Source organism: Roseococcus pinisoli (genome assembly GCF_018413645.1).
GTDB lineage: Bacteria > Pseudomonadota > Alphaproteobacteria > Acetobacterales > Acetobacteraceae > Roseococcus > Roseococcus pinisoli.
The window spans coordinates 174,969-287,566 of sequence record NZ_JAHCDA010000003.1 but is presented as its reverse complement, the minus strand read 5'-3'; the positions used below and the strand labels follow the sequence as shown (position 1 = coordinate 287,566).

At 70.5% G+C, this 112,598-nt stretch carries 106 protein-coding genes and 1 riboswitch (1 of these 107 only partly in view); of the genes, 53 read left to right on the top strand and 53 right to left on the bottom strand.

What is annotated here, in order from left to right:
• On the top strand, positions 1-63 hold the final stretch of the coding sequence (locus tag KHU32_RS16375; RefSeq protein WP_213671230.1) for an OpgC family protein. It extends 1,098 nt beyond the left edge of the window; the window shows 63 of its 1,161 coding nt (coding positions 1,099-1,161); the start codon falls outside the window, past its left edge; its stop codon occupies positions 61-63.
• Positions 64-73: 10 nt separating this feature from the next.
• Positions 74-808, top strand: coding sequence for an SGNH/GDSL hydrolase family protein (locus KHU32_RS16370; RefSeq protein ID WP_213671229.1), 735 nt, complete (start codon positions 74-76; stop codon positions 806-808).
• Here the strand turns inward: KHU32_RS16370 and KHU32_RS16365 are convergent.
• Positions 792-1,868, bottom strand: a complete 1,077-nt coding sequence (locus KHU32_RS16365) for an isocitrate/isopropylmalate dehydrogenase family protein (RefSeq protein WP_213671228.1) — start codon at positions 1,866-1,868, stop codon at positions 792-794. The genes KHU32_RS16370 and KHU32_RS16365 overlap by 17 nt on opposite strands.
• 79 nt (positions 1,869-1,947) lie before the next feature.
• Between KHU32_RS16365 and KHU32_RS16360 the strand changes: the two genes are divergently transcribed.
• Positions 1,948-2,919: a Bug family tripartite tricarboxylate transporter substrate binding protein gene (locus KHU32_RS16360; protein WP_213671227.1), complete on the top strand. Its 972-nt coding sequence runs from the start codon at positions 1,948-1,950 to the stop codon at positions 2,917-2,919.
• Between the two features lie 10 nt (positions 2,920-2,929).
• On the opposite strand, the gene gloA is transcribed toward KHU32_RS16360, so the two are convergent.
• The 16 genes from gloA to phnN form a co-directional block, all read right to left on the bottom strand.
• The gene (gloA, locus tag KHU32_RS16355) at positions 2,930-3,325 is read right to left on the bottom strand and encodes a lactoylglutathione lyase (protein WP_213671226.1); all 396 of its coding nucleotides are present in this window, start codon (positions 3,323-3,325) and stop codon (positions 2,930-2,932) included.
• Positions 3,326-3,354: 29 nt separating this feature from the next.
• Positions 3,355-4,185, bottom strand: a complete 831-nt coding sequence (locus tag KHU32_RS16350) for an LpxI family protein (protein WP_213671225.1) — start codon at positions 4,183-4,185, stop codon at positions 3,355-3,357.
• The gene (gene lpxA, locus KHU32_RS16345; protein ID WP_347265564.1) at positions 4,182-5,027 is read right to left on the bottom strand and encodes an acyl-ACP--UDP-N-acetylglucosamine O-acyltransferase; all 846 of its coding nucleotides are present in this window, start codon (positions 5,025-5,027) and stop codon (positions 4,182-4,184) included. The genes KHU32_RS16350 and lpxA overlap by 4 nt, the downstream gene beginning before the upstream one ends.
• Before the next feature lie 5 nt (positions 5,028-5,032).
• Positions 5,033-5,503, bottom strand: coding sequence for a 3-hydroxyacyl-ACP dehydratase FabZ (gene fabZ, locus KHU32_RS16340; RefSeq protein WP_213671224.1), 471 nt, complete (start codon positions 5,501-5,503; stop codon positions 5,033-5,035).
• Between the two features lie 5 nt (positions 5,504-5,508).
• Positions 5,509-6,552 (bottom strand): UDP-3-O-(3-hydroxymyristoyl)glucosamine N-acyltransferase, encoded by a 1,044-nt coding sequence (lpxD, locus tag KHU32_RS16335; protein ID WP_213671223.1) that lies wholly within the window; start codon positions 6,550-6,552, stop codon positions 5,509-5,511.
• 23 nt (positions 6,553-6,575) lie between these two features.
• Positions 6,576-7,385, bottom strand: coding sequence for an OmpH family outer membrane protein (locus KHU32_RS16330; RefSeq protein WP_213671222.1), 810 nt, complete (start codon positions 7,383-7,385; stop codon positions 6,576-6,578).
• A 22-nt stretch (positions 7,386-7,407) separates the two neighbouring features.
• Positions 7,408-9,732 (bottom strand): outer membrane protein assembly factor BamA, encoded by a 2,325-nt coding sequence (gene bamA, locus KHU32_RS16325; RefSeq protein WP_249681256.1) that lies wholly within the window; start codon positions 9,730-9,732, stop codon positions 7,408-7,410.
• A gap of 89 nt (positions 9,733-9,821) precedes the next feature.
• Complete coding sequence (gene rseP, locus KHU32_RS16320) at positions 9,822-10,937, bottom strand: RIP metalloprotease RseP (protein WP_213671220.1); 1,116 nt, start codon at positions 10,935-10,937, stop codon at positions 9,822-9,824.
• A 12-nt stretch (positions 10,938-10,949) separates the two neighbouring features.
• Positions 10,950-12,128, bottom strand: a complete 1,179-nt coding sequence (dxr, locus tag KHU32_RS16315; RefSeq protein WP_249681254.1) for a 1-deoxy-D-xylulose-5-phosphate reductoisomerase — start codon at positions 12,126-12,128, stop codon at positions 10,950-10,952.
• Between the two features lie 2 nt (positions 12,129-12,130).
• Positions 12,131-12,946, bottom strand: a complete 816-nt coding sequence (locus KHU32_RS16310; RefSeq protein WP_213671218.1) for a phosphatidate cytidylyltransferase — start codon at positions 12,944-12,946, stop codon at positions 12,131-12,133.
• Complete coding sequence (gene uppS / locus KHU32_RS16305) at positions 12,947-13,687, bottom strand: polyprenyl diphosphate synthase (protein WP_213671217.1); 741 nt, start codon at positions 13,685-13,687, stop codon at positions 12,947-12,949.
• Positions 13,687-14,259, bottom strand: a complete 573-nt coding sequence (gene frr / locus KHU32_RS16300; protein ID WP_213671216.1) for a ribosome recycling factor — start codon at positions 14,257-14,259, stop codon at positions 13,687-13,689. Before frr ends, uppS begins: the two co-directional genes overlap by 1 nt.
• Before the next feature lie 16 nt (positions 14,260-14,275).
• On the bottom strand, positions 14,276-15,001 hold the full coding sequence (gene pyrH, locus KHU32_RS16295) for a UMP kinase (RefSeq protein WP_213671215.1): 726 nt from the start codon (positions 14,999-15,001) through the stop codon (positions 14,276-14,278).
• 81 nt (positions 15,002-15,082) lie between these two features.
• On the bottom strand, positions 15,083-15,994 hold the full coding sequence (gene tsf / locus KHU32_RS16290; protein WP_213671214.1) for a translation elongation factor Ts: 912 nt from the start codon (positions 15,992-15,994) through the stop codon (positions 15,083-15,085).
• Between the two features lie 39 nt (positions 15,995-16,033).
• The gene (gene rpsB, locus KHU32_RS16285; RefSeq protein WP_213671213.1) at positions 16,034-16,810 is read right to left on the bottom strand and encodes a 30S ribosomal protein S2; all 777 of its coding nucleotides are present in this window, start codon (positions 16,808-16,810) and stop codon (positions 16,034-16,036) included.
• Positions 16,811-16,946: 136 nt separating this feature from the next.
• Entirely contained in the window at positions 16,947-17,504 is a 558-nt protein-coding gene (gene phnN, locus KHU32_RS16280) for a phosphonate metabolism protein/1,5-bisphosphokinase (PRPP-forming) PhnN (RefSeq protein ID WP_213671212.1), read from the bottom strand.
• A gap of 68 nt (positions 17,505-17,572) precedes the next feature.
• On the opposite strand from phnN, the gene KHU32_RS16275 reads away from it, so the two are divergent.
• The 3 genes from KHU32_RS16275 to coaA are packed head-to-tail and all read left to right on the top strand — an operon-like array spanning position 17,573 to position 20,675.
• Complete coding sequence (locus KHU32_RS16275) at positions 17,573-19,360, top strand: gamma-glutamyltransferase family protein (RefSeq protein ID WP_213671211.1); 1,788 nt, start codon at positions 17,573-17,575, stop codon at positions 19,358-19,360.
• Positions 19,361-19,372: 12 nt separating this feature from the next.
• Positions 19,373-19,654 (top strand): hypothetical protein, encoded by a 282-nt coding sequence (locus tag KHU32_RS16270; RefSeq protein ID WP_213671210.1) that lies wholly within the window; start codon positions 19,373-19,375, stop codon positions 19,652-19,654.
• 31 nt (positions 19,655-19,685) lie between these two features.
• Positions 19,686-20,675, top strand: a complete 990-nt coding sequence (gene coaA, locus KHU32_RS16265; protein WP_213671209.1) for a type I pantothenate kinase — start codon at positions 19,686-19,688, stop codon at positions 20,673-20,675.
• Positions 20,676-20,701: 26 nt separating this feature from the next.
• Here coaA and KHU32_RS16260 read toward each other — a convergent pair whose 3' ends face one another.
• Positions 20,702-21,463 carry an SDR family oxidoreductase gene (locus KHU32_RS16260; RefSeq protein ID WP_213671208.1) on the bottom strand — a complete coding sequence of 254 codons (762 nt, stop codon included), beginning with the start codon at positions 21,461-21,463 and terminating at the stop codon, positions 20,702-20,704.
• A gap of 126 nt (positions 21,464-21,589) precedes the next feature.
• On the opposite strand from KHU32_RS16260, the gene KHU32_RS16255 reads away from it, so the two are divergent.
• Entirely contained in the window at positions 21,590-22,633 is a 1,044-nt protein-coding gene (locus tag KHU32_RS16255; RefSeq protein WP_213671207.1) for a C-terminal binding protein, read from the top strand.
• Positions 22,634-22,669: 36 nt separating this feature from the next.
• Here the strand turns inward: KHU32_RS16255 and KHU32_RS16250 are convergent, their stop codons facing one another.
• Together KHU32_RS16250 and KHU32_RS16245 are read right to left on the bottom strand one after the other, a co-directional pair.
• Entirely contained in the window at positions 22,670-23,641 is a 972-nt protein-coding gene (locus KHU32_RS16250; protein ID WP_213671206.1) for a Bug family tripartite tricarboxylate transporter substrate binding protein, read from the bottom strand.
• Positions 23,642-23,707: 66 nt separating this feature from the next.
• Complete coding sequence (locus KHU32_RS16245; protein WP_213671205.1) at positions 23,708-24,415, bottom strand: SDR family NAD(P)-dependent oxidoreductase; 708 nt, start codon at positions 24,413-24,415, stop codon at positions 23,708-23,710.
• A gap of 99 nt (positions 24,416-24,514) precedes the next feature.
• On the opposite strand from KHU32_RS16245, the gene dctP reads away from it, so the two are divergent.
• The 6 genes from dctP (at position 24,515) to KHU32_RS16215 (ending at position 31,926) form a co-directional block, all read left to right on the top strand.
• Positions 24,515-25,555 carry a TRAP transporter substrate-binding protein DctP gene (dctP, locus tag KHU32_RS16240; RefSeq protein WP_213671204.1) on the top strand — a complete coding sequence of 347 codons (1,041 nt, stop codon included), beginning with the start codon at positions 24,515-24,517 and terminating at the stop codon, positions 25,553-25,555.
• Positions 25,556-25,568: 13 nt separating this feature from the next.
• Positions 25,569-26,078, top strand: coding sequence for a TRAP transporter small permease (locus tag KHU32_RS16235; protein ID WP_213671203.1), 510 nt, complete (start codon positions 25,569-25,571; stop codon positions 26,076-26,078).
• A complete protein-coding gene (locus tag KHU32_RS16230) occupies positions 26,075-27,361 on the top strand; it encodes a TRAP transporter large permease (protein ID WP_213671202.1) in 1,287 nt (428 codons plus the stop codon). The genes KHU32_RS16235 and KHU32_RS16230 overlap by 4 nt, the downstream gene beginning before the upstream one ends.
• A gap of 99 nt (positions 27,362-27,460) precedes the next feature.
• Positions 27,461-29,596 (top strand): acetate--CoA ligase family protein, encoded by a 2,136-nt coding sequence (locus tag KHU32_RS16225; protein ID WP_213671201.1) that lies wholly within the window; start codon positions 27,461-27,463, stop codon positions 29,594-29,596.
• An 88-nt stretch (positions 29,597-29,684) separates the two neighbouring features.
• Complete coding sequence (locus KHU32_RS16220; RefSeq protein WP_213671200.1) at positions 29,685-30,506, top strand: EipB family protein; 822 nt, start codon at positions 29,685-29,687, stop codon at positions 30,504-30,506.
• A gap of 67 nt (positions 30,507-30,573) precedes the next feature.
• A complete protein-coding gene (locus KHU32_RS16215) occupies positions 30,574-31,926 on the top strand; it encodes an amidase (protein WP_213671199.1) in 1,353 nt (450 codons plus the stop codon).
• A gap of 48 nt (positions 31,927-31,974) precedes the next feature.
• On the opposite strand, the gene KHU32_RS16210 is transcribed toward KHU32_RS16215, so the two are convergent.
• Positions 31,975-33,648, bottom strand: coding sequence for a formate--tetrahydrofolate ligase (locus tag KHU32_RS16210; protein ID WP_213671198.1), 1,674 nt, complete (start codon positions 33,646-33,648; stop codon positions 31,975-31,977).
• A 106-nt stretch (positions 33,649-33,754) separates the two neighbouring features.
• On the opposite strand from KHU32_RS16210, the gene KHU32_RS16205 reads away from it, so the two are divergent.
• Together KHU32_RS16205 and KHU32_RS16200 are read left to right on the top strand one after the other, a co-directional pair.
• Complete coding sequence (locus KHU32_RS16205) at positions 33,755-34,723, top strand: Bug family tripartite tricarboxylate transporter substrate binding protein (RefSeq protein ID WP_213671197.1); 969 nt, start codon at positions 33,755-33,757, stop codon at positions 34,721-34,723.
• Between the two features lie 99 nt (positions 34,724-34,822).
• Positions 34,823-35,467, top strand: a complete 645-nt coding sequence (locus KHU32_RS16200; protein WP_213671196.1) for an OmpW/AlkL family protein — start codon at positions 34,823-34,825, stop codon at positions 35,465-35,467.
• A gap of 6 nt (positions 35,468-35,473) precedes the next feature.
• Here the strand turns inward: KHU32_RS16200 and KHU32_RS16195 are convergent, their stop codons facing one another.
• On the bottom strand, positions 35,474-37,162 hold the full coding sequence (locus KHU32_RS16195) for an NADPH-dependent assimilatory sulfite reductase hemoprotein subunit (RefSeq protein WP_213671195.1): 1,689 nt from the start codon (positions 37,160-37,162) through the stop codon (positions 35,474-35,476).
• An 84-nt stretch (positions 37,163-37,246) separates the two neighbouring features.
• Between KHU32_RS16195 and cobA the strand changes: the two genes are divergently transcribed.
• From cobA to KHU32_RS16180, 3 genes are read left to right on the top strand one after another with little or no spacing between them, the layout of a single operon-like run.
• Positions 37,247-38,056 carry a uroporphyrinogen-III C-methyltransferase gene (gene cobA / locus KHU32_RS16190; RefSeq protein ID WP_213671194.1) on the top strand — a complete coding sequence of 270 codons (810 nt, stop codon included), beginning with the start codon at positions 37,247-37,249 and terminating at the stop codon, positions 38,054-38,056.
• Complete coding sequence (locus tag KHU32_RS16185; protein WP_213671193.1) at positions 38,043-38,216, top strand: hypothetical protein; 174 nt, start codon at positions 38,043-38,045, stop codon at positions 38,214-38,216. Before cobA ends, KHU32_RS16185 begins: the two co-directional genes overlap by 14 nt.
• 32 nt (positions 38,217-38,248) lie before the next feature.
• Positions 38,249-38,881, top strand: a complete 633-nt coding sequence (locus KHU32_RS16180) for a peroxiredoxin (protein ID WP_213671570.1) — start codon at positions 38,249-38,251, stop codon at positions 38,879-38,881.
• Between the two features lie 71 nt (positions 38,882-38,952).
• Here the strand turns inward: KHU32_RS16180 and KHU32_RS16175 are convergent, their stop codons facing one another.
• Complete coding sequence (locus KHU32_RS16175) at positions 38,953-40,056, bottom strand: 2-aminoethylphosphonate--pyruvate transaminase (protein WP_213671192.1); 1,104 nt, start codon at positions 40,054-40,056, stop codon at positions 38,953-38,955.
• A 99-nt stretch (positions 40,057-40,155) separates the two neighbouring features.
• On the opposite strand from KHU32_RS16175, the gene KHU32_RS16170 reads away from it, so the two are divergent.
• Entirely contained in the window at positions 40,156-41,568 is a 1,413-nt protein-coding gene (locus tag KHU32_RS16170; protein WP_213671191.1) for an MFS transporter, read from the top strand.
• A gap of 86 nt (positions 41,569-41,654) precedes the next feature.
• Here KHU32_RS16170 and KHU32_RS16165 read toward each other — a convergent pair whose 3' ends face one another.
• On the bottom strand, positions 41,655-44,741 hold the full coding sequence (locus KHU32_RS16165; RefSeq protein ID WP_213671190.1) for an efflux RND transporter permease subunit: 3,087 nt from the start codon (positions 44,739-44,741) through the stop codon (positions 41,655-41,657).
• Positions 44,738-45,835, bottom strand: coding sequence for an efflux RND transporter periplasmic adaptor subunit (locus tag KHU32_RS16160; protein ID WP_249681253.1), 1,098 nt, complete (start codon positions 45,833-45,835; stop codon positions 44,738-44,740). Before KHU32_RS16160 ends, KHU32_RS16165 begins: the two co-directional genes overlap by 4 nt.
• 198 nt (positions 45,836-46,033) lie before the next feature.
• Between KHU32_RS16160 and KHU32_RS16155 the strand changes: the two genes are divergently transcribed.
• The 5 genes from KHU32_RS16155 to aidB all read left to right on the top strand — a co-directional run bounded on the left by KHU32_RS16155 (position 46,034) and on the right by aidB (position 54,869).
• Entirely contained in the window at positions 46,034-51,100 is a 5,067-nt protein-coding gene (locus tag KHU32_RS16155; protein WP_213671188.1) for an alpha-2-macroglobulin, read from the top strand.
• Between the two features lie 272 nt (positions 51,101-51,372).
• Complete coding sequence (locus KHU32_RS16150; RefSeq protein WP_249681252.1) at positions 51,373-51,963, top strand: MarR family winged helix-turn-helix transcriptional regulator; 591 nt, start codon at positions 51,373-51,375, stop codon at positions 51,961-51,963.
• 14 nt (positions 51,964-51,977) lie between these two features.
• A complete protein-coding gene (locus KHU32_RS16145; RefSeq protein WP_213671186.1) occupies positions 51,978-52,682 on the top strand; it encodes a response regulator in 705 nt (234 codons plus the stop codon).
• On the top strand, positions 52,679-54,028 hold the full coding sequence (locus KHU32_RS16140; RefSeq protein ID WP_347265563.1) for an ATP-binding protein: 1,350 nt from the start codon (positions 52,679-52,681) through the stop codon (positions 54,026-54,028). The genes KHU32_RS16145 and KHU32_RS16140 overlap by 4 nt, the downstream gene beginning before the upstream one ends.
• Positions 54,029-54,038: 10 nt before the next feature.
• Positions 54,039-54,869, top strand: coding sequence for an AidB family quorum-quenching N-acyl homoserine lactonase (aidB, locus tag KHU32_RS16135; protein WP_213671185.1), 831 nt, complete (start codon positions 54,039-54,041; stop codon positions 54,867-54,869).
• Here aidB and KHU32_RS16130 read toward each other — a convergent pair whose 3' ends face one another.
• From KHU32_RS16130 to KHU32_RS16070, 13 genes are all read right to left on the bottom strand, one after another.
• Positions 54,870-55,277 carry a carboxymuconolactone decarboxylase family protein gene (locus tag KHU32_RS16130; protein ID WP_213671184.1) on the bottom strand — a complete coding sequence of 136 codons (408 nt, stop codon included), beginning with the start codon at positions 55,275-55,277 and terminating at the stop codon, positions 54,870-54,872.
• A 14-nt stretch (positions 55,278-55,291) separates the two neighbouring features.
• The gene (locus KHU32_RS16125) at positions 55,292-56,530 is read right to left on the bottom strand and encodes an MFS transporter (RefSeq protein WP_347265562.1); all 1,239 of its coding nucleotides are present in this window, start codon (positions 56,528-56,530) and stop codon (positions 55,292-55,294) included.
• A gap of 86 nt (positions 56,531-56,616) precedes the next feature.
• Positions 56,617-57,885 (bottom strand): serine--tRNA ligase, encoded by a 1,269-nt coding sequence (gene serS / locus KHU32_RS16120; protein ID WP_213671183.1) that lies wholly within the window; start codon positions 57,883-57,885, stop codon positions 56,617-56,619.
• 140 nt (positions 57,886-58,025) lie between these two features.
• A complete protein-coding gene (gene tatC, locus KHU32_RS16115) occupies positions 58,026-58,775 on the bottom strand; it encodes a twin-arginine translocase subunit TatC (protein WP_213671567.1) in 750 nt (249 codons plus the stop codon).
• Positions 58,776-58,828: 53 nt separating this feature from the next.
• Positions 58,829-59,464 (bottom strand): Sec-independent protein translocase protein TatB, encoded by a 636-nt coding sequence (gene tatB, locus KHU32_RS16110; RefSeq protein ID WP_213671182.1) that lies wholly within the window; start codon positions 59,462-59,464, stop codon positions 58,829-58,831.
• Between the two features lie 81 nt (positions 59,465-59,545).
• Positions 59,546-60,601, bottom strand: a complete 1,056-nt coding sequence (locus KHU32_RS16105; RefSeq protein WP_213671181.1) for an ABC transporter ATP-binding protein — start codon at positions 60,599-60,601, stop codon at positions 59,546-59,548.
• Complete coding sequence (gene scpB / locus KHU32_RS16100; RefSeq protein WP_213671180.1) at positions 60,598-61,257, bottom strand: SMC-Scp complex subunit ScpB; 660 nt, start codon at positions 61,255-61,257, stop codon at positions 60,598-60,600. Before scpB ends, KHU32_RS16105 begins: the two co-directional genes overlap by 4 nt.
• On the bottom strand, positions 61,247-62,026 hold the full coding sequence (locus KHU32_RS16095; protein ID WP_213671179.1) for a segregation and condensation protein A: 780 nt from the start codon (positions 62,024-62,026) through the stop codon (positions 61,247-61,249). Before KHU32_RS16095 ends, scpB begins: the two co-directional genes overlap by 11 nt.
• The gene (locus KHU32_RS16090) at positions 62,023-62,727 is read right to left on the bottom strand and encodes a site-2 protease family protein (protein WP_213671178.1); all 705 of its coding nucleotides are present in this window, start codon (positions 62,725-62,727) and stop codon (positions 62,023-62,025) included. The genes KHU32_RS16095 and KHU32_RS16090 overlap by 4 nt, the downstream gene beginning before the upstream one ends.
• A gap of 7 nt (positions 62,728-62,734) precedes the next feature.
• A complete protein-coding gene (gene nagZ, locus KHU32_RS16085; protein WP_213671177.1) occupies positions 62,735-63,685 on the bottom strand; it encodes a beta-N-acetylhexosaminidase in 951 nt (316 codons plus the stop codon).
• A gap of 2 nt (positions 63,686-63,687) precedes the next feature.
• Positions 63,688-64,458, bottom strand: coding sequence for an SPOR domain-containing protein (locus KHU32_RS16080; protein ID WP_213671176.1), 771 nt, complete (start codon positions 64,456-64,458; stop codon positions 63,688-63,690).
• Positions 64,455-66,239 carry an arginine--tRNA ligase gene (argS, locus tag KHU32_RS16075; RefSeq protein ID WP_213671175.1) on the bottom strand — a complete coding sequence of 595 codons (1,785 nt, stop codon included), beginning with the start codon at positions 66,237-66,239 and terminating at the stop codon, positions 64,455-64,457. The genes KHU32_RS16080 and argS overlap by 4 nt, the downstream gene beginning before the upstream one ends.
• 177 nt (positions 66,240-66,416) lie before the next feature.
• The gene (locus KHU32_RS16070; protein ID WP_249681319.1) at positions 66,417-67,373 is read right to left on the bottom strand and encodes an NAD(P)H-dependent flavin oxidoreductase; all 957 of its coding nucleotides are present in this window, start codon (positions 67,371-67,373) and stop codon (positions 66,417-66,419) included.
• A 179-nt stretch (positions 67,374-67,552) separates the two neighbouring features.
• Here KHU32_RS16070 and KHU32_RS16065 point away from each other — a divergent pair, with 179 nt between their 5' ends.
• The 7 genes from KHU32_RS16065 (at position 67,553) to KHU32_RS16035 (ending at position 74,256) form a co-directional block, all read left to right on the top strand.
• The gene (locus tag KHU32_RS16065) at positions 67,553-67,966 is read left to right on the top strand and encodes an ATP-binding protein (RefSeq protein ID WP_213671173.1); all 414 of its coding nucleotides are present in this window, start codon (positions 67,553-67,555) and stop codon (positions 67,964-67,966) included.
• 121 nt (positions 67,967-68,087) lie between these two features.
• On the top strand, positions 68,088-68,411 hold the full coding sequence (locus KHU32_RS16060; protein ID WP_213671172.1) for an STAS domain-containing protein: 324 nt from the start codon (positions 68,088-68,090) through the stop codon (positions 68,409-68,411).
• A gap of 50 nt (positions 68,412-68,461) precedes the next feature.
• Positions 68,462-69,202 (top strand): CheR family methyltransferase, encoded by a 741-nt coding sequence (locus KHU32_RS16055; RefSeq protein WP_213671171.1) that lies wholly within the window; start codon positions 68,462-68,464, stop codon positions 69,200-69,202.
• Positions 69,195-70,145, top strand: coding sequence for a chemotaxis protein CheW (locus KHU32_RS16050; protein WP_213671170.1), 951 nt, complete (start codon positions 69,195-69,197; stop codon positions 70,143-70,145). Before KHU32_RS16055 ends, KHU32_RS16050 begins: the two co-directional genes overlap by 8 nt.
• Positions 70,142-71,164, top strand: coding sequence for a chemotaxis protein CheB (locus KHU32_RS23480; protein WP_213671169.1), 1,023 nt, complete (start codon positions 70,142-70,144; stop codon positions 71,162-71,164). The genes KHU32_RS16050 and KHU32_RS23480 overlap by 4 nt, the downstream gene beginning before the upstream one ends.
• Positions 71,161-71,838, top strand: a complete 678-nt coding sequence (locus KHU32_RS16040; RefSeq protein ID WP_213671168.1) for a response regulator — start codon at positions 71,161-71,163, stop codon at positions 71,836-71,838. Before KHU32_RS23480 ends, KHU32_RS16040 begins: the two co-directional genes overlap by 4 nt.
• Positions 71,839-71,841: 3 nt before the next feature.
• A complete protein-coding gene (locus KHU32_RS16035) occupies positions 71,842-74,256 on the top strand; it encodes a chemotaxis protein CheA (RefSeq protein WP_213671167.1) in 2,415 nt (804 codons plus the stop codon).
• Between the two features lie 2 nt (positions 74,257-74,258).
• Here the strand turns inward: KHU32_RS16035 and KHU32_RS16030 are convergent, their stop codons facing one another.
• Both KHU32_RS16030 and KHU32_RS16025 read right to left on the bottom strand, forming a co-directional pair.
• On the bottom strand, positions 74,259-75,407 hold the full coding sequence (locus KHU32_RS16030) for a PP2C family protein-serine/threonine phosphatase (protein WP_213671166.1): 1,149 nt from the start codon (positions 75,405-75,407) through the stop codon (positions 74,259-74,261).
• A gap of 163 nt (positions 75,408-75,570) precedes the next feature.
• Complete coding sequence (locus KHU32_RS16025) at positions 75,571-77,079, bottom strand: methyl-accepting chemotaxis protein (RefSeq protein WP_213671165.1); 1,509 nt, start codon at positions 77,077-77,079, stop codon at positions 75,571-75,573.
• A gap of 191 nt (positions 77,080-77,270) precedes the next feature.
• Here KHU32_RS16025 and KHU32_RS16020 point away from each other — a divergent pair, with 191 nt between their 5' ends.
• The gene (locus KHU32_RS16020; RefSeq protein ID WP_213671164.1) at positions 77,271-79,541 is read left to right on the top strand and encodes a glycosyltransferase; all 2,271 of its coding nucleotides are present in this window, start codon (positions 77,271-77,273) and stop codon (positions 79,539-79,541) included.
• Positions 79,542-79,598: 57 nt separating this feature from the next.
• Here KHU32_RS16020 and KHU32_RS16015 read toward each other — a convergent pair whose 3' ends face one another.
• Positions 79,599-80,771, bottom strand: coding sequence for a M20 aminoacylase family protein (locus KHU32_RS16015; protein WP_213671163.1), 1,173 nt, complete (start codon positions 80,769-80,771; stop codon positions 79,599-79,601).
• A gap of 100 nt (positions 80,772-80,871) precedes the next feature.
• Positions 80,872-81,339, bottom strand: coding sequence for a hypothetical protein (locus KHU32_RS16010; protein ID WP_213671162.1), 468 nt, complete (start codon positions 81,337-81,339; stop codon positions 80,872-80,874).
• Positions 81,340-81,441: 102 nt separating this feature from the next.
• On the opposite strand from KHU32_RS16010, the gene glpK reads away from it, so the two are divergent.
• From glpK to KHU32_RS15985, 5 genes are all read left to right on the top strand, one after another.
• Positions 81,442-82,920, top strand: a complete 1,479-nt coding sequence (gene glpK, locus KHU32_RS16005; protein WP_213671161.1) for a glycerol kinase GlpK — start codon at positions 81,442-81,444, stop codon at positions 82,918-82,920.
• Between the two features lie 97 nt (positions 82,921-83,017).
• Positions 83,018-83,605, top strand: a complete 588-nt coding sequence (locus KHU32_RS16000; protein ID WP_213671160.1) for a hypothetical protein — start codon at positions 83,018-83,020, stop codon at positions 83,603-83,605.
• 109 nt (positions 83,606-83,714) lie between these two features.
• On the top strand, positions 83,715-85,103 hold the full coding sequence (locus tag KHU32_RS15995; protein WP_213671159.1) for an acyclic terpene utilization AtuA family protein: 1,389 nt from the start codon (positions 83,715-83,717) through the stop codon (positions 85,101-85,103).
• On the top strand, positions 85,100-85,432 hold the full coding sequence (locus KHU32_RS15990) for an AtuA-related protein (RefSeq protein ID WP_213671158.1): 333 nt from the start codon (positions 85,100-85,102) through the stop codon (positions 85,430-85,432). Before KHU32_RS15995 ends, KHU32_RS15990 begins: the two co-directional genes overlap by 4 nt.
• Before the next feature lie 192 nt (positions 85,433-85,624).
• A complete protein-coding gene (locus tag KHU32_RS15985) occupies positions 85,625-88,189 on the top strand; it encodes a CHASE domain-containing protein (RefSeq protein ID WP_213671157.1) in 2,565 nt (854 codons plus the stop codon).
• Between the two features lie 56 nt (positions 88,190-88,245).
• On the opposite strand, the gene KHU32_RS15980 is transcribed toward KHU32_RS15985, so the two are convergent.
• The 3 genes from KHU32_RS15980 to KHU32_RS15970 all read right to left on the bottom strand — a co-directional run bounded on the left by KHU32_RS15980 (position 88,246) and on the right by KHU32_RS15970 (position 91,030).
• Complete coding sequence (locus KHU32_RS15980; protein WP_213671156.1) at positions 88,246-89,442, bottom strand: LLM class flavin-dependent oxidoreductase; 1,197 nt, start codon at positions 89,440-89,442, stop codon at positions 88,246-88,248.
• A gap of 55 nt (positions 89,443-89,497) precedes the next feature.
• Positions 89,498-90,376 (bottom strand): DMT family transporter, encoded by an 879-nt coding sequence (locus KHU32_RS15975; RefSeq protein ID WP_213671155.1) that lies wholly within the window; start codon positions 90,374-90,376, stop codon positions 89,498-89,500.
• A gap of 180 nt (positions 90,377-90,556) precedes the next feature.
• On the bottom strand, positions 90,557-91,030 hold the full coding sequence (locus tag KHU32_RS15970) for a 6,7-dimethyl-8-ribityllumazine synthase (protein WP_213671154.1): 474 nt from the start codon (positions 91,028-91,030) through the stop codon (positions 90,557-90,559).
• A gap of 84 nt (positions 91,031-91,114) precedes the next feature.
• A riboswitch (FMN riboswitch) is annotated at positions 91,115-91,269 on the bottom strand.
• A gap of 107 nt (positions 91,270-91,376) precedes the next feature.
• On the opposite strand from KHU32_RS15970, the gene pcaH reads away from it, so the two are divergent.
• The 5 genes from pcaH (at position 91,377) to KHU32_RS15945 (ending at position 95,213) form a co-directional block, all read left to right on the top strand.
• Complete coding sequence (gene pcaH / locus KHU32_RS15965; protein ID WP_213671153.1) at positions 91,377-92,078, top strand: protocatechuate 3,4-dioxygenase subunit beta; 702 nt, start codon at positions 91,377-91,379, stop codon at positions 92,076-92,078.
• Entirely contained in the window at positions 92,075-92,614 is a 540-nt protein-coding gene (gene pcaG / locus KHU32_RS15960; RefSeq protein ID WP_213671152.1) for a protocatechuate 3,4-dioxygenase subunit alpha, read from the top strand. The genes pcaH and pcaG overlap by 4 nt, the downstream gene beginning before the upstream one ends.
• Positions 92,615-92,618: 4 nt before the next feature.
• Positions 92,619-93,965: a 3-carboxy-cis,cis-muconate cycloisomerase gene (pcaB, locus tag KHU32_RS15955; RefSeq protein ID WP_213671151.1), complete on the top strand. Its 1,347-nt coding sequence runs from the start codon at positions 92,619-92,621 to the stop codon at positions 93,963-93,965.
• 64 nt (positions 93,966-94,029) lie between these two features.
• Positions 94,030-94,239, top strand: coding sequence for a TOBE domain-containing protein (locus tag KHU32_RS15950; protein ID WP_213671150.1), 210 nt, complete (start codon positions 94,030-94,032; stop codon positions 94,237-94,239).
• The gene (locus KHU32_RS15945; RefSeq protein WP_213671149.1) at positions 94,239-95,213 is read left to right on the top strand and encodes an ABC transporter substrate-binding protein; all 975 of its coding nucleotides are present in this window, start codon (positions 94,239-94,241) and stop codon (positions 95,211-95,213) included. Before KHU32_RS15950 ends, KHU32_RS15945 begins: the two co-directional genes overlap by 1 nt.
• Here the strand turns inward: KHU32_RS15945 and KHU32_RS15940 are convergent.
• Both KHU32_RS15940 and KHU32_RS15935 read right to left on the bottom strand, forming a co-directional pair.
• The gene (locus KHU32_RS15940; RefSeq protein ID WP_213671148.1) at positions 95,210-96,460 is read right to left on the bottom strand and encodes a GGDEF domain-containing protein; all 1,251 of its coding nucleotides are present in this window, start codon (positions 96,458-96,460) and stop codon (positions 95,210-95,212) included. The two genes, KHU32_RS15945 and KHU32_RS15940, sit on opposite strands and share 4 nt — an antisense overlap.
• Positions 96,461-96,580: 120 nt before the next feature.
• Positions 96,581-97,354: a LamB/YcsF family protein gene (locus KHU32_RS15935; protein ID WP_249681251.1), complete on the bottom strand. Its 774-nt coding sequence runs from the start codon at positions 97,352-97,354 to the stop codon at positions 96,581-96,583.
• Between the two features lie 59 nt (positions 97,355-97,413).
• Between KHU32_RS15935 and pxpB the strand changes: the two genes are divergently transcribed.
• From pxpB to KHU32_RS15920, 3 genes are all read left to right on the top strand, one after another.
• Complete coding sequence (gene pxpB / locus KHU32_RS15930; protein WP_213671147.1) at positions 97,414-98,133, top strand: 5-oxoprolinase subunit PxpB; 720 nt, start codon at positions 97,414-97,416, stop codon at positions 98,131-98,133.
• Positions 98,130-99,056 carry a 5-oxoprolinase subunit C family protein gene (locus KHU32_RS15925; protein ID WP_213671146.1) on the top strand — a complete coding sequence of 309 codons (927 nt, stop codon included), beginning with the start codon at positions 98,130-98,132 and terminating at the stop codon, positions 99,054-99,056. Before pxpB ends, KHU32_RS15925 begins: the two co-directional genes overlap by 4 nt.
• Before the next feature lie 81 nt (positions 99,057-99,137).
• A complete protein-coding gene (locus tag KHU32_RS15920) occupies positions 99,138-100,187 on the top strand; it encodes an LLM class flavin-dependent oxidoreductase (protein ID WP_213671145.1) in 1,050 nt (349 codons plus the stop codon).
• Positions 100,188-100,215: 28 nt separating this feature from the next.
• Here KHU32_RS15920 and KHU32_RS15915 read toward each other — a convergent pair whose 3' ends face one another.
• Entirely contained in the window at positions 100,216-101,148 is a 933-nt protein-coding gene (locus tag KHU32_RS15915; protein WP_213671144.1) for a LysR family transcriptional regulator, read from the bottom strand.
• A gap of 1 nt (position 101,149) precedes the next feature.
• Positions 101,150-102,136, bottom strand: a complete 987-nt coding sequence (locus tag KHU32_RS15910) for a Bug family tripartite tricarboxylate transporter substrate binding protein (protein WP_213671143.1) — start codon at positions 102,134-102,136, stop codon at positions 101,150-101,152.
• Positions 102,137-102,286: 150 nt separating this feature from the next.
• Between KHU32_RS15910 and KHU32_RS15905 the strand changes: the two genes are divergently transcribed.
• Positions 102,287-103,723: an amidase gene (locus KHU32_RS15905; protein ID WP_213671142.1), complete on the top strand. Its 1,437-nt coding sequence runs from the start codon at positions 102,287-102,289 to the stop codon at positions 103,721-103,723.
• Between the two features lies 1 nt (position 103,724).
• Positions 103,725-104,210, top strand: a complete 486-nt coding sequence (locus KHU32_RS15900) for an SRPBCC family protein (RefSeq protein WP_213671141.1) — start codon at positions 103,725-103,727, stop codon at positions 104,208-104,210.
• Here KHU32_RS15900 and KHU32_RS15895 read toward each other — a convergent pair.
• Both KHU32_RS15895 and KHU32_RS15890 read right to left on the bottom strand, forming a co-directional pair.
• Positions 104,204-105,370, bottom strand: coding sequence for an acyl-CoA dehydrogenase family protein (locus KHU32_RS15895; RefSeq protein WP_213671140.1), 1,167 nt, complete (start codon positions 105,368-105,370; stop codon positions 104,204-104,206). The genes KHU32_RS15900 and KHU32_RS15895 overlap by 7 nt on opposite strands.
• Positions 105,370-106,083 carry a PIG-L deacetylase family protein gene (locus KHU32_RS15890; protein ID WP_213671139.1) on the bottom strand — a complete coding sequence of 238 codons (714 nt, stop codon included), beginning with the start codon at positions 106,081-106,083 and terminating at the stop codon, positions 105,370-105,372. Before KHU32_RS15890 ends, KHU32_RS15895 begins: the two co-directional genes overlap by 1 nt.
• A 180-nt stretch (positions 106,084-106,263) precedes the next feature.
• Here KHU32_RS15890 and KHU32_RS15885 point away from each other — a divergent pair, with 180 nt between their 5' ends.
• A complete protein-coding gene (locus tag KHU32_RS15885; protein ID WP_213671138.1) occupies positions 106,264-107,313 on the top strand; it encodes a hydroxyacid dehydrogenase in 1,050 nt (349 codons plus the stop codon).
• A 17-nt stretch (positions 107,314-107,330) separates the two neighbouring features.
• Here the strand turns inward: KHU32_RS15885 and KHU32_RS15880 are convergent, their stop codons facing one another.
• Complete coding sequence (locus tag KHU32_RS15880; protein WP_213671137.1) at positions 107,331-107,675, bottom strand: hypothetical protein; 345 nt, start codon at positions 107,673-107,675, stop codon at positions 107,331-107,333.
• A 38-nt stretch (positions 107,676-107,713) separates the two neighbouring features.
• Positions 107,714-108,268 carry a gamma-glutamylcyclotransferase gene (locus KHU32_RS15875; protein WP_314075716.1) on the bottom strand — a complete coding sequence of 185 codons (555 nt, stop codon included), beginning with the start codon at positions 108,266-108,268 and terminating at the stop codon, positions 107,714-107,716.
• 49 nt (positions 108,269-108,317) lie between these two features.
• On the opposite strand from KHU32_RS15875, the gene KHU32_RS15870 reads away from it, so the two are divergent.
• The 5 genes from KHU32_RS15870 to KHU32_RS15850 all read left to right on the top strand — a co-directional run bounded on the left by KHU32_RS15870 (position 108,318) and on the right by KHU32_RS15850 (position 112,554).
• Positions 108,318-109,241: a DUF2125 domain-containing protein gene (locus KHU32_RS15870; RefSeq protein WP_213671136.1), complete on the top strand. Its 924-nt coding sequence runs from the start codon at positions 108,318-108,320 to the stop codon at positions 109,239-109,241.
• Positions 109,232-109,636, top strand: a complete 405-nt coding sequence (locus tag KHU32_RS15865) for a nuclear transport factor 2 family protein (RefSeq protein ID WP_213671135.1) — start codon at positions 109,232-109,234, stop codon at positions 109,634-109,636. The genes KHU32_RS15870 and KHU32_RS15865 overlap by 10 nt, the downstream gene beginning before the upstream one ends.
• A gap of 50 nt (positions 109,637-109,686) precedes the next feature.
• The gene (locus tag KHU32_RS15860) at positions 109,687-110,694 is read left to right on the top strand and encodes an NAD-dependent epimerase/dehydratase family protein (protein ID WP_213671134.1); all 1,008 of its coding nucleotides are present in this window, start codon (positions 109,687-109,689) and stop codon (positions 110,692-110,694) included.
• A 61-nt stretch (positions 110,695-110,755) separates the two neighbouring features.
• Complete coding sequence (locus KHU32_RS15855; protein WP_213671133.1) at positions 110,756-111,706, top strand: tripartite tricarboxylate transporter substrate binding protein; 951 nt, start codon at positions 110,756-110,758, stop codon at positions 111,704-111,706.
• Positions 111,706-112,554, top strand: a complete 849-nt coding sequence (locus tag KHU32_RS15850) for an SDR family NAD(P)-dependent oxidoreductase (RefSeq protein WP_213671132.1) — start codon at positions 111,706-111,708, stop codon at positions 112,552-112,554. The genes KHU32_RS15855 and KHU32_RS15850 overlap by 1 nt, the downstream gene beginning before the upstream one ends.
• Positions 112,555-112,598: the final 44 nt, after the last annotated feature.

The window sequence follows — 112,598 nt, the reverse complement described above, 5'->3', positions numbered from 1 at the left end:
TGGCAGAGGGGGGACGGGCCGGCGCCCCGAACCGCCTTGCCTGACAAGTCGGCCCTTGGTTAACCTGCGAAAGATGTCCTTCCGGGCGATCCCCTGGCTGCTGGCCGCACTTCTCCTGGCCCTTCCGGCCAGAGCGGCGCCGGACTGCGACGTCCCGGCGGACTACCTGTCCGTGCCCCGTCCCTTCTTCGCCACCGCCCGCGCCCTGCAATCGGGCGCGCTGCGCATCCTGGTCCTGGGTTCCGGCTCGGTCACGGGCGTCGGCGCCTCCACGGCGGAGGCGGCGTGGCCCATCAGGCTCCAGCTTTTGCTGGCCGCGCGCTATCCGCAGCGCGACATCGAGGTCACGGTGCGCGGCGGGCGCGGCATCAACGTCAACGACCACCTGGCCTTGCTGCGCAGCGAGCCGCCGGGCGCGGCGCCCGCCCTGGTCCTCTGGCAAGCCGGCACCGTGGAGGCCGTGCGGGGCATGGACCCCGACGAGATGACCGATGCCATGATGGCCGGGCTCGAGCGGATCCGGCTCTGGGGCGCCGATACGGTCATCATCGATCCGCAGTTCTCGCGCTTCCTGCGGACAAATACTAATATCGAGCCCTACCGCGAGAAGCTGCGCCTCATCGCCGCCTCGGCCGGCGCGCCCGTGCTCCGCCGCTACGACCTCATGCAGTACTGGATCGACAGCGGCGCGCTGGACATCGAGCGCACGCCGCGCCGGGAGATCCCGGCCGCCATGGACCGGCTGAACGACTGCCTGGCCCGGGCCCTCGCCTCCCTCATCGTCCAGGGCGTCACCGAAGCGCGCTGAGCACCGCTCGCGTCGCCTCGGCCGTGCCGGAGGTGCCGCCGATATCGGCGGTGCGCAGCCCTTCGCTGAAGGCCGCGTCCACCGCCGCGCGGATCTCCTGCGCGGCCTCGGCCATGGCATCGCCCGCGTCCCGCATCGCCAGCCATTCCAGCATCATGGCTGCGGACAGGATCGTGGCAGTGGGGTTCGCCTTGCCCTTCCCGGCGATGTCCGGCGCCGTTCCGTGGCTCGGCTGGAAGACCGCATGCCCCTCGCCCAGATCGGCCGAAGGCGCGAAACCCATGCCGCCGATCAGCCCGGCCGCGAGGTCGGACAGGATGTCGCCGAACATGTTCTCGGTCGGCAGCAGGTCGAAATCCCAGGGGCGGCGGATGAGGTCGAGCGCCATGGCATCGACATAGGCGGCATCGTGCCGAACCTCCGGGTAGTCCACGGCGACCTCCTGGAATATCTGCCGCAGCCAGGCGAAGGCCCGGAAGACATTGGCCTTGTCCACCAGCGTCACCCGTCCGGACCGGCCGAGCCGCCGGGCGCGCTGGCCCGCCAGATCGAAGGCCATGCGGGCCAGCCGCAGGGAGGTCCCGCGCGTCATCCGCAGCGTCTCCTCGGCCTGATCCCTCGTGACCACGCCCTTGTCCTTGGAGAAGAACAGGCCCTCGGTGCTTTCCCGCAGGATCACGAAATCGATCTTCGCCGCCCGCGGATCCACCAGCGGCAAGGGCACGCCCGGAATGGCCCGGATCGGGCGCACCCCGCCGAAGAGGTCCAGGCGCTGGCGCAGCGTGATCTGGGGTGCGAGCTCCGTCCCGTCCGCGTGGCGTATGCCGGGCCAGCCCATGGCGCCCAGCAGGATCGCATCGGCCTTCCGGGCGCGATCGAACACTTCGTCGGAGAGGTCAGTGCCGGTGTCTCGGTAGGCGAAGGCCCCGGCGCGGAGCTCCGTGAAGCCCAGGCCGAGCGAATGCCGGGCATCGACCTTCCGCAGGACGGCCAGCGTCGCCTCCACGACCTCCGGACCGATTCCATCCCCGGCCAGCACCGCGATGTCGTAGCTATTCATGATCTTGCGCTTCCGCTTCCCATCGCGCGAAGCTAGCCGCCCATGACGAAGCGGCAAGAGCCGCCGGACGGGAGACGCCATGACGATCATGCGCCGCGCCTTGCTGGCCGCGCCCAGCCTGTGGCCCCTCGCCGCGACGGCGCAGGGCGGTTGGCCGGAGCGTCCGGTCCGCATCATCGTGCCCTTCCCGCCCGGCCAGGCGGCCGACATCTTCACGCGCCTGGTGGCCGAGCAGCTCTCCGCGCGCTGGCCGCAGCGCGTCGTCGTCGAGAACCGGGGCGGCGGCGCCGGCGCGCCAGCGCTGGAGGCAGGCGCCCGCGCCGCGCCGGACGGCTACACGTTGACGGCCGGTACCTCGGGCACGCTGGGCGTCAATCCCTCCGTGCTCCAGCGGCTGCCCTACGATGCGGAGCGGGACTTCGCGCCGATCAGCAATATCGCGATGGTGCCCCTGCTGCTCATCGCCCATCCGAGCTTCCCGGCCCGGACCATCCAGGAGCTGGCGGAGATGGCCCGGGCCCGTCCGGGCGAGATCAACGTCGCCTCAGCCGGCCCCGCGACCAGCCAGCACCTGGCGATCGAGCTGCTGCAGCTGCGGACCGGGCTGCGCTTCAACATCGTCCATTACCGGGGGTCGGGGCCCGGCATCACCGACCTGGTCGCGGGCAACGTGCCGGTGATGATGGACAGCGTCGCCAGCGCCATGCCGCATATCCAGGGTGGCCGCGCCCGGGCACTGGCCGTCGCCCAGCCGCGCCGGGTGCCGCAGCTGCCGGAGCTTCCCACCATCGCGGAGACGATATCGCCGGGCTACGAGGCCGCGGGCTGGACGGGGCTCGTCGCGCCCGCGGCAACGCCGGCGGAGATCGTCCGGCGCATTTCCGAGGATGTGCGCGCCATCCTCGGCGATCAGGCCATGCAGGCCCGCATCATCGGCCTGGGGGCGCTGGCGGACCCCGGCACGCCGGAGCAGTTCACGACCTTCGTGCGGAGCGAGATCGCGAAATGGCGCGAGGTCGCCCAGGCGGCCAATGTCCGCCTGGACGGCTAATCGCGCCCTGCTACTTCCGCTGGATCAGCTCGATCTTGTAGCCGTCCGGATCCTCGATGAAGGCGATCAGCGTGGTGCCGAACTTCACCGGGCCCGGCTCGCGCGTGATCTTCACGCCGGCGGCGCGCATCTTCTCGCAGGAGGCATAGAGGTCGGGCAGGCCGATCGCGAGGTGACCGAAGGCGGTGCCCGTGTCGTACTTGTCGACGCCGTAGTTGTAGGTCAGCTCCAGCACCGTCTCGGAGCTCTCGTCACCGTAGCCGAGGAAGACGAGGGTGTACTTGCCGTCCGGCACGTCGTTCCGGCGCAGCTCCTTCATGCCGAGATGGCTGGTGTAGAAGCCGATGCTGCGGTCGAGATCGCCGACGCGCAGCATGGTGTGCAGATAGCGGAAGCCTTCGCTCATGATCGGGTCTCCTCCAGGGATGGTGGCATTCAGGCGGTAAAGCGTTCGGGATCGACGGCCAGGACGAAGATGCCCGCCGCCTCGGCCGCTTGAAGAGTGGCCGTCCGTTCCGCGAGTATGGTGCGACCGGCCTCGATGGCAATGCCGCGCAGCCCGGCCGATTTGGCGCCAGCCACCGTGACGGGGCCTACGACCGGCGCGTCGATGCGCATCTCCTGATCCGTCTTCGCGAGCTTCACCAGCACGCCGCCTGGCCCTTCGCGGCGAAGGTCGCCGGCGCGGGCGATCAGCGCGTCCGTCCCCTCCACGGCCTCGATGCCGAGGACGAGGCCCTGCTGCACCACCACTGCCTGGCCGACATCGAGCGGCGCCAGGCAGCGCAGCGTCTGGATTCCGCGCAGGATATCGGCCCGCGCCGTCGCATCCGGCTCGCTCCCGACCAGCAGGCCCGCCTCGGCGGCCGTGCTGTCCTCGATGAGGGACTGGGGCGAGATGATCTCGAAGCCTTCCTCGCCCAGCACCTGCGCGACCGCGCGGAACAGCGCGTCGTCGCCAGAGAAGATCGCCACCCCTACGCGGGCCATCGCCTTCGCCGTCCAGACGTCGGGCAGCAGCGCCAGCATCGAGGGCCGCTTCACCCGGCCCGCCAGGACGACGTGGGTCACGCCCTCCCGCTTCATGTGCTGGATGATGGAGCCGCCCGCGCCGAGCCGCTCCTCTACATGGGGAAACGGCTCGAAATCGGCGGGCTCGCCGAAGCCCCTCAGGCAGACGACGAAGATCTCATGGCCGGCGCGACGGGCGGCCTCGGCAACGCGTACCGGAAAAGGTCCGGCGCCGGCCAGAAGGCCGAGCTTCACGCGTCCTCTTCCTCGACCCCCAATTCCACGGCCATGCGGCCGGGCCTGATCAGCTCGCGCTTGCGGTCGCCGGAGCGCAGGAAGGCCAGCACCTCGCCCACCAGGACATCACCGGCGAAACGCTCCTCGGCGGCGACCAGCCGGGCGGCGAAGGTGCCGGGCTCGCGGAAGAGGAGCCGGAAGGCGGCACGCAGGGCGTGCAGGTTCTCGCGGGAGAAGCCGCGCCGCCGCAGCCCGACCACGTTGAGGCCGACCAGGCGCGCCGGAAGGCCGAAGACATTGCCGAAGGGCGGCACATCGTTCGTGACGCCGGCAAGGCCGCCGACCATGGCATGGCGGCCGACGCGAACCATCTGGTGGATTGCCGCACCGCCACCCAGGAAGCACTGCTCGCCGAGCTGCACATGGCCGCCCAGCATCACGTTGTTGGCGAGGATCACGCGATCCCCGACGCGGCTGTCATGGCCCACATGGCTGCAGGCCATCAGCAGGCAATCGGCGCCCACGCGGGTCATGCCGTCACCGCCGACGCTGCCGCGATGGACCGTGACGTGCTCGCGCAGATGGCTGCGCGGCCCGATCACGACGCCCGTCGGCTCGCCGTGGTACTTCAGGTCCTGCGGCGGCAGACCCACGGAGGCATAGGCGGAAAGCCGGCTTTCCGCGCCGATCCGCGTCTGCCCCTCGATAACCACATGGGAGACGAGCTCGACGCCCTCCTCCAGCACGACGCCGGGGCCGACGATGCAGAAGGGCCCGACGCGGCAGCCGGAGCCGATCTGCGCCCCCGCCTCGATCACGGCCGATGGGTGAATGGTGGCCGTGCCGGAAATGCTGTCCACGTTATTCACCGGTCCCTGATCATGGCCGCATAGGTGGCCTCGGCGACGACAACGTCATCCACCTTGGCCTGAGCGGAGAACTTCCAGACGTTCATGCGCCGCTGCACCTTCGTGACGTGCACGCGGATCTGGTCGCCCGGCACGACAGGGCGCCGGAACTTCGCATTGTCGACCGACATGAAATAGACGAGCTTGCCCTGCGCGTTCTCGCCGAGCGTCGCCACCACCAGCACCGCCGCGGTCTGCGCCATGCTCTCGACGATGAGCACGCCGGGCATCACCGGCTCCGTCGGGAAATGTCCCTGAAAGAAGAACTCATTGATCGTGACGTTCTTCACGCCGATCGCCGACTCGCCAAGCACGAGATCGACGACCCGGTCGATCAGCAGGAACGGGTAGCGATGCGGAATCGCCGCCATGATCTGGGCGATGCCGTAGGTCTCGATCGTCGTATTGGGGGGTGCCGCCTGATCCATGGCTTTCACTCCGCTTCTCGTCTCTTCACTTGCCGCGATTCCGCTGTCAGGCGTCTCAAAACTTGCAAGGACCTAAAGGCCTCGCGAAGGGGTTGTGCCGGCGTTCCGAACACCTCGGAGCCGGCCGGCAGATCGGCGATGACGCCTGTCTGTGCGCCGATACGGGCCCGATTGCCAATCGAAAGATGCCCGGCGAATCCCGCCTGGCCGCCCGCGCTGACGTAATCGCCCATCACGGTCGATCCGGAAACCCCGACCTGGGCCACAAGAATGCAACCCCGACCCATGCGGACGTTATGCCCGACCTGGACCAGATTATCGATCCGGCTACCCTCGCCCAGGACGGTATTGGCCAGAGCCCCGCGGTCCACGCAGCTATTCGCCCCGATTTCCACGCCCTGGCCGATCTCGACCAGGCCGAGCTGGGGTGCCGTCTCGAACCGGCCGTCCCGGGTCACCGTGAAGCCGAAGCCCTCCTGCCCCACCCTCGCGCCTGGATGCAGGACGACCCCGTCCGCGCAGATGGCATGGGAGATGGAGGCGTGGCTGTGCAGCACGCAGCCCTTCCCGAGCACCACGCCGGCGCCGACCGTCACGAGCGGGCCGATCAGGCAGCCCTCCCCGATGCGGGCGCCCGCACCGATCACGGCCATGGGCCCAATCTCGGTCCCCGCGCCGATCACCGCGTCGTCGGCGACGACGGCCGTCGGATGGATGCCGGGCTGCGGCCCGGGGCGCGGATGGAACAGGGCTGCGACCTTGCCGAAGGCGGTGGCCGGCGCCTCGCAGATGATCGCGACGCAGCCTTCCGGCACATGGCCCGCCAGGGCCTCCGGCACCAGGACGGCACCCGCGCGCGTCGCCGCCAGGGCGGCGACATAGCGCGGCTTTTCGCAGAAGCTGACGTCGCCCCTATCCGCCGCCTCAAGAGAAGCGACGGCGGAAAACCTCCGGTCCGGATCTCCCTGGAAGACGCCGCTGGCCGCTGAAGCAATAGCGGCCAGCGTCTGAGGGCCTGCGTCCCTGAAAAAGCGGGCGTCAGCCGGCATGCGCAACGCCCCCCATTTCCGGGTTAGCGGCGAGCCGGCGGCTGCGCGGCGGGAGCCGGGCGAGCAGGAGCGGCCGGGGCAGCGGCAGGAGCCTGGGCGCCAGCAGGCGGCGTCGGCGGCTGCGAGCCATCGCTCTCCGGCGGAATCGTCACCTGCCGGAGCGTCCGGTTGAACTGCTGGGCCACCTCTTCCGTCAGGTCGAAGGCGGGCTCGTTCATGATGACGAGCGGGCGCGGCACCACGATGTTGACCGTGCGGCTGTTCGCCACCTGCCGGACCACGCCGCCCAGCGCTTCCTCGATCTGCATGAGGGACTGCTGCGCGGCCTGCTCGATGGCCTGGCTGCGGTTGCGGAAGATGCGCTGGCTGTCGGTGATCCGGTCCTGCAGCTCACGCTCACGGGCGCGGATCTGCTCCGGATTCATCTGGGCTCGCTGCGTGGCGAGGGCCTGCTGCGCATCGCGCCAGCCGTTCTGCTCACGCTGCAGATCGTCGTTCAGGCGGGTCCGGCGCCGCTCGATCTCTTCGCGGACCTGGTTGAACGCCGTCGACAGGCGCTGAATCTCGGGAATGTCCACGATGCCGATCACGGCCGGGGGCGGCGGCGTACCGGCCGGCAGCGCCGGCGGACGGGCTGCGGTCGGCCCGGGGCGGGCGGCGGGCTGCTGCGGCTGAGCCGCCGGCCGCTGCGGCTGGGCCTGGGCGGGGCGCTGGCCGGCCGCACCCTGGTTCTGGCCAGGCACGAACCACTCCTGCCCCTGGCGCTGCTGGGCGAAAGCCACAGTCGGCGCCAGCCCGAGCAGCAGGGCCATCGAAAGTCGGAACGTTGTCATTGGCATCTACCTGTCTCAGCGCTCAGAAGCGCGTACCAAAGCCGAAGCGGAAAACCTGCGTCTCGTCATAGCGCTGCTTCGCGACAGCCCGGGCCACGTCGAGGTTGATGAGGCCGAACGGGCTCCGCCAGGAGATACCGACGCCCGCGCCGACGCGCGGCGCGGAGGTGTCGCCGATGCCGGTACCCGACACCGTGTCCCACAGCGCGCCAACGTCCACGAAGGCACGGCCGACCAGCCCGATCTCGGACGGCACGGGCAGCGGGAAGCGCATCTCGGTGGTCTGCGTCCACATCAGGCGGCCGCCGAGGGCGTCGCGCGTCGCAAGGTCGCGCGGACCGGCACCCGCGAGGGCGAAGCCTCGCAGGTTCTCGCCGCCCAGGAAGAAGCGGTCGACGATGCGGTCGGGCTTGCCGCCATAGGAGTGCAGCATGCCCACGCTGCCGAAGAAGGTCAGCACGTAGTCCGGATTTCCGAAGACGCGCTCGAAGGGCAGGAACAGCGCGCCGTCGAGGCGGGCGCGCACATAGGCCACGTCGCCGCCCAGACCCGCGAAGTCGGTACCCAGGCGCAGCAGGTAGCCGCGCCGCGGCTCGATCAGGTTGTCGCGGGTGTCGTAGGCGAGCGTCTGGCTGATCTGGCTGAGGACCGTGCTGCCGCGCTGCTCCAGAACGAAGCGCGAGGCCCCGGGCTGGATGTCGTAGATGTCACGATTGACGAGGCTGTACGACCAGGACTGCCGCAGCCGCTCGTTGAACTCGTAGCCGGCGCGAAGCGCGAAGCCGGCCCGGCGCTCGCTGTACTGCGAAACGGTGAGCAGGTTGCGCTGAATGTAGAAGAGGTCGGCACCAACCGCGAGGTTACGGTCCAGGAAGGCCGGCTCGGTCAGCGAGATGTCGACCTGGCTGCGGCGCTGCGCGATCGTGGTGTTCAGGCGCGCATCGAGGCCCGTGCCCGAGAGGTTGCGCTCGCGAAGGCCGAAATCGGCCAGGAAGCCGGCGTCGGTCGAGTAGCCACCGCCGACGCTGACCTCACCCGTCGCACGCTCGGAGATCTGCGTGTTCAGGATTGTCCGGTCAGGTGCGGAGCCCGGCGAATTGGTGATCTGGACGTCGCTGAAATAGCCCAGGTTGCGGATGCGCTCGCGCGAGCGGCGAACCTGCGCCGCGTTGAAGGCATCGCCTTCCGCGAGACGGAACTCGCGGCGGATCACCCGATCCTGCGTGCGCGTATTGCCGTTGATGTCGATGCGCTCGACGAAGACGCGGGGCGCCTCGTTCACCGCGAAGGTGATGTTGATCTTGCGGGTCTCGGTGTCCCGCGTGATGCGCGGCTGGACGTCGACGAAGGGGAAGCCGCGCAGGTTGGCCGCATCGGCCACCGCCTGGGCGCTCCGCTCCACCGCATCGCCGTCGTACCACTCGCCGGGCGCGATCTCGAGGAAGCGGCGAAGCTGCGACGTGTCCAGATTCGGGAAGGCCGAGGTGATCTCGACCGTGCCGAAGGTGTAGCGCTGACCTTCGTCGATATTATAGGTCAGGAAGAAGCCGCTGCGATCGGGCGCCAGCTCCGCCGTGGCGGTGCCGACCTGCACATCGGGATAGCCCGTGCGGAGATAATAGCGGCGCAGCAACTCGCGGTCGAAGTTGAGGCGATCGGGGTCGAAAGTGTCGGAGTTGGACAGGAAGCGGTAGAAGGCCTGCTCCTTCGTCGACACGACCTCGCGCAGGCGCGTGTCGCTATAGGCCCGGTTGCCGACGAAATTGATCCGCGCGACGAGCGCGGCCTCGCCCTCCTGGATCTCGAAGACGACGTCGACCCGGTTCTGGTCGAGCTCGATCAGCTTCGGCTCCACGCGCGCCGCGAAGCGGCCGCGCCGGGCATAGAGATCCAGGATGCGCTGCCGGTCCGCCTGGACGAGCTGCGAGGTGTAGACCGAGCGCTGGCGAAGCTGCACTTCGTTGCGCAGCACGTCATCGGAAACGCGGCGGTTGCCCTCGAAGGCCACGCGGTTGACCAGCGGATTTTCCGACACGTCGACGACGAGGCGCGAGCCGTCGCGCGAGATTCGGACGTCACGGAACAATCCGGTCGCGAAAAGGCTGCGAATCGAACGATCGGCGCGATCGGTGTCGTAGGTGTCGCCGGGCTGGAGCAGCATGTAGCTGCGCACCGTGTCCGTCTCGATCCGCTGGTTGCCACGGATCTCGACCGCGGTGAGCACACCGCCCTGGGCCTCGGCCGCGCGGCCCTGAACCGGCCGCCCGCCCTGCGAGAGGGCCGGGACAGGCGACAGCATCACGAGACCGGCGGTCGTGAGCAAAAGTGCGCGCAGCGTTGTCGTCAAGGAAGGACCCATATGTTTGCTTCGAGCCGGAGCCGCCCGGAACATAGCCGCGCCGCCGCCTTGCCGCCACCCTGCCATTTCCTGCCTCGTCATCCGATGAGCCCGGCGACCCAGCGCCCGATGCCGCCATGGGCCACATCATTCCAGGTCGCAAACAAAAACAGACAGATAAGCACCGCGAAGCCGGCCCGGAAGCCATATTCCAGAGCCTTGGGCGGCAGCGGCCGCCCCCGGATGGCCTCGGCCGCGTAGAACATCAGGTGCCCACCGTCCAGCAGCGGAATCGGGAAGAGGTTCAGCAGCGCGAGGCTGACGGAGAGCAGCGCCATCAGATTGATGAGCGGGACGATGCCCAGCGTGGCGGCCTGGCCGGAGACTTCGGCGATTCGGATCGGCCCGCCGAGCTCCTGCGCGCTGCGCGAGCCCGTCAGCATCTCCCCGATGCCGGCCAGCGTCGCCCAACTGACCTCGGCCGTCTGGACCGTCCCGGCCCAGAGCGCCGAGGCGGGGTTCAAGCGCTCGAAGGTGGCCTGACCACCCTGGATGCCCAGGATACCGATCGGCTGGGCCTCGCTCCCCGGGCGCACGGCGGGGACGACCTGCAGGGTCATCTCACGCCCTTCGCGTGTGATCTGGACGGCGACCTGCTGGCCCGCCCGGGGCTGGATGTGGTGCTGGACCTGATCGAACCGCGTCACGCGGTTGCCGTCCAGGGCAATGATCGTGTCGCCGGGCAAGATGCCCGCGGTCTCGGCCGCGGAACCGGGAGACACCGCCGCCACCGAGGTCAGACCGGTCGGGATGCCGTTCGTCGCGAAGAGCAGCGCGAAGAGAAGCGCCGCCAGGAGGAAGTTGGCGATGGGACCGGCCGCCACGACGATCGCGCGGTCCAGCACGCTCTTGTTGTGGAAGGTCATGCCCGGGCGTTCCACGACGCGCTCGGCCTCGGGCGTCTCGTCCATGGGCGCCTGGCCGTGGAGCTTCACGTAGCCGCCGAGGGGGATCCAGGCGATTCGCCACTCGGTGCCGCGCCGGTCGTGCCAGGTCGCGATCGGCTTGCCGAAGCCGATGCTGAAGGCGTCCACATGGACCTTGCGCCAACGCGCCGCGAGGTAGTGGCCGAGCTCATGGAAGAAGACGAGGACGCCCAGCACGACCAGGAAGGCCAGCAGGGTGCGAACGGCGGAGGGGAGGAATTCGAGCATGATGGAACTCCGTCAGGCCGCGACGCGATGGGCGGCGATACGCGACGCCTCGCGGCGGGCGGCCTCATCGAGGGCCAGGACGGAAGCGAGATCGGAGACCGGCTGCGTGCCCAGGATCGCCAGCGTCTCCTCGACCACCACGGCAATGTCCAGGAAGCCCAGGCGGCGGGTCAGGAACAGCTCGACGGCGATCTCGTTCGCCGCATTGAGCACGCAGGGCGCGCCGCCCTCGGCCTCCAGCGCCTCGCGGGTGAGGCGAAGCGCGGGGAAGCGCTGCTCGTCCGGCGCCTCGAAATCGAGGCGGCTCAGCGCCGCGAGATCCAAGCGGGCCACATCGACCGACATACGGTTCGGCCAGGCGAGGCAGCTGGCGATGGGCGTGCGCATGTCCGGCGTGCCCAGCTGCGCCAGGAGGGAGCCGTCCGCATACTGCACGAGCCCGTGCACGGCCGACTGGGGGTGGATCAGCACCGACAGCTGGTCGAGCCGGACGGGGAAGAGCCGCGCAGCCTCGATCACCTCGAGGCCCTTATTGAACATGGTCGCGCTGTCGACGCTGATCTTGGCGCCCATGGACCAAACCGGGTGGCGGACCGCCTGCTCCGGCGTCGCCTTGGCCATCTGGGCCTGGGTCCATTCGCGGAAGGGGCCGCCGGAGGCGGTCAGGATGATCTGCTCGATCACCGAGGGATCGCGCGCGTCCAGCGCCTGGAAAATGGCGTTGTGCTCGGAATCGGCCGGCAGCAGCGTGGCCCCGCTGCTTCGGGCGGCCGCCATGACGATGGGGCCCGCGCAGACCAGGCTCTCCTTATTGGCCAGCGCCAGCGTGCCGCCGCGGCCGAGGGCCGCCAGGGTGCTCCGCAGGCCGGCCGCGCCGACGATGGCCGCCATGGTCCAGTCGGCAGGGCGCGCGGCCGCGGCGACCACGGCATCCGCGCCCGCCGCCGCCTCGATGCCGGAACCCGACAGCTCGTCCTTCAGGGCGGCATAGGCGCGCTCATCGGCCACAACCGCGAGCCGGGCGCCATGCGCCTTGGCCTGGGCGGCCAGGGTCTTCGCGTCCTTGCCGGCCACCAGCGCCTCGACGGCGAACTCGCCGGGCCGCGCCGCGGAAATAAGGGAAAGCGTGCTGCGCCCGACCGAGCCGGTGCTGCCCAGGACCGTGACGCTGCGGGGGGACGAGTCGGCCAAGCCTACCTCCAAAGATGAACGCCGTGCCCGACGGCCAGGCCGATCAGCGCGGCAAGGGGTGCCGCTGCGATAACACCGTCAAGCCGGTCCAGAAGACCGCCATGGCCCGGGATCAATCCGGACGAGTCCTTTACGCCGAATCGCCGCTTAATCCAGCTTTCCAGCAAGTCACCCGCCTGCGTGGCGATGCCGAGCAATGCGGAGACGAGGATGACCCGCCCTGCCGATCCGCCGCCGCCCAGCGCCATAGCGGCCAGCAGGCCCACGGCGGAAGCGCCGAACAGACCGCCGAGCGAGCCCGACCACGTCTTGTTCGGAGAAATGGCCGGCGCGAGCTTCGGGCCGCCCAGACTCCGTCCGGCTATATAGGCGGAGATGTCCGAGGCCCAAACGACGAGAAGCAGGAAGATGACATTGTCCCGGCCGACGAGATCGTCGCCCCGCAGGACCACGAGCGCGACGCCCGCGATGCCCAGATAAAGGACACCGAAAGCCCACCAGAACGGGCGCGTACCAACGCTCCGGGATGCGGCATACCAGGCCCCGACCGCGCCGATGCCGAGGAGGCCGAGCCCGGCCGCCGGATGCCCCAGCAGCGCGAGTGCCAGCGCCGCCAGGACCGAGGGAGCCACGAAAATGCCGGGCGAGGCCACGGTCGAGCCGCCGCAGAGCTTCGCCCATTCCCAGGAGAGGCCGGTCATGCAGAGGGCCATCAGGGCCGCCCAGCCATATCCGCCGAACCAGACGCAAAGAAGTGCTGCGGGCCCCAGCACGGCTGCGGTCAGCGCGCGCTTCGGCAGATCACCCCAATCCCGCATTCAGCCGATACGCGCGCCGAAACGCCGCTCCCGCGCGGCATAATCCGTCAGGGCGGCCTGGAAATCGGTCGCGCCGAAATCCGGCCAGAGGCCCGGAAGGAACACCAGCTCGGCGTAGGCCGCCTGCCACAGCAGGAAATTCGAGAGGCGCTGCTCGCCCGAGGTCCTGATGATGAGGTCGGGGTCGGGCATGCCGGCCGTGAAAAGGCGGGAGGCGAAGGCCGCCTCGTCCAGCTTCTCCGGATCGAGCTCGCCACGGGCCGCGGCAACCGCGGCGGCACGAGCGGCGGAGAGAATCTCCGCCCGGGCCCCATAGGAAAGCGCGACGGTCAGGTTCAGCCGGGCACCGCCCGCGGTGCGCTCCTCGGCCGCATCGATGGCCTTCAGGGTATCCTCGCCGAAGCGGGCGCGGTCCCCGATGACGCGGAGCCGCACGCCCTCGCGCGACAGCTGGGCGACCTCGGCCCGAAGGTAGTGCCGCAGAAGAGTGGTGAGTTCCTGCACCTCGTCCGCCGGCCGCCCCCAATTCTCGGAGGAGAAAGCGAAGAGCGTCAGCCAGGACACGCCCGCCTTCATCGCGGCCTCGATCGTGCGCCGGGCGGCATCCGCCCCCGCCCGATGGCCCAGGGCCACGGGAAGCCCCCGCGCCTGCGCCCAGCGACGATTGCCGTCCATGATGACAGCGACGTGGCGGGGCGGCGGCGCGCCCGCCCCCGCCTTCAAGGCAGGGTGCGAGGACATCAGACGGTCTTGATGTCCTTTTCCTTCTCAACAAAGGACACGTCGATCTTCTTCACGTATTCGTCGGTCAGCTTCTGGACTTCGTCGGACCAGCGCTTGGCGTCGTCCTCGCCGATCTCGGACTTCTTCTTCCAGCCCTGGATCTGCTCCATGCCGTCCCGGCGGACGCCGCGGATCGCCACCTTGGCGCCCTCCGCATACTTCGCCGCCGTCTTGGCCAGCTCGTTGCGGCGCTGCTCGGTCAGCGGCGGCAGCATGACGCGAATGGTCTGACCTTCGGATTGCGGGTTCAGGCCCAGGCCGGAATCGCGGATCGCGATCTCCACGGCCTTGACCACGGACCGGTCCCAGACCTGGACCTGAAGCATCGAAGGCCCGCCGACCGAGACGTTGGCGACCTGGCTCAGCGGCTGGTTGCTGCCATAGGCCTCGACGCGGATCGGCTCGAGCAGCGAGGGGCTCGCCCGCCCGGTGCGCAGGCCGGTGAATTCCTTCTTCAGCGTCTCCAGCGCGCCGTCCATGCGGCGCACCAGGTCGGTCTTGAGGGTCTTGTTGTCGGGCGGAGCGGACATGGGAAATGCTTCGCGATCAGGGGGTGTCGGTCACGGTGGTGAAGCGGCCTTCGCCCTTCATCACCGCCGTGAAGGCACCGGGTTCATGAATGTTGAAGACAATAATGGGCAGATGGTTCTCGCGCGCAACCGAGATGGCCGCGGCGTCCATCACCGCGAGGTCGCGGGAAAGCATCTCGAGATAGGTGAGCGTCGTATAGCGCTCGGCATCCGGGGTCGTGCGGGGATCGGCGGCATAGACGCCATCCACCTGCGTGCCCTTCAGGAGCACGTCGCAGCCCATCTCGGCGGCGCGCAGCGCGGCGGCCGTGTCGGTCGTGAAGAAGGGGTTGCCGGTGCCGGCACCGAAGATGACGACCCGGCCCTTCTCCATGTGGCGCATGGCGCGCCGGCGGATATAGGGCTCGCAGATCGCGCTCATCTCGATGGCGGATTGCACGCGGGTCTGAACGCCCATCTTCTCGAGGGCAGACTGCATGGCCAATGCGTTCATCACGGTGGCCAGCATGCCCATGTAGTCGGCCTGGGCGCGATCCATACCGGTCGCCGCACCGGCGATTCCGCGGAAGATGTTGCCGCCGCCGATCACCATGGCGACTTCGACGCCCAGATCGACGACGCCCGAGACGTCCTGTGCGATGGCCTTGAGGGTGGCGACGTCCAGCCCGTAGGAGCGGTTGCCCATCAAGGCCTCGCCGGAGACCTTCAGCAGCACACGCTTATATTTGGGCGTTTCGCTCATCGCTGATCCGGTCCACTGATGGGTTTGTAATGGCAGGCAAATGTGGCGCCGGGGCGGCAAACCGCCCCGGCGCGGGTAAATTCAGCCGACGCCCGAAACGGCCGCAACCTCGGCCGCGAAGTCGCTGGTCTGCTTCTCGATGCCTTCGCCGAGCTGGAAGCGGGCAAAGCCCTTCGCCTCCAGGCCCGCCTTGGCGACCACGGCCTTCACGCGGCTCTCGCCGTCATGCACCCACACCTGCTCCAGGAGGACGACTTCCTCGTAGAACTTGCGGATGCGGCCTTCGACCATCTTCTCGATGACGGCCGGCGGCTTGCCGGAGCCCTGCGCCTGCTCGGTCAGCACCGCCTTCTCCCGCTCGAGAGCGGAGGGGTCGACGGCGGAGACGTCCAGGGCCTCGGGACGGGTCGCGGCCACATGCATGCCGATCTGCCGGCCGAGCGTGGTGACGACGGCTTCCTCGCCCTCACCCTCGAGCGCGACGAGCACGCCGATCTTGCCGAGACCCGGCTTGACCGCATTGTGCATGTAGGTGGCGACCGTGCCCTTCTCGACCGTGAAGACCTTGGCGCGGCGGATCGTCATGTTCTCGCCGATCGTCGCGATCATCTTGGTCAGCTCTTCCTGGGTGCTGTGCGTCGTCCCAGGGAAGGTGGCGGCCTTGAGCTTCTCCAGGTCATCGCCGACCGAGAGGGCGAGACCCGCCACCTCGGCCACGAAGTTCTGGAAGTTCTCGTTGCGCGCGACGAAGTCGGTCTCGGCATTCACCTCGACCATCGCCGCGACGCCGGGGCCGGAGGCAACGCCCACCAGACCCTCGGCAGCCACGCGACCGGACTTCTTGGCGGCGGCCGAAAGGCCCTTCTTCCGCAGCCAGTCGATCGCCGCCTCGATGTCGCCGCTGGCTTCCACCAGCGCCTTCTTGCAGTCCATCATGCCGGCGCCCGTCGCTTCGCGCAGGTCCCGCACCATGGCGGCCGTGATTTCAGCCATTGCTCAAGCTCCTCGTTATGGCGCCCAGTGTGTTGAAGCTCAGGCCTGCGGGGCCGGAACTTCTTCGGCGACAACCTCTTCGGCCACCGGCTCGGCAAGGGCGCCGACGTCGCGACCGGACGCCTGCAGCTCGGCCGAGATGCCGTCGAAGACGGCGGAGGCGACGAGGTCGCAGTAAAGGTTGATCGCGCGGATCGCGTCGTCATTGCCCGGGATCGGGAAGGTGACGCCCGAGGGATCGCAGTTGCTGTCCACGACGGCCACGACCGGAATGCCGAGCGTGTTGGCCTCCTGGATCGCCAGCTTCTCCTTCACCACGTCGATGACGAAGATCATGTCGGGCAGGCCGCCCATTTCGCGGATACCACCGAGCGCGCGGTCGAGCTTGTCGCGCTCGCGCGTCAGCATCAGCACTTCCTTCTTGGTCAGGCCCTGGATGTCGCCCTGCAGGCGCGCGTCCATTTCCTTGAGGCGCTTGATGGAGCCCGTGATGGTCTTCCAGTTGGTCAGCATGCCGCCGAGCCAACGGTGATTCACATAATACTGGCCGCAGCGCGTCGCGGCTTCCGCCACGTACTCGGCCGCCGCCTTCTTGGTGCCCACGAAGAGCACGCGGCCGCCGCCGGCCACCGTGTCACGCACGGCGCGCAGGGCGCGCTCGAGCATCGGGACGGTCTGCTGCAGGTCCAGGATGTGGACCTGGTTGCGCACGCCGAAGATGTACGGCGCCATGCGCGGGTTCCAGCGCCGCGTGTGGTGGCCGAAATGAACGCCAGCCTCGAGGAGCTGACGCAGGGAAACGTCGGGCATCGCCATGAGCGAAATCCTTCCAAAACAGTCCGGTTGAGCCTCCGCGACGCGAACCCCGGCAGAAGCCGGGACCGGACCCTTGCCATCAGGAAGGGAGCGTCGCGTGTGGATTGCCGGCGGACCTCCCGCCGGCTGGGCACGCCTATGACGTAAAAGCCCCCGCCATGCAAGATGAGGCGGCCTCTTCCAGCACCTGCCGAAGGCGCGCGCCCCCCGCTTCCAGGGTGGAATCATTATGGATCGTGACGACATCGAGCCCCTCGGGGAGGCCCATTTCCCGATCGAGGCGGGCGGCGATCTGGGCCACCGTCTCGCGCCCCCGCCGGGCCAGGCGCTCGGCCAGGACCTCCCGCGGCGCCGTCACCTCAACGACGCGCAGGCGCCGCATCCCGGCCGCCTCGCGCAGCACGGTCCGGGACACGCTGATGATGGCGAGCCGGTCCGCCGGCGCCTCGCTACGCCGGATGCCGTAATGGAGCCCATGCGCCTGCCAGGTCAGGAGGAAGGCCCCTTCCCGCTCCAGCGACTGGAAAACCTCGAGGGACACGGCCTCATGCGCCTCGCCGCCGGCATCGACCGGCCGGGTGATGGTGCGTCGCGCGAAATGGAAGCGGTCGTCGCCCGCCAGATCGGCGCGGACCCGGTCCAGAAGGCTGTCCTTCCCGGCCCCCGAAGGTCCCGCCATTGCCACCCAGATCATCGCCCCTCCGGATTGACCCCGTGGCGCCTTTTTGCACAGATCACCGCACATTCCAAAAAGGGCCCAGCATGTTCACCACCCGCCCCGAGATCGCCGGCACCTTCGGGGCCGTGGCGTCCACGCATTGGCTCGCAAGCCAGGTGGGAATGGCCGTGCTGGAGCGGGGCGGCAATGCCTTTGACGCCGCCGCCGCCGCGGGCTTCACCCTGCAGATCGTGGAGCCGCACCTGAACGGCCCCGGCGGCGACTGCCCGATCATCCTGCACGACGCCCGCCTCAAGAAGGAGCTGGTGATCTGCGGCCAGGGGCCGGCCCCCGCCGGCCTGACCGTCGACCTGGTGAAGAACCAGCTCGGCCTCGACATGATGCCCGGGACGGGCTTTCTCGCGGCGCCGATCCCCGGCGCCTTCGACGCCTGGGCCTCCATGCTGCTGAACCACGGCACCTGGCGCCTGCGGGACATCCTTTCCTATGCGATCGGCTATGCCCGGCACGGCGCCCATATGGTGTCCCGGATCTCGCAGACCGTGGCCTCGGTGAAGCCGCTCTTCGAGACGGAGTGGAAGAGCTCGGCCGCCATCTGGCTCCGCGACGGCGGGCCGCAGCCGGGCCAGCTCTTCGCCAACCCTGTCCTGGCCGACACCTATGAGCGGGTGGTCCGGGAGGCCGAGGCCAAGGGCCATGACCGCGATTCCGAGATCGAGGCGGCGCGGAACGCCTGGTATTCGGGCTTCGTCGCGGAGGCGATCGACCGCTTCGGCCGCACGCCGGCCATGGACACCTCCGACCGGCGCCACGCCGCGGTGCTGACCGGGCAGGACCTGGCCGGCTGGCGGGCGGGCGTGGAAGCGCCGGTCGCCCTCGACTTCATGGGGACCACCGTCCTGAAGTGCGGCGCCTGGAGCCAGGGCCCGGCCATGCTGCAGACCCTGTCGCTCCTCTCCGGCTTCGACCTCTCGGCGATGGACCCGGTGGGCGAGGAGTTCGTCCACCACGTCGCCGAGGCGATGAAGCTGGCCTTCGCCGATCGCGAGGCCTTCTACGGCGACCCGAACTTCACGGACGTGCCGCTCGCAACACTGCTCTCCAAGGCCTATGCCGACCAGCGCCGCCAGCTGATCGGCCCGCAGGCCTCGATGGAGTTCCGGCCGGGCAATCCGGACGGCCTGCCCATCCGGGGCGTGGACTATGCCGCCGCCATCGAGCGCGCCGAGGCCATGGCCATGGCCGCCGGCACGGGCGAGCCGACCGTCTCCCGCCTGGGCGCCTCGGGCGGCGACACCTGCCACATCGACGTCATCGACAAGCACGGCAATTTCGTCAGCGCGACGCCTTCCGCGGGCTGGCTGCAATCCTCCCCGGCGGTGCCGGAGCTGGGCTTCTGCCTCGGGACGCGCTGCCAGATGTTCTGGCTGGACGAGACGCTGCCCAACGGGCTGCAGCCCGGCAAGCGCCCGCGCACCACGCTCTCGCCCTCCATGGTGCTGCGCGATGGCAAGCCCTGGCTGAGCTTCGGCACGCCCGGCGGCGAGCAGCAGGACCAGTGGCAGCCCATCATGCTCTCCCGCATGTTGGCGCACGGCTTCAACATCCAGGAGGCGATCGATCTGCCCTCCTTCCATTCGGAGCATTGGGTCAGCAGCTTCTGGCCGCGCGGCGCCAAGCCCGGGAAGCTGGTGCTGGAAGGCCGCTTCGCGCCCGAGGTTCTGGCGGCCCTGCAGGCCCGCGGCCACAAGGCGGAGATGGGCGGCGACTGGAGCGAGGGTCGCCTGACGGGCGCCCGCCTCGAAGCCGACGGGCAGATCTTCGCCGGCGCCAACCCCCGGGGGATGCAGGGCTACGCCGTCGGGCGGTAGCGGCGCTTCCGCTTGGACCTGCGACGGCGATACGAGGAGGAGGTCAGGGATCTGGGGCGGCTCGTCGACGAGCTGACCCAGGCCGGGATGGATCGGGAAACGATCGCCCGCCTCGCCCTCGCCACCAGGTACAAGGACCTCACCGCGGAGCCTTTGCGGTCGCGGATCCTCCAACGCACCGTCGAGACCTATGGAAATCCCGCCGGCCCTTCGATCGACTTCCTCCGGGCGCGCGGCAAGTCATGGGACGACATCATCGACGGCGCGACCCGCCCCGGCCGCGTGAGTTTCTAGGCCACGCCTCTTCCAGATCGATATCCATGCCATGAACGACCTCACCCTCGGCCCACAGCCCGCTCCCCCTCGATCGCACCGGCATTCCGCGCCGGCGGGGCAGGATGGGCTTTATTCGACCTTCAGCCGGGAGGAGTGGTCGCAGCTCGGGAAAGACAGGATTTCCTTGTCTCCCGAGGAGCTGGAAGCCCTTCGCAGCACGGCAGAGCCCGCCTCGCCCACGGATATCGAGGAGATCTTCGGCCCGCTCTGCCGCCTGATCCGCCTGCATGTGGAGGCATCCCATTCGCTTTCCGCCCGCATCGCCGGCAGCCTGCTGCGGAAGGCGGCGGCGCCGAAGCCCTATATCATCGGCATCGCCGGCAGCGTCGCCGTCGGGAAGAGCACCTTCGCGCGGCTGCTGCAGGCGCTGCTGGCCCGGCATTCGAATGCCTGGCGCGTCGACCTCGTCGCGACCGACGGCTTCCTGTTCCCGACCGCTACGCTGGAAGCCCGCGGGCTGATGAAGCGGAAGGGATTTCCCGAGAGCTACGACCTCCGCGGCATGGTCCGCTTCCTGAGCGAGATGAAGGCCGGCGCCAGCGAGCTCGAGATCCCGGTCTATTCCCACGAGGCCTATGACGTGGTGCCGGGCAGCTTCCAGAAGATCCGCCAGCCGGACATCCTGATCTTCGAGGGCCTCAACGTGCTGCAGACGGCGCGGGACGCGCGCTCGACGGCCTCGGACTTCTTCGATTTCAGCGTTTATCTCGATGCCGAGCCGTCAGACATCGCGCGCTGGTACAAGGACCGCTTCCTGCTGCTGCAGCGATCGGTCTTCCAGCGGCCGACTTCCTATTTCCATCACTACAAGGATCTGTCGCCCAAGGAGGCGGCGCGCGTCGCCGCGGAGATCTGGCAATCCATCAACCTGCCGAACCTCACGCGAAACATCCTGCCAACGCGCGACCGTGCGCGGGTGATCCTCCATAAGGATGCCGCGCACAGGATCGTCGAGGTCAGGCTGCGCCAGGGCCCCTGAGGGCCCCGGCGCCTGGAGCCCGGCGATCAGAGCCTGCGCTGCTGGGCCGCCAGGTAGGTGCGGTTGCGCGTCGGCGTGATCAGCACCTCGTTGATGCAGACATGCGGCGGCATCGTCGCGAGGAACAGGACCAGCGCCCCGCAATCCTCGGGCTGCACCATCTCGGCGAGTTCCTTCTCGCTGAGCTTGGTCGGCCGCTTGTCGAGAATCGGCGTGCGCACCTCGCCCGGGCACATGGCGCAGGAGCGGATGCCGTTGCCGCATTCCTCCATGTTGAGGCTGTGGCTCATCGCCACCACCGCATGCTTGGCGGCCGTGTAGCCCGCGCCCGAAAGGGGGCTCACGAAGCGGCCGGCCATGGAGGCCGTGTGGATCATCAGCCCGCCGCCCTGGGCGCGCATGATCGGCAGCGCGGCCATGGCGCTGTAGAAGGCCGAGAACAGGTTGCCGTTCACCAGGTCCTGGACGCCCTCGGGCTTCAGTTCCTTCCAGTTGCGCTGCTGGATGTTCACGCCCGCGTTGTTCACGAGGATGTCGAGCCGGCCGAGCTTGGTCTGGATGAAGTCGGCGACCTTCTGCACGGCGGCCGGCTTGGTGAGATCGGCGGCCTTCACGTGAACCGTGCCGCCGGCGCCCTTGATCTCGGCCGCAACCCTGTCGAGCTTCTCCTTGGTCCGCCCGGTGAGGACGACGACCGCGCCCTCGCCCGCCAGCGCGATGGCGGCGGCTTCGCCGATGCCGCTGCCCGCGCCCGTCACCCACGCGACCTGACCTGTCAGTTTACCCATTGGACTTCGTCCCTCCGCTTCTTCGCGGCGGAGCCTAGTTGGCCTGCTTCCGTATGCAAGAGGGCCGCTTGTCGGCCGCATACGAGCATGCTTCGCTCCGCCCGAATCCTCTGGGAGAAAACGCTTATGGCGAAATACCGCATTGTCACCCCCGCCGGGGCCAGCTTCACCGTGGCCGGCGGCGGCTACGACCTCGAGATGGAAGCGCTCCAGGGCATGGACGCCGAGATCGTCGAGGCGCCGATGGACACCGCCGGCTTCATCGCCGCCGCCAAGGATGCGGATGCCATCTACGCCAAGGGCATCCCCATCACGGCCGAGATCATCGAGAGCCTGAAGAACTGCAAGTCCATCACGCTCGGCTCCGTCGGCGTGGACAGCGTGGACGTGAAGGCCGCAACGCGCGCCGGCATCCCCGTGACCAACGTGCCCGACACCTTCATCGAGGAGGTGGCCGACCATGCGATGACGCTGCTGCTCTCGACCTTCCGGCGCGTCATCGAGCAGGACAAGATGGTGCGCGAGCACCGCTGGAAGGAAGGCCGCCCGGCGCTGCTGAAGATCCCGCGGCTCATGGGCCAGACGCTCGGCTTCGTCAGCTTCGGCCGCGTGGCCCGCGCCGTCGCCAAGCGCGCCGCGCCCTTCGGCCTGCGCCTCATCGCCTATGATCCGTTCCTCGACGAGACGCAGATCAGCGAGCATGGCGTCATCCCCGTCTCGCTGAACGACGTGATGAGCCAGTCGGACTTCGTGTCGATGCATGCCCCGGCCCGCCCGGAATGCACGCATCTCCTGAAGGAGGAGCACTTCCGGAAGATGAAGAAGTCCGCGATCTTCATCAACACGGGCCGTGGCCCGACGGTGGACGAGGCCGCGCTGACCAAGGCGCTGTCCGAGGGCTGGATCGCCTATGCGGGCCTCGACGTGCTGGAAGTCGAGCCGCCCTCGCACAACAACCCGCTGCTCGGCATGGACAACGTCATCCTCTCCGCGCACACGGCCTCGGCCTCCGCGCGCTTCGACGAGGCGCGCAAGCGCCGCGTGGGCAGCGAGCTGGCGCTGATCCTCTCGGGCAAGTGGCCCATGAGCTGCGTGAACCCGGCCGTGCTGCAGAACACCAAGCTGCAGCGCTGGCAGCCCGTCAGCATCGGCCGCGGCCCCAACAGCTAGGGCCGGCAACCCCGAAGGGCCGCCGGCGGCGGCCCTTCACCCCGCGCGTAGCCCGAGGCGCCGGATCAACCCCGTCTCGTGCTGCACCATTTCCCGCAACAGGGCGGCGTAATCCGCGCTGTTGCGGTACTCCGAGATCATGTCGTAGCGCCGCAGCAGCTCCTGGAACTGCGGGTCCCGCGTCGCCGCCGCGAAGGCGCCGTGCAGGGTGCGGGCGACGGCGGGATCGAGCCCGGCCGGGGCCATGATACCGAAGGGCGTCGTCACCACCATGTCGTAGCCCAGCTCCTTCAGCGTGGGGGCATTGGGCCACTTGCTGAGACGCTCGGCCGTCCAGACGTTCAGGAATTCCGCCTGGCCGCCATCGACGAGTGCGCCCAGGCTGGTGGAAGCCGCCATCAGGTCGATATGCCCACCCAGCATCGCCTGCGAGCCGTCGGAATCGCCGCGGAAGGGCAGATGGACCGCCTCCACGCCCTCGCGCTGCAGGAGCTCCGCCATGGTGACGTGCGGCGTGCCGTTGGCGCCGGTGCTGCCATAGGTGAGCTTGCCGGGATTGCGCCTCGCCTCCTCGATGAAGCCGCGCCAGCCGCCCGGGAAGCGCCCCGCCTTCGCGGCCACGACGAAGGGATAGCCGGTGATGCAGGCGATGGGGGTGAAGTCGCGCAGCGTGTCGTAGGGCAGGCGCTGCAGGATCTGTACGCGGATCGCCGAGGCCGGGAACTGCGTGAGCAGGTAGCCGTCGGGGCGGGCCCGCGCCACCTGGGCGGCGCCCAGCGTGTTCGCCGCGCCCGGCTTGTTGTCGATCATGATGGGATACGGCAGGTGACGGGACGCCGCCTCGGCCAGGGCGCGCATCGAGATGTCGGTCGTGCCGCCCGGCGGAAAGGGCACGATGAGGCTGATGGGCTTCGTCGGAAAGGCGGCGGGCTGCGCCTGAGCTAGGCCGGGCGCGGCCAGCATGGCGGCAGCAGCAAGGGTACGGCGGCCCATCGGCAGGGATGGCATCGGAACAGCTTCCTTCTTGGACGTTTGCGCCATCCTAGGGTCTGGAGGAGCTGACGCCAGTCCGCGCTACCCTGCTCCCGCCATCACGCCCGCGCCGGCATAGCCGCCATCCACCGGCAACGCATGCCCCGTGATATAGCCGGAGCGCGCATCGTCCAGCAGGAAGAGCGCCGCCTGCGCGACCTCCTCCACCTGGCCGTAGCGCGCGGCGGGAATGCGCGAGAGCCACTGCGCCCGCGTCTCGGCATCATGCAGCTTCGTCACCAGCGGCGTCTCGATCGGCGCCGGGCAGATGGCATTGGCGCGGATGCCGTATTTCGCGAGGTCGATCGCCAGCACCTGCGCCATGTTGACGACCGCGGCCTTGGACGCGCCATAGGCCACGCGGTCCTGAATGCCGCGCAGGCCCGAGACCGAGGCGACCAGCACGATCGAGCCGCCCTTCCCGCCCGCCACCATCGCCTTCGCCGCCGCCTGCGCGACGAGGAAGCTGCCGGTCACGTTCACGTCCAGGATCCGGCGAAAGACCTCCGGCTCGGTGTCGAGGATCGGCGTGGAGGCGGAGATGCCAGCGCTGCAGACGACGCCGCGCAGATCCGTCTGGCCCGCGATCCACTCCGCGACGGCCCCGGCATCGGTCACGTCCAGCGTCGTGACGCCCTCGGCCGGCGCACGGTCCGCCGCGGCGACCCGCCAGCCCTCGGCCCGCGCGGCCTCGGCGATCCCTAGTCCAATGCCGGAGGCGCCGCCCGTGATGGCCAGAAGCTTCCCCATATTCCCTCCAACGGTCGTCTTGCGTGCCAGGGTCTCCGGGTCGCATTGTGACATCGCAACGAGCGGCCCGCCAAGAACGCCGCCTGGGAGGAAGACATCATGATCCTGAGCCCGAGCCGGCGCACCCTTCTCGCGGGCAGTGCCGGCCTTCTCGCCGCGCCGCGCGTCGCGAAAGCCCAGACGCAGTACCGGCCCGAATACAAGATGTCGGTCGTCGGCAACCGGCCCATCCCCTTCGCCGAAGGCGCCTTCCAATGGGCCGAGCTCATCACCGAGCGCTCGGGCGGGCGGATCAACGTGAAGGTCTATCCCGGCAGCCAGCTCGTGGGCGGCGACCAGACGCGCGAGTTGCTGGCCATGCGCCAGGGCATCATCGACTTCGCGGTGTTCAGCACCATCAACATCGCCCCCCAGGTGCGCGAGGCAGGCATCTTCCAGCTGCCCTTCCTGATGCCCGACCACCGCGCCTTCGACGCGCTGCTGAACGGCGAGGTCGGCCGTGACCTGACCGGCATCATGGATCGGCGCGACGTCACCGCCGTCTCCTTCGGCGAGAACGGCTTCCGCGAGATCAGCAATTCCCGCCGCGCCATCCGCACGCCCGCCGATCTGCGTGGCCTGAAGATCCGCTTCGCCGCCGGCGCCATCTTCAACGACATCTTCAACGGCCTCGGCGCCAACCCCCTGCAGATGTCCTTCGCCGACCTGCAGCCCGCACTTTCGACCGGCGCCGTGGACGGGCAGGAGAACCCGGTCAACCTCTTCCTCGCCTTCCGGATGGACACGCTCTCACAGAAGCACATGACCATCTGGAACTACGTGAACGACGCGCTGATCTTCGGCCTCAACAAGCAGCTGATGGCGAGCTTCACGCCCGCCGACCAGCAGCTGATCCGCGAATGCGGCATCGAGGCGGCGCGGCGGAACGTCGCCCTCGCCCGCCAGGGACTCGGCATCCCCGGCACGGATGACAGCGCGCTGGTCGAGGCGCGCAACCGCGGCGTGGAGGTGACCATCCTCACGCCCGAGGAGAAGCGCGCCTTCGCGACCGCCCTGCGCCCCGTCTACGACAAATGGGCCGGCACCGTCGGGCGCGAGCTGGTGGCCAAGGCCGAAGCCGCCATCCGGACCGCCTCGTGACGCAGCCCGCCTGATGGCCGCGGATTTCGACCCCACCGCGGCGCCCTCCGATCCTCGCACCCGCATCCCGCTGACGCTGGAGCGGGTGCTGCTCGCCGCCGCCATGGCGGTCATGGCGCTCATCACGGCAGGCAACGTCGTGACGCGCTACCTGACCGACATCTCCTTCTCCTTCACGGAGGAATATTCGGTCGCGCTCATGGTCGCCGTGGCGATGATCGGCACGGCGCTGGCCACGGCGGCCGGCCGGCACATCCGCATCGGCTACTTCGTGGACAAGCTGTCGCCGCGCGGCCGAAGGATCGCCGACATCATCGGCACTGCGCTGCTCATCCTCTGCTTTGTGCTGATCGCCTGGTACGGCGCGCGCATGGTGCGGGACGAGTATGACTTCGAGGTGCTCTCGCCCGGGCTCGGCCATCCGCAATGGCTCTACAGCGTCTGGCTGCCGGTGCTGGCCCTGCTGGTGATCGGCCGCGCGGCGGGCCGCATCATCCGACTCTGGCGCGGAGAGAATTCGTGATCGGCGCCATCCTCTTCCTCATGTTCCTGGTGCTGCTGGTGGGCGGCGTGCCGATCGGGGTCGCGCTCGGTCTCGCCGGCGCGCTGGCCATCACCCTGGCCGACCAGACGCTCATGGCCATGCCGACCAACGTCTATGCCGGCATCGCGAAGTACCCGCTGATCGCCATCCCCATGTTCGTGCTGGTCGGCTGCGTCTTCGACCGGACGGGCGTGGCGCTCAGGCTCGTGCGCTTCGCGACCACGCTCGTCGGCGCCGGGCGCGGCGCGCTGGCGACGGTGGCCGTGCTGGTCGCCATGGTGATCGGCGGCATCTCGGGCTCCGGCCCCGCGACCTCGGCGGCCGTCGGCCAGGTCGTGACGCGCAGCATGGTGAAGGACGGCTATCCGCGGCCCTTCATCGCGGGCACCGTGGCCGCGGCCGCCGCGACGGACATTCTGATCCCGCCCTCCATCGCCTTCATCGTCTATGCGGTGATGGTGCCCGGCGTCTCGGTGCCGGCCATCTTCATGGCGGGGATGATGCCCGGCATCCTGGCGGGCTTCGCCATCATCGTCCCCATCGTGATCATCTCCTGGATCAAGGATTTCGGCGGCAAGAACCCCGACCGCGACCAACTCTCGGTCTGGCGCGCCTTCAAGGAGGCGATCTGGGGACTGATGGCGCCGGTGGTCATCCTCGGCGGCATGCGCATCGGCGCCTTCACGCCGACCGAGGCCGCGGTGATGGCGGTCTTCTACGGGCTCTTCGTCGGCTTCTTCATCTACCGCAGCATGACGCTCCGCGACCTCTACGAGATGCTGGTGGAGGCGGGCGAGATCTCCGCCGTCATCCTCATCATCATCGCGCTGGCCAGCGTCTTCGCCTGGTCGACCGCCACGCTCGGCATCGTGCAGCCCATCGCGGGCTGGATCGTGGGGCTGGGGCTCGGCGAATACGGCACCATCGGGCTGCTGATGATCGCGCTGATCTTCATCGGCATGTTCCTGGACGGCGTCTCGACCTTCCTGATCCTGCTGCCGGTGCTCATTCCCATCGCCATGGCCTTCCACTGGGACCTCACCTGGTTCGGCGTCATCCTCACCATGAAGATCGCGATCGGCCAGTTCACACCGCCCATGGCGGTGAACCTGATGGTGAGCTGCCGCATCGCCGGCGTGACCATGGAGAGCACCATCCCCTGGGTGATCTGGATGATCCTGGCGATGTTCGTGGCGCTCGCGCTGGTCGTGGTCTTCCCGGGCATCGCGCTCTGGCTCCCGGCCGCCACCGGCATGATGTGACGCTGCCGTTCCGACCGGTCGACCGGCCGGTCGGGGGGTTGCCGAAACGCGCGGCCTGCGTCGGAATGGCGGGAATCACCGTCTGGGAGAGGAAACTAAATGCCCGCCGTCGAACCGCTACGCGATCCCAACAGCCTCAAGCGCCTGCTGGCGCCGCGCAGCTTCGCCGTGGTGGGCGTCTCCGCCGAGCCCACGGGATTCGGGGCCCGCACCGTCCAGAACATGAAGAACTTCGACGGGCCGGTCTGGTGCGTGAATCCCAAGTATGCGGGACAGGAGCTGCACGGGCGGCCCTGCTACGCCTCCATCGATGACCTGCCCGGCGTGCCCGATTCCGCCGTCATCGCCCTTCCCCGCCCCGGCGTCATGGCCGCGGTCGAGGCGCTGGCCGGCAAGGGCGGCGGCGGCGCAGCCATCTACGCCTCCGGCTACGGCGAGACCGACCTGCCCGAGCGCGCGGTCGAGGAACAGGTGCTGCGCGACCGCGCCCGGGCGCTCGGCTTCCCGCTGCTCGGCGCCAATTGCCTCGGCTATGTCGACCACCGCCAGAGCGTCGGCGCCACCTTCATGCCGGACTACGTGAAGATGACCGCGCCCGTCGGCGGCGTCGGCGTCGTCAGCCAGTCGGGCGCGCTGGGCTATGCGCTCATGCAGGCGGCCGAGCGCGGCTTCGCCATGTGCCACATGGCCACGGCCGGCAATGCCACCGACCTCGACGTCTGCGACCTCGCGGCCTTCCAGCTCACCATTCCCGAATGCCGCAGCGTGGCCCTCGTGGTCGAGGGCCTGCGCGATGCGCGCCGCCTCTTCGCCCTCGGTGACCTGGCGCGGGATCTCGGCAAGGCCATCGTCGTGCTGAAGCTCGGCCGCGGCGAGATCGGCGCCCAGGCCGCCATGTCCCATACCGGTTCGCTCGCCGGCAGCACGGCGGCCTGGACCGCCGGCTTCAAGCGCGCCGGCATGCTGGAGGTCGAGGATTTCGACGCCATGCTCGAGGCCGCGGGCTTCTTCGCCAAATCCGGCCCGCCGAAGACCAAGGGGCGCGGCGTGGGCATCGTCACGCCTTCGGGCGGCGCCGGCATCATGTCCGCCGACCATGCGGAATTTGCGGGCCTCGACCTGCCGCAGCCCGCGCCCGCGACCGAAAAGGTGCTGCGCGCCGCCATTCCGGACTTCGGCAGCCCGCGCAACCCCTGCGACCTCACGGCGCAGGTGGCCACCAACCCGAAATCCTTCGAGGAGTGCATGGACGCGATGCTCGCCGACGAGCAATACGCGGCCATCGTCTTCCCCGTCGTCTATCACAACCCGGCCCCGGCCGCGACGCCGCAGCGCATGAAGACGCTCAACCCGATGTCGGCCAATTCGGGCAAGCCCATCTGCATCAGCTGGATTCCCGAGAGCCTGGAAGGCGCGGGGCCCGAGGCGGCCGACGCTTCCAGCCATCTCTCGCTCTTCCGCAGCACGCGGCGGATGATGAACACGCTGCGCCTGTGGTTCGACCACCATGGCGAGCGGCCCGCCCCGGGCGCGATCGACGCCATCGCGGAAGCCGCCGCCCGGGCCATCCCCGCCGGCGAGAGCACGCTGATGGAGGCCGCCGCCAAGTCCGCTTTCGCCGCGGCGGGCCTCCCCGTCGTCGACGAGCGCCGCGCGACGACGGCCGAGGAGGCCGTGGCCGCCGCGACGGCGCTCGGCTTCCCCGTCGTGCTGAAGGTGGACAGCCCCGACATCGCCCATAAGACCGAGGTCGGCGGCGTGCAGCTCAACCTCGGCGACGCGGCCGCGGTCACCGCCGCCTTCGCGCGCATCATGGAAGGCGCGCGGACGCATGCCCCCAAGGCCCGCATCGACGGCGTGCTGGTCCAGCGCATGGAGGCCCGTGGCGTCGAGCTGATCCTTGGCGCGCGGCGCGATCCGCAATTCGGCACCATGGTCCTTGTCGGCCTCGGCGGCGTGCAGGCAGAACTCTGGAAGGACGTGACGCTGGACGTGGCGCCCGTCTCGCCGGAAGGGGCGCTGGCGATGCTGAAGTCTCTCAAGGCCTTCCCGCTGCTGGATGGTTTCCGGGGCAGCGCCAAGGTGGATATCGAGGCGGTGGCCGCCGCCGTCGCGCGCTTCTCGGGCTTCGTCGCGGCCCTGGGCGAGCGGCTGGAGGAAGCCGAGATCAACCCCCTCGTCTGCCGCGAGAATGGCTGCGTAGCGGTGGATGGGCTGATGAAACTCTCGGGCTGACCGCCATCCGGGACACGGGCCGCTGGCTTGCCATGGGGTTACGACGAGAACGATTACAGCGGCCCGGTTCTCGTCTAGTCTCCGCCCCATGATGATCCGAACCGCCCTGGCGGCGCTGCTCTCCGCCACGCTCCTCGCTCCCGCCCTGGCTGGGAGCGAGCCCGGCACCGAGAGACTGCTCGCCCACCGGGCGGCCTATCGGCTGACCCTGGACAGCGTGCGCGACAACGCCTCCGTCGTGCAGGCCGAGGGGGTCATGCTCTTCGAGGTAGTGGATGCCTGCGACGCCTGGGCGTCCCGCCAGCGCTTCACCCTCGTCCTCTCGGACCGGGACGGCAACCGGATCGAGACGAGCTCGGACTATTCCACGCTCGAGGCGAAGGACGGCTCCTCGCTCCGCTTCTCGCTGACCCAGACGACGGAGGGCGCGGTGACCTCCCGCGTCGCCGGCGAGGCGACGCTGACCCCGCAGGGCGGCCGCGCCGTCTATTCCGAGCCCGCCAATACGCAGGAGGACCTGCCGGCCGGCACCGTCCTGCCGACGATCCATACGCTGCGCGCCCTCGCCGCCGCGCGGGCCGGCCAGCGGCTCATCTCCGCCCCGCTCTTCGACGGCACCAGCGCCGACGGCGCGCAGGACACGACGACGGTGATCACCGGCGGATGGGCCGCGCCGCAGCCCAACCCGGCCTTCCCCCTGCTGGCGACGCTCAACAGCGCGCGCATGCGCGTGGCCTTCTTCGGCCGCGGCGGGACCGGCCAGAACGACGGCGCCGGCACGCCCGACTACGAGGTCAGCATGCGCTACTTCGAGAACGGCGTGGCCGACGAGCTGAAGATGGATTTCGGCGAATTCGTCGTGGACGGCCGGCTCGGCGAGCTGCAGCCCATTCCCTCGCCCTGCGGATGATCAACGGGGTTTGACGGCGGCGTCCGTCCTTCCATAGTCGCGGTTCAGCCCGCGCAGGATGCCCCCCATGCCTCGACACGCCTTCCCCACCATTGCCGAAGCCGCCGACGCCCTGGAGAACGGGAGCGTCACGGCGGCCGCGCTGGTCGAGGATACACTCGCTTTGATGAGCGAGGGCGAAGGGCCGAGGGTCTTCACCGAGATCCACGCCAAGGCGGCCCGCGACTCGGCGCTGGCCATGGACCAGCTTCGCCTGGTGGGCCGCGCGCCCAGCCGCTTCGCCGGCATTCCCATCACGGTGAAGGACCTCTTCGACGAGGCAGGCCACGTCACCCGCGCGGGCTCCATCGCGCGCGACGGTGCCGCCCCCGCCACAGCGACGGCCCCCGTCGTCGCCCGGCTGGAGCGGCAGGGCTTCGTCGTCGTCGGGCGGACGAACATGACGGAGTTCGCCTTCTCCGGCCTGGGCGTGAACCCCCATTACGGCACGCCGAAATCCGCCTGGGACCGCGAGACAGGCCGCCTGCCCGGCGGCTCCTCCTCCGGCGCGGGCGTCGCGGCCGCCGATGGCATGGGCTTCGGCGGCCTCGGCACCGATACCGGCGGCTCCTGCCGGATTCCGGCCGCGCTGAACGGCGTCGTCGGCTTCAAGCCGACGGCCCGGCGCGTGCCGATCCAGGGCGTGCTGCCGCTCTCCCCCTCGCTCGATTCCGTGGGGCCGCTGGCGCGCTCGGTCGGCTGCTGCCACGTGCTGGACGCCTTCATCTCGGGCGCGGAAGCGGCGCCCGGCCTGCGCGAGATCGATCTCTCCGGCCTGCGCTTCGGCGTGCTGCACAATGTCGTGGAAGAGGGGATGGAGGGCGAAGTCGCGCGCCCCTATGCCCGCGCGCTCGCGCTGCTGGAGAAGGCCGGCGCCAAGCTGATCGATCTCGAGATCCCTGCGCTCGGACGGCTCGCGCAGATCAACGCCAAGGGCGGCCTCACCGCCTCCGAGGCCTATGCCTGGCACCAGGAGCTGATCGAAAGCGACGGCACCCGCTACGACCCGCTCATCCTGAAGCGCATCATGCGCGGCAGCGCCATGACCGCGGCCGACTACCTGGCCGCCGCGAAGGGCCGCGCCGAGGTGATTGCCGCCGCGACCGCGGCCACGACGCCCTTCGATGCCGTGATCTGCCCGACCGTCCCGCTGGCGCCACCGCCGATCGCCGCCGTGGCGGAGGAGAGCGAGTACAACCGCATCAACCTGCTGCTGCTGCGGAACACCGCCATCGCGAATGCGCTGGACCGCTGCGCGATCAGCCTGCCCTGCCACCTTCCGGGCGAGGCGCCGGCGGGCCTGATGCTGATGGGCGAGGAAATGGGCGATGCGCGCCTTCTGGCCATCGCCGCCGCCGTGGAGAAGATCCTGGACGTCTGAGACCGGAAGGCGGGGCGGCGCAACGCCGTCCCGCGGCCCGGCGAGGCGTCAGAAGAGGCCTTCGATCCGCCCTTCCGCATCCAGGCGGATCGTCTCGGCGGCCGGCACGCGCGGCAGGCCGGGCATCGTCATCACGTCGCCGCAGATCGCCACCACGAAGCCCGCCCCGGCGGAAAGCCGTACGTCGCGGATCGGCAGGACATGCCCCTCCGGCGCACCCAGCGCGGTCGGGTCGGCGCTGAAGCTGTACTGCGTCTTGGCGATGCAGACCGGCACATGGCCGAAGCCCTGCGCCTCGAAGCGCGCCAGCTTGGCGGCGACGGCGTCGGGAAGCGCGACGTCGGCGGCGCGGTAGATGCCCTGCGCGATGGCGCGGATCTTATCCGCGAGCGGCATGGCATCGGGGTAGAGCGGCTGGAAATTCGCCTCGCCCGCATCGAGGCGCTGCATGACGGCATGGGCCAGCGCCACCGTGCCCTGCGCACCGTCCGACCAATGGGTGCAGAGGATCGCCTCGGTCCCCAGCGCGGCCATCGCCTGCTGGACGGCGGCGATCTCGGCCTCCGTATCCGCGGTGAAGCGGTTCAGCGCCACGATGGGCGGCAGGCCGAACTTGCGGATGTTGCCCACATGCCGCGCGAGATTGGCGATGCCCCGCCGCACCGCGCCCACATCCTCGCGGCCCAGATCGGCCTTGGCCACGCCGCCATGCATCTTCAGCGCGCGGATCGTGGCCACGATCACGCAGGCGTCGGGTGCCAGGCCGGCGAGCCGGCACTTGATGTCCAGGAACTTCTCGGCGCCCAGGTCGGCGCCGAAGCCGGCCTCGGTCACGACCACGTCGCTCAGATGCAGGCCCAGCGTCGTCGCCATCACGCTGTTGCAGCCATGGGCGATATTGGCGAAGGGCCCGCCATGGACCAGCGCGGGCGAGCCGGCCAGCGTCTGCACCAGGTTCGGCGCCAACGCGTCCTTCAGCAGCACGGCCATGGCGCCGTCGGCCTTGAGATCGGCCGCCGTCACCGGCTTTCCGTCGCGCGTGCTGGCCACGATGATGCGGCCCAGCCGCGTCTGCAGGTCCGCAAGGTCATAGGCCAGGCAGAAGGCCGCCATCACCTCGGAAGCCACGACGATGTCGAAGCCGTCCTCGCGCGGGAAGCCGTTCGCAACGCCGCCCATCGACCCCACGATGCCGCGCAGCGCGCGGTCGTTCATGTCGATCGCCCGGCGCCAGGTGATGCGCCGCGCATCGATGCCGAGGGAATTGCCCCAGTAGATGTGGTTGTCGATCATCGCGGCCAGCAGGTTGTTCGCGGCCGTGATGGCGTGGAAATCGCCGGTGAAGTGGAGGTTGATGTCCTCCATCGGCACCACCTGGGCGTGCCCGCCGCCCGCGGCCCCGCCCTTCACGCCGAAGCAGGGCCCCAGCGAGGGCTCGCGCAGGCAGATCATGGCCTTCTTGCCGATGAGGTTCAGCGCATCACCGAGGCCGACCGTGGTGGTCGTCTTGCCCTCGCCGGCCGGGGTCGGGTTGATGCCGGTGACCAGCACCAGCTTGCCGATCGGCCGGTCGTGACGGATCTGCTGCACGAAATCCAGGCCGATCTTGGCCTTGTACTTGCCGTAGGGCTCCAGCGCATCGACGGGAATTCCCGCCTTCTCCGCGATCTGGGCAATGGGTGCGAGGGTCGCCGCGCGGGCAATCTCGAGGTCGATGGACATGGCGCGTGGCTCTCCCGATTCGCGCCGGATTTGAGCCGCTAGGACCCGCCTGGACAAGACCAGGGCTTTGGGCAATGTGAGCCCAAATCCCCCAGAGGAAACCTCCATGTTGAACCGCCGCTCGCTGCTCGCCACCCCGGCCTTGCTGCCGCTCGCCGCCCATGCGCAGGCGAACTGGCCGCAGCGCCCGATCACCATGCTGGTTCCCTTCGTGGCGGGCGGCCCCTCGGACATCACGGCGCGCGTCATCGCGGCGAAGCTCGGCGGCATCCTCGGCCAGTCCGTCGTCGTCGAGAACCGCCCGGGCGCCAACGGCACCGTCGCCGGCCAGGTCCTGGCCCGCGCCGCCCCCGATGGCTACACGCTGATGACCGGCTCGATCGGCGTGTTCGCCATCAACGCCGCCCTGCGGCCGAGCCTGCCCTACAACCCGCTGCGCGACTTCGCGACGGTGAGCCTCGCCGTCACCACGCCCAACGTGCTGATCGTCAACCCGTCCAAGGTGCCGGCGACGACCTATGCCGAGGCGCTGGCCTGGCTGCGCGCCAACGGCAACACGGCCTCCTACGCCTCCTCGGGCGTCGGCTCCTCCGAGCATATGACGATGGAGCTGTTCAAGCTGCGCGCGGGCGTGGAGGCGACGCATGTGCCCTATCAGGGCGGTGCCGCGGCGGCCACCTCGCTGATCGCCGGCGACACGCAGCTCACCTTCCAGAACCTGAGCGGCGTGGCCGCGCATATCCAGGCCGGGCGGATCCGGCCGGTGATGGTGACCAGCGAGCGCCGCAACCCGACCATCCCCGACGTGCCGACGGCGGCCGAGGTGGGTCTCGACGATTTCGTCGTCACCTCCTGGCAGGCGGTCATGGCGCCCACCGGCATTCCGGCGCCGATCATGGCCAAGCTCGAGGCCGGCTGCATCGAGGCCCTGCGCCATCCGGAGAGCGTGCAGCGCCTGAACCAGGTGGGCTTCGACGTGGTGGCCAGCACCGCCGCCGAGTTCCGCCGCTTTCAGGAAGCCGAGATCGACCGCTGGAAGACCGTGGTGGACCGCGCCAACATCCGCGCGGACTGAAAACCCCGGACCGCTTGATCCACCTCAAGGCGGGATGTCCCGCCGGTTCCTAGACCTGATGCCGCAGCGACGTGCTGCGGCATCTGAAGGTTCAGGACCATGCGGATCGTGGGATATGCGGCGGCGGCGATGCTGCTGCTCGGTGCGGCGGGAGCCTCGGCGCAGGAGGCGCCGCGCGGCAAGCAGGCGGGCGATATCGTGGTCGGCCTGGGGGCCATCGGCGTCCTGCCGACGAATGGCGGCCATGTGAACCGCATCGGCGGCACGCCGACCGCCAGCAACAGCGCCAGCCCGCAGCTCGACGTAACCTATTTCTTCACGCCGAGCCTTTCGCTGAACCTGATCGCGGCCAGCACGCAGCACGACGTGAGCGTGCGGGGCTCGGCGCTGGGGAATGTCCGGCTCGGCGACGTCTGGGCCCTGCCGCCGACGCTCACCCTGCAGTACCACCCACTGCCGCGCGCGCGCTTCAGCCCCTATCTCGGCCTCGGCGTGAACGTGACCTGGTTCTATGGCGAGGGCGGCCGGCTCACGCCGCCGGTGAACCGGGTGCGCATCGATCCGACCGCCGGCATCGCGCCCAATATCGGCGTGGACTACGAGATCACGCCCAACTGGCTGGTCAATCTCGACGCCAAGTGGATCCTCATGCAGCCCGATGTCAGCGTGAACAGCGGCTTCATCCGCGCCCGCGCCGACATCAATCCCTTCGTCGTCGGCGCCTCGGTGCGGTACCGCTTCTGAGGCGGCCTATTCGGCGGCGATCGCCGGGACCAGCGCGGCACGGCAGGCATCGGCACCGAGCCGCGCGCAGAAATCACCGAAGCCTTCCGTCGGGTCGCGCCCGGCGGCCCAGGCGTCCAGCAGCGGCGCCAGGGTCGCGCCCACGCGGTTCAGCGGCACCTTGTCGGCGATCGGGAAGTTGAGCCGCGTGCCGGCGAAATCGCCGCCGACGAAGACCACGTACATGCCCGGCGACTTGCCCACGACGCCGATATCCCCCTGGTAGGGCCGCGCGCAGCCATTGGGGCAACCCGTGAGGCGGAGGCTGATGCGCTCCCCCAGCAGGCCGACACGGGACAGCTCCGTCTCCACCTGCTCGAGGATCGGCTGGCGCACACGCTCGCCCTCGGCCAGCGACTGGCCGCAGGTCGGCAGCGCGACGCAGGCCAGCATGTCGCGGGCGACGGGGGTGAAGGCCTCGGGCAGCGGCACGTTGTGGAAGCGCAGCAGCGCCTCCAGCGCTGCGCGATCCTCGGGCCGGATATCGGTGAGCAGCACGTCCTGATGGGAGGTCGCGATGGGGTTCACGCCCAGCACCGCGGCCGCTTCGCGCAGCGCCGTGCGCAGGCGGATCTCCCCATGATCGGCCACGCGGCCGGCCGGGACATGCAGGCCGTACCACCAGCGGCCGTCGCCCTGCTCGTGCCAGCCGAGATGGTCGGGGATCTCGAAGCGCGGCAGCGGCGGCGCCGGTTGGAGCGGCCGGCCGAGATCGGCGGAGAGGCGCTCCCGCGCCCATTCCACGCCGCGTTCGGCCAGGACGTATTTCAGGCGGGCATGCTTGCGGTCGGAGCGGTCGCCATGGTCGCGCGAGAGGCGGACGACGGCCTCGGCCACCTCCAGCACCTCGTCAGGGCCAATGAGCGCGACGGCATCGGCGATGCGCGGATAGGTGGCAGGCTTGTTGTGGGTCATGCCCATGCCGCCGCCGATGGTCACGATCCAGCCCGTGATCGCCCCCGTCTCATCCGTCTGCATGACGAAGCCGAGGTCGTTGGCCAGCACGTCCGGCGTGTTGTCGGAGGGGTGCGCCAGGCCGATCTTGAACTTCCGCGGCAGGTAGGTCGGGCCATAAAGGGGCTCGGCCTCGGCGGGGCCGACCGGCTCCTCGTCCAGGAAGATCTCGTGATGCGCACGGGTCCGCGGCAGCAGGGCCGAGGAGAGGCGGAAGGCCTCGGCCTCCAGCCGCGCATGGATCGCGTCGCGGCGGGGCGCGGGGGTCGTGACCACGTTGCGCACCACGTCACCGCAGGCGGCCAGCGTCGTCAGCAGGGCCGCATCCACGGCGGCGATGCTGGGCTTGAGATTATCCCGTAAAATTCCGTGGAACTGGACGCCCTGACGGGAAGTGATCCGCAAGGTTCCATCGGCAAACCGGTCGGCAAGGGCGTCCAACGCCCCCCATTGGGCCGCCGTCAGGCGGCCGCCCGGCGCCCGGACGCGGACCATGAAGGACCATTCCTTGTCCTGGCCGGCCTGCTTGCGCTCGGTGGCGGTATCACGGTCGAACTGCTCGTAGGTTCCGTGGAATTTCAGCAGCGTATAAGCAGCCTCGGACAGGCCGCCGCGCGCGGCTTCCGACGAAATTTCCGCGGCGATCGGCCCGCGCAGGCCGGCGCTCTCGGACTTGATGATCTCGGCGCCGCTGGGCTTCATCGCCAATCCTCACGATCCCTCTAGACATCGTGAAATCACGAATATAGCGTCTCATCAAGTGTCATTTTCGGAAATCGCCGGATTATGAACGTTCAATTTACCTCCACCCTGGCGGGGCGTAATTTTCCGCCTGGCGAGGTCTGGCTGATCGGCGCCGGCCCCGGCGATCCGGAACTGCTGACCGTCAAGGCGGTGCGGGCGCTGGAGCAGGCCGATCTCGTCCTGCACGACGCTCTGCCCGGGCGGGCGGTGCTGCAGCACATCCGCAGCGGCGCGGAGGTCGTCGCGGTCGGCAAGCGGAAGGGCGCGGCCCCGGTTCCGCAGGCCAGGATCAACGCCCGGCTGGTGGCGGGGGCCCTGGCCGGCAAGCGCGTGGTGCGGCTGAAGGGCGGCGACCCCTTCATCTTCGGCCGCGGCGGCGAGGAAGCGCTGGCCTGCGAGGCCGCCGGCATCCCCTGGCGCGTGGTCCCCGGGATCTCTGCGGGCCTCGCCGCGCCGGCGGCCGCTGCCATCCCCCTCACCCATCGCGGCACGGCCTCGGCCGTGACCTTCGTCACCGCCCATGACGAGACAGGCGCCCTGCCGGCGCTGGATTGGGAAGCCCTGGCACGGACGGGCGGCACCATTACCGCCTTCATGGCGCTCTCGCGGCTCGACGAGGTGGCGCTGCGGCTTCTGGCCGGCGGCCTGCCGCCCACGACGCCGGTCGCCATCGTGGCCTGCGCCACCCTGCCCGGCGAAACGGGACTGCGGACCACGCTCGGCACCTGCACCCTCGATGCCCGCCGCGCCGCCCTGCCTACGCCTGCGCTCGTCGTGATCGGCAATGTGGTGGGCGTGCTGGCCGAACGCCGGGCCCCGGGCCTCGGGGAGGTCCAGCATGCGGGCGCTTGAGGAAACCGCCCGCGAGCCCGTCGCCTGGGTGAACGAGGAATGGCCGCTGGCCAATGAGGCGCCCGAGCTCCCCGAGGAAATCTGGCTCCCGGCCCGCGACGTCTCGCTGATGACCCTGGCCGCCTTCGCTTTCCTGGCCGTCCTGTACATTTTCCACTGAAACGAGGACCCTCCGTGACCCTTCAGACCGGCATTCCCCTCACGCTCGGCCAGATCGCGCCCGACTTCGAGGCCGAGACGACCTCCGGCCCCATCCGCTTCAGCGACTGGGCCAAGGATTCCTGGGTGGTGATCTTCTCGCATCCGAGGGACTTCACCCCGGTCTGCACCACGGAGCTGGGCGAGGCCGCCCGCCTCAAGCCCGAATTCGACCAGCGCGGCGTGAAGGTCATCGGCCTGAGCGTGGATCCGGTGGACCGCCATGACGCCTGGGCCGAGGACATCAAGGACACGCAGGGCTACGCCCTCAACTTCCCGATGATCGCCGATCCGTCGCGGCACGTGTCACAGCTCTACGGCATGATCCACCCGGAGGCCGATCCCTCGATCACCGTGCGGACGGTCTATGTGCTCGACCCGTCGCGGAAGGTGCGCCTCACCCTGACCTATCCGCCCAGCACGGGGCGCAACTTCGTGGAGGTGCTGCGCGTCATCGACAGCCTGCAGCTGACCGACAAGCACAAGGTCGCGACGCCGGTGAACTGGGAGAAGGGCGGCCGCGCGATCATCGTGCCCTCGCTCTCCGACGAGGACGCCGCGAAGCGCTTCCCGCAGGGCTGGAAGGCCGACCGCCCCTATCTGCGCTGGGTCGAGATCGCCGAGTAAGGCGCGCCTACCCGCCGGACCGTGACCCGCCCGAGGCGGTCACGGTCACGGTGGTCATGGTCCAGGCGCGCTCAGGCCGCCTGCTGGAGGCCGAGCTCGCCGAGGACGGCCTGCACGGCCGCCACCGTCTTCGCCATCTCGGCAAGGCCGACATCGCCGATGGCGCCGATCCGGAAGCTCGGCTCGTTGCTGGTGTAGTAGCTGCTGATCAGCACGCCGTGGCGCTTCAGGCCCTCGACGAAATCGGCGAGCACCAGGCCCGGCGGCTGCCGGAAGGTGACCACGATCGGTCCCTGCTCCGCCTCCGAGACATAGGGCGTGAGCCCCAGCCCCTTCAGGCCGCGATAAAGCGCATCGGCATTGGCGCGGTAGCGCGCAAGGCGAGGCGCCTGCCCGCCCTCCGCATCGAAGCGGTCGAGCGCGACGTCGAGCGCGCGCAGCGCCTGCACCGGCCCGGTGAAGCGCAGCGTGCCCATGCCGCTGCCCTTCGTATTCGCCCAGACATCGGCGAGATCGAGGCTCCAGGAGCCGGCATTGCCGACGGCCGCCTCGCAGCTGTCGATCCGCGACACGGCGAAGGCGAAGCCGGGAAGCCCCTCGAGGCACTTGTTCGAGGTGAAGATGACCGTGTCGATCTCGGGCTGCTTCGACAGGTCGATCGGCAGCGCGCCGAAGGCCGAAACCGCATCCACGATCAGCCGGCGCCCCGCGGCACGGACCACGGGGCCGATCACCGCCGGGTCGTTCACGATGCCGCTGCCGGTCTCGCTATAGACCATCGCCACATGGCTGCATTCCGGATGGGCGGCCAGCGCCGCCTCGATCTCGGCCGGCGTCACGCCGCGCGAATCGGGAACCGGCAGCTCCACGACCTGCCAGCCCGCCAGGCGGCCCAGCTTCACGGCACGGCCGGCATATTGCCCGTTCACCGGGATCAGCACGGCGCGGCCAGCCGGCACGAAGGTGCGGATCGCGGCCTCCATGATCATGTGCCCGGCCACCTGCAGCGGCAGGGTGACGTGCACCCCCTCGACGCCGCCGGCGATCGCGCGAAGGCGCTCCCGCAGCCGGGTGTAGAAGGGGCGGAACGCGGCATCCCAGGGGGCGATGTCCTCCGCCATGGCGGCGCGCACCGTGGGGTGGGTTTGAACGGGGCCGGGCGTCAGCATCAGCATGGGTCGAAACATCCTGTCCGAATATGAGGACATGCCGCGAATCGCGAAGCCGGGGAACCCCCGGTTCGACTCGCCCGCGTATTGGTCTAGCTTCGCCGAATGGCAGATGCCCGCGTCACCGCGATGATCGTCGCCTCCGCGCTGTTCATGCAGAACCTGGACAGCGCGGCGGTCGTCACCGCCCTCCCCTCCATGGCCCGCGACCTGGGCGAGGAACCCACACGACTCGGCGTCGCCATCACCTCCTATCTGGTCGCGCTGACGGTCTTCATCCCGGTTTCCGGCTATATCGCCGACCGCTTCGGGGCGAAGCGTGTCTTCCTGATCGCGATCGCTCTCTTTGGCGTGGCCTCCATGGCCTGCGGCCTTTCGAACAGCCTGATCGAGCTGGTGGTGGCGCGGGTGGTCCAGGGCATGGCCGGCGCGATGATGGTGCCGGTGGGCCGGCTTCTGCTGTTGAGCGGCATCCGCAAGGACGAGATGCTGACCGCCATGACCTGGCTGACCATGCCGGCCATGATCGGGCCGATCAGCGGCCCGCCGCTGGGCGGCATGCTGACCGACCTCTTCGGCTGGCGCAGCGTCTTCTGGATCAACATCCCGGTCGCGGTGCTGGGCCTCATCATGGTCGCCTGGAAGATCGAGCCGCTTCCCCGCACCGATCCCGGCCCGCCCGACGTGAAGGGCCTTATGCTGGTCGGCGGCGCACTCGCGACGCTCATGGCGGGGCTTGAGACCATCGGCCGCGGCATCTTCCCGCCCGGTTGGCCGGAAGGGCTGATGCTGCTGGGCGCCGTCCTGGCCCTGCTGGCCATCCGCCACTGCCGCGTCGCGCCCAAGCCGGCGCTCGACCTGAGCCTGCTGTCGATCCCGAGCTTCCGCTACTCCACCATGGCGGGCAGCCTGTTCCGCATCGGCGCCGGCGGCATTCCCTTCCTGGTGCCGATGCTGCTCCAGGTCGGCTTCGGCTGGAGCGCCTCGGAGGCCGGCTTCGTCGCCTTCGCGACGGCGCTGGGCGCCTTCGCCATGAAGCCGCTGACGCGCCCCATCCTGCGCCATTTCGGCTTCCGGACCGTCATCATCGGCAATGGCCTGCTGGCGGTGCTCGGCGTGGCCTCCGGCGCGCTCTTCACCTCGGCCTGGCCGATCGCGGGGATGTTCGCCGTCCTGGCGCTCGGCGGCCTGTTCCGCTCCCTGCAATTCACCGCGCTGAATACCCTGGCCTTCGCCGACACCTCCCGCAGCCAGCTGAGTGCCGCCACGAGCTTCTACGGGACGGCCCAGCAGCTCGCGCCCGCCCTCGGCGTGGTGCTGGCGACGGCGTCGCTGGAGCTGACGCGCGGCTTCTCGGGCGACGCCGTGCTGCGGCCCAGCGACTTCACCGCGGCCTTCCTCATCGCCGCGATGGTGGTCATGGCCTCCATCCCCTTCGCCTTCGGGCTGCAGAAGGATGTCGGCTCCGAGGTCAGCGGCAAGAAGCTCCCGGTCGCGACCAAGCCTTCCGAGACCTGATACGCCGCCTGATCCGTGGCCTAACGAAAACGCCCCCGGCCGGGCGGCCGAGGGCGTGAGTTCTTCACGGCCGTGAAAGCTGCCGGCTACTCGGCCGGCGCGTGGACGACGGCGCCGCGCCCCCGGCTGAACTTCTGCGCCAACCCGTCGAAGCCGAGATAGAGAACCGGCGTCACGAACAGCGTCAGCATCTGCGAGACGGCCAGACCGCCGACGACGGCGAGGCCGAGCGGCTGCCGCAGCTCCGCTGCCGCGCCCCAGCCGGCCGCGATCGGCACCGCGCCGGCCGCCGCTGCAAGGGTCGTCATCATGATCGGGCGGAAGCGCAGCACGCAGGCTTCGCGAACCGCATCGAGCACCGGTTCGCCGCCACGTTGTCGGGTCAGGGCCACGTCCACGATCATGATCGCGTTCTTCTTCACCAATCCGATGAGAAGAAGCGTGCCGATGACGGCGATCACCGATAGGTCGAGGTCGAAGAGCCACAGCGTCGCGAAGGCGCCGAGTGCGGCTGCAGGCAGGCCCGAGAGAATAGTCAGCGGGTGGATCAGCGACTCATAGAGCACGCCCAGCACCACATACATGATCAGCACCGCAGCGATCACCAGGAAGCCCTGGCCGGCCAGGGCCTGCTGGAACACCTGCGCCGAGCCGGTGAAGCCGGTCACGATCGTCGGCGGCAGGCCGATCTCCCGCTCGACGGCGCGGATCGCGTTCACGGCATCGCCGAGCGCCACGCCGGGCGGCGTGTTGAAGCCGATGGTGACCGCCGGCAGCTGGCCCTGATGTGCGACGGTCAGCGGGCCCGAGCGCCGCTCGATGCTGGCCACTGCGGAAAGCGGAATGAGCCGGCCGGTATTCGAACGGATATAGAGCTTGGTGAGGCCGGTTTCGTCACGCTGATCCTCGGGCAAGGCCTCCACGATCACCGGATAGGCATTGGCCTGGCCGTAGATCGTCGAGATCTGCCGCGCCCCGAAGGCCGAGAAGAGCGCCTGGCGAACCTGGTCGATGGAGACGCCGAGCGCCGTGGCGCGATCGCGATCCACGTTCACGAGCACCACCGGGCTGTCGAGCTGGAGGTCGGTGTTGACGTCCTGCAGCTGCGGCACCCGCGACAGCGCGGCCTCGAGCCGGGGCGCCCAGTCATAAAGCTCGTCCAGCCTCAGGCCCTGCATCGTGTAGAGGTAGAGCGTGCGCGACTGGCGCGCGCCGAAATTGATGTTCTGGATGGGCTGCACGAAGATGCGCATGCCCGGAACGCCGCCGGCGGCACGCCGCAGGTCCTGCATCACCGTCTGGATATCGGGCCGCTCGGAGCGGGGCTTCAGCTGGACGAAGAGCCGGCCCTGGTTGATCGAGGCCGAGCCGCCCACCGCACCCAGATTGGACACGACGGCGTCCACATGGGGCGAACGACCGAAGATCTCCGCGACCTCGCCCTGCATCTCGCCCATGCCGTTGATCGAGGTGCCGCGCGGGCCTTCGGTGTTCACCAGCAGCAGGCCGGTATCCTCGATCGGGAAGAAGCCCTTGGGGATATTCACGGCGAACCAGCTGGCCGCGCCGACCGACATGAAGAAGACGATCCAGACGACGAAGCGCGCGCGCAGGGCGTAGCCGAGGAGCCTCGCATAGATGCCCTCGACGAAGACGAACCCCTTCTCCAGCGTGCGGTCCAGCCAGCCCGGCTTGCCATGGGCCGGCATCCGGCTGGCCATCAGCGGCGTCAGCGTGAGCGACACCACGCAGGAGGTGATCACCGCCAGCGAGACGGTGGCGGCGAAGGCGTTGAAGACGCGCCCCACCACGCCGCCCATCAGCAGGATGGGAAGGAAGACGGCGATGAGCGAGAGCGTGATGGAGAGAACGGTGAAGCCGACTTCCTTCGAACCGCGGATCGCGGCCGCGAAGGGATGCATCCCCTCCTCGATGTGCCGGACGATGACCTCGAGCACGACGATCGCGTCGTCGACCACGAGGCCCACGGCGATGGTGAGGCCGAGCAGCGTGACATTATCGATGCCGTAGCCCAGCAGGTACATCAGCCCGAAGGTCATGCAGAGGCTGATCGGCACCGCGACCGAGGGGATGATCGTGGCGCTCACCCGGCGCAGGAAGAGGAAGCACACCAGCACGACGAGGCCGATGGCGATGAACATGCTTTCCTGCACGTCATGCACCGCGGCGCGGATCGAGATCGAGCGGTCCAGGAACACGCCGATCTCGGCGCCCGGCGGCAGGGCCGCGCGCAGGGCCGGCAGGCTCGCCCGCACGCCGTCCACGACGTCGACTGTATTGGCGTCCGGCTGGCGCAGGACGGCGAGGACCAGCGCGCGCTCGCCATTGCGCCAGCTCGCGACGCGCTCGTTCTGCACGCCGTCCGCCACGCGGGCGATCTCGCTCAGGCGCACCGGCGCCGAGGCCCGGCCCGCGACCACGAGGTCTCCGAAGGCGGCCGCATCCTGCGGCTGGTCGTTGGCGCGCAGGGTCAGCTGCTGCCGCGAGCCGGTCAGGAGGCCGACCGGCGCATTGGAATTGGCGGCGATGATCGACTGGCTCACCGTGTCGAAGGCCAGCCCCATGGCGGCGATCCGGTCGGGATCCAGGCGCACGCGAACCGAGTAGAGCTGCTCGCCATAGGTCTGCACCTGCGCCACGCCCTGCACGCGGCTGAGCGCGGGGGCGATGATGGTGCTGGCGATGTCGTTGAGGCGGTAGAGCGGGGTGTCGCCGCCCGAAAGGGTCAGGAGCAGCACCGGCGCATCCGCCGGATTGACCTTCCGGTAGCTCGGCGGAATCGTCATCTCGATGGGTAGGCGGCGCTGCGCACGGGTCATCGCCGCCTGCACGTCCTGGGCGGCGCTGTCGATGTTGCGATCCAGCTGGAACTGCAGCGTGAGCTGCAGCGTGTCCTGGCCGGAGACGCTGCTCATGCTCTCCAGGCCGGCGATGGTGCTGAACTCGCGCTCCAGCGGCAGCGCCACGGAGGTTGCCATCGTCTCGGGGCTGGCGCCGGCGAAGGTCGCGAAGACGGAGATGACCGGGAAGTCGACCCGCGGCACCGCGGCCACGGGCAGCCGCGTATAGGCCACGATTCCCGAGAGCACGGCGGCCGCCATCAGGAGGCAGGTCATGACCGGCCGGCGGATGCAGAGCTCCGAGATGTTCATCGGACGGTTTCCAGGGCCGAGACCCGTGGGTTGCCTGCCGTGGCGGGCCTCTCCTCGGCGCGAACGCCGTCACGCACGCGCTGGGCGCCTTCGACGATGACGCGCGCGCCATTGGCGAGCTCGCCCTGGACGACCGCCCGGTCGCCCACGATGCGTGAGACCTGGACCGTCCGGCGCCTGACGACGCCGCCGTCCAGCACGAAGACGTGGCGTCCCTGCTGCCCCGTCTGGACCGCGGCGGCCGCGATCAGGATCGCATTGTCCTCGGTGGCCGGGGAGAGGTTCACCTGCACGTACTGCCCCGGCCAGAGCCGGCCCGCATCGTTGTTGAAGCGCGCCTTGAGCATGATCGTGCCGGTGGTCGTGTCGACCTGGCTGTCCACGAAGATGAGCTGGCCTTCCACGGATTGCTCCGTATCCCCATCCGCCTGGGCCTGGACGGCGATGGGCTGCCCGGTTCCGGTGGCGCGGCGGATGAGCGGCAGCCAGCGTTCCGGCACGTTGAACTGCACCAGGATGGGGTTGGTCTGTGTGATGGTGGCCAGCGCCACGGGGCTGCTATCGGCCTGCCGGACGAAATTGCCCACACGAAGCGGAAGCACGCCCAGCACGCCGTCCACCTCCGCGGTGATCTGCGCGAATTCGAGGCTGAGGCGCGTCTGCGCGATCAGCGCCTGGGTCGCCTGGACGTTGGCGGCCGCCGCGGCGGCATCGGCCTGCGCCTGCTCGAAGCGCTGCTGGGAGGCGTAGCTCTCGCCGCGCAGGCTCTGGTAGCGGGCGGCGTCGAGCTGGGTGCGCGTCGCCGCGGCGCGGGCGCTCGCCAGCTGCGCTTCCTGCTGCGCGAGCAGGGCCTGGTTAAGCCGTGAATCCAGGGTGAAGAGCGGCTGCCCCCGCCGGACGGCCTGGCCCTCGCTGACATGAACCTGGGTGATCTGTCCGTCGACCCGCGTGCGGATCGTGACGACGCTTTCCGACTGCACCGTCCCGTTGGCCATGATCTCGATCGGCACGGGCCCCACCACCACAGGGTCGGTCGTCACGGCAATCGTCTGCGCGGCGGCGGGGAACGCCGCAAGAAGCGCGAGAACGGTCATGCGAAGAATCATGAAAACGTGGGCTCCCGTGCATGCAGGCATCGGCTAGGCTAGTGGAGCGAGCCATTCCCAGGGACCACACCGGCCTTCATTCACCACCAATGGGTGTAAAAGCCAAAGGGCGGGAAGGCAACGATAACCACGGCCGGCAGCGCAGAATCCGCGCAGGCGGTCGACGAGCGCGGAAGGAATGTTTCGATGCGTCGCTGGTTGATCATTGCGTTACTATTACTGGCCCCCGCCGCGCACGCCTTCGACCTTCCCGGCCTGTCACGGGATTCGAACCAATATCGTGAACAACTTGAAAGGCGCTTCCCCGCCGGCGGCACCGCCCAGCAGCGGCAGGCGGCCGAAACCCGCGCCACCGCGGCCGAGCGTCAGAACAACTGGCCCGCCGCCGCACAGGCCTGGGAGGACCGCGCCGCGCTCGGCGAGATGACGGCCGCGCAATGGCTTTCCCTCGGCCGCGCCCAGCTTCGCCGCAACCCTCCCGAGGCCGGTCGCGCCCTTTCCGCCGCCTGGCAGAATTTCCTCATGGTCCCGGCCGGCCCGCCCGAGATCCCCTCGCTGCTGATGGTGGCCGAGGCGCTGCAGCGCCTGGAGCGGCCGGCCCAGCAGATCGCGGCGCTGGAACAGGTGGTTCAGCGCGCGCCCGAGGAGGCGCGCTATACCGACGCGCTCGCCCAGGCGCGCCGCGCTGCCGGCCTGCTGGTCGCGCGTCTCAACACCGAGTCGGAGGCCGAGCCCGCCCGCGCCTGCCTCGCCTTCACCGTGCCGCCGGCGCGCCGCACGGACTGGCAGCCGCAGGACTGGATGCGCGCCGAGCCGCCCGTCCCTGGCCTCTCCTTCCAGCGCGACGGCGACCAGCTCTGCGTCGTCGGCCTTCCCTTCGGCCGCAGCACGCGCGTCGTGCTGCGCGCGGGCCTGCCCGGCGAGGACGGGCTCCGGCTGATGCGCGACACGCCGGTCAACATCGCCATGCCGAACCGCCGGCCGCGCCTGGCCTTCGACAGCCGCGCCTTCCTTCTCGCCCGCGGGCAGGACGCCCGCGTGCCGCTGGCGCTCATGAACATCTCCGGCGTGCAGATGCGCGTCGTGCGGCTGGCCGAGCGCAACCTCGTGCCCTTCACGCGAGACAACCGGCTTGGCGACCAGATCAATTCCTGGACGGTCACCGACATTCCCGACACCTGGGGCCGCGTGGTCTGGGAAGGAACGCTCGACCTGCCGCGCGGGGAGGCGAACCAACTCCAGCGCGTCACGGTCCCCGTGCCGCCGGCCGTGCGCGAGGCCGGGCCGGGACTCTATATGATGATTGCGCGGCCGAATGACGGCACCAACGACGCCGGCTCCCTGGCGACCGCGCAGCCGCTCATCCTGACCGACCTTGGCCTCACCGCCTGGCGCGGCGAGGGCGGCCTGGCCGTGCAGGCCCGCCGCCTCGGAGATTCCCGCCCCGCCGGCGGCACCCGCATCGCGCTCATGTCCCGCAACAACGAGATCCTCGCCGAGACGGAGACGGGCACGGACGGCATCGCGCGCTTCGCCGCCGCCCTGCTGCGCGGCGAAGGCCCGATGGCGCCGGTCTCCCTCCATGCCAGCCTGGGCGACGACCTCGTGGCGCTCGACCTCGAGGCCGCTTCCTTCGATCTGTCCGACCGCGGCGTGACGGGGCGCGAGCATCCGGGTCCGCTCGATGCCTTCCTCTGGCTCGATCGCGGCATCTACCGCCCGGGAGAGACCGTCCAGGTGATGGCGCTGCTGCGGAACGTCGCCGGCGTCCCCTCGGAGGTGCCGCTGCGCCTGCGTCTGCGCCGCCCGAACGGGCAGGTCGCGGCCGAGACCGTGGTGCGCGACGGCGGCAACTGGCCCGTCGCGCTTCCCGCCGCGGCGCCGGCCGGCGTCTGGAAGGTCGAGGCGCTGACCGATCCCAACGCTCCGCCGGTCGGCGAGGCGCGCCTCCGGGTGGAGGCCTTCGTACCGGAGCGTCTCGCCGTCGAGGCCGGGCCCGTGCCGGGACCGCTGGTGCCCGGCCGGATGCTGGAGATCCCCGTCACGGCCCGCTTTCTCTACGGCGCGCCGGGCGCCGGCCTTGAGGGCAGCGCCGAGCTGCGCCTCGTCACCGAGCGCAACCCCTTCCCCGAGCTGCGAGGCTACCTCTTCGGCCTGGAGGACGAGAGCTTCGCGCCCGACCTCATCACGGCCGATGTCCCGGAAACCGACGATCAGGGCCGCGCCACGCTGGAGCTGACCCTGGCCGGCGCGCCGGACACCACCCGCCCGCTGCGCGGCGAGCTGGACATCTCGGTGCAGGAGCCGGGCGGCCGCGCCACGCGGACGAGCCTTCCCCTGGCTGTCGCCGGCAATCCCCGCCTCGTGGGCATTCGCGGCCCGCAGGCAGTCGACGCCAATGCCGAGGCCGCCTTCGAGGTGATCGTCGCCAATCCGGAGGGGCGTACCCTCCCGGCGGAGCTCAGCCTGCGCCTCGTCCGCGAGAAGCCGGACTGGCGCGTCGTGCTGCGCGGCGGCGCCACCCGCTACGAGACCGTCTGGACCGACGAGCCGGTCGACACCGCGACGGTCCGCACCGCGGCCGAGGCGCCGGCCCGCTTCGCCCGCAGCCTGCCCTTCGGCCGCTACCGGCTCGAAGCGCGGGAGGCGAACGGCCTGGCCATCGCCTCGGTGCGCTTCCGCTCCGGCTGGGTGTCGAGCGAGTCGGCCGAGGTTCCCGACAAGGTGGATGTCGCGGCCGACCGCCAGAGCTACGCGCCGGGCGACACGGTGACGGTGCGGGTGACCGCGCCCTTCGCGGGCCGCGCCAGCCTCGCCGTCCTGACCGACCGGCTGATGACGGTGCGCGAGGTCGACGTGCCGGAGGGCGGCACCGATGTTCCGCTGACCGCCGACCCGGCCTGGGGTCCCGGCGCCTATGTCGCCGTCACCGTCTTCAGGGCCGGCGCTCCCGCCACCTCGCCGGGCCGCGCGCTCGGCCTGGCCTGGGTGCAGATCGACCCCGCCGCGCGCCGCCTGGACGTCGCGATCGGCGGGCCCGAGCGGGCGCGGCCCAGCACTCGCGTGGAGGTGCCCGTCACCGTCACGGGAGGCAGTGCCTCGGTCCATCTGACGCTGGCCGCCGTGGATGAGGGCATCCTGCGCCTCACCCGCTTCGCCTCGCCCGATCCGCTGGCGCATTACACCGGCCGCCGCACCCTCGGCGTCGATATCCGCGACGATTACGGCCGCCTCATCCGCCCCGACGATGCCACCCCGGCCGTGCTGCGCCAGGGCGGCGACGAGACGGGCGACCTTGGCCTGCTGCCCATTCCGCAGCGCAACGTCGTGCTGTTCAGCGGCGTGGTGGAAACCGATGCCAATGGCCGCGCCACCATCCCGCTCGACCTCCCGGACTTCGCGGGCGAGCTGCGGCTGATGGCCGTGGCCTGGCAGGGGCCGCGCATCGGTTCGGCAAGCCGGGCCATGACAGTCCGCGACCCGGTCCTGGCCGAGGCGCTGCTGCCGCGCTTCCTCGCCCCGGGCGACGAAGCAACCCTGCCCGTCCTCCTGCACAATCTCGAGCTCCCGCAAGGCGAGGTGAGCGCGACGCTGACTGCGGAGGGCGCCATCGCCCTCGGCGGCCCGGCCCGCCTTGCCGCGCGCCTGGCCACGGGCGCCCGCGCCCAGCCCAGCACGACCCTGCGCGCGACCGGTGCCGGCGAGGGAACCCTTCGCCTCGCCGTCGGCGGCCCCGGGGGCTTCGCCGCCACCCGTGAGTCCCGCATCGAGGTGCGCTCCTCGCGCGCTCTCACCTCGGTCACGACGCTGAGCGAGCTGGCCCCGGGCCAGGAGCTGCGGCTGGCACCCAACGCCACCCGCTTCCTGCCCGGCGCCTGGCGCGCGACGGCGCGCCTCGGCACGCCGGTCCGCTTCGATGCCGAGGGCATGCTGCGCGGGCTGGAGATCTATCCTTATACCTGCCTGGAGCAGCTTTCCTCGCGCGCGCTGGGCATCGGCGCGGCGATCAGCGAGGGCAGCACGCCCCAGCAGGCCGCGCTGCTGCAGCGCGCGGTGGACGGCATCCTGTCCCGCCAGCGCTATGACGGCAGCTTCGGCCTCTGGTCGGCGCAGGGCGAGCCGGAATTCTGGACCTCGGCCTATGCGGCGGAAGCGCTGATCCGCGCCCGCACCGCCGGCGCCACGGTGGCGACGGCCGCGCTCGATGCCGCGCTGGACGACCTGGCCACCCGGCTGGAGGACACCACGGCCAACGAGCCGACGGAGTTCGCCGCCCAGGCCGCGCGGCTGAACGCGCTCTCGCTCGCCGGCCGGCACCGGCTGGGCGCCGCCCGGCGCCTGATGGAGAGCCTCGATCGCCTGCCGACGCCGCTGGCGCGCGCCCAGCTCGCCGCGGCCTTCGCCCGGGCCGGTGACAACGATCGGGCTCAACGCGCCTTCGCCGCCGCGCTGGCGGCGCCGGCCCGGCGCGACTGGCTCTACGACTATGGCAGCGCCGCCCGCGATGCGATGGCGGTGCTCGTGCTGCTGAAGGAAGCGCAGGCCCCGGCGGCGATGATCCAGCAGGCGACCGAACGGCTGCCCGGTCCGGAGCTGACGCCGGCGGCCGCCTCCACCCAGGAGGCCGCCTGGGCCGTGCTCGCCGCGGCCTCGCTGGGCCGCGACGGGCGGCCGGTACGCGCCGCCTTCGATGGCAATGCGGCGCCACGGGTCTTCAACGCGACGGCGGGCGGCGTGCTGCGCAACCTGGGCGACGCGCCGCTGCCGGTCACGCTGACCGTCACGGGTATCCCGACGGAAGCGCTGCCTGCGGGGCGGAACGCCATGACCATCCGCCGGCGCTTCCTCGACCTCCAGGGCATGGAGCTGAACCTGGACCAGCTGCGCTCCGGCACCTCCTTCCTGATGGTGATCGAGGCGCGGGCGGAATCGGGCCAGGAGCATCTGGCGATGATCAGCCAGGGCCTGCCCGCCGGCTGGGAAATCCAGGCGCGGCTCGGGCCGGGCGCGGTGCCCGGCCTTCCGGGCCTCGGCGAGCTGGCGGAGCCCGATGCGACGCCCGCGCTCGACGACCGGGTGGCCGCGGCCGTCACCTTCAACGCAGAGCGCCGGGACTTCCGCCTGGCGGTCCGGCTGCGCGCGGTGACGGCGGGCCGCTTCGAACTGCCGGGCGCCGAGGTGGCGGACATGTACCGCCCGGCCTTCTTCGCCCGCCAGGCCGTCGGCAGGATCACCATCCTTCCGCAGCAATAGGCCTTCCGCAGCAATAGGTCCGGGAAGGCGCGCGGAGGGTTGGCATGGCGCCGCCCTCGCGCGCGAAAGGGGTCAAGGCATAGTATGGCGGGGCACCAGGGCACGTCGACGCCGATTCGGGCACAGGAACCGCGCAGCGCATCGGCGCTCCCCCTTTCCGTCACCCAAATCCGCCGGCCGGGCCCTGGATCAGAGGAATGACCGAACTAAATATGTCAACGAATCTGACTAAAACTGGGAGCGGCGTAGATATGTCCGAAAGGACGGAACCGATGAAGCCGGAGGCCCCTCGCGGCATGGGCGCGGCGCGCAATCTTCTCTTCCTCCGCGAGGAGGAGCTTCGCCTCGCCCAGGATCTTCTCTACTTCGGCTATCGCGACTTCACCGCCGGCCCCGACCGCATCCTCGCCACCATGGAGATGGGCCGCGCGCATCACCGCGTGCTGCATTTCGTCGGCCGCGCGCCGGGCATCAAGGTCGGCGAGCTGCTGGCCATCCTGGACATCACCAAGCAGTCGCTCGGCCGCGTGCTGCAGCCCCTCATCGAGCAGGGCTACGTGAAGCAGGCGCCCGGCCTCAAGGACAAGCGCCAGCGCCTCCTCACCCTCACCGAGCAGGGCAGCGCGCTGGAGCAGCGCCTCTTCGCCGCACAGCGCGAATGGGTGCTGCGGGCCTATCGCGAGGCCGGCCCGCAGGCCGTGGAAGGCTTCCGCCAGGTGATGCGCGGCCTGATGGGCCCCGATGCCCGCGCGCAGTTCGAAGCCCTGGAGAAATCGGCCGCCCCCGGCCGGACCACGCCCACCTTCTCGCCCAGTTCGGCGCCTGGCCCGGCGCCCCGCCCGGCCGGCGCCGGCCGGGCCTGAACGGAGACCCTGCCATGGCCGAACCGACCGCGGATATCCTGGTCGTCGACGACGACGCCCGCCTGCGCGCGCTGCTGCAGCGCTTCCTCGCGGAGCAGGGCCATCGCGTGGCCGTCGCCGGCGACGCCGCGGAAGCCCGGGCGGCCATCGGCGCCATGGCCTTCGACCTGCTGGTGCTGGACGTGATGATGCCGGGCGAAACCGGCCTCGAGCTCGCCGAGGGCCTGCGGCGCGACGGCCACGACACGCCCATCCTGATGCTGACCGCCCGCGGCGCCCCGGACGACCGAGTGGCCGGCTTCGAGCACGGCGCCGACGACTACCTCGCCAAGCCCTTCGACCCGCGCGAGCTCGCTCTGCGCATCCGCACCATCCTGCGGCGCGCCGCACCCGCGCCCTCCGCCGCGCCCATGCCCTCGGGCCCGATCCAGCTCGGCCAGCGCTGGTTCGACGCCGAGCGCTGCGAGCTGCGCGGCCCCGACGGCACCCAGCGCCTGACCGGCGGCGAGGCCGCGCTGCTCAGCGCCCTCGCCCGGCGCGCGGGCGAAGTGCTGTCGCGCGAGGACATCGCGGTCGCGCTCGGCACGCCCGATGCCGGGGAGCGCAGCGTGGACGTGCAGGTGACGCGCCTGCGCCGCAAGATCGAGCTCGACCCGCGCGAGCCGCGCTTCCTGCACACCATCCGGCACAAGGGCTACGTGCTGAGACCCGGGCCGTGAAACGCCCCGACAAGTCGCTCCTCCGCCGCATCAGCTCCCTGCTGCCGCGCGGATTGCTGGCGCGCACCCTGCTGATCATGCTGCTGCCGCTCGTGGTCGTGCAGGCCGTGGCGCTGCAGCTCTTCTACGGCGGGCACCTCGACGTCATCTCCCGCCGACTCACCGCAGGCCTCGCCGGCGACGTCGCCTTCGTCGCGACGCTCATGGACACGATGCCCGAGGCCCGGCGCCCCGAGATCCTGCGCGAGGCCAATTGGCGCCTCGGCCTTTCCCTGGGCTTCGAGCCGGGCGCGCTGCTGGGCGTGCCTCCCTCCCGCCCGGCCTGGAACCCGCTCCTTCCCCTCGAGCAGGACCTCACCAACGCGCTGCGCGAGCGGATGAACTTCACCTTCGATGCCGACTGGCAGAGCGACCCGCAATCCCTCGTCATCCGGGTGCAGACCGCCACCGGCATCCTCAGCGTCGAAGCACCACGCAAGCGGCTCTTCACCACCACGCTCTATGTCTTCGTGTTCTGGCTGGTCGGCTCGGCCCTGCTGCTGGCCGGTATCGCGGTGCTGTTCATGAAGAACCAGGTGCGCGCCATCCGCCGCCTGGGCGAGGCCGCGGAGGCCTTCGGTCTGGGCCGCGAGGCAGGCCCCATGAAGCCCGAGGGCGCGCGCGAGGTGCGGCAGGCAGCGCTGGCCTTCAACGCCATGCAGGAGCGCATCCTGCGCTTCGTGAACCAGCGGACCGAGATGCTGGCCGGCATCAGCCACGACCTGCGCACACCGCTCACGCGCATGCGGCTCGCCCTCGCGATGTTCCCGCGATCCCCCGAGACCGACGAGGACGTGGCCGCCCTCAACCAGGATCTCGATGAGATGGAGCGGATGGTGGAGAGCTACCTCGCCTTCGCCCGCGGCGAGCGCACCGAGGCGCCCCAGCCCGCCGACCTCGTGGACCTGGTGGAGGACATCGTGGCCAAGGCGCGCCGCAGCGGCGCCGCCGTGGAGGTCGCGACGCCCGACAAGCTGGTGCTGCCGCTGCGGCCCGACGCGCTCAAGCGCGCCCTGGGCAACCTGCTGGACAATGCTCGGCGGCATGCCCGCCGGATCGCCATCGGCGTGACGCCGCTGGAGGAGGCCGGGCGCAGCTGGGCGGAACTCACGGTCGACGACGACGGGCCCGGCATCCCGGCCGCGGAGCGCGCGGAGGCCTTCCGGCCCTTCAGCAGCGGATCCGCCACCGGAACCGGCCTCGGCCTCGCCATTGCGCGCGACATCGTGCGCGCGCATGGGGGCGACATCATGCTGGAGCAGAGCCCGATGGGCGGGCTGCGGGCACGGCTGCGGCTACCAGTCTAGGCAGGCAAGAATGACGACAGATCCCTTTCATCTCGGCGCCATCCGGATCGACACCCTGGTCGACGGGATCTTCGAGATCGGCCGCGAGGTCCTGATCCATGAGGATGGCGAGGAGGCCAGGGCCCTCGCCATGGACGCCTGGGGCGATCGGCCGCTCAGCTTCGACGTGAATGTCCATCTGCTGCGGGGCCCGGACGGCATCAGCCTGATCGACGCCGGCACGGGGCCGCATTGGGGCCCGCATCTCGGCCATGCCCGGAAGGCGATGAGCGAGGCCGGGGTCGAACCCGGGGATGTCGACCGGATCCTGCTGACCCATGTCCATGGCGACCATGCCCTGGGCCTGCTCGGCGAGGCCGACGCGCCGTATTTCCCGCGCGCGAAGATCCTGCTGCCGGCCGCCGAGCTCGCCTTCTTCACCAATGACGCCGAGCGCCTGGCCCTGCCCGAGAAGCGGCGCAGCGGCTTCGAGATCACCGCGCGGCTGATTGCGACCTATGGCGACCGCCTGCGCCCGGTTCCCTTCGGGGCGATCACGCCGGAGATCGAGCTGATCGCGCTGCCGGGCCACACGCCTGGCCAGGGCGGATACCTGCTGTCGCAGGGCGACACGAAGCTCCTGCTCTGGGCTGACGCGCTGCATCTGGCGCAGCTGCAGTCCAGCGATCCGGGAGCCGGCCTCTTCTTCGACCTCGATCCCGCCACGGCCGTCCGGACCAGGAGGACCCTCCTCGCCCGCGCCGCCGCGGAAGGCTGGATCGTCGGCGGCAGCCACCTCACGGGCTATGCCCGCGTCATCCGGGACGGAGGGGCTTTCCGGCTGGAGCCGCTGGCCGGCTGATCACTCGACGATGAAGGCCGGGTCGACGGGCACCTGAAGCGCGGTGACGAGGGCATTGGTCTGCGAGGCCATGGCGATGACCGAGAGGAGATCGCCATGCTGCGCCTCCGTCATCCCCTTGGCCCGCGCCGCCGCCGTATGGGAATGGATGCAGTAGCTGCAGCCATTCGCGGTCGAGACCGCGATGTAGATGAGCTCGCGGGTAAGCGGATCGAGCGCGCCCGGCGCGATCATGACGTCCTTGAGGGAGGACCAGGTGCGCTCCAGCACGGCCGGCTGGTTGGCCAGCGCGCGCCAGAAGTTGTTGACGAAGTCCGACTTCCGCACGGCGCGGATGTCGTCGAAGACGGCCTTCACCCGAGGATCGGCCTCGACCTGCGCATCGGTCCAGAGAGCGGCGGTGGTCATGGGCCCTTCCTCCTTCAGCGGCTGGGCAGCTTCGGCAGGAATACCGTCAGCAGGCCGAGCAGCGGCAGATAAGCACAGACGGCATAGACCGTGGCGATGCTCGTCCGGTCCGCCAGCTCGCCGAGCCCCGCGGCGCCGAGGCCGCCCAGCCCGAACGAGAAGCCGAAGAACAGGCCAGCCACGAGGCCGACGCGCCCCGGCAGCAGCTCCTGCGCATAGACCAGGATCGCCGGGAAGGCCGAGGACATGATCAGGCCGATCAGCACGGCCAGCACCACGGTCCAGAACAGATCGGCGTAGGGCAGCGCCATGGTAAAGGGCAGCGCGCCCAGGATGGAGAACCAGATGATGGGCAGGCGCCCCACCCGGTCGCCCACGATGCCGCCGATGACGAGGCCGGCCGCCAGCGCGCCCAGGAAGACGAAGAGGATCACCTGCGCCGCCTGCACCGAGACCGCGAAACGGTCGATCAGGTAGAAGGTCAGGTAGGAGCTGAGGCTCGCCGTATAGACGTTCTTCGAGAAGAGCAGCGCCACCAGCACGACGATCGCGAAGGCCACACGATTCCGGGAGAGCCCGTGAGGGGTGCCCGCCGCCTTGCGAACGGCCGTCTTCGCGACGCGGTTCCGGGCGTACCAGGTGCCCACCTGGACCAGGATCAGCATGGCCAGCAGCGCCGCGGCGGAGAACCAGACCAGGCTCTGCTGCCCGTGCGGCACCACCACGAAGGCCGCGAGCAGCGGCCCGATCGCCGAGCCCGTATTGCCGCCGACCTGGAACAGGGACTGTGCGAGGCCGTACCGCCCGCCCGAGGCCAAGCGCGCCACGCGCGACGCCTCCGGATGGAAGACCGAGGAGCCGACGCCGATCAACGCGGCCGCCAGCAGGATCATCGGATAGGAATGGGCATGTGCCATCAGCAGCAGCCCGACCAGCGTCGAGCTCATGCCGATGGGCAGCGAATAGGGCATGGGCCGGCGGTCGGTGTAGATGCCGACCAGCGGCTGGAGAAGCGAGGCCGTGCACTGGAAGGCCAGCGTGATCAGGCCGATCTGCGCGAAGTCCAGCCCATAGGCGTCCTTCAGGATCGGGTAGAGCGCCGGCACCAGCGACTGCATCATGTCGTTCAGCAGGTGACAGAAGCTGAGCGACAGGATGACGGCGAAGGTGGTGTTGTCGACGGCCGGGGCCAGGGGCGCGGACGCGGCCGAGGGCGCTGGGGCTGCTTTCATGGCGGTCTGTTGGCTGCTCACGGGGACGTTCCGCATGGTTTACGAAGCATCCTAAGCAGGGCGTCCCGGGAAGTCAGCCCGGCCCCACGCAGGGCCGGGATGCGCCCCTACCCTGCCGAGATGCGCTCCAGCCCACCCATCCAGGGCCGCAGGACCTCGGGGATGAGGATGCTCCCATCCTCCTGCTGATGGGTCTCCATCACCGCAATGAGCGCACGGCCGACCGCGACGCCCGAGCCGTTCAGGGTATGGACCAGCACATTGTCCTTGCCCCGGCGGTAGCGCGCCTTCATGCGGCGCGCCTGGAAGTCCCGGCAGTTGGAGCAGGAGGAGATCTCGCGCCAGGCCTGCTGGCCCGGCAGCCAGACTTCGAGATCATAGGTCCGGGCCGCGCTGAAGCCGGTATCGCCGGCGCAGAGGAAGATGCGGCGCCAGGTGAGGCCGAGGGCGGTCAGCACGGCTTCGGCGCATTGCGTCATGCGCTCGTGCTCGGCGTCGCTCTCCTCCGGCCTCGTGATGGAAACGAGTTCGACCTTGCTGAACTGGTGCTGTCGCAGCATGCCGCGCGTGTCGCGCCCGGCGCTGCCGGCCTCGCTGCGGAAGCTGGGCGAGAGGGCGGTGAAGCGCAGCGGCAGGGCCGCCTCTGGCTGGATCTCATCGCGCGCGAGGTTGGTCAGCGGCACCTCGGCGGTCGGGATGAGGTAGCGGCCATCCGTCGTCTTGAAGAGGTCTTCCTCGAACTTCGGCAGCTGCCCCGTGCCATGCATGGTGGCCGCGTTCACGAGGTAGGGCACCGCCGTCTCGGTATAGCCGTGCTGGTCGGTGTGCAGCGTCAGCATCCACTGGCCGAGCGCGCGCTCCAGCCGGGCGAGTGCGCCGCGCAGCACGGTGAAGCGGGAACCCGCGAGCTTGGTGGCCGCGGCGAAGTCCATGAGGCCGAGCGCCTCGCCGAGCTCAAAATGCTGCTTCGGCTCGAAATTCGGGCGCGCCGGCTCGCCATGCGTGTGGATGACGACGTTGTCGGCCTCGTCCCGGCCCTCGGGCACCTCGGGATCGAGGATATTGGGCAGGACGGAGAGCGCCTCCGTCACGGCCGCTTCCTTGGCGTCGACCTCGGCGCCCTCGGCTTCCGCGACGGTGGCGGCGACCTCGGCCTTGAGCCGATCGGCCTCCGCCTTGTCGCCGCGCTTCATGGCGGCGCCGATCTCGCGGGACAGCGCGTTGCGCTTGGCCTGGACGCCCTCGGTCAGGGCGATGGCCGCGCGCCGCGCCTCGTCCAGCGCCAGGATGGCCGCCGACTGCGGCTCCATGCCTCGCCGTGCCATGGCCGCGTCGAAGGCGGCCGCGTCGGTCCTTACCGCTCGGATATCATGCATGTCAGATCACCGATCCAGGGGGCCGCGCCGCTCCGGCAGCGCATTCGGCCCCGTAATGTAGGCCCCTGGCCCTCCCGGTTGGGAAGGCCGCTCAAATCGTGAAGCGCAGGGTCACGATCGGCCGTTCTGCCGCCACGTCCTCACTTCGTTTCCTCCGGCGGCTTGGGCGCCACCCAGACGGCGAAGAGGATCGAAATCTCGTAGAGCAGGATCAGCGGGATGGCCAAACCGACCTGGCTGATGACGTCCGGCGGCGTGATGATCGCGGCCAGTGCGAACATGCCCACGATCGCGTAGCGCCGGCCCTTCCGCAGGCCTGCCACGCTCAGGATGCCGACGCGGCACAGCAGCACCAGCGCGACCGGCATCTGGAAGGCGATGCCGAAGGCCAGGATCATGTGCATGACCAGCGAGAGATATTCGCTGACCTTCGCCTCGAGCTGGATCGGCACGGAGCCCGCGCCTGCCGGCGTCTCGAAGCTGATGAAGAAATGCCAGGCGAGCGGGAAGATGAAGTAGTAGGCCAGCGCCGCGCCCATCAGGAAAAGGATGGGGGAAGCGACGAGGAAGGGCGTCACCGCCCGCTTCTCGGACCGGTAGAGGCCGGGCGCGATGAACAGCCATAGCTGCGTCGCCCAGATCGGGAAGGAGAAGAAGACCGCGCCGAAGAAGGCCACCTTCAGATAGGTGAAGAAGGCCTCGTAGAGCGCCGTGAAGATCATGCGCCGGTCGCCGCCGCCCTGCTCCTGCAGGATGGTGGCCAGCGGGCGGGCGAGGAAGCCGTAGATCTGCTGCGAGAAATAGTAGCAGACGCCAAAGGAGATGAGGAAGGCGATGGCCGACCAGAGGAGCCGCCGGCGCAGCTCCATCAGGTGGTCCATCAGCGGCATCGGCTTGTCGTCGATGGGATCTTCGTCTTCGGCGGTTGTGGACACGGCGGGCCTCAGACGATCTTGGCCGCGTCGGCCGAAGCCGGGGACGCGGCAGGGGCTGGCGCGGCGGACGGCGCGGCCGAAACGGCGGCTTCCACCGGCTTCTCGACCGCAGGTTCCTCGACCGTCACGGCCTCCGCCGCCGGCGCGGCCGGAAGCGGCGCGGGCGAGAGGTTCAGCGGGGCCGGGGTGGAGGGCGGCACGAAGGAGGGCGCATCGGGCGCCGGCTCAGGCTCCGGCGCCTTGTAGGGCGCCATGGTCTGCGGCGGGATCATCGCCGGGGCGTCGGGCGTGTCGGCGGCGGTCGGCGGCGGCTTCCAGGCGGGCGTCGAGGAAACCGGGCTGTCGTTGAAGGTCTTGGAGAGGGTGCCGTCCGAATCGACGGTCTTCTCGATATGGCCCTTCAGGTCGAAGCGACGGATCTCGTTCAGCGCGCCCTTCACGTCGGCGATCTGGTTCCGCACGTCCTCCAGCTTGGCCTCGCGCACGAGCTCGTCGGCCTGCTGCTGGAACTGGGCAAGCTGCTTCTTGCCCTTCTTCACGAGGTCAGCAACGCCCCGAATGGCGCCGGGCAGGTCCTTGGGACCAATCACCACCAGCGCCACCACGGCCACCAACATGATCTCGGACCAGGCGAGGTCGAGCATTACATCCCCAATTCGGATACCGGCGTCATTTGTCCTGGATAACAGGGCTCTGGCGCGCCGCCAATGCGGGCCCGCCTCTACTTAGTCGCTCGGCGCCGAGGTTGCACCCTGCCCGGCGCGAAAAGCGAAGGCCCTTTCGGAATCGAAAGCGAGGCCGACGCGGTCTCCGCGGCTCAGGCGGAGGCCGGGCGGCAGGCGGGCATTCAGCTCCTGCCCGTCTCCGATCCTCAGCCGCGCCCGCATCTGCGGCCCCAGCAGCCGGCAGGACAGGACCTCGGCCGCCGTCCCCTCCCCTTGCGGGAGGATGCGCAGGCCCTCGGGCCGCAGGAAAAGCTCGGCCGGGCCGTCCGGAAGCCCGGGGGCCGGAATGCCACCCAGCGCGCCGGTCGCGAAGCCCTGCGAGACATGGGCCGGCAGCCGGTTCACCTCGCCCAGGAAGCCCGCCACGAAGGGATCGGCGGGATGGAGATAGAGCTCCTCCGGCGTGCCGAGCTGCGCCACCTGCCCCTGCCGGATCAGGGCGATGCGGTCGGCCATGAACATGGCCTCCTCGGCGTCATGCGTGACGATGAGGGCGGGAATGCCCGCCTGCTCCAGCACCTTCAGCGTGTCGTCGCGCACCTGTTCGCGCAGCCGGGTGTCGAGGCTGGCAAAGGCCTCGTCCAGCAGCAGGACCTGCGGCTTGGGCGCCAGCGCACGGGCCAGGGCCACCCGCTGCTGCTGCCCGCCGGAAAGCTGGTGCGGCCAGGTCTCCACGCGGCCCGCCAGGCCGACCCGGTCCAGCGCCTCGGCCACCAGCCTTCCCCGTTCCGCGCGCGGAAAATGGCGCAGGCCAAAGGCCACGTTGTCGCCCACGGTGAGATGCGGGAACAGCGCGTAGTCCTGGAAGACGAAGCCGACCTTCCGCGCCTCGGGCGGCGCCTCGCGCCCCGGCTCGGCCAGCACGCGGCCCGCGAGCTCGATGCGGCCATGCTGCAGCGGCTCCAGCCCCGCCACGAGGCGGAGTAAAGTGGTCTTGCCATCGCCGGAGGGGCCGAGCAGGCAGATGGTCTCCCCCGGCCCGACCTCCAGCGTCACGCCGCGCAGGACCTCGCGCGGGCCGAAAGCATGGCGGATATCGGTAAGGCGAAGGCTCATGCCGCCTTTTGCGGGCGGGATGGGGGCGTGTCCATCTCCTCGGGCGCCGCATGCGGCTGATCCTCGATGAGGGGCGGCGCACCGTTGGGACCGCCCGAAAGCTCGATCGCGGTGATGTCGCTGGAGACGAGCTCCTCCTTGCGGGGCAGCTCCGACAGCGACTTGAGGCCGAACTGGTCCAGGAACTTCGGCGTGGTGCCCCAGAGGGTCGGCCGGCCCGGCGTCTCCTTGCGGCCGCGCGAGGTCACGAGGCCCGCATCCAGCAGCTGGTCCAGCGTGGTCTGGGCCAGCGCCGCGCCGCGGATCTCCTCGATCTCGGCGCGGGTGACGGGCTGGTGGTACGCGACGATGGACAGTGCCTCCATGGCCGCGCGCGGCAGGCGCCGCGGCACCTCGACCACCCGGGTGATGGCCGGGGCCAGGTCCAGCGCCGTGCGGAAGGCCCAGCCCCCGCCGACCTCGACGAGCTCCACGGCGCGGCCCGCGGATTGCGCGGCCAGCGCCGTCAGCACGGTGATGGCCTCCACCCCCTCGGGCAGCGCCAGCTGCACGCGGGCGGCCGGCACCGGCCGGTCGGTCGCGAAGATCAGGGCCTCGGCGATGCGGAGCGCGCGGTCGAAGTCGCCCTGCTCCGGCGTGTTCTGGTCAGGCGACATGTCGCAGATCCCCTTCGGTTTTCCGCAGCAGGATCGGGGCGAAGATCCCCTCCTGCTGCAGCTCGACGCTGCCCCCACGGGCGGCCTCGAGCGCGGCGATCAAGGTGCTCGCCAGCGCGGCGCGCTGGTCGAGCGGCGAAAGCATCCCCTCCGGCAGGAAGGTCGAGAGCTTGTTCCAGCCCGGCGCATCGCCGATCAGCGATTGCAGCCGCGCCAGCGCCTCGGCCACCGACCAGAGCTTGCGCGGCTTGGGCGTGAAGGGCCGGTCGGCCGCGCCCCGCCGGCGGGCGGTGGCATAGGCGCGCAGCAGGGTGGAGAGGTCGGCCACGAGGCCGGAGCGGTCCTCCACCCGCAGGGATTCCGGCGCGCCCCGGGCGAAGGTCTCCCGGCCGAGCTGCGCGCGGGCGCCCAGCCAGGCGGCGACCACACGCATGCGGTCGAGCTCGGCCAACCGTTCGGTGAGGCGGTTGGCGGCCAGGAGGGGGTCTTCCTCCTCGGGCTCGCGCTCCTCCTCGGGCAGCAGCAGGCGGGACTTCAGCCAGGCGAGCCAGGCGGCCATGACCAGCCATTCCGCCGCCAGCTCCAACCGGACCCGCCGCGCGCCCTCGACGATGGCAAGAAACTGGTCGGCCAGGGCGAGGACGGAGATCTGGCGGATATCGACCTTCTGCGCCCGCGCGAGCTCCAGCAGCACGTCCAGCGGGCCCTGGAAGCCCTCGAGGTCCAGAACGAGGCTTTCGGCGGCGGGGTTCGCGGCCGGGGCGCTCACAGCGTCCCGAGCCCCGCGGCGCGGAGGACGAAGGCGAAGGCCGGGCGCACGATATGGCGGATGAAGGCCTCCATGGGCTGGAAGGCCGGGATCGCCATCGGCAGCAGGAAGAGGATGCCGATCACCAGGAACAGCCCGTATCGCTCCAGCCGCGCATAGGCCATGGCCGCCCGATAGGGGAGCAGCCCCACCATGATGCGGCCGCCATCGAGGGGCGGCACCGGAAAGAGATTGAACAGGCCGAGCACCAGATTCGCGAGGATGGACAATCCGAGGAAGCGGTAGACCAGCGTCATCGATTCGGCCGAGAGGAAGCTGTCCGCCAGCCCCACCGCATGCACCAGCAGGGCCGCGATGAAGGCCAGGCCAAAGTTCATGGCCGGCCCGGCGGCGGCGACCCACATCATGCCCGAGCGCGGGTCGCGCAGGTTGCGGATATCGACCGGCACGGGCTTGGCCCAGCCGAACATCACATCCACCTGGCCGGTGGCCAGCAGCTGCGAGACGAGCAGGAAGCCCGGAACCAGCAGCGTGCCCACGGGGTCCACGTGGCGGATCGGGTTGAGCGACAGCCGGCCCATGAGCTTGGCCGTCGGGTCGCCGAGCCAGAGGGCCGCATAGCCATGCGCGGCCTCGTGCAGGGTGATGGCGATGATGGTCGCCATAATGGCCGGGAGAAGTTCCGGCAGCATGTCCATCATGGCGCGGTCAGGCCTGGACCGGGAGGCGGGCGGCGTCGAGGCGCCGGAGCGCGGCCTCGGTCAGGATGGGGCAGGCCTCCAGGACGGCGGCCGTTTCCTCGAGAATGCCGGAGCAGTGCAGCGCAGCGTCGCAGCCGGCGGCCATCACGGCCTGGGTCAGCGCCCCGAAGTCGCCCTTGAGCGCCTTCATCCCGAGATCGTCCGACAGAAGGAAGCCGCCGAAGCCGATCTCGCCCCGGATCACACGGTCGATCACGATCGGGGAAAGGGTCGCGCAGCGCGCCGGATCCAGGGCCGGGTAGAGGATATGCGCCGTCATGGCCCAGAGGTCGTCGGCGGCCAGGTCGCGGAAGGGCGCGAAGTCCAGCTCCAGCTCCGCGCGGGAGGCCTCGACTACCGGCAGCGCCTCGTGGCTGTCCAGCGTCGCGCGGCCATGGCCAGGGATGTGCTTGATGACCGGCAGTGCGCCGGCATCGCGCAGGCCGGCGATCCAGGCCGCGCCCAGCCGGGCGACCTCGGCCGGGTCCGCGGAGAAGGCGCGGTCGCCGATCACCTTGTGCATGCCGGGCAGCCGCAGATCGAGCAGCGGGGCGCAGACCACGTCCAGCCCGACGGCGATGCATTCTGCGCCGATCGCGGCCGCGCCGGCGCGCGCGGCCTCGGCGGGGCCGTTCTCGAAGGTCGCGGCCGGCGGATGCAGGGGCCAGTGAGGCGGTTTGAGGCGGGCGACGCGCCCGCCTTCCTGGTCGACGAGGATCGGGGCGGCCTCCCCCAGCACCTCGCGCAATTCACCGGTCAGCGCACGAAGCTGATCGGGATCGGCCACGTTGCGGGCGAAGAGGATCGCGCCCATCGGCCTCAGGCGGCGCAGCAGCGCCGCCTCCGCGGAGGTGAGCCGAAGCCCCGAGACGCCGATAATGGCGGCGCGCGCGGCGCTGTCGGCCCGATCCGCGGTCATGCTTACCCAGCCACCGGAATGCAGGCGACGCTCTTTTCCCGGAGCTGCGCGCAGAAGGCCCGCGCGGCGGCCTGGTCGGCGAAGCCGCCCGTCCTGAGGCGCCAAAGCGTCGCCTGCCCGTCCCGCTCGAAGCGCGTGACGATGGGCGAGCGCCCGGCCAGGTCGGGCGCTCGGCGCTGCAGGCGTGTCCATTCGGTGCGGGCGGCCTGCTCGCTGCCCGCGGCGGAAAGCTGAACCATGAAGCGCCCCCCGGTCGCGGGCGCGGCCGCGGCGGGCCGGGCCGCCGGCTGGGCCGGGGCGGGCGCCACGCGAGGCGCAGGCACGGCGGCAACCGGTGCCGGAGCAGCGGCCGGGGCATGCTGGACCGGCGCTGCCGCCACCGGGGCGGGAGCAGGCGCGGCGGCCGGGGCGGGCGGCGGCGCCGACTGGGCGCGCAGCATGTCCAGCCGCGGCGCCTCAGGCCCCGGGCCCAGACGTGCCTCGGCCGGGCGCTCATGGCGTCCCGCGCCGCGCTCGAAGATCAGTTCCTGCTGGTTGGGCACCACGGCGCCCCCTGGCGTGTCGGGCCGCACCCGGTAAGGGCGCCCGTCCGTCTCGATGAGGGGCACGCCGCGCGTCCCCGTCATGGAAATTCCCCAGATGATGGCGCTCGCGAGCACCACGGAGCCGGCCAGGCCGCCCCCGATCATCCAGACCTTCGGCGGAATCCCCCATCCCGCCGACGCCCTCTCCGGCGGACGGATCCGCCAGGAGGGAAGCATCGTATCGTTCATCTCATCTCCTCGACCGGAGTGACCCCCATCACCCCGAGCCCGGACCTCACCACGGCCGCCGTGGCAGCCACCAAAGCGAGCCGCGCCTGCGTTGCAGCGGGCGCGTCCGCCTGGATGAAGCGCAAGGTGGTGTCGTCCTTGCCCTTGTTCCACAGTAGATGAAAATCACTGGCGAGGTCATTCAGAAAAAACGCGATTCGGTGCGGCTCACGCGCCGCCGCCGCGGCCTCGACCACCCGCGGCCAGGTCGCCATGCGGCGGATCAGCGCGAGTTCGGCCGGGTCGGTCAGGGCGTCCAGGGGCGCTTCCGCCAGGCTCTCCAGCGAAGGATCGCCGGCGCTGCGCAGCACCGAGCGGCAGCGGGCATGGGCGTACTGCACGTAGAAGACAGGATTGTCGCGCGACTGCTGGATCACGAGGTCCAGGTCGAACTCCATCTGCGCGTCGGATTTGCGGGTCAGCATGGTGAAGCGCACGGCGTCGCGCCCGACCTCGTCGATGAGGTCGCGCAGCGTGATGTAGCTGCCGGCGCGCTTGCTCATGCGGACGGGCTGGCCGTCCTTCACCACATGGACGATCTGCGCCAGCACCACGTCCAGCGAGACGCGGCGCTGCGACAGGGCCGCCACTGCCGCCTGCATGCGCTTCACATAGCCGCCATGGTCCGCACCCCAGACATGGACCAGCGCGCCGAAGCCACGCTCGATCTTGTGCAGGTGGTTGGCGATGTCGTTGGCGAAGTAGGTGCCCGTGCCATCGGACTTGCGGAGCGCGCGATCGGTGTCGTCGCCGAAATCCTTGGAGCGGAAGAGCGTCTGCTCGCGCGGCTCCCAATCGTCCGGCAGCTTGCCCTTGGGGGGCTCCAGCGTACCGCGATAGATCAGGCCCTGGCTGTCGAGCAGGGTCTCGGCCTCCTCCAGCTTGCCGGCGGCGATGAGCTCGGCCTCGCTGACGAAGATGTCGTGCTTCACGCCGAGCGCGGCCAGGTCCTCACGGATCTCGACCATCATCTCCCGCACGGTGACGCCCCGCACCAGGGCGAGCTTCTCCGCATCGGGCGGGAAGAGGGCCGCGCCGTGCTTCGCGGCGAGCTCGACGCCGACCGGGACGAGGTACTCGCCGCCATATTGCAGGGTGGTGCCATAGGCGGCCTCGACGGCGGCCTTGCGCTCCTCGGGCGAGGCTCCCTCGGCCCAGAGGCCATGCGCCGCGACCGGCAGCGCCTCCAGGTAGCGCCAATAGGCCGCCCAGCCGAGTGCCTGCACCTGCGCGCCGGCATCGTTGATGTAGTATTCGCGCGTGACGTCGTGGCCGGCCTTGGCCAGCAGGGCGGCGAGCGCATCACCCACCACCGCGCCGCGGCAATGGCCGACATGCATGGGGCCCGTGGGATTGGCGGAGACGTATTCCACGTTCACCCGGCCCGGCTTGGCATCGCCCTGGCCGAAGGCCTCGCGCTCCCGCAGGACAACGGGCAGCTGCGCGCGGAGGAAATCCTCGCGCAGGCGGAGGTTCACGAAGCCCGGGCCGGCCGGCGCGGCCTCCACGACCTCCGGCAGGGCGGCCAGCGCCTCGGCGAGCTGGGCGGCCAGCTTCGGCGGCGCCATCTTCGCCGCCTTGCCGATCACCAGCGCGGCATTGGTGGACATGTCGCCATGGCTGGCCTCGCGCGGGGGCTCCATGGTGACGCGCGCATAGGCGTCCGCCGGAAGCTCGGGGAGGATGGCCTGTAGGGCAGCGATGGCGCGGTCGCGCAGCTGGGCGAAGATGTCGTGGCTCATGGGGGGCTTGTGCGGCGGCGGCGGCGTTTCGCCAAGGGTCTGCGAGGGGGCTTCGCCCCCTCACTCTCCTCCCTCCGGGGACACCTCCCCCGGACCCTCATCGATTCAATACCTTATCGAAGGTGCAAGAAACCGAGTTTCCTGCCAGGGAGCTCGAGGGGCGGCGCCCCTCGATGGCTAGAAGGCCGCCTGAAGGCGCGTCATTCCAGCCCGCGCCTCCTCCGCCATGCGGCGCACCACCTCACCCGCCGGCAGGATGCCGTCGATCAGCCCGACGCTCTGGCCGGCCCAGACGAAACTCTCCTCCAGGCGCCCCTCGTCGGTGCCGAGGGCGTTCACGGTCCCCGCGATCAGCGGCACGATCTCCTCGGCGGGTGCGCCGGCCGCCTCGCGGGCCACGATCTGCCGCGCATAGGCGCTGTCGAGCGTCCGGCCCGGCATGCCCAGCGAGCGCTTGATGATCATCGTTCCCGCGGGCTGCGCCGCCACCAGCGCTTCCTTATAGTTGGCATGCGCATGCGCCTCCACGGTCGCGACGAAGCGCGTGCCCATCTCGACGCCCTCGGCGCCCAGCGCCAGCGCCGCCAGCAGCCCCGCCCCATCCGCGAATCCACCCGAGGCCAGCACCGGGATGGAGACGGCCCGCACCACGCGCGGCACCATTACCAGCGAGGTCTCGTCGCCACGGCCCAGATGGCCACCGCCCTCGTAGCCCACGGTCGCGACCATGTCCGCGCCCGCCGCCTCGGCCTTCTTCGCCAGTTCCGGCCCGGCGATGAGCACCAGGATCTTCGCGGCGCCGGCGATCCGCTTGATCCAGGGCGCCGGATTGCCCGCCGTCAGGGCGATGACCGGTACCTTCTCCTCCAGCGTCACCTCCAGCATGGCGGTGATGTCCATGCGGCCCAGGGGGAAGTTCACGCCGAAGGGCTTGTCCGTCACGGCCCTCACCTTGCGGATCTCCGCCCGCAGCGCCTCGGCGCCGTCCAGCCCGGCGGTGGCGATCTGCCCCAGCCCGCCCGCCGCCGACACCGCCGCGCAAAGCTCCGCCTTCGCGACGCGCGCGAGGCCGCCCTGCACGATCGGGTAGCGGATGCCCAGCTGCTCCGTCACCCGTGTCCTGATTCCGTCCATGCTCACTGCCAATACTCCGATGATCCGCGCGGCCCGCCGGGCCGCGACCTTCCCTTGCAGGGAAGCACGGAACGCGGCGGACGGCATGTCCGCGGGACGTGCTCCCCCTTGCGCAAGCCTTGGATGCAGGGTGTCGTGAAGACGGCTAGCCTAGGACTGATTCGAGGGGACGCGACCAATTGGCCAGACCAGCCTTCCATCGCCGGCTGCCCGCGACCCTCGAGAGCGTCGAGGAACTGGCGGTCGCGCTCGAAGCCTATGCCGAGGAAGCGGAGATCGACATGGCCGTCGCCGCACGGCTGGGCCTGGTCGTCGAGGAGATCGCCGCCAACGTCGCCATGCATGCTGCCGGCGCCACCTACTTCACCCTCGACATCACCCCTTCCGACGACGCGCTCGAGCTGCTGCTGACGGATGACGGGCCGGCCTACAACCCTCTCGCGCGCGAAGAGGTGGATACCGAAACGGCGCTGGAGGAACGCGACGTGGGGGGGCTCGGCGTCCATCTCGTCCGCAAGATGACGCGCGATGCCCGCTACGAGCGCCAGGACGGCACGAACCGGTTGAGCTGCTCCCTGCCGCTCGGCAGCTAGGCGCAGCCTCCGGCCGATCCGGGCCATCGATCAGACCGATTACAGAAGCGGCCGATGTAAGATAGGCTGCCTGCCGAAGCGCCCCCCGGCCGCGGGGCCGACCACGACGGAGAGCGAGCTTATGGAAATCAGCGAAACCACCGAGGGGACGAAGACCGTCGCGGTGCTGGACGGCCGGCTCGACACGGCGACGGCAGCGCAGACCGAGACGGCGCTGATCGGGCTGCTGGCGAAGGGTGGTGTCATCGCCGACCTCGCCAATGTCCGCTACGTCTCCTCCGCCGGGCTGCGCGTGCTGCTGAAGGCCGCCAAGCAGGCCAAGACCGCCGGCTCGACCTTCGCCGTCGTCGGACTGCAGGCGCCGGTGCGCGAGGTCTTCGAGATCAGCGGCTTCGACAAGATCATCCCGGCCTTCGCCACGCGGGCCGAGGCCGCCGCCGCCTGAGCACCGCGGCCCCCCTCGCCGCCTCCGCCCCGGCCGGCGAGGCGGTGGTGGTGGCCGCGCTCGAATCCCTGGTCGGCTTCGCTGCCTCGCCCGTGCTCGAGGCACGGCTGCGGCGGATTCCCCACCTGGTCGAAGCCTGCGCCGCCGTCCCGCCCGATACCGAGGACCCGCATTGGGCCGCGCTGCTCGATGCCGTGACGGTGCAGGAGACGCGCCTGTTCCGCCATCCGGTGCAATGCGCCGCCGTCGCGCACCATCTTCCGGCCGCGCTGGCGAGAGCCCGCGCCGAGGGGCGCCCCTTCCGCCTGCTTTCCGCCGGCTGCGCGACGGGCGAGGAAGCCTTCACCCTGGCCGCCCTGGCCCTGGAGGCGACGCATGGCGCGCCCGGTATCGAAATCGAGGTGCTGGGCCTGGATCTCTGCCGCCCGGCCCTCGCCAGCGCGGAGGCCGGCATCATCGCGCCGGGGCTCGGCGATCCGCTGGGCCTGGTTCCCGCCGACTTGCGGCGATGGTTCCTGGACGCGGCAGGCCAGACGCGCCTGCACCCCTCGCTGCGCCGCGTGCTCCGCTTCGAGCGGCGCAACCTCCTCGGCCTCTCCGAGACGGGCTTTGACGTGGTGTTCTGCCGCAACGTCCTGATCTACCTGACGGAGCCCGCGCGCCGCGCCGTGACCGAAGCCCTGTGCGCGGCGCTGCAGCCGGGCGGCCTCCTCGCCCTCGGCCCGACGGACCGCACGCCGCCCAGTGCCATTGCCTGCGGCGAATCGCTCTGGTCCATGCCGGATGTCTGACGCCGAGATCCTCCATCCGCTGCCGGGCGGCAGCTGGTTCACCTTCGCGCAGGGCATGGCCGCCCCCGCCGTTGCGGCGCCCCGCGAGGTGCCGCCGGCCATCGTCGCCGAAGAGGCGGCGCCGGCTCCTCTCCCCCTCGCGTCGAGCCGCGGCCGCGCCTCGCGCATCGGGGTCCTGCGCGTCCTGCTCGGCGGGATCGCGCTCGATGTCCCCGCCGAGCTGGCGGAGCACATCCTCCCCATGCCGGCGCTTCGCCCCATGCCGGGGACATCGACCGGCGTGGCAGGGCTGGCGGAGGCCGGGGGCGCGCCCGTGCTCGTCCTGTCCACGGGCTTCGCGGCCGGCACGGAAGAGGATGGTGCCGAGGAGCCTATCCTCCTGCTGGTGCTGAACCATGAGGGCCGGCGCTTCGGCCTGCCGGCGACCCGGATCGAGGCAGGCCCCGAGGCGGATTCTGCGTTTGCCGATTGGCTCGTCTCGGCGGCGGCACGCCAGGCCCTGGATCACGCGCCACCCACCGTCGAGATCGCCCCGCCCGTTCCGGTTCCGCAGCGTCACCTCGTCCTCTTCCGCGCCGCGGGAATGGACGTGGCCCTGCCGGCGGAGGCCGTGGTGGCCATCCTGCCGCCCACCACCCCGCTGCCCACGCCACGCGCCGGCCTCGCCGGGGTGGCCGCGCATCGCGGCGCCGTGCTGCCGGTGGTGGATGGCGGCCTGGCCATGGGCGGCCCTTCGACCCTGGAGCAGGGCCCCGCGCCGCTCATCCGCCTGTCGACGCGGCCGGAAGTGATGGTCGCCGTCGAGCAGGTGGCGGGCGTGCGCATGGTGCCGGCGGCCGACATCACCCCCCTCGTCCAGCGGAACGGGCTGGTCCAGGCCATCGCCCGGCTCGACGGCGCGCCCCTGCCCGTCATGTCGCCGCATCTGATGGGGGCGCTGTGACCGGACGCATCCCCGTCGTCGTCGTCGACGACAGCGCGTTCATGCGCATCGCCCTCCGGCGGATCATCGAGGCCGAGGGCGATCTGCGCGTGGTGGCCGAGGCCGCCAATGGCGAGGCTGCGATCGCCGCCGTGCGCGAGCACCAGCCCCAGGTCGTCGCGATGGACGTGGAAATGCCCGTCCTCGGCGGCATCGAGGCGACGCGCCGGATCATGGCGCTGCCCAATCCGCCGGCCGTGATCATGGTCAGCCATCACACCCAGCAGGACAGCCCCGCCGCCCTCGCCGCGCTGGAAGCCGGCGCTGCCGACTATGTGAGCAAGGAGACCGGCCTGGGCGGCCTCGACCTCGGCCATCTGGACCGCGCGCTGCGCGATCGACTGCGGCATTGGGCGGCTGCGCAGGCCCGGCTCCAGCCCGCCCCCGCCGTCCCGCCGCCAGCGCGGGCGGCCGACCATGCGCCACCGCCGCTGATCCTCATGGCCGCCTCGACCGGCGGGCCGGATGCGCTCGCCGTCCTGCTCGCCGCCTGCGGGCCGCTGCCGGTGCCGGTGGTCGTCGCCCAGCACATGCCGCAGAGCCTCGCGGTCGAGCTCGCGGAGCAGCTGCAGCGGCGAGCCGGCTGGCCGGTGCGCGTCGCGCGGAACGATGCGCCGTTGCTGCCGGGCGAAGCCGCGCTGCTGCCGACCGATGCGGTGCTGCTGCGCGTCGGCGCCGCGCTGGCGCTTCGCCTCGCGCCGACGAGCGCGCCGGTGCATCCCTCGGCCGACCTGCTCTTCCGCTCCGCGGCCCTGCTCGGCCTGCCCGCCTGCGGCGTGGTGCTGACCGGCATGGGCGAGGACGGCGCGGCCGGTGCGGCGGAGCTCGCCCGCATCGGCGGCCGTATTCTGGTGCAGAGCGGGGAGACCGCCGTCGTCAGCGGCATGCCGCACTCTGCGCGCGCCCGCGTTCCCGCCGCGGAATCCCTGGCGCCCGAGGCGATCGGCAAGCTGCTGCGCGACATCTGGAAGGCCGAATGATGGACGAGGAGCTGCTCGCCGCGTTTCGCGAGGAATTCCTGCCCCTCTGCGCGGATCTCGCCCTCGCGGCGGACCTGCCCGCGGCGCAGCGCGCCGTCGTGCGGCTGCGCGGCATGGCGGATGGGATGGAGATGGCGCCGCTTCAGGCCAGGCTGCGCGAGCTGGACGAGGTCACCGACCTCGATCTTCTGCGGGCCACGGCCGAGGCCCTCGCCGCCATCGCCTCCGGCGAGACGCCACCAGCGCCCGCGCCCGGAACTGCGGCCGCCGATCGCCCGATCCGCACGCTCATCGTCGACGACAGCGCGATGATGCGCCGCCTGCTCCGCGGCATCCTGGCCGCCGATCCGCGCTTCGCCGTGGTGGGCGAGGCAGCGGATGGTGCGGCCGGGCTGGCCGCGCAGGCGGAGCTGCGGCCGGACCTCACCTTGCTCGACCTGGAGATGCCGGTGCTGGACGGCATGGGCTTCCTCGCCGAATGGGCCCTGGCCGGGCATGGCGCGGTGGTGGTCGTGTCCTCCGCCGCCCATCCCGGCACCCCGGCGGCGCTGGAGGCCCTGCGCCGCGGTGCCTTCGCCGCCGTGGCTAAGCCTTCCGGCGCCCTCTCCCCCGACCTCGCCGAGCGGGCGGGGGCGGAAATCCTGGCCACCGCCCGCCAGGCCGTGGGAGGCTGAGCCATGGAGGCCGATGATCCCCTCTGGCAGGAATTCGCCGCCGAAACGGCCGAGCACCTCGACACGCTCGAGCACGGCCTGGCCGGCGAGGCGCCGATCGACGTGCTGTTCCGCGCCATGCACAGCCTCAAGGGCATGTCGGCCGCCATCGGCGCGGCGGGTCTCGGCGGTCTGGCGCACAAGGCGGAGGACGTGCTGGGCCTGGCCCGCGCCGGGCGCCTCGCCCTCGACAAGCCGGTGCGCGACGCGTTGCTCGAGGCGGTGGACACGCTGCGCGGCCAGCGCTCCGCCCTGCTCGACCAGCGGCAGGACCGCGCGCCGCCGCCGGAACTCCTGGCCCGTCTTGTGGCCCTGGCGGAAGGCAGGCCGGCACCGGCGCCCCAGCCCAAGGCCGATGCGCCGGCCACTTCCGCCACCGCAGACCCGCTTCGGCTGACCCTGGCCTCGCGGTTCGCGAGCGAGCTTCCCTTCCTGGCCCAGCAGCCGGCCAAGGCGACCGCCCTGGCCCAGGCCGCCCAGGCGGCGAAGCTGCCGCGCCTAGCCCTGCTGCTGGAGGCCATTCCCACCGCCCCTGACCGGCTGGCCGCGCTGGGTCGGCTGCGCCGCGCGTTGCTGCTGCTGCAGGCCGCGACCGGTGGCGAGCGTATCCCCGCCCTTGCCGGCGATCTGCGCCCTTCGGCCGAGGCCCTGGCCGCGGCGCTCGAAGAACCGGGACCCGACCTCATTGTCGCCGCCGAAAGCCTGGCCGCCAGCGCCGATGCCCTCGGCAACGAGGCGGCCGAGGCGCTTGGCCGCCAGATCCAGGACCTCGCCAGCCGCTCCGGCGAGGCCGCCTCGCAACGGCTGGCCGAGCTGCGGGACGATTTCCGCCGGGCGCTGACCGCGTCGACCCTTGTCCCCGTCGCCGACCGCGCGCTGCCCCTGCCGCCCCCGCTGACCCCGGGGCTCGCCGCCGTGCTGCCGGCCTCCTCCCACGCCCGCGCCGCTGCCGCCCTGCAGGCGGGCCGCCGGATCTGGCGCCTGCGGCTCGGCCCCCTTCCCACGGCCGAGGCCATCGCCGAGCCCTTCCTGGCCCGCGCCGGCGAGGTCCTCGGCAGCGCCGGATCACCCGAAGCGCTCGACATCTTTGTCGCCAGCGACCTGCCGCCTGAGGAGCTGGCGGCCCTGCGCGCCGAAGCCGATCCGGAAGGCAGCGCGCTGACCGATCTCGCCGCCGCCGATGCCCCGCCGCCCGCGCCCACCATGCGCGTCCGGCAGGACAGCATCGATGCGGTGATCGCGCTCGAAGCCGAGCTGCGCGCCGCGGCACTGGCGCTGGGCGAGGCGCTGGCGACACCCCAGGCCCGCACCGCGCTGGACGACCTCGCCTCGCTGCAGGCGCGCCTGCCGGCGCGGAGCTCCCAGGTACTCGGCAATGCGCTGGAGCGGCTGCGCGCGACCGCCGGCCTCGCCGAGCGCGCCAGCGGCCGCCTCTCCCTCGCCCTCCGCCAGCTCGACGAGGCGGTGCTGGAGCTACGCGTGGTGCCCTTCGCCAGCCTAGCGATGCGCCTTCCGCGCGTGCTCCGCGCCACGGCGGAGGCCCAGGGCCGCGAGGTCGCGCTCGAGATCCAGGGCGAGGAAGTGCAGCTCGACCGCAGCCTCGCCGATCTCCTGGCCGACCCGCTGCTGCACCTCGTCCGCAATGCGGTGGACCATGGCGTCGAGCCGCCCTCGGAGCGCCTGGCCGCCGGCAAGCCCGCCACGGGCCGGCTGCATCTGGTCGCCGATCGCCAGCCCGGCCGCCTGCTGGTCAGCATCGCCGATGACGGGCGCGGCATCGACGACAATGCCGTGCTGTCGCGCGCCGTCTCCCGCACGCTGATTTCCGCCGAGGCGGGGGCGCGGCTGAGCCGGGAGGAGATCCATGCGCTGCTCTTCCTCCCCGGCTTCTCGACGCGCGAGACGGTGACCGAGACCTCGGGCCGCGGCGTCGGGCTGGACGTGGTGCAGGATGCGGCGCGGCGGGCCGGCGGCTCGGTGCGGGTGGAAAGCGCGCCCGGCGCGGGCACGCGCTTCGTCCTCGACCTACCGCTGACCGCCGCCATCCAGCCCGTGCTGCTGGTGGAGGCCGCCGGCCATCCCTACGCGCTCCCCGCAGGCCGCGTGGAAGCGGTGATCCGGCCCGAGCAGCTGCCGGCAGGGCAGGCCGTCACGACGCTGGAATCCGTCCTGCGCCTGCCCGCCTCCAGCAGCAGCGCCATCGTGATGATCCGCCGTCCGGCCGGCGCGCTGGCGCTGGGCGTCGGCCGGGTCGGCCGCCGGACCGACCTGCTGCTCAAGCCACTGCATCCGGCCCTGGCCGGCACGCCGGGCGTCGGCGGCGTCGGCGTGCTGGGCAATGGCGATCCGGTCCTGCTCCTGGAGCCCGACAGCCTCTAGCGTCAGGCCTGGAAGCGGACCGCGAGCACCGTCACGTCGTCGGCGGGCCGCGCCTCCTTCACGAAGCCCGCCACGGCCGCCAGCAGCGCCGCGATCGCCGGGCCAGGCTCCACGAGCGAACCGAGCGCGGCCAGCACCGCCTCCTTGCCGAAGAGCTCGCCCGAGATGTCCTGCGCCTCGGTCACGCCGTCGGTCAGCAGCAACATGGTCTCGCCCGGGGCCAGCACGAAGGGCGCGCTGGCATAGGGGAACTCCTCCATCACGCCGAGCGCAGGCTGAATGGAATAGCCTCCCATCACCTCGACCCCGGCGGCCGAAAGCCGCAGCGGCGCCTCGTGACCGGCCACGCAGATGCGCCCCTCGCCCGTCTCCGCATCCAGGATCGCCAGCGCGGCGGTCACGAAGGTCATGTCCGGATTGTCGAGGGCGAGCTCGTCATTGGCGAGCGCCATCAGCGGCCCCGGATCCGGCACTTGCCCGGCCGTGTCCGCCAGCCGGACGCCGGCGCGGATCAGCCCCATGGTCCGCGCCATGGTGAGGCCGGCCGAAGCGCCCTTCCCGGCCACGTCGGCCACGGCGAACATGAGGTGCCGCTTGCCGATCCAGCGCATGTCGTAGAGGTCGCCGCCCACCTCGCGGGCGGGCTCCATATGGGCGGCGACGGTCAGGCGCCCGCGGGAGAGGCCGGCGAAGTCGCGCGGCACCAAAGAGAGCTGGGCCAGGCGCGCGCTTTCCAGCTCGCTCTCCAGCGCCTGCAGACGCTCCGCCGCAAGATCGCGCAGGCGCTTCTTCTCCAGCACCGCCTGCAGACGTGCCTTGAGCAGCGGCGGGTCGAAGGACTTCGGAAGATAGTCCTCCGCGCCCAGCTCAATGCAGCGGATGACACCGGACATCTCCGTCTGCGCCGAGATCACGATGACCGGCGGCGCGTTCGGCATGTCGTGCAGCCGCTCCAGCACGCCGATGCCGTCGAGCTCAGGCATTTCGAGATCGAGCAGGACGATGTCGAACGACTTTCCCGCGATGGCGGCCAGCGCCTCGACACCGTTCACCGCCATGGCCGGCTCGCCATAGCCGAGCTCGGCCAGCCGGCGCTTCAGCAGCAGCCGGTTGAAGCTGCTGTCGTCGACGACCAGTATTTCGGCGGTCATGCTGAGCGCCCCTCAGACGCCGGGCGGCCGCCTTCGCGGCCTTGGCTTCGCCGCACCATTGGAACGCCCGGCCGGAAAGTCAGTTGGGCGGCGCCGGCCGCAGTCGCGGCCGGAATCCGCACGCGCCTCAGCGTGTTGGGGCAGCCTTTGCTGGTTGCAGGTCTCATTCCGAGCGCGCCGCCATGCTCTCCACGGCGCTGCGCGATTCGCTCGCGAGGCGGGACAGGTCGATCATCGTCACCGTGATTTCCTCCGCGGCCGTCGCGTTGGACTGGCCGATGCGCGTCAGCACGGCCACGCGCTCGTCCAGCGAGGCGACCGTGGTCTGCTGCTCCTCCATGGCGACGGCAATGGCCGCGGCCAGCCGCGCGCTCTCGCCCGTCAGCCGCTCGAAATCGTCCATCGCCTCGCCCACGGCGGCGGCGGTGCCCGCGCCCTCGCGCGTGCGGCGCCCGGCGGCGAGCACCACGTCGGCGATCTCCTGCGCCAGCGCCTCGGTATTGGCGGCCAGCGCCCGCACCTCCTCGGCGACGACGGCGAGGCCGCGCCCGTGCTCACCGGCCCGCGCCGCCTCGATGGCGGCATTGATCGCCAGGATGTTCGTCTGCGTCGCGATCTTGGCAATGGTGGCGGCGATGCGCGTCACGCGCTCCGTATCCTCGCCCACCGCGTCCACGGTCTCGATGAGCTGCCGCACCTTCTCCAGGCTCTCGCCCAGCAGGGACTGCGCCTCGGACGCCGTGTCGCGCGCGCGCTGCGTGCTGCGGCCGACATCCGCCACCGCCTCCGTGGTGTGGCCCAGCGCGTCCGAGACCTGGCGGAGCTCGGCGAGCTGGGTCATGGCCCCGTCACTCACCTGACCGATCGCCTGGCTCGCCTGCGTGGTCACCACGGCCGTGCGGCGGGCGCCTTCGAGCGCCTGGTCCATCAGCCGGTTCGTGTTGCCGAGGTTCGTCTTGAACACCTCAACGGCGCGCGCCATTTCGCCCACCTGGTCGGCACGGTCGGCGCCCGGGATCTCCACATCGGCGTGGCCGCGCGCGAGCTTCTGCATGGAGGCCGCCAGTTGCCCGAGCGGCCGGGCGGTCAGCACCACCAGCACGAACCAGATGAGGCCGAGGCTGAGCACGCCCACGCCGGCGGCGATGAAGTTCAGGAGGCGCCCTTCCTCCTGCAGCTGATGCGCGCGGTGCAGGTTCAGGTCCGCATCGGCCTTGGCGATGGCCCGGGCGTCGCTGGAGAGGCGGTTGAAGGCCACGACCATGTCGAGCCATTCCTCCTGCAGCGGCGCGTAGAGGTCGCGCTGGCGCCGCGCGAAGGCATCGCGCGTGCGCTCGCCGAGGTCGGGCAGGCGCGCCCGCATGTCCCGCGCGCCAGCAGCCGCCACCGCGTCGATCCGCGTGCCGACGATGGACATCAGGAGGTCGAAGCTCTCCATGATGCCCTCGGCGTTGCGCTGCATGCGCACGGCCGTGACGGTGGGCGGCAGGACGCCGGCGAGGACGGCGGCGAAGCCCTGCGCGAAGTCGGCGACGTCGTTGGAGAAGTCGTCCACCGCCTCGATGGCCGCGCGGTCGCGGACGCCCATCTCCTCGATGATTGCGCCCTGACGGGAGAGGGTGAAGAGCGAGTTGACGGTGAGGAAGGCCAGCACCGCCAGGATCAGGACCATGATCAGGGCCGCGCGCGTGCCGATTCGGCCGAAGAAGCGCCCGTGTATCGGGGCACCGGCCCCGCGGATCGCTCCGTCGTGATCGGGACCGGGTCTGGCGGAAGCCGGGATGTCTGAGGCCATGGGAAGGTAGGCTACAGCACTTCCCGCGCGGCGGGCACTATCCTCTCCACAGAAGCTAATGCCGCCGGTTGCCGAAGCGCCGCTCCGGATCATATGGCCCTGTTGAAGCGAACCTTGATTCGCGTCGCCAACCAAAAGGTGAACTACGCGGGATGAACGATTTTCTGCGGGACGAGACTAGGGAGCACCCATTGGCCTCGGGACTGTCACCGGTGGTTTCATGGCGACGGGAAGTGGAACTCGCATCGGCGCGAGTGAAGGTTGCGGAACAAGCCATGGCTCGCCAAGAGGTCGAACGCCAGTTGGCCGCGGCACTCGGGGAGCGGGAGGCGCTTCGCCGCTCGACATCCTGGCGGATGACTGCGCCTGCCAGATGGGTGATGGAGGCCTTACGCCGCTCTCTCGGCCACGGGGCCCGGCAGCCCTCGCTTCAAGCCTCACCGGCGACCCGTCCCCCCGCGCCCGAGCTTCCGGTTCCTCGAACGGAGAATCTCGAGGTTTCGATCCTCATCGTGAATGTCGACGCGTATGCGACGGCCCGCTGCCTGCGCGAAATCTCGGCCAGCACTGGGGACGTCGTCCATGAGGTCCTGATCGCGGATATCGCCTGGCAACCTCTCACGGCAGAGGCCCCTAACATCGAGGTGATCCGGCTGGGGCCGCGACGCCAATCGGGCGAGGCCAACAACATCCTGGCCGAGCGGGCCCGGAGCCCGCTCCTCTGTCTGCTCAATCCGAATGTCAGTCTTCGATCGGGATGGCTGCGCCAACTCTGCCTTGCCCTTTCCGTCACGCCGGGGGCTGGCATCGTCGGCCCAATCCTCGTCTCCGAGGACAAGCTGGTCGTGGCAGCGGGGCATGCCTTGGACACAGAAGGGCACCTAGTCCCTCTCCGGCGGGGAGAAGCGACCGGGTCCGTCCCCCCGCAGCCCGCGCGGGTGGACCATCTCTGCGATGCCGTCCGGCTCATGCCGCGGCAGCTGTTCCTGGACGCCGGAGGCTTCGATCTCGCCTTCGAGCCGGGCAGCCACGAGGATGCCGATCTCTCCTTTCGGATTGCCGCCATGGAGGCAGGAATCTGGTGTTGCCCCGACCTTGCCCTCTCGCGCACGGAAAGCGCGGATGACCGCCTCCCGTCCTCCGATATCGGCCATCAGAAATTCGCCCGCCGGTGGGCCCACGCCCTGCGCGGACCGGCGCAGCCCCCGCCGCCGCGGCGGCGCGCGCTGATCTTCTCTCCCTATGACCTGACGCCAGGTGGCGGCGAACGCTACATCCTGACCCTCGCCGCGGCGCTGAGCCGCGATCACGACGTCGCCTTCGCCGGGCTTGCGCCCTATAGCCGGCTGCGGTTGCGGACCATGGGCTCCCGGCTCGGCCTCGATCTGAGCGGCATCGTGCCGATCGACCTCGAGGCGGTGGCGGCGTTGCCTCCCTTCGACCTGATGGTCGCCATGGGCAACGAGATGATTCCGCCGATCGCGGCCCGGGCGCGGCGCAATCTCTTCATGTGCCAGTTCCCCTTCCCCTTGCCGCCCGAGGTGACGCCCGTCGCCTCGGCCTATGCGGGCTATGGGGGCGTGATGGTGAACTCCGGCTATTCGCGCCACCATCTGCGGGCGGCCCTGCGAACCGCGGCGCTGGACGAGCCACCCATCCGGATCGTCTCGCCGCCGGTTCCCCGCATGCCCGGACGCGCCTCGCGGAAGCGGCCGATGATCCTGTCGGTCGGGCGCTTCTTTGTCAGCGGGCATGCCAAGCGTCACGACCTGCTCATCGACGCCTTCCGGGAGCTGCATCGCCGGCATAACGGGGCGATCTCCCTCCATCTCGCCGGCTCCCTCGTGCCCGGAGCTGAGCCCAGGGAGTATCTCGCCTTCCTCCAGGCCAAGGCGGCGGGCCTGCCCGTCGAATTCCATGTGGACAGCCCGGCGGAGACGATGCGCGAGCTCTATCGCGATGCCGCCCTCTATTGGCACGGCACGGGCCTGGGCGTGGACCTGCAGTCCCATCCGGAGCGAGCCGAGCATTTCGGCATCACCATCGTCGAGGCGATGTCTGCCCAATGCGTCGCCCTCGCGCTGAAGGCAGGCGGCGCTCCTGAGATCATCACCGAGGGCGAGAACGGGTTCCTCTACGAGGATGCCGCCTCTCTGGTCGAAACCAGCCTGCGCCTCCTGAAGCCTGACCGGCAGGAGGAGCGGATCCGCATCGGCGAGGCGGCAAGCCGGCGGGCAGAGGAGTTTTCCGAGGAGGTCTTCTGCGAACAGATCAGACTGATCGCCGAGGACCCATCCCGCCTGTCCCGTGGCGGGACAGTCTGGGACGCGGCCTCGTGACGTAATGCCGATGGTGGCCTGGCCTCGATCCGCCTTCACGGATCGAGGCCCGCACCGTCAGCCGCGCGACAGCTCCTGTTCGACCAGGGTCGCGAAGAAGCTCGCGCCGATGGGCAGCAGGTCGTCGTTGAAGTCGTACTTGGTGTTGTGAACCGGCACGCCGCCCTTGTCGGCGCCCGCCTGGCCGAGCTTCAGAAAGCAGCCGGGCCGCTCGATGAGCATGTAGGAGAAGTCCTCGGCGCCCATCGCCGGCGGGCGCTTGCGGATGACCTTGTCGGCCCCCATCACCTTCGCCGCCGCCAGCGCCGCGCGCTCCGTCTCCGCCTCGTGATTGACGGTCGGCGGATAGCCGCGCTTGTACTCGACCACGACCTCGGCGTCGTGCATGGCGCCGATGTTCTGGCCGATCTGCGTGATCAGCCGCTCCATCTCGTCGCGCGTCTCGGGACGCAGCGTGCGGATCGTGCCGTTGATGGTCGCCGTGTCGGGGATGACGTTGCTGGCGGTGCCCGAGTGGAACTGGCACAGGCTGATCACCGCCGAATCCAGCGGGTCGACCCGGCGCGCCACGATACCCTGGATCGCCACCACGATCTGCGCGCCGATCAGGATCGGATCGAGCGACATGTGCGGCCGCGCGGCATGGCCGCCGCGTCCCTTCACGATGATGTTCACCCGGTCCGACGCCGCCAGGATGGGACCCGCGACCACGGAGGTCTCGCCGAGCTTCAGGCCGGGGTCGTTATGGACGCCATAGACGCTGTCGCAGGGGAAGCGGTCGAAGAGGCCTTCCTCGATCATCACCTTGGCACCGGCGCCGCCCTCCTCTGCCGGCTGGAACAGGAAGTGGACCGTGCCGTCGAAGTTCTTCGTCTCGGCGAGGTACTTGGCCGCGCCCAGCAGCATGGTCGTGTGCCCGTCATGCCCGCAGGCGTGCATCTTGCCCGGCACGGTCGAGGCATGGGGAAGGCCGGTCTCCTCCGGCATGGGCAGTGCGTCCATATCCGCGCGCAGGCCGATGCTGCGCCCCGAATTGCCGCTGCGCAGCACGCCCACCACGCCGGTCCCGGCGATGCCGCGATGCACCTCGATGCCCCATTCCTCCAGCTTCTTCGCCACGACCTCGGCCGTGCGATGCTCCTCGAAGAGCAGCTCGGGATGGGCGTGGATGTCACGACGCCACTCGGTCATCTCTTCGGCGAAGGAGGCGATGCTGTTGTTCACGGGCATGGGTCGGAAATCCTGGACACAAGAAAAAAGGGCCTGCGGAAGGATCCGCAGGCCCCTGGATTTCAGACCCGCGACGGACGCGCGTCAAATCGGGAAGGCTTCAGCGCCGCTGGGGCGGGATCTCGGAGATCGAGAGCCGCGCCGGAACGCCCGTGCCGCCGCCGAACACGCCGATCCAGATGTCGTACTGGCCGGAGACCGGGCGATCGAGCACCACGCCGGGGTTCAGGTCGACCAAGTCGTCGTTGCAGACCCAGCTGCCGTCCGGCAGGTTCACGACGAGCGTCGTGTCCGCATCCGACTGCACGGAGATGTAGAGCGGGAAGCGGCCGGCCTGGTAGTTCAGGCGCACGTCCGGCGCATTGGCGATGGAGCCCGTGCAGCCATTGCCGAGGCGCTCGGAATTGATGTTGCCGCCCGCCGTCACGTCGATCGAGCGCGGATCCGGCTGGAAATTCGTCGTGAGGTCCATGGTCCCGAAGGTCGGACGCTGATTGTAATCCTGGGCCATCGACGGAAGCGCGAAAAGGCTGCCCGCCAGGGCAAGGGCGGCAATCTTGTTGACCATGTGGGGGGTTCCGTCTTCTGCTCGTTAGAAGGCGCATAGTAGGTGGCGGCCAGAAGGGGCGTCAACGGAGCTGAAGGATAACTTTATGCCCGAGAATACTTTTTGACCGCCCTTCTGGCCCTCGATCAGGGCACCACTTCGACCCGCGCGATCGCCTTCGACGCCGCCCTCGTGCCCCGCGCCATGGCCCAGATCGAGCTGCCGCAGTACTTCCCCGCCCCCGGCTGGGTCGAGCACGAGCCGGAGGACATCGCCGCCCACTCCCTGCGCGTTCTGCGCGAGGCGATGGACCGTTCCGACCACGCGCCGGCCGATGTCGCGGGCATCGGAATCACCAACCAGCGCGAGACCACCATTCTCTGGGAACGCGCCACGGGCCGCGCCATTGGCCGCGCTCCGGTCTGGCAGGATCGGCGCACCGCCGCACTCTGCGAGACGCTGCGCGAAGCGGGCCACGAACCCCTGGTGACCGCGCGCACCGGCCTGCTGCTGGACCCCTACTTCTCCGCGACCAAGCTCGCCTGGCTGCTGGACAACACGCCCGGCGCAAGGGCGGCCGCAACACGGGGCGAGCTCTGCTTCGGCACGGTGGATAGCTTCCTTCTGTTCCGCCTGACGGAGGGGCGCGTCCACGCGACCGATGCGACAAATGCGGCCCGCACCCTGCTCTTCGACATCCGTCGCGGGGAATGGGACGAGGAGATGCTGGCGCTCTTCCGCATCCCCCGCGCGATCCTGCCGGAAGTGCGGGACTGCGCCTCGCGCTTCGGCGAGACGCGGCTGCTGGGCGGCTCCATCCCGATCCTCGGCATGGCGGGCGATCAGCAGGCCGCCACCCTCGGCCAGGCCTGCTTCGAGCCGGGGATGATCAAATCCACCTACGGCACGGGCTGCTTCGCCCTGCTGGTGACGGGCGAGGAAGCCGTGGCCTCGCAGAACCGCCTGCTGACCACCATCGCCTGGCAGCTCGAGGGCCGGCGCACCTATGCGCTGGAGGGCTCGATCTTCATGGCGGGCGCGACGGTGCAGTGGCTGCGCGACGGGCTGGGCATCATCAGCCAGGCCAGCGAGGCCGGCGAGCTCGCCACCCGCGCCGATCCCGCGCAGCGCGTCCACCTCGTCCCGGCCTTCACGGGCCTGGGCGCGCCCTGGTGGGATGCGGAGGCGCGCGGCGCGATCCTCGGCCTCACCCGCGCCTCGGGTCGGGCCGAGATCTGCCGCGCGGCGCTTGAGAGCGTCGCCCTCCAGACCGCGGACCTGCTGGACGCCATGCGGCGCGACTGGCCGGCGATGGGCCATACCGTGCTGCGCGTGGATGGCGGCATGGTCGCGAGCGACTGGACCATGCAGTTCCTGGCCGACATCCTCGGCGCGCCGGTGGACCGGCCCGTCGTGCCGGAGACGACGGCACTGGGCGCGGCCTATCTCGCGGGCTTGCAAGCCGGGTTGCTGCCGCCGCCCGGCGATGCCTCCACCCATTGGCGGCGCGAGCGGCGCTTCCAACCGCACATGGCCCGCCCGGAAGCCGATCGACGCAAAGCGGAGTGGCGGGAGGCGGTGGCACGCGTGCGCAGCGGCTGAACCTGGATGCGCTGAAATTGTATTAAAAACAAAAATGCACCCATTGAGGGAATTTGCAGCCTGAGGTTGTATTCGCTCCGTCCCTGGAGACCCCTCGATGTATCGCTTCAGCCCTCTTCTCGCCCTGATGGCGTTTCTCACCGCCTGCTCGCCCGTCCGCATGCAGGAGAGCTCGTCACGCCCACCCGGGGAGGCCCGCGCGGGAGTCGGGGAAGTGATGCTGCGCGTCAGCCTGCGCGACAACCTGCCCGACGAATTCGGCGGCGCGGACATCTTCGGCCGCACGCGGGACCGCGGCTTCGTCGAGCTGCGCTACATGGGCCTGGACGATGAGGGGCGGCCGATCTTCCGCCGTCGCGAGGTGGAGGTCGAGACCAACGAGACCGTCTACCACCACATGGCCCCGCGCACGACGACGACCTTCAGCGGCCAGACCAGTTCCAGCGTCGGCATGCCGGCCAATGCCTGGCGGCCGCCCAATACGGGGTTCTTCTCCGGCCGCTCGACGACCACCGGCACCGCCCGGCCCGTCGTCGCGAGCCGCGGCGACGAGGTCGCCTTCCCGCTGGACCTCTCGCAGAGCCGCACCCTGACCCTGCGCGGCCGCTCGCTCGAGATCCTGGATGCGAATGCCTCGGGCGTTCACTTCTTCGTCGGCCCTGAGCCCGCGCCCAGCCGCAACTGAGCGCCCGCCCTACCCACCTGCTCCTCCAGGACGAACCGCGCGCGGGGAATGCCCCCGCGCATTGACCGCACCGCTGCCGCGGATCATGAGAGAAAGCCTGGAGGAGTTCATGGCAGTTAATAAATTTCTCGTCGGCAACGGCGCCGGTTTCTCGGGCGACCGCGTGGATGCGCCGCTCCCCGTCCTGAAGACGCTCATCGCCAGCGGCCTTCCCTCGGCGATGTTCTTCGAGACGCTCGGCGAACGCACCGTCGCCCTCGCCCATCTCGAGAAGCGCCGCGATCCGAATGCCGGCTACGAGCCGATGCTGGAGCGGCTGCTCGGCCCGATCCTGGCGCCCGCCAAGGAAAACAGGATCCCGCTGCTCGGCAACTGGGGCGCGGCCAATCCGCCCGCCGCCGCGCGTGCCGTCGCCAAGCTCGCGATGGAGAAGGGCCTGCCCGACCTCCGCATCGCGCTGGTCGAGGGCGATGACGTCACCGGCCTCGTGGCCGGCGGCCAGCTGCCCGTGCACGAAGCCGATGCGGGCCTCGACATGGGCGCCTGGAAGCTCATCGCCGCCAATGCCTATATCGGTGCCGAGCCGCTGGTCGAGGCGCTGCAGCAGGACGCGGATGTCGTCGTCGCCGGCCGCACCAGCGACCCCGCGCTCGCCATCGCGCCGCTCGCGCATCACTTCGGCTGGCGCTTCGACGACTGGGACGCGCTGGCCCTCGGCGCCGCGACCGGCCACCTGCTGGAATGCGGCAGCCAGGTCACCGGCGGCGTCTTCTGGGATCCGGGCTTCAAGGACATTCCGGACCCCGCGAATATCGGCTTCCCGATCGCGGAGGTGACCGCCGATGGCGGCCTCGTCATCACCAAGGCGGACAATACCGGCGGCCTCGTGGACCTGCGCACCATCAAGGAGCAGCTGCTCTACGAGCTGCACGACCCGTCCCACTACATCACGCCGGACGTGGTGCTGGACATCAGCCAGTGCCGCGTCGAACAGGTCGGCAAGGACCGCGTGGCGCTGCACAACCTTCGCGGCCAGGCACGGCCCGACACGCTGAAGGTAACCGCGAGCTTCGAGGGCAGCTGGCTCGGCGAGGGTGAGGTCTCGGTCGCCGGCCCCAATGCGCTGGCCCGCGCCCGCGCCACGGCCGATGTGCTGCTGGAGCGCCTGAAGGTCCGCGGCCTCGACATCGTGCGTGCCCGCGCCGACCTCATCGGCGTGGCCAGCGTGCATGACAGCGACGATGGCGCGCTCTGGCGTTCCTATTCGGGTCCGGAGCCGGAGGACATCCGCATCCGCCTCGCCGTCGAGGCCCATACCCGCGACGATGCGGACCAGGCCTCGCGCGAGGTGCTGGCCATGCTCTGCTGCGGCACGGCCGGCACGGGCGGCGCGCGGTGGCGCGTCACGCCGCGCATCCTGACCCGGAGCCACCTCGTCCTGCGCGAGCGGGTGCCCACCCGCGTCATCGTCCGCACCGCGAAGGAGATCGCCGGATGACCGCCACCGCCAAGAAGACCGTCCTGCTGCACGAGATCGCCCACAGCCGTGCGGGCGACAAGGGCAACCGCCTCAACATGTCGCTGATGCCCTACAAGCCGGAGCACTACGCGCTCATCGCCGAGCAGATCACGGCCGACCGCGTGCTGGCCCTCTTCACGCATCGCGGCGCCACCGGCTGCACGCGCTACGACCTGCCGAACCTCCAGGCCTTCAACTTCGTGGTGGACGAGGTGCTGGAAGGCGGCGTGAACGGCAGCCTCAACCTCGATGGGCACGGCAAGTCGAACTCCTTCCGCCTGTTGTCGCTGACGGTCGAGTTGTCATAAGGACCAACGATGGCGGGGGGCCGGCGGCCTCCCCGCCACATGCATTCAATTTCATATAATGAGTCGCATTGTACCGGGTGCGATTCGTCGTAAGCTGACACCGGCAGCCTTTGCCAATGGGTGGATCAGAGGGCGGTTCGACTTGGCGCGACATTCCTGCTCCGGCCCCCTGCTTCTCCGGCCTCCTCCGGGATGACGCCCAAGGAGCTGCTCGCCCCGCCCAGCCGACGCATGCTCGCCATCGCAGCCGCGGTCCTGCTCGGCGGCCTCGCCCTGTCGGCCGGCGCCCGTATCCTCGCCGTGCAGCTCATCCACGACCAGACCGAGCGGAAATTCGCGAGCGACATGGGCGAGGTGACGGCGGCGGTCGGCGATCGGCTGCGCGCGCATGCCGAGGTGCTGGTCAGCATGCAGGGGCTCTTTGCCTCGGTCGGCCGTGTGAACCGCTCGCAGTTCCGGCGCTACGTGGAGGTGCTCGAGCTGGGGCATCGCCATCCCGGCTTCCAGGCGCTGCAGGCCCTCCGGCGGGTGGAACCCGGCCACCTCGATGCCTTCCTGGCCGAAGTCCGCTCGGATATGAGCGTCGACCCGCGCGGCCTGCCCCAATTCGCCGTGACGCCGCCTGGGCCGCGCCTCTCCTACAGCGTCGTCGAATTCGTGGAGCCGTTGCGCGGCAACGAGAACTCCCTGGGCTTCGACGCCGGCGCCAACCCCCTTCAGCTCGACAGCCTTCGCCGCGCCACCGAGACCGGCCGGATGGTGGCGACGCCGCCCGTCCGCCTGGTGCAGGATAATTCCGGCGGGCTCGGCTTCATCCTGCGCGCGCCGATCTATCGCGTGAGCGAGCCCGTGCAGACCATCGCGCAGCGCCGCGCCGCGCTGCATGGCTTCGTCGCCGCCGTCTATCGGCTGAACGACCTGATGCGCGGCGTGCTGGGCACGCATATCCCGCAGCAGGCGCATATCCGCATTCTGGACCGCGGCTATGGCCGCACCACTCTCGAAGGGCTGCCGACCCACGAGCCGGAAGACCCCTCGGTCGCCGCCTCGCTGATGTATGACAGCCTCGAGCCCAATCTGCGGCTCGTCACGCCCGTCGCCTCCTCGCCGCTCGGCATCTCGGCCGAGCGCTCGCTGGTGGTGGGAGATCGCGTCTGGCTGCTGCAATTCGCCGCGCGCGAAGGCTCGATCTACGAGCGCGACAGCGTCGTCCCGAACCTCGTCCTCGCCAGCGGGGCGGCCATCAGCCTGCTGGCGGCCTTCCTCGTGCTGATCCTGATGCGCTCCCGCCGGCTGTCCGGCAGCCTGACCGCGCTGGGCGCCGAGCAGCGCGCGCTGGTGGAGAACCCGCTGGCCGGCATCCTCTTCACGACGGGGCGCCGGGTGGAGCGTGGCAACCACCGCCTCGCGGCCCTCTGCGGCCTGTCGCTCGAAGAATTGCCGGGGCTCGATATCGCGCGGCTTCTCGCCCGCCCCGAGGATTCCGAGGCCTTCGACGCGGCCCTCGCCCGCATCCGGGAAGGGCTGCCCGACGCCGTACAGCTCCATCTGCGCGGGTCGCAGGAGGAGCCGATCACCGTCGATGCCTTCGGCCAGCGCCTGACCGGCGGCCGCGATGCCAATGGGCAGATCCTCTGGGTCATCCAGGACAAGACCGACGCCCTGAAGGTCGAGGAGGAGCGGCGCGACCATGCCCGCGAGCTCCAAAGCGCCAATGCCCGCCTCACGGAGCTGCTGCATTCGGCCGAAGCCCGCACGCAGGAGATCGCCCTCCTCACCGAGCTCAGCGGCATCCTGCAATCCTGCATCAAGCCGGAGGAGGTCTTCGCCGCCGTCCGGGGCTATGCCGCGCGCCTTCTGCCTGACGAGGCCGGCGCGCTCTATCTGCTGTCCCCCGCGCGGGATCACGTCACGCTCGGCACCTCCTGGGGCGACCTCAAGGCCGGGGCGTCGAGCTTCGCCCCGGATTCCTGCTGGGCGCTGCGCCGTGGGCAGCCCTTCCCCCTTTCCGATGCGAGCCGTGGGCTGGTCTGCGAGCATGTCGCCCCGCATTCGGCGGAACTGCCCGACGGCAGCGTGTGCCTGCCGCTCATCGCGCAGAACAACCTGCTCGGCCTGCTCTACCGCGAGCCGGGCGTGGCCGGTCCGGAAGGTGCGGGAGCGCGCCTGGCCTCTACCCAGCTCGCCACCATGCTGGCCGAGCAGGTCTCGCTGTCGATCGCCAATATCGAGCTGCGCGAGCAGCTTCGCGGCCAGGCCCTGCGCGACCCGCTGACGGGCCTGCACAACCGGCGCTTCCTGCACGAGGCGCTGGCGCGGGAGACGGCGCGCGTGGCGCGCAACGGCAGCACCCTGGCCCTGGCGATCCTCGACCTCGATCACTTCAAGAGCATCAATGACAGCTACAGCCACGAGACCGGCGACGCCGTGCTCCGTGGTCTGGGCGATATCCTGCGGCAGGTGGCGGGGCCGAACGATGTGGTCGGGCGGCTCGGCGGCGAGGAGTTCCTGATCCTCATGCCGGGCGCCGAGCTGGCCGCCGCCCGCGCGCGCATGGAAACGCTGCTCGATGCCATCCGCGCGCTGCGCGTGCCCTGGCCCGGCGGCGTGCTGGACGGCATCACCGCCTCCATCGGGCTCGCGCTGTTCCCGCTGAATGTCGAGCGTGGCGAGGGCCTGACGGCGGCGGCCGATGCCGCGCTCTATCGGGCAAAGGCCGAAGGGCGCGACCGCGTCGTGGTCAGCGACGGCGTCTGAGGCGCCGATCCGCGACAGCCGAAGCCATCGCAGGACCGGCGCGCCCTAACGGGCGATCAGTCGCCCGGCTGCCGCTCGCGCAGCTTCAGGCGCTCCATCTCCGGAACATCCTGGCCCGCATCCACGAAGGCCTGCTTCAGGGCCTGGAGGTTGGGCGCGAAGATGCCCTCGCGGTTGGCCACGCACCATTCGCGGCTCTCGGTCTGCATGCGCAGGCTGCCCTGGAAGCGCGGCATGACCCAGCGCGCGAAGAGCTCGAAGCTGCGCAGCGTCTGCTCGCGGTCGGCCCATTCATGCGCGCGGAAGAGGATGCCGCCGGCGCCGCCCTCGGTGAAGGCGAGCAGGCGCTCGATGCCCTTGGCCACCGTCTCCGGGCTACCGACCAGCGTGGTGCCGGCCTTCAGCCCGTCGCGCAGCGGCTCCTCGGAACGCGTCGGCGGGCGGCCCAGCACCTCGCCGAAATAATCCTCGGTCTCCATGCGCTCGCCGCGGCGCACCTCGCGGATGGCGCGCTCGTCATCCTCGGCGCAATGCAGGTTCACGACCAGGCGCCAATTGGCGCGGTCCATGGTCTTGCCGTGCTTCGCCGCCTCGGCCTCCGCCAGGCGCCACTGCTCGGCGAGCTTCTGCGGGCCGCCCGGAAGACCGGCGCCGAGCGAGATGAGGCCGAGCCCGTGCTTCGCCGCCGCCAGCGCGCCCGAGGGCGTGGTGGAGGAGGCGACCTTGATGTCGAAGGTCGGGTGGGAATAGGGCGCCAGGTGCAGGCGCGCCTGGCGCAGCTCGAACCAGTCGGTCTTCACCGTGACCGGCTCCTCGCAGGCGAGGAGCTTCATGATGGCCGAGAGGGCCTCCTCCATGCGGGGCCGCTGGTTCTTGGCCTCGAGCCCCATCATATAGGCGTCGGAGATCAGCGCGCCCGGCCCGCAGCCCAGCATGGCGCGGCCGCGCGTCATATGGTCGAGCTGCACGAAGCGCTGCGCCACGAGGAACGGGTGGTGATAAGGCAGGCTGGTGACGCCGGAGCCGAGCTTGATGTGCTTGGTGCGCTCGGCCGCGGCGGCGATGATGAGCTCGGGGCTCGCGATCGTCTCCCAGCCGGCGGAGTGGTGCTCGCCGATCCAGGCCTCGTCGAAGCCCAGCGAGTCCAGCGCCACCAGCAGGTCGATGTCGCGATGGATCGCCAGCGTCGGGTTGTCGCCCAGTCGGTGGAAGGGGGCGAGGAAGATGCCGAATTTCAGACCCGCATGGGCCATGGGAACGTTCTCCGGTGGAATTTGGCCAACAGGCTGACCGCTCGGTCGGTCGAGGTCAACGCTTCCAGACGACCAAGGCGACGCCAAGGGCCGCCACCGCGGTGCCGCCGATGGCCAGCGGGCTCATGACGTCCCCCAGCACCGCCCAGGCGATCAGTCCGGCCAGCGGCGGCACGAGGAAGAACACCGAGGAGGCCCGGGCGGCCTCGCCATGCCGCAGCATCGCGAAGAGCAGCGACAGCGAGATCAGCGAGTTCACGAAGACGAGGTAGGCCAGCCCCACGAAGAATTGCGGCGCGAGCTCCACGCGCATGCTCTCCAGCCCGGCCGCCAGAGGCAGCGTCGCGATCAGGGCCACGCCGCACATCACGAGGTTGGCGGTGACGAGATCGACCGTGGGCCGGCCCTTGCGCTCCAGCAGCGCGCCGCCGGTCATCACGGCCAGCGCCACCAGCGCGAAGAACAGCCCCACCCAGCCGCTTGCCGCGAGGCCGGAGCCCGAGACGATGACCAGCCCGGCCCCCGCCATGCCCAGCAGCAGGCCGATCCATCCCCGCCTTCCCACCGGCGGGTCGCCCACGATGCTCGGTGCCAGCAGCGCCACCACCACCGGCTGCAGCCCGATGAGCAGCGCGATCGTCCCCGCCCCCATGCCATGGGCCATGGCCAGGTTCATCGAGGCGAAATAGGCGAACTGCACCAGCAGCCCCATGCGGACCAGGTGCACCAGCGTCGCGCGGCTGGGCCGGACCGGGCGCAGCACCAGCCAGAGCGGGCCCAGCAGCGCGACCACCACGGCGTAGCGCAGCACCTGCAGCGTCAGCGGCTCGACATAGGGCAGGCAGAGCTTGATGGCCGTGAAGCCGCCCGACCAGAGCGAGACGAAGAGGATGGGCGCGGCCGTCAGCCAGGCCGGGCGCGCGGTGGTGCTCAAGGCATCGACACCCTCGACGATCGACGGCCAGCGGAGCCGCCTTCGATCAGAGGCCTGCCCCGGCTTCCATCGCGTGTCATCCGACGTTCCCCTCACCCCCGATATCGACGGGGATGAGGGAAGCTTCCGTCCGAACCGTCGGGGCCGCAAGCTCGTGCAAGCCGCCCCCCGGGCTCGGACTCAGGCGGCCTGCCGCAGGCCCGTCAGCGCGGCGAGCGCCGCGACCGTATCGAGGCAGGCGGTGGCCGCTTCCTTCCCCTTCACGAGGAAGTGGTCGCTGAAGAAGCGCTGATGCTCCTCGTGATCGTGGAAATGCTGCGGCGTCAGCACCGCCGAGATCACCGGCACCTCCGTCTCCAGCTGCACGCGCATCAGCGCGTCGATCACGGCGCCGGCCACGAATTCGTGGCGGTAGATCCCGCCATCCACGACCAGCCCGCAGGCCACGATCGCGGCATAGCGGCCGGAACGCGCCAGGAGCTTGGCGTGCAGAGGGATCTCGAAGGCGCCCGGCACCGTATGGACGTCGATGCGGCCGGCCGGCACGCCGCGGCGTGCCATCTCCGCCAGGAAGGCTTCCCGCCCTTGGCCGACGATGTCGCGGTGCCAGCCGGATTGGATGAAGGCGAAACGGGTGTTGTCAGTCTGATTCATGCTTCCCTCTTCGGGTTGAGACCTGAATCAGGGCGCACGATTCCCCGCCGCCCCGGCCGCAAGCGCGATCGGGCCGGCATGGCATCGCGCTCTCTTCCATCCGGACTATGACCGTCGGCTCCGGGATCGCACCGGATCTGCTGACCCCGCCCCTCCAGGGAGGAACGGGCGCTCGCGGGCTGAGGCGATCGCTCGCCATCACCGCCGGTGGGGATTTCCACCCCGCCCTGAGAACGCTTGCCCCGGGACATCCCGGTGCAGGTGCAACATTGTCCCGCAACGCCGCCTTGGCAACCTTCGTCGATCGGTTTGATGACGCTCGCCCTAGACCCCTAGAATGGTCCGCATGACCGATCCGACCCCCTATGCCCGTGCGGTCCCCGGCAGCCAGCCGCCCCTCGACAGCCCGGATTACGGCAGTACCCATCGAAGAGCGCCGAAGCAGGAGCCGATCCGCGCGCCCGTCACGCTGACGGAGGCGAGTTCCCCGCGCTTCGCCCTGCCCTCCCACGCCGATCTCTCGGTGGTCGACGGCCATGCGGCGATGGGCGAGCGCATCATCGTCGCCGGCCGGGTCCTCGACGAGCGCGGCGCGCCTTTGCGGGGCTCCATGGTCGAGATCTGGCAGGCCAATTCGGCCGGCCGCTACCACCATGCCCGCGACCAGCACGACGCGCCGCTCGACCCGCATTTCTCCGGCCAGGGCCGCGTCTTCACCGATGACGAAGGCTGGTACCGCTTCACCACCATCCGCCCCGGCGCCTATCCCTGGCGCAACCACCACAATGCCTGGCGGCCGACGCACATCCATTTCAGCCTCTTCGGCCACGGCTTCGCCCAGCGCCTCGTCACGCAGATGTATTTCCCCGGCGATCCGCTGCTGGCGCTCGATCCCATCTTCCTCGCAACCGCCGACGAGGCCGCGCGCGACCGGTTGATCGGGAAATTCGACCTGGACATCACCCGGCCGGAATTCGCGCTGGGCTACCGCTTCGACATCACCCTGCGTGGTGAGGCCGCGACGCCCTTCGAGGAGGGCCGGGCATGAGCACCGCCACCGCCCATCAGACCGCCGGGCCCTTCTGGCACCTCATCGACTTCCCCGAATGGTCCGACCTGCTGCGCGAGGACGGGCCCAATGCCGGCATCGCGGGCGAACGCATCACCCTGCAGGGTACCGTGACGGACGGCGACGGCGCCCTCGTCACCGACGCCATGATCGAGATCTGGCACGCCGACCCGGAAGGCCGCTACGACGGCGCCTTCCAGGGCTTCGGGCGCTGCGGCACCGATGCCGGCGGACGCTTCCGCTTCACCACCCTCAAGCCAGGGCCCGTGCCCGGCCGCGGCAACACGCTTCAGGCGCCGCATGTGCAGATCGCGATCTTCGCGCGCGGGCTGCTGCGCCACCTCACCACGCGCCTTTATTTCGCCGACGATCCCCTGAACGAGAGCGATCCGCTGCTCGCGCTGGTGCCGGTCGAACGGCGCTGCACCATGATCGCAACGCCGGTCATCCCTGGAACCTGGCAGCTCGACATCCGGCTGCAGGGCGGGGCGGAAACCGTCTTCCTGGAAGTCTGATCCCATGCCTGTGAATCCCGCCGACTCGCCCGTCTTGGGCGCGCTCTACGGTACCGATCCCATGCGCGCCGCGATGGGCGAGCGCGCCTTCCTCCAGCGCATGCTCGACTTCGAGGCCGCCCTGGCCCGCGCCCAGTCGCGCCTCGGCATCGTGCCGGCCGAGGCGGCCGCCGCCATCACCGCGGCCGCCGCCGTCGACGGGCTGGACTTCGCGGCGCTCGCCGAAGCCACGCGCAACACGGGCTATCCCGTGGTCGGGCTGGTGAAGCAGCTCACCGCCGCCTCGGGCCCCGAGGCCGGCCGCTGGACGCATTGGGGCGCCACCACGCAGGACGTGATGGACACCGCCGTCGTCCTCCAGATGCGCGACGGCCTGGCCCTCATCCGCAGCGAGCTGCTGGCGGTGAACGCCGCGCTGGGCCGGCTGGCGCGGCGGCACCGCGCGACCATCATGGCGGGGCGCACGCATCTCCAGCACGCGCTGCCGGTGACCTTCGGCTACAAGGTCGCGGTCTGGCTCTCGCCGCTGCTGACCATGGTGGAGCGCCTCGACCAGCTCCGCCCCCGCGTGGAGCGGCTGGAACTGGGCGGCGCGGCCGGCACGCTGGCCTCGCTGGGCGAGCAGGGCATCGCCGTGCAGCGCGAGCTCGCGCGCGAGCTCGACCTCGCCTGCCCGGACATCCCCTGGCATGTCGCGCGGGACGGCATCGCCGAGGCGGTGAACTTCCTCGGCCTCGTCTGCGGGTCGCTCTCCAAGATCGCGACGGATGTGATCCTGCTGATGCAGACCGAGGTCGCGGAGGTGAACGAGCCGCATGTCTTCGGCCGGGGCGGCAGCTCCACCATGCCGCAGAAGCGCAACCCGATTTCGTGTGAATACATCATCGCGCAGTCGCGCGGCGTGCACGCGCTGGTGCCGCAGGTGCTGGCCGCGATGGCGCAGGACCAGGAACGCGGCACTGGCCCCTGGCAGACCGAGATGCTGGCCATCGGCCAGGCCTTCAACCTCACCCATGGCGCGCTGGCGCAGGCGCGCTTCCTGGCGGAAGGCATGGTCGTGGACCCGGCCCGGATGCGGAAGAACCTCGCGGCCACGGGCGGCCTCATCGCCTCGGAGCAGGTGATGATGGAGCTCGCGCCCGTCCTCGGCCGCGGCGAGGCGCATCACCTCGTGAACAATGCCTGCGACGCGGCCATCGCCCAGGGCATCCCGCTGGCCGAGGCGCTGCGCCGGATGCCCGAGATCTCGTCGCGCGTGGAAGCCTCGGCGATCGAGGCCATGTGCGACCCGGAGAACTACCTCGGCAGCGCCACCGCCTTCGTCGACCAGGTGCTTGCCCGCCTGCGTTGATCGGCGTGGCGTGCCCGGGGGCAGTTCGCTATCCTCGGCGGACTGCCTCAGGAAGGGACGCGCCATGAAGATTTCCGCCCGCAACCAGATCGCCGGGACCGTGCTCTCGGTCACCAAGGGCGCGACTACCTCGCATGTGAAGCTGAAGCTGACGGGCGGCGAGACGATCACCGCCTCCATCACCAACGAGGCGGTGGACGAGCTCGGCCTCAAGGAAGGCATGAAGGCCACTGCGATCGTGAAGGCCTCCGACGTGATGATCGGCGTGGGGTGATGCTCCGCCGCGCGCTCCTCGCCACGCTGCTGGCCACGCCGGCGGCGGCGCGCGAGGTGCGCGACGCGACGGGCCGCACGGTGACGCTGGGCGACCGCCTCCGCCGCGTCGTGCCGGCCGGGCCGCCGGCCGCCATTCTTCTCCATAGCCTCGCGCCCGAGCTGATGACGGGCTGGCCCTCGGCGCCCCCACCGGCCTCGGCGGCGGCCTTCCTGCCGGAGGAGGTGCTGCGGCTGCCCGGCCTTCCCCGCCTCACGGGCCGCGACAGCGCCGCCGGCATCGACGCCCTGCTGCGCGACCGCCCCGACCTCGTGCTGGACTACGGCAGCGTCGCCGCGCCCTACGTCGCCCTGGCCGAGGATGTGCAGCAAAGGACGGGCGTGCCCACGCTGCTGCTGGACGGCGCCCTGGCCCGCATTCCCGACACCTATCGCGAGCTCGGCGCCCTCCTGGGCCGTGGCCCCGCCGCCGGCAGGCTGGCGCAGGCAGCCGAGGGCATCCTGGCCGCGGCCCGCCCCCCTGCTTCGGCCACCCGGCCGCGCGTGCTGTATCTGCGGGGCGCCGTCGCGCTCGACGCCCCGGTCGCCGCTTCGTCCGAAACGCTCGACCTCGCTGGCGCGGAGGCCATCGCCGGGAGCGCGACGGGCACCGAGCAGATCCGGGCCTGGAACCCCGATTGGATTCTCGCCACCGATCCGGGCTTCGCCGCCGCCGCGCAGGGCCACCCGGCCTGGAGCGCGCTGACCGCCTTCCGGGAAGGCCGCGTCAGGACGGTGCCGGCCAGCCCCTTCGGCTGGCTGGACACGCCGCCCTCGGTGAACAGGCTGCTCGGCCTGATCTGGCTGCCCGTGCTGTTCGGCCGCCAACCGGCGGGCGAGCTGGCAGGGCGCGTCGGCGACTTCCACACGCTCTTCTACCATCGCCGCCCGGAGCCCGCGGCGATCGAGGCGCTGCTGCGCGCCTCCGCTCCTTAGTCCAGGTCGGTCGCCGCCGCCCTGTCCCGCCCATGGGCCTTGGCCTCGTAGAGACGCTGATCGGCCTTCGCGAACAGCCCTTCGAAATGCAAAGCGTCCCTCGGATAGAGGGCGGCACCGATGGACGCCGTGAGGGGCGGCACCGGGTCCTGCTGGCCGGATCGGGCCACCGCCGCCCGCAGGCGCTCGGCATAGGCCGGCAGATCCTCCGGGATCAGCCCATGGGCCAGGATGACGAACTCGTCGCCGCCATAGCGGAAGATCTCGTCGCTCGGCCGGATGGAGGCACGCAGCGCGGTGACGGTGACGCGAAGCGCGGCATCGCCGGTCTGATGGCCGAAGCCGTCATTCACCTGTTTGAAGTTGTCGAGGTCCACCAGGACCAGGGCGAGTGTCCGCCCTTCCGCCGCCGCCTGGGCGATATGGGCAGGGCCGGAGCTGTCCAGCTGCCGGCGATTGAGCGCGCCGGTCAGCGGGTCCGTCACGCTGGCGCTTAGCAACTCCTCGTAACGGTGCCGGTAGGTGAGCTTGCCCAGGAGCTTCGCGGTTCCGCCCGGCTCTCCCCCGGCCGGCATGCGCTCGACCCAGCGCAGATAGGCGGTGGCCATGAGGGCGAAGGTCAGCGCCGCCCCCATCTTGGCGATCCAGCCGCCGAAAAGGGCCGAATTGGGCGTCCCCGCCACCAGATGAAGCCCGGAGAAGAAGGCCAGCTGATCCAAGGTCAGGACCAGCGTCAGGCTGACGAGAATGGGAAGGAAGACCCGCCCGCGCCAGCGCCGTGCAAGCAACTCGTAGACCAGGATGATGGCGAGGCTGTCCAGGAAGAGGAGCGTCGTTCCCCAGATCATCAGCACGCCGACATGGTCGATGAGGACGAGATCGGGTCCGAGATGGGAGAGGCCCGCCGCCGGCTCGTAGAAGCGCAGCAGCAGGACCAGCGCGATCATCAGCGCATTGCCGATCAGGAGGCCGTAGATCGGCTCCCGCACCGTCTCGCTGTCCTCGATGATGTAGAGGAGCAGGATCATGGCGAGCTTGCCGCTGAACATGACCGTGGAGCCGGGGGAGATGAGCCCGAAGGGCAGCTCAATGAAGAAGACGGCGGCCAGGTAGGTCTCGAGGAAGTGCATCACGCCCAGGGCGCAGACGAAAACCCCGATCCCGATACTGCGACGGGCCCTCAGCACCAGGGTCATCACGGCGAAGTAGATCACGGCCTGCGCCATCAGCAGCAGGAAGCCAGACAAACCCTTGGTCCCTTCGTCGTCGTGCCGGGTCGATCTAACCCGATTCGCTGCACTGCGGCGACGGGCCGGCCCGGCGAAAGAAAAAGAGAAAAGTCGTTCGACGATCACGGGGACCGCCGATTACGCCGCCATCATCCGTGGCAGTGTCAGGAGCTGCGCCCCGCCTTCGAGCAGCCCGGCGCGGACCTGCCGCGCGGCCTCCACCGCGCTCGGCTCGTCGCCATGGAGGCAGAGTGTCTGCACCGCCAGCTTCAACCGGACGCCCCCGCGGGCGATGACCTCGCCTTCCAGCACCATGCGCAGCGCCTGCTCGCGGATCACGGCGATGTCATGATGCACCGCATCCGGCAGGGCGCGGGAGGCGAGCCGGCCGTCGGGCTCGTAGAGACGATCGGCATAGCCTTCGAGGGCGCAGGCCAGGCCCTCCGCGCGCCCGGCCTTCTCGAGCTCGGTGCCCGGCAGCACGACCAGGATCATGTCGCGGTCCACCGCCCGGGCAGCGCGGGCGATGGCGCGGGCGAGATCCTCCTCCGCGCTCGCGATGGTGTTCAGCATGCCGTGCGGCTTCACATGCGTGACCTTGCCGCCATGCAGCGCCGCCGTGCCGGCCAGCGCACCGACCTGATAGGCCGTGATGGCCTCGACCTCGCGGGCCGACATCTTCAGGGCCCGCCGGCCGAAGCCCTGCAGGTCCGGGAAGCCGGGATGGGCGCCGATGCTGCAGCCGGCGGCGAGCGCCAACCGCACCGTCTCGGCCATGATCTCCGGATCGCCGGCATGATAGCCGCAAGCGAGGCTCGCCGCGTTGATGAGCGGCAGCAAGGCCGCGTCGTCGCCCATCTTCCAGGGCCCGAAGCTTTCGCCGAGATCGGCGTTGAGGGAGACCGCCACCATGGGCGCGATGATGGACCGGGGCCTCTTGCCCGTCCATGAGGGCGGTGCAAGCTGGCGCGATGATTCCTTCCGAGCCACGTCTCCTGCCCGTCGGCGACGGCGCCCTCACCGTCGAATTCGCGGCCTCCTACACGCCCGAGGCGGCGGCGCGGGCGCGCCGGCTGGACCGGCAGCTCGAGGGGATCGACGGCATCGTCGAGCGCGTGGCGACGCTGCGCTCGCTGACCATCCATGTCGATCCGTCCCGGCTGAGCCTGCGCCGCCTGAAGGCGCTGCTGGACGACCTGCCCGCCGCCACCGAGGCCGAGACGGCGCCCGCGCATTGGGTGCTGCCCATCTGCTACGAGGGCGAGCGCGCGCCCGACCTCGCGGAGCTGGCGGCCCGCCTCGGCCTCTCGCCGCAGGGGGTGGTGGAGATCCATTCGGCGGGCCGGTATCACGCGGCCATGGTCGGCGGTTACCCGGGCTTCCCCTATCTGGCGGGCCTCGATCCCCGGCTGTCGGCGCCCCGGCGCACCATCCCGCGCCTCGCCGTTCCCGCTGGCTCGCTCGGCGTGGCGAACGAGTTCACCGCGATCTATCCGCAGACCGTCCCCGGCGGATGGAGCCTCATCGGCCGGACGCCCGTTCCGCTCTTCGATGCGACGCGGCTGGCGCGCCCGGCGCTGATCGCGACGGGCGACGAGGTCAGCTTCCGCCCCGTCCCTCCCGCGGAGTTCGAGGCCCTCTCGGCCGGCTTCCGGGAAGGCGCCGACCCCGTCGCGCTGTGCCGGGCATGAGCGCCGTGCTCCGCATCGTGGAAGGCGGCCTCTTCACCACGGTCCAGGACCTCGGCCGGACGGGCTATCAGCGGCTGGGCGTGCCGCCCTCGGGCGCGCTGGACCCCATCTCGCTGCGCAGCGCCAATCTCGTCGTCGGCAATCCGCCCGGAACCGCCGCGCTGGAGATGTGTCGCGTAGGCTGCACGATCGAGGTGGAGGCGGAATCCGCCCGCTTCGCCCTGGCCGGCGCCGACGTCGCGCCTCCGATGCTGCAGAGCTTCACGCTCCGCCGGGGCGAAGTCCTGAAGATCGGACGGATCTCGGGCGGCGCCTGCTACCTGGCCGTGGAGGGCGGCTTCGCCCTCGCGCCCGTTCTCGGCAGCCTCTCGACCTACACGCGCGCAGGCTTCGGCGGGCTGCATGGCGGCCGGGTCCAGGCCGGCGACCTCCTGCCGCTGGCGCAGCCTGCCGCGGCTTCGCGGCGCGAGCGCCGCCTGCCCCACCCCGTCCCGGCGGAGCGCGACCGGCCGCTGCGCGTCGTGCTCGGCCCGCAGGACGACCATTTTTCCGAGGCGGCCATCGACGCGCTGCTCTCTTCCGACTTCACCGTCACGCCGGAAGCGGACCGCATGGGCCTGCGGCTTTCCGGCCCGCAGCTCACCCATCTCGGCCGGCCGGAGATCACCTCCGACGGCAATGCCACGGGCTGCCTCCAGGTTCCGGGCAGCGGCCAGCCCATCGCCCTGCTGCCCGACCGGCACACCACCGGCGGCTATCCGAAGATCTGCACCGTCATCACGGCGGACCTCCACCGGCTCGGCCAGTCGGTGCCGGGCACCGTCCTGCGCTTCGAGGCCGTGGCGCCGGAACAGGCGCGCGCGGTCCTCACCCGTCTGGAATCCGCCATGGCCGGCATGGCTGACCTGCTACGGGAAGCATAACCGCTAGGCCCTCAGCGAGGGGGGCCGATGCAGCGCCGGCTGCTATCGTGGGGGCGAAAACGCTCTGGAGACTTGCCCGCGATGGAAATGGCGCTGTTCAACCTGATGTCGCTCAATCACGACGAGGAGACGCCCGCGCAGGTCTTCGAGCTGACCGCCGCCGCCGTGCAGCTGGCCGAGAAGACGGGCTTCGACGCGACCTGGTTCGCCGAGCACCATTTCACCAGCGCCTCCATCTGCCCCTCGCCCCTGATGATGGTCGCGCATTGCGCCGGGCTGACGAAGCGCATCCGCCTCGGCACGGGGGTGATCGTGCTGCCGCTGCATAATCCGCTGCGGGCGGTGCAGGAGATCGGTTTCGCGCAGACCATGTGCGACGGCCGCCTCAACCTCGGCCTCGCCACCGGCCACCAGGCGCACGAGTTCAACGGCTACGGCATCGACCTCGCCGCCCGCAGCGAGATGATGCACGAGGGCTGGGACATCCTCGAGCAGGGCCTCACGACCGGCCGCGTGGACCATCAGGGCAAGCACTACAGCTATCCGGCCGCGCCCATCTGCATGGCCCCCGGCCTGCCGCCGATCTACCTGGCGGGCGCGAGCGGCAGCCTGCTGGAGCGCGCGGGCCGCGTGGGCGCCACGCTGCTCATCAGCCAGGGCGTGCGCACTGCCGAGATGGCGCTGCCGCTGAAGCAGAAGGCCGAGGAAGGCTACCGTGCCGGCGGCTTCTCCGGCCGCGACATGCCGCTCGGCCTGCAGCGCTACATCTTCGTCACCGACGATCCGGCCGAGCAGCGCCGCGCCGCGGAGGGCCTGCTCAAGCTGGCGCGCACCACGCTCTCGCTGCGCGTGCCCGTGCCGCCGCGCGACGGCGTGCGCATGCATTCCGTCCCCTTCGAGGGCGAGCCGAGCATCGACTGGCTGCTGGAGAACACGCCGATCGGCAGCGTCGAGAAGGTGACGCGCATCCTGGCCAACGACATCAAGGTGCTGCGCCCCACGCATATGAGCATGTATTGCGGCTTCTCCGGCCTTCAGACGCCCGCCGTGCTCGCCGCGATCGAGCGCCTGGGCCGCGACGTGCTGCCGACGCTGCGCCAGAGCGCGCAGGCGGAAGCGCTGGCGGCCTGACCGCCTTCTCGGATCAGCCGGGGCCGGATCAACCAGGGCTGGCGCGCAGCCGGCCGTCGGCGATCCGGCGCTGGACCTCCGCGCGGAGGAAGCGCACCACCGCGCGCCCCGCCGGCGAGACATCGGCGGAAGTTCCGATCACGAAGCCGTGCAGCAGGACCGGCGCGCAGACCCGCGTCGCCGCCAGGATGCCCGCCTGGATCTCCAGCGCCACCGCGTCCCAGGCGAAGAGCGTGTAGCCCAGGCCCTCGGCCACCATGTGCTTCACGCCCGTCAGGGAATCGATGTCCTCGATCCGCGCGGCGCGCAGGCCCGCGGCCGAGAGGGCGGCCTCGATCTCCCGGCGCACGCCATGATGACGCCCGGGCAGCAGCAGCGGCAGCGACGCCGCCTCCGCCAGCGTGATCTCACCCTCCGGCGTCAGGCGCCGCAGCACGCGCGGATCGCCGGGCGGATGGACCAGGAAGAGATGCGCGTCGTAGAGCGGCTCGGTGCTCACCGCGGCGCTGCGCCGCATGGAGTTGAGCACCGCCACATCCACCTCGCCCCGCGTCAGCCATTCGAGGATGGTGCCGGTGAAGGCATCCTGCAGGTGCAGCTGGACGCCCGGCATCTCGGCGCGCAGATGGCGCATCAGCGCCGGGCCCAGCGCCGCCGCGACCGAGGGCGGCATGGCCACGCGCAGGCGCCCGCGCGCCACGCCCTGCGCGGCGATCGCCTCGTCGCGGATGCGGGCGAGATCGTCGAGCACGGGCGCCACCGCCTCGGCGAAGCGGCGGCCATCCTCGGTCGGGATCACGCCGCGGCCGTTGCGGTGGAGGAGCCGGATGCCGAGCTCCTCCTCCAGCGCCCGCACCTGACGGCTCAGCGCGGGTTGCGCGATGCCGAGCACGGCCGCGGCCCGCGAGAAGCTGCCCTCCGCGACGATCCGCCGGAAGAGCCTGAGCTGGCGGAGGTCCACGCTACTCCGCGCGCGCGCCGGTGCGCTCGACGACGCCGCGCCAGGTCACGGCATCCCGCGCCAGCCGCGCGCGGGTCGCTTCGGGCGTCTGCACGTTCGGGGCGAAGCCCATGGCCGTGATGCGCTCGCGCAGCTCGGGCTCGTTGGCGATGCGGGTGAAGACCTCCGTCAGCCGGTTCCGAATCGCGGGGGGCGTGCGGGCCGGCGCCATCAGCGCGTACCAGGTGGTGCTGTCGAAGCCCGGGAGGTTGCAGGCCTCGGCCACGGTGGGCACCTCCGGCACCGCGGCAACGCGCTCGCCGGAGGTGACGGCCAGCAGGCGCACCCGCCCCTCGCGGTAGAATTCGATCACCGGGCCGGTTTGGTAGAAGAAGACATCCACCGCGCCCTGGTAGAGCGCCGTCATCGCGAAGGGGCCGCCGCGATAGGGCACGTGGACCAGGTCCAGCCCCAGGACGGAGGCGAATTGCGCGCCGGCCAGATGCGTCGAGGCGCCGGCGCCCGTGCTGGCATAGTTCAGCTGCCCCGGCCGCTGCCGGGCCGCGTCGATGACCGACTGGCAGGTGGTGAATTGCGGCCGCATCTCAGTGCTGACTGTCATGAAGTTCGGCGCGTCGAAGACACCGAGGATGGGCACCAGATCCGTCTGCGGATCGACGGTCATGCGCGGGAAGACGGCCGGGTTGATCGCCATCATCGCCGAGGTCGCGAGGATGATGGTGTGCCCGTCCGGCGCCGCGCGCGCGACGTATTCCATGCCGATATTGCCCGAGGCGCCGGCGCGGATGTCGATCACCATGGGCACGCCGAACTCGCGCTGCGCGCGCTCCTGGATGAGGCGGCCGTAAATGTCGATGGCGGTGCCGGCGGGAAAGCCCGAGACGAACATCAGCGGCCTGCCGGGCTGCGGAAATTCCTGCGCCGCGGCGCCCACACCGGTGAGCAGCATCGCGGCCGCCAGACCGCGCCTGAAGAAGTTCAACATCATCCCAAGCCTCTCCAAAAGATTATACCTGCCGCGCGATTGTTCCTCGCCTTGCACAAAGTCTGATCGGTTCATGGCAAAATGGACAGGGGGGATCGCTTGTGTCCGACGCGAAGCGCCAGCACTCTTCACGCCGCAAGACGGAGTTCTCCCATGTCCGATGACGACCTGCTGTTCACGCCCGCCACCACTGCTGCCTCGCTCATCCGCCGCGGCAAGCTCTCGCCCGTGGATTATGTGGAGACCGTGCTGGGCGCGATCGCGCGTGAGCAGCCGCGCCTGAATGCCTTTGTCGAGGTCATGGCCGAGGCGGCGCGCGCCGATGCGAAGGCGGCCGAGAAGGCCGTGCGCGCCGGCGGCAAACTTGGGCCGCTGCATGGCGTGCCGGTCAACATCAAGGATCTGCTGGACGTCCGCGACGTGCCGACGCGCAAGGGGTCGGCGATCTTCACGGATGCGCCCCCCGCGCCGGCGGACGACGTGCTGGTGGCGCGCCTGCGCGAGGCCGGCGCCATCATCATCGGCAAGTCCACCACGCCGGAATTCGGCAATAAGGGCCTCACCGACAGCCCGCCGCACGGCATCACCCGCAACCCCTGGAACCTCAGCCGCACCTCCGGCGGATCGAGCGGCGGCGCGGCGGCGGCGGTGGCGGCCGGGCTCGGCCCGCTCGGCCTCGGCACGGACGGCGCGGGCTCGGTGCGCGGCCCCGCCGCCTGCTGCGGCGTCGTCGGCCTCAAGCCGACGCTCGGCACCGTGCCCTACGAGACGGCGACCGACACCTACGCCAACAACACCTTCGCCGGTCCCCTCACCCGCACCGTCACCGACGCGGCCGTGATGCATGCGGTGCTGACCGGCGGCGCCTCGAAGGACGTCTGGTCGCTGAAGGGCGAGGATCGCCGGCAGCTCTCCCCGCAGCTCGTCGGCAGCGACCTTTCCGCCGTCCGCATCGGCTACATCCCGCGCTGCCACAACCCGCGCGTCGCGGCCGATGTGACGGCGAACACCGCCGCCTCGCTCGAGGCCTGGGCCGCCATGGGCGCCGAGGTCGAGGAGGTGCAGGACGAGATCGACTGGATCGAATACGAGGGCCGGGTCCTGTATCAGGCGGGCTTCGCGGTCGGCTTCGCGCAGTTCCTGCCGCGCTGGCAGAACCAGATGGACCCCGTCACGCTGGCCTTCATGGAGCGTGGCGACGGCTTCAGCCTGCACGACTTCCGCAAGGCACAGTTCGCGCGCACGCGGCTGTTCCACGCCATCCAGGCGTTGTTCGCCCGCTACGACTTCCTCATCACCCCCACCACGACCCGCACCGCGCTTCCCGTCGAGTTCGACGCCGCCAATGACGAGGTGGATGTCGACGGCGTGAAGTACGGCATCACCCGCCAGGGTTGGACGGCCTACCAGTACCCCTTCAACCTGACCGGCCACCCGGCGCTCTCGCTGCCCTCCGGCTTCGGCACGGACGGGCTGCCGACGGCGGTGCAGATCGTGGGGAAATGGGGCGCGGAGACGGATGTGCTGCGGCTCGGCGCACTGCTGGAGCAGGCCCGCCCCTGGGCGCAGCACCGGCCGCCGGCGGGCTGAGATGCCGCGGACGGGCCAGTCTTCGCGAAAGGACCAGGCCTCGCGGCTCGTCCGCGCCGCGCCCGCCCGCATCTACCAGGCCTTCGTGGATCCGCAGGCCTGGATCGCCTGGCTGCCGCCGAAGGGCATGACGGCACGGCTCGAGCATTTCGAGCCGCAAGCCGGCGGCACCTATCGCATGATCCTGACCTATGACGCGCCCGGCGACGGCGCGCCGGGCAAGAGCTCCGCGATGGCCGATGTGGTGCAGGGGCGCTTCGTCGAGCTCCTGCCGAACCGGCGCCTCGTGCAGGAAATCCGGTTCGAATCCGAGGATCCTGCCTTCGCGGGAGCGATGACCATGACCTGGTCCCTCGCCCCCGTCCCGATCGGCACGCAGGTCACCATCACCTGTACAAATGTCCCCGACGCCATCCGGCCCGAGGATCATGCGGCCGGCCTCGCCTCCTCCCTGGAGAATCTCGAGGCCTGGCTCGGTCGTCAGTAGCTCTTCGGCAGCCCCAGCACGCGCTCGGCGATGTGGCAGAGGATGAGGTTGGGGCTAACGGGCGCGATCCAGGGGATCATCGCCTCGCGCATGTAGCGCTCCACGTGATACTCGCGGGCATAGCCGAAGCCGCCATGCGTCATGATGGCGTTCTGGCAGGCCTTCAGCCCCGCCTCGGCCGCGAGGTACTTGCCGGCATTGGCCTGTGCCGCGCAGTCGAGGTCCTGGTCGTAGCGCCAGGCCGCGTTCTGCACCATGAGCCAGGCCGCCTCCAGCGCCATCCAGTCCGCCGCCAGCGGATGCTGCACGCCCTGGTTCTGGCCGATCGGGCGCCCGAACACCACGCGCTCCTTCGCATAGCCCGCCGCGCGCGCCAGCGCCGCACGGCCGAGGCCGATGGCCTCCGCGCCGATCAGCACGCGCTCGGGGTTCATGCCGTGCAGGATGTAGCGGAAGCCCTTGCCTTCCTCGCCGATGCGGTCTTCGGCCGGCACCTCGTAGCCCTCGAAGAAGATCTCGTTCGAGTCCACGCCGGCGCGGCCCATCTTGTCGATCTCGACGACGCGGGCGCGGTCGCGGTCCAGCTTGGTGTAGAAGAGCGAGAGGCCCTCGGTCGGCTTCGACACCTGGTCGAGCGGCGTGGTGCGCGCCAGCAGCAGGATGCGGTCCGCCACCTGTGCCGTGCTGATCCAGACCTTCTGGCCGTCGACGATGTACTTGTCGCCCTTGCGCACCGCGCGCGTCTTCAGCCGCGTGGTGTCGAGGCCCGTGGTCGGCTCGGTCACGCCGAAGCAGGCCTTCTCCTCGCCGCGCACCAGCGGCGGCAGGAAGCGCGCCTTCTGCTCCTCCGTGCCGAAGACCACCACCGGGTTGAGGCCGAAGATGTTCATGTGGATGGCCGAGGCGCCGGTCATCCCCGCGCCGGAGCCGCTGATCGCCTCCATCATGATCGCCGCATCGTGGATGCCGAGGCCGGAGCCGCCGTATTCCTCGGGGATGCAGATGCCGAGGTAGCCGGCCTCCGCGATCGCCTTGTGGAAGGCGTGCGGAAATTCATGCGCCTTGTCGCAGCCATGCCAATAGGCGTCGTCGAAGCCCGAGCAGAGCGCGACCACGCCTTCGCGAACGGCCTCCTGATCAGGGGTCAGGGCAAAATCCATCAGCGAAAAACCTCCAGTACTTCAGGGAAGACGCGCTGGTACGCCTCGCCATAGGTCATCTTGATGCCGGCGTTGCGCGCGCCCTGGATGCCCCGGTTGAGCGCGACGCGCTCGTAATAGGCCCAGAGATGCGTCTGCGCGGGCAGGCATTCGAAGGCCTTGCGCTTGGTTTCCCAGACGGCGTCGATATTGAGGATGACGTCAGGCTTGAAGCCGCACATCTCGGTCTGGTGCGGCTCGAACATATAGACCTGCGGGGCGCGGTAGACGGCGTCCGGCCCGGGCTTGTGCCCCGCGGCCTGCGCCACGATGCGCGCATGCTGGGCGAACTGACAGGCCGTCGGATGGTCCATATTGTAGGGATCGCTGGCCGCGTGGGTCAGCACGAATTCCGGCCGCAGCGCGCGGTAGGTATCCACCAGCCGGTCAAGCATCGCGGGCGTCGTCACGAGCGGATAGTCGCCCGCGTCGTAGAATTCGATGGTGGCGCCCAGCGCCGCCGCCGCCGCCTCGGCCTCGGCCTTGCGGCCCGCCTTCACGCCTTCGAGGGTCGCGCCCGGCTTGGCCCAGGCGCCCTGGCTCTCGCCGCGCTCGCCGAAGGCCAGGCAGACGATGTGCACCTTGTGGCCGGCCTTGGCATGCAGGGCGATGGCACCGCCGGCGCGCCAGACGAAATCCCCCGGATGCGCGGTGACGACGAGCACGTTCGGCATAATTCCACTCCCCTGCGGAGCCTGATCGCACCAGGCCACCTCCGCCTGCCGCGAGGGCCAGCCCCCCTCCGTTTGCGCGCCGCAACCTAGAAGCGCGGCCGGGGTCGGGCAATCGCCCCCCTTTGCAAGCCCGCCGCTTCGCGCGAATTTCCCCGCGACCAAGGGAGTGTTCTCATCACTATGGCAAAGTTCCGCCTCGCCTATTACGGCTTCGTTCCGCACCAGATGTTCCTCGAGACCTGCGCCAAGGACCCCGCGCTCGAGGTCATCCACATCCCGCTGGAGGCCAGCACGGCCGAGGCGGTGCAGACGCTCTCCTCCTGCCACGGCTACTACGTCATGGCCGCGCGCGACGAGCTTCCCAAGCCGCTGCACGTCCATGCCGAGCTGCTGGGCAAGCTTCCCAACCTGCTGATGGCCGCAAGCTACGGCGCCGGCTACGATCCGCTCGATCCGGTCGCCTGCACCGAGGCCGGCGTGGCGCTGGTCAACCAGGCCGGCGGCAATGCCGAAGGCGTGGCCGAGCACGCGGTGGGCATGATGCTCGCCTGCCTCAAGCGCATGCCCGAGTCCCATGCCGCGATGATCGCCGGCAAGGCCCAGAACCGCGCCACCATGATGGGCTGGGAGCTCCGGAACCGTACCGTCGGCCTCGTCGGCTGCGGCCATGTGGGCACGCGCGTCGCCGAGATTTGCCGCCTGGCCTTCGGCTGCCGCGTCATCGCCGCCGACCCCTATGTGGACGCGGCGACGCTGAAGGCGCGCGGCGTGGAGAAGGTCGACCTCGACACGCTCTTCGCCGAGGCCGACGTCGTCAGCATCCACTGCCCGCTGACGCCCCAGACGCGCGGCCTGATCGGCGCCGCGGCCTTCGCCAAGATGAAGAAGGGCGTGATCTTCGTCACCACCGCCCGCGGCTCCATCCATGACGAGGCCGCGCTGCTGGACGCGCTGAATTCCGGCCAGGTGGCCACGGCCGGCCTGGACGTCTGGGAGGTGGAGCCCCCGCCGACCGACCATCCGCTGCTGCACCACCGCGCCGTCATCGCCAGCCAGCACACCGCCGGCGTGACGAATGAGAGCCGCGCAAACATCACGAAGATCGCGGCGCTCGCCTTCTCGGACATCGCGGCGGGGCGCATGCCGCCGCGCATCGTCAATCCCGAGGTGAAGCCGAAATTCGCCGCGCGCTACGCGGCCGCCTTCGGGACGCAGCTCAAGGAGGGCTGAAAGCCTTCCCCTCGCGGCTAACGCGCCGTCCGTCGCAGGACGGCGCAGAGCCGCGAGAAGCCGAGCCAGAATCCGCCATGGCCGGGCGCCTCCTCCGCCCGGCCATGCGCGAGGGGTTCGCCCCGTCGCAGCAGGCCGAGCCGCGCCTCCATCCGGCCGCGCATATTCTCCAGGAAGGCGCCACTGGCGGAGAGGTACTGCTCCATCAGCTCCGCCACGATCTCGATCTCCACGGCGGCACGCCCTTCGGCGGTGAAGCGCTTCAGCCCGCGCGCCTCGCCCAGCAGGGCAAGGTGCAGCCGATGCAGCTCGGCCAGGTGCCGCGTGCAGCGGAGCCGGGCCTCCCGCACATCCTCATCCATGGCGTCGTTCCTCCGCCATGGATCATCGCGGCGAAAGGTTAAGCGGGGCTTGCCAGGACGAGGCGCACCAGGCGCTCCAGCTTCCGGTCCCGCAGGCCGAGGGAGGCCAGCTGGCTGGCGGTGTTCAGCAGGTAGTCCCGGTTGAGGCCGGCCTCGCCGCGGCCGCGCGCGATGGTGGCGGCGGTGCTCTGCTCGCAGGGGCGGCAATAGGCCGGGTGCGCCCGGTCCGCGACATAGGCGATGCCCTGGACCGAGCGGCCCGAGGCCAGCCGCAGCGCCAGCAGCCGTCGGTCATAGACCTTGTCGCCATTGAGGTTCTCGCGCGCTTCCAGGTAGTCGAGCACCTCCGGCGCCTCCGTCTCGGACACCCGGAACGCCACGCCCCGGCAGCTTCCCCCGCGGTCCAGCCCGAGCACCAGGCCCGGCACTTCCGGCGTGCCGCGATAGTGCTGCGACCAGAGGCAGAAGCGCCGGTGGAAGCCGCGCAGCGTGGCCGGCTCGTGCCCCAGATGGGAAAAGCCCGGCCGCCAGATCAGCGAGCCGTAGGCGAAGACATAGAGATGCCCGTCGGCATCCAATGGCAGGGGCGACACCCTAGAAAGTACCTTTGCGAAACGACCATCCCTCTATAAGCCCTCCCGCATGGCGAAAAAATGGTTGGCCGTCCTCGTGGTGTTGATCGCCCTCGCGGGTGGTGGCGCCTATTTCGTCTGGCACGAGGCCACCGCCCGCCTCGAGGTCGAGCTGGCGCGCTGGACCCGGGCCCGCACGGCCGAGGGCTGGCGTATCACCCATGCCCCGCCCATCCACACGGGCTTCCCCTTCTCCGCCGGCCTCCGGCTCGACCAGCTGCGCGCCGAGTCGCCCATGGGGCTGGGCTGGCAGGCCGAGCGGCTGACCCTCGCCCTCGTCCCGCAGGACATCCGCCAGCTGCGCGTCGTCTTCGGCGGCGCCCAGGCGCTGAGCCATCTGAACGGCATCACGCCCGTCGAGTATCGGTCGCTCGGTCTTCGCGTGCGGCTGGACGGCCGGGGCGGCACGCTGGAGGGCGAGCAGCTGCGGATCGGCGGCCTCACCGACATCGGCGAGGTCTCCGCCGAATTCTTCGGCACGGCGGTCAATATCCGGGCCAACCGCTTCGTGACGCAGGGCCTGCCGGGCTTCGACACCGTCCAGGTCACGGGCCGGCTGACGCGCCCGCCCGAGGCGACGGTCGCCGCCTGGCGCGACGCCGGTGGCGCGGTCAGCCTGGAGCGCGGCGAGTTCCGCACCGGCGAGGTCGTGGCCAATATGTCCGCGACGCTGACGCTGGACGCGGAGCTGCAGCCCGAAGGGCGCGGCACGCTCCAGCTCACCGGCGCGGCGGAGGCGGTGACGCTGCTGACCCAGGCCGGGTTCATCGCCCCCACGCAGGCGCCCATGCTGCGCACGGTTGTCAGCTTGGCCGGACGCGTTCCGCCCGAAGGCGGGGCGCCGCGCGTCGACGTGCCGGTGGAGCTCCGCCATCGCCGGCTCTCGGTCGCCCGCCTGCCGGTCGTGATGATGCCCGAGATCGAATGGCGCTGATGCTGTTCGGCGACGCGCCGGAGCCCTGGTTCGAAGAGTGGCTGGAGCGCGTCGTCGGCGCCATCACCCGGCACGACATCACCCTGCTCCATGGCGCCTTCGCGCCGGAGGCCCGCTACTTCCTCAAGCCCCATGCCCCGCCGCTCGAGGGGCCCGAGGCCATCCTGCGCCATGTCGCCGCGCAGTTCGGCGGCCAGCGGGAGCTGAGCTGCACGACGGAGATTCTCGGCTTCACGCCCGAGGCCGCGCTGGTACGCTGGAAGGCGGATTACATCCTCACGGCGAGCGACACGCGCGAGGCCTATGACGGCCTGGTGATCTACCGCTTCGACGCGCAGCGGCGCTGCCTGCTACGCCAGAGCTGGGCGGTGCAGTGGGCCCCCGCATTGCCCTGACCGGCGAGGCGTTCCATGCTCGCCCCAAGAGATTATACGGGGGAAATCGCATGGCTTCAGTGCCCATTGCCGGCGGCAGGTTCATCATCATCGGCGGCGGCAGCCTCGTGGGCTCCGCCACGGCGGCCGAGCTGCTCGACGCCGGCGCGGCGGAAGTCCGCCTCTTCGACAATTTCTCCATGGGCGCCGAATCCGCCGTCGCGCATCTGAAGGACAATCCGCGCCTCAGGATCATCCGCGGCGACGTGATGCGCATGGGCGACCTGCTGCAGGCCATGGAGGGCATGGACGGCGCGCTGCTGCTGGCCGCCTACATGACGCTGAACATGGACCGCGACCCCTGGGGCGGCCTCGACGTCAATATCCGCGGCGTGCAGAACGCCCTTGAGGCGGCCGTCACGCGCGGCGTGAAGAAGGTGGTCTTCGCCTCCTCCAACGCTACCTACGGCTACGGCCCCGGCATCAAGGGCGACCTCGTCGAGGCCACGCCCTTCTTCTCCGAGGGCGCGCCGCCGGCCGCCATCATCTACGGCGCCACCAAGATCATCGGCGAGCAGCTCTGCCGCACCTACACGCAGAAGCGGGGCCTGCCGCACGTCGTGCTGCGCTATTCCACCGTCTATGGGGAGCGGCAGCACCATCGCGCCGCCAATGCGCTCTACATCATCGAGACGCTGGAGAAGCTGAAGAAGGGCGAGCCGCCCGAGATCTTCGGCGACGGCAGCGAGACCAAGCACTTCGTCTATGTGGGCGACCTCGCCCGCGCCAACCGCATGGCCTTCGAGAGCGCGGCCAGCAACGTCGCGGTCAACTGCTCCGGCCCCACGCCCGTGACGACGAAGGAGCTCGTCGCCCTGGTGACCGACCTCGCCGGCGGCGGACCCGCGCCCACCTTCGTGGGCGACACGCCGGGCAAGGTGCGCCTCACCTCGGGCGGCGCCTTCCGCATCGCGCATGAGAAGGCCTACGAGGCGATCGGCTGGAAGCCGCAGGTGGACATGCGGGAGGGGCTGGGGCGGCTCATCGCCTGGCTCCAGGGCAACGAGCCCACGCATTAGGGCCTGCTCATCGGGCATCGCTCAAAGGCGCCGCAAAGACGGCATCGGGAGGAAAGAAAAAATGAAAAGACGCCTGTTTCTCGGCACCGCGCCCGCGGTGCTCGCCGCCCCTGCCCTCGCCCAGTCCTGGCGGCCGGACCGGCCCATCGAGATCATCGTGGGCTTCACGCCGGGCGGCGCCACCGACGTCGATGCCCGCCTCTATGCGCGCTTCCTGGAGCCGCGCATCCAGGGCACGGTCGTGGTCTCCAACCGGCCCGGCGCGGGCGGCGAGGTCGCGCTGGCGGCCATCGCGCGCGGCCGGCCGGACGGCACCGTCCTCGGCACCACCAACATGCCGGGCCTGCTGACCATTCCCATCGAGCGCCCGGCGCAGTTCAAGCTCGGCGACTTCCAGGGCATCGGCAACCTGATCGGCGATCCCTCCGCCATCTCCGTCGCCTCCTCCTCGCCCTATCAGAGCATCGAGCAGCTCTTCGAGGCCGCGCGCCGTGCGCCCGAAAGCATCACCTTCGGCTCGCCCGGCATCGGCACGGACGATCACCTGCTCGTGGTGCTCATCCAGGCCGCGACGGGGCTGCGCTTCAACCATGTGGCCTTCCAGGGCGACCCGCCGATCCGCACCGCCATCCTCGGCAATCAGATCGTCGCGACCGGCCTCAACCTCGGCTACGTGCTCGCCAATAACGAGGGCATGCGCCTGCTGGCCCTGGCCGCGCCGCAGCGCAGCCGCTTCGCGCCCGACCTGCCGACGCTGCAGGAGAAGGGGCTGAACGTGAACATGGCCTCCGAGCGCGGCCTCGTGATGCCCGTCGGCACGCCCGACCATATCGTCTCGCGCTTCCGCGAGGCGACGGCGGACATCGCGCGGGATCCGGAGTTCATCAAGGCGATCGAGGCGCGCTCGCTGCTCGTGCAATACGAGGCGGGCGATGCCTGGTTCACGCGCCTGCGGCAGGACGAGGAGCGCTACAGGCAGCTCTGGGCCACCACGCCCTGGGCGCAGCGCTGATGGCCCCGTCCGACGATCGGGGGACGCAGCCCGGAGGTCAGAATCGGTCGGGTGGCCGCCTTTCCGGCAAGCGCGTCCTCATCCTCGGCGCCGGCTCCGTCGGAGAGGGGATCGGCAATGGCCGCGCCATGGCGGTGCTCTTCGCGCGGGAGGGCGCGCAGGTGGCCTGCGTGGACCTGCACCTCGCCGCCGCCGAGGAGACCACCGCCCTCATCGCGAAGGAGGGCGGCCAGGCCTTCGCCCTTTCCGGCGACGTGACCCAGGAGAGCGAGATCGCGCGGATCGTGGAGGCCACCCTCTCGGCCTTCGGCGGCATCGACATCCTGGTCAACAATGTCGGCGGCAGCGTGCCCGGCGGGCCGGAGGAGCTGACGCCCGAGGCCTGGCACCGGCAGTTCCACCACAACCTGCACTATGTGCATCTGAGCACCCGCGCCGTCCTGCCGCTGATGAAGAAGCAGGGCGGGGGCGCCATCGTGAACCTCTCCTCCATCGCGGCGATGCGGAACATCGGCAACGACCTGATGGCCTATGCGGCCTCCAAGGCCGGCGTCACGGCGCTCAGCAAGATGATCGCGGTGCGCTACGCCCCGCATGGCATCCGCTGCAACGTGGTGGTGCCGGGCCTCATGCACACGCCGCTGGTGGAAGCGCGCCTCGCCGGGCAGCGCAGCGGCGGCGACATCGCGGCGATCGTGGCGAAGCGCAACGCGCAACCGCCGATGGGCCGGATGGGCGATGCCTGGGACGTCGCCTATGCGGCGCTCTACCTCGCCTCGGACGAGGCCAAGTACGTGACCGGCGTCGAGATCGTCGTCGACGGCGGGCTCACGCTGAAGACGCCCTGAAGCGGGCGCGGCCGGCGCGCGGAGGGCGAGGCCTCCGCGCGCCG

Coding starts and splice junctions, on each gene's coding strand:
- KHU32_RS16310 (WP_213671218.1), bottom strand. CDS start 12,946: ATGCGGGATTGGGGTGATCTGCCGAAGCGCGCGCTGACCGCAGCCGTG.
- KHU32_RS16090 (WP_213671178.1), bottom strand. CDS start 62,727: ATGATGGACATGCTGCCGGAACTTCTCCCGGCCATTATGGCGACCATC.
- KHU32_RS16370 (WP_213671229.1), top strand. CDS start 74: ATGTCCTTCCGGGCGATCCCCTGGCTGCTGGCCGCACTTCTCCTGGCC.
- KHU32_RS15995 (WP_213671159.1), top strand. CDS start 83,715: ATGGCAGTTAATAAATTTCTCGTCGGCAACGGCGCCGGTTTCTCGGGC.
- KHU32_RS15900 (WP_213671141.1), top strand. CDS start 103,725: ATGCCGCGGACGGGCCAGTCTTCGCGAAAGGACCAGGCCTCGCGGCTC.
- pcaH (WP_213671153.1), top strand. CDS start 91,377: ATGACCGATCCGACCCCCTATGCCCGTGCGGTCCCCGGCAGCCAGCCG.
- KHU32_RS15980 (WP_213671156.1), bottom strand. CDS start 89,442: ATGGCCCATGCGGGTCTGAAATTCGGCATCTTCCTCGCCCCCTTCCAC.
- KHU32_RS15860 (WP_213671134.1), top strand. CDS start 109,687: ATGGCTTCAGTGCCCATTGCCGGCGGCAGGTTCATCATCATCGGCGGC.
- KHU32_RS16150 (WP_249681252.1), top strand. CDS start 51,373: ATGAAGCCGGAGGCCCCTCGCGGCATGGGCGCGGCGCGCAATCTTCTC.
- KHU32_RS16220 (WP_213671200.1), top strand. CDS start 29,685: ATGATGATCCGAACCGCCCTGGCGGCGCTGCTCTCCGCCACGCTCCTC.
- KHU32_RS15850 (WP_213671132.1), top strand. CDS start 111,706: ATGGCCCCGTCCGACGATCGGGGGACGCAGCCCGGAGGTCAGAATCGG.
- scpB (WP_213671180.1), bottom strand. CDS start 61,257: ATGTCGCCTGACCAGAACACGCCGGAGCAGGGCGACTTCGACCGCGCG.
- KHU32_RS15880 (WP_213671137.1), bottom strand. CDS start 107,675: ATGGATGAGGATGTGCGGGAGGCCCGGCTCCGCTGCACGCGGCACCTG.
- KHU32_RS16245 (WP_213671205.1), bottom strand. CDS start 24,415: ATGGGGAAGCTTCTGGCCATCACGGGCGGCGCCTCCGGCATTGGACTA.
- pyrH (WP_213671215.1), bottom strand. CDS start 15,001: ATGAGCGAAACGCCCAAATATAAGCGTGTGCTGCTGAAGGTCTCCGGC.
- KHU32_RS15890 (WP_213671139.1), bottom strand. CDS start 106,083: ATGCCGAACGTGCTCGTCGTCACCGCGCATCCGGGGGATTTCGTCTGG.
- rseP (WP_213671220.1), bottom strand. CDS start 10,937: ATGCTCGAATTCCTCCCCTCCGCCGTTCGCACCCTGCTGGCCTTCCTG.
- KHU32_RS16360 (WP_213671227.1), top strand. CDS start 1,948: ATGACGATCATGCGCCGCGCCTTGCTGGCCGCGCCCAGCCTGTGGCCC.
- KHU32_RS16030 (WP_213671166.1), bottom strand. CDS start 75,407: ATGACCGCCGAAATACTGGTCGTCGACGACAGCAGCTTCAACCGGCTG.
- KHU32_RS16235 (WP_213671203.1), top strand. CDS start 25,569: ATGGCCGCGGATTTCGACCCCACCGCGGCGCCCTCCGATCCTCGCACC.
- KHU32_RS15985 (WP_213671157.1), top strand. CDS start 85,625: ATGACGCCCAAGGAGCTGCTCGCCCCGCCCAGCCGACGCATGCTCGCC.
- tatB (WP_213671182.1), bottom strand. CDS start 59,464: ATGCTCGACCTCGCCTGGTCCGAGATCATGTTGGTGGCCGTGGTGGCG.
- KHU32_RS16130 (WP_213671184.1), bottom strand. CDS start 55,277: ATGACCACCGCCGCTCTCTGGACCGATGCGCAGGTCGAGGCCGATCCT.
- KHU32_RS15950 (WP_213671150.1), top strand. CDS start 94,030: ATGAAGATTTCCGCCCGCAACCAGATCGCCGGGACCGTGCTCTCGGTC.
- dctP (WP_213671204.1), top strand. CDS start 24,515: ATGATCCTGAGCCCGAGCCGGCGCACCCTTCTCGCGGGCAGTGCCGGC.
- nagZ (WP_213671177.1), bottom strand. CDS start 63,685: ATGACCGCGGATCGGGCCGACAGCGCCGCGCGCGCCGCCATTATCGGC.
- KHU32_RS16215 (WP_213671199.1), top strand. CDS start 30,574: ATGCCTCGACACGCCTTCCCCACCATTGCCGAAGCCGCCGACGCCCTG.
- KHU32_RS16210 (WP_213671198.1), bottom strand. CDS start 33,648: ATGTCCATCGACCTCGAGATTGCCCGCGCGGCGACCCTCGCACCCATT.
- KHU32_RS16040 (WP_213671168.1), top strand. CDS start 71,161: ATGATGGACGAGGAGCTGCTCGCCGCGTTTCGCGAGGAATTCCTGCCC.
- KHU32_RS15895 (WP_213671140.1), bottom strand. CDS start 105,370: ATGGATTTTGCCCTGACCCCTGATCAGGAGGCCGTTCGCGAAGGCGTG.
- KHU32_RS16250 (WP_213671206.1), bottom strand. CDS start 23,641: ATGCCATCCCTGCCGATGGGCCGCCGTACCCTTGCTGCTGCCGCCATG.
- KHU32_RS16060 (WP_213671172.1), top strand. CDS start 68,088: ATGGAAATCAGCGAAACCACCGAGGGGACGAAGACCGTCGCGGTGCTG.
- KHU32_RS15910 (WP_213671143.1), bottom strand. CDS start 102,136: ATGATGTTGAACTTCTTCAGGCGCGGTCTGGCGGCCGCGATGCTGCTC.
- KHU32_RS16160 (WP_249681253.1), bottom strand. CDS start 45,835: ATGACCGTTCTCGCGCTTCTTGCGGCGTTCCCCGCCGCCGCGCAGACG.
- KHU32_RS16145 (WP_213671186.1), top strand. CDS start 51,978: ATGGCCGAACCGACCGCGGATATCCTGGTCGTCGACGACGACGCCCGC.
- KHU32_RS16175 (WP_213671192.1), bottom strand. CDS start 40,056: ATGCTGATGCTGACGCCCGGCCCCGTTCAAACCCACCCCACGGTGCGC.
- KHU32_RS15905 (WP_213671142.1), top strand. CDS start 102,287: ATGTCCGATGACGACCTGCTGTTCACGCCCGCCACCACTGCTGCCTCG.
- aidB (WP_213671185.1), top strand. CDS start 54,039: ATGACGACAGATCCCTTTCATCTCGGCGCCATCCGGATCGACACCCTG.
- KHU32_RS16015 (WP_213671163.1), bottom strand. CDS start 80,771: ATGCCCGTGAACAACAGCATCGCCTCCTTCGCCGAAGAGATGACCGAG.
- KHU32_RS16330 (WP_213671222.1), bottom strand. CDS start 7,385: ATGACAACGTTCCGACTTTCGATGGCCCTGCTGCTCGGGCTGGCGCCG.
- phnN (WP_213671212.1), bottom strand. CDS start 17,504: ATGATCTGGGTGGCAATGGCGGGACCTTCGGGGGCCGGGAAGGACAGC.
- KHU32_RS16185 (WP_213671193.1), top strand. CDS start 38,043: ATGCGGGCGCTTGAGGAAACCGCCCGCGAGCCCGTCGCCTGGGTGAAC.
- KHU32_RS15990 (WP_213671158.1), top strand. CDS start 85,100: ATGACCGCCACCGCCAAGAAGACCGTCCTGCTGCACGAGATCGCCCAC.
- fabZ (WP_213671224.1), bottom strand. CDS start 5,503: ATGGATCAGGCGGCACCCCCCAATACGACGATCGAGACCTACGGCATC.
- argS (WP_213671175.1), bottom strand. CDS start 66,239: ATGAGCCACGACATCTTCGCCCAGCTGCGCGACCGCGCCATCGCTGCC.
- tsf (WP_213671214.1), bottom strand. CDS start 15,994: ATGGCTGAAATCACGGCCGCCATGGTGCGGGACCTGCGCGAAGCGACG.
- KHU32_RS16050 (WP_213671170.1), top strand. CDS start 69,195: ATGTCTGACGCCGAGATCCTCCATCCGCTGCCGGGCGGCAGCTGGTTC.
- rpsB (WP_213671213.1), bottom strand. CDS start 16,810: ATGGCGATGCCCGACGTTTCCCTGCGTCAGCTCCTCGAGGCTGGCGTT.
- lpxD (WP_213671223.1), bottom strand. CDS start 6,552: ATGCCGGCTGACGCCCGCTTTTTCAGGGACGCAGGCCCTCAGACGCTG.
- KHU32_RS16225 (WP_213671201.1), top strand. CDS start 27,461: ATGCCCGCCGTCGAACCGCTACGCGATCCCAACAGCCTCAAGCGCCTG.
- pcaB (WP_213671151.1), top strand. CDS start 92,619: ATGCCTGTGAATCCCGCCGACTCGCCCGTCTTGGGCGCGCTCTACGGT.
- KHU32_RS15855 (WP_213671133.1), top strand. CDS start 110,756: ATGAAAAGACGCCTGTTTCTCGGCACCGCGCCCGCGGTGCTCGCCGCC.
- KHU32_RS15945 (WP_213671149.1), top strand. CDS start 94,239: ATGCTCCGCCGCGCGCTCCTCGCCACGCTGCTGGCCACGCCGGCGGCG.
- KHU32_RS16025 (WP_213671165.1), bottom strand. CDS start 77,079: ATGGTCCTGATCCTGGCGGTGCTGGCCTTCCTCACCGTCAACTCGCTC.
- pxpB (WP_213671147.1), top strand. CDS start 97,414: ATGATTCCTTCCGAGCCACGTCTCCTGCCCGTCGGCGACGGCGCCCTC.
- KHU32_RS16205 (WP_213671197.1), top strand. CDS start 33,755: ATGTTGAACCGCCGCTCGCTGCTCGCCACCCCGGCCTTGCTGCCGCTC.
- KHU32_RS16170 (WP_213671191.1), top strand. CDS start 40,156: ATGGCAGATGCCCGCGTCACCGCGATGATCGTCGCCTCCGCGCTGTTC.
- KHU32_RS15935 (WP_249681251.1), bottom strand. CDS start 97,354: ATGGTGGCGGTCTCCCTCAACGCCGATCTCGGCGAAAGCTTCGGGCCC.
- pcaG (WP_213671152.1), top strand. CDS start 92,075: ATGAGCACCGCCACCGCCCATCAGACCGCCGGGCCCTTCTGGCACCTC.
- KHU32_RS16365 (WP_213671228.1), bottom strand. CDS start 1,868: ATGAATAGCTACGACATCGCGGTGCTGGCCGGGGATGGAATCGGTCCG.
- KHU32_RS16260 (WP_213671208.1), bottom strand. CDS start 21,463: ATGGGTAAACTGACAGGTCAGGTCGCGTGGGTGACGGGCGCGGGCAGC.
- KHU32_RS15885 (WP_213671138.1), top strand. CDS start 106,264: ATGGCAAAGTTCCGCCTCGCCTATTACGGCTTCGTTCCGCACCAGATG.
- KHU32_RS15925 (WP_213671146.1), top strand. CDS start 98,130: ATGAGCGCCGTGCTCCGCATCGTGGAAGGCGGCCTCTTCACCACGGTC.
- KHU32_RS16105 (WP_213671181.1), bottom strand. CDS start 60,601: ATGAGCCTTCGCCTTACCGATATCCGCCATGCTTTCGGCCCGCGCGAG.
- tatC (WP_213671567.1), bottom strand. CDS start 58,775: ATGCCGCTGATGGACCACCTGATGGAGCTGCGCCGGCGGCTCCTCTGG.
- coaA (WP_213671209.1), top strand. CDS start 19,686: ATGAACGACCTCACCCTCGGCCCACAGCCCGCTCCCCCTCGATCGCAC.
- KHU32_RS16275 (WP_213671211.1), top strand. CDS start 17,573: ATGTTCACCACCCGCCCCGAGATCGCCGGCACCTTCGGGGCCGTGGCG.
- uppS (WP_213671217.1), bottom strand. CDS start 13,687: ATGTCCTCGCACCCTGCCTTGAAGGCGGGGGCGGGCGCGCCGCCGCCC.
- KHU32_RS16070 (WP_249681319.1), bottom strand. CDS start 67,373: ATGGACGGAATCAGGACACGGGTGACGGAGCAGCTGGGCATCCGCTAC.
- KHU32_RS15970 (WP_213671154.1), bottom strand. CDS start 91,030: ATGAATCAGACTGACAACACCCGTTTCGCCTTCATCCAATCCGGCTGG.
- KHU32_RS16000 (WP_213671160.1), top strand. CDS start 83,018: ATGTATCGCTTCAGCCCTCTTCTCGCCCTGATGGCGTTTCTCACCGCC.
- KHU32_RS16165 (WP_213671190.1), bottom strand. CDS start 44,741: ATGAACATCTCGGAGCTCTGCATCCGCCGGCCGGTCATGACCTGCCTC.
- KHU32_RS16080 (WP_213671176.1), bottom strand. CDS start 64,458: ATGAACGATACGATGCTTCCCTCCTGGCGGATCCGTCCGCCGGAGAGG.
- KHU32_RS15865 (WP_213671135.1), top strand. CDS start 109,232: ATGGCGCTGATGCTGTTCGGCGACGCGCCGGAGCCCTGGTTCGAAGAG.
- KHU32_RS16195 (WP_213671195.1), bottom strand. CDS start 37,162: ATGAAGCCCAGCGGCGCCGAGATCATCAAGTCCGAGAGCGCCGGCCTG.
- KHU32_RS16255 (WP_213671207.1), top strand. CDS start 21,590: ATGGCGAAATACCGCATTGTCACCCCCGCCGGGGCCAGCTTCACCGTG.
- KHU32_RS16200 (WP_213671196.1), top strand. CDS start 34,823: ATGCGGATCGTGGGATATGCGGCGGCGGCGATGCTGCTGCTCGGTGCG.
- KHU32_RS16155 (WP_213671188.1), top strand. CDS start 46,034: ATGCGTCGCTGGTTGATCATTGCGTTACTATTACTGGCCCCCGCCGCG.
- KHU32_RS15920 (WP_213671145.1), top strand. CDS start 99,138: ATGGAAATGGCGCTGTTCAACCTGATGTCGCTCAATCACGACGAGGAG.
- gloA (WP_213671226.1), bottom strand. CDS start 3,325: ATGAGCGAAGGCTTCCGCTATCTGCACACCATGCTGCGCGTCGGCGAT.
- KHU32_RS16010 (WP_213671162.1), bottom strand. CDS start 81,339: ATGGTCAACAAGATTGCCGCCCTTGCCCTGGCGGGCAGCCTTTTCGCG.
- frr (WP_213671216.1), bottom strand. CDS start 14,259: ATGTCCGCTCCGCCCGACAACAAGACCCTCAAGACCGACCTGGTGCGC.
- KHU32_RS15870 (WP_213671136.1), top strand. CDS start 108,318: ATGGCGAAAAAATGGTTGGCCGTCCTCGTGGTGTTGATCGCCCTCGCG.
- KHU32_RS16035 (WP_213671167.1), top strand. CDS start 71,842: ATGGAGGCCGATGATCCCCTCTGGCAGGAATTCGCCGCCGAAACGGCC.
- cobA (WP_213671194.1), top strand. CDS start 37,247: ATGAACGTTCAATTTACCTCCACCCTGGCGGGGCGTAATTTTCCGCCT.
- serS (WP_213671183.1), bottom strand. CDS start 57,885: ATGCATGATATCCGAGCGGTAAGGACCGACGCGGCCGCCTTCGACGCG.